Annotated in this window: 117 protein-coding genes, 4 tRNA genes and 1 pseudogene; 27 read left to right on the top strand and 95 right to left on the bottom strand. The window is 69.4% G+C overall.

Annotation, left to right across the window (positions count from 1 at the left end; translation table 11 throughout):
- Positions 1-126: 126 nt before the first annotated feature.
- From ACFVV1_RS26220 to tsaB, 4 genes are read right to left on the bottom strand one after another with little or no spacing between them, the layout of a single operon-like run.
- Entirely contained in the window at positions 127-420 is a 294-nt protein-coding gene (locus ACFVV1_RS26220) for a hypothetical protein (RefSeq protein ID WP_389993629.1), read from the bottom strand.
- Positions 417-1,517 carry a tRNA (adenosine(37)-N6)-threonylcarbamoyltransferase complex transferase subunit TsaD gene (tsaD, locus tag ACFVV1_RS26215; RefSeq protein ID WP_384457548.1) on the bottom strand — a complete coding sequence of 367 codons (1,101 nt, stop codon included), beginning with the start codon at positions 1,515-1,517 and terminating at the stop codon, positions 417-419. Before tsaD ends, ACFVV1_RS26220 begins: the two co-directional genes overlap by 4 nt.
- Positions 1,517-2,020, bottom strand: coding sequence for a ribosomal protein S18-alanine N-acetyltransferase (gene rimI / locus ACFVV1_RS26210; RefSeq protein ID WP_389993626.1), 504 nt, complete (start codon positions 2,018-2,020; stop codon positions 1,517-1,519). Before rimI ends, tsaD begins: the two co-directional genes overlap by 1 nt.
- On the bottom strand, positions 2,017-2,679 hold the full coding sequence (tsaB, locus tag ACFVV1_RS26205) for a tRNA (adenosine(37)-N6)-threonylcarbamoyltransferase complex dimerization subunit type 1 TsaB (RefSeq protein ID WP_389993624.1): 663 nt from the start codon (positions 2,677-2,679) through the stop codon (positions 2,017-2,019). The genes rimI and tsaB overlap by 4 nt, the downstream gene beginning before the upstream one ends.
- Before the next feature lie 152 nt (positions 2,680-2,831).
- Between tsaB and ACFVV1_RS26200 the strand changes: the two genes are divergently transcribed.
- Positions 2,832-3,398, top strand: a complete 567-nt coding sequence (locus ACFVV1_RS26200) for a hypothetical protein (protein ID WP_389993621.1) — start codon at positions 2,832-2,834, stop codon at positions 3,396-3,398.
- A gap of 61 nt (positions 3,399-3,459) precedes the next feature.
- On the opposite strand, the gene ACFVV1_RS26195 is transcribed toward ACFVV1_RS26200, so the two are convergent.
- The 9 genes and pseudogenes from ACFVV1_RS26195 to ACFVV1_RS26155 form a co-directional block, all read right to left on the bottom strand.
- Positions 3,460-3,654 carry a hypothetical protein gene (locus ACFVV1_RS26195; RefSeq protein ID WP_389993618.1) on the bottom strand — a complete coding sequence of 65 codons (195 nt, stop codon included), beginning with the start codon at positions 3,652-3,654 and terminating at the stop codon, positions 3,460-3,462.
- 163 nt (positions 3,655-3,817) lie between these two features.
- The gene (tsaE, locus tag ACFVV1_RS26190; RefSeq protein ID WP_389993616.1) at positions 3,818-4,366 is read right to left on the bottom strand and encodes a tRNA (adenosine(37)-N6)-threonylcarbamoyltransferase complex ATPase subunit type 1 TsaE; all 549 of its coding nucleotides are present in this window, start codon (positions 4,364-4,366) and stop codon (positions 3,818-3,820) included.
- Positions 4,335-5,612 carry an alpha/beta fold hydrolase gene (locus tag ACFVV1_RS26185; RefSeq protein ID WP_389993612.1) on the bottom strand — a complete coding sequence of 426 codons (1,278 nt, stop codon included), beginning with the start codon at positions 5,610-5,612 and terminating at the stop codon, positions 4,335-4,337. The genes tsaE and ACFVV1_RS26185 overlap by 32 nt, the downstream gene beginning before the upstream one ends.
- A gap of 93 nt (positions 5,613-5,705) precedes the next feature.
- On the bottom strand, positions 5,706-6,860 hold the full coding sequence (gene alr / locus ACFVV1_RS26180) for an alanine racemase (RefSeq protein WP_389993609.1): 1,155 nt from the start codon (positions 6,858-6,860) through the stop codon (positions 5,706-5,708).
- Positions 6,861-6,957: 97 nt separating this feature from the next.
- Entirely contained in the window at positions 6,958-7,341 is a 384-nt protein-coding gene (locus ACFVV1_RS26175) for a DUF488 domain-containing protein (protein WP_389993607.1), read from the bottom strand.
- 61 nt (positions 7,342-7,402) lie between these two features.
- A complete protein-coding gene (locus ACFVV1_RS26170) occupies positions 7,403-8,914 on the bottom strand; it encodes an NAD(P)H-hydrate dehydratase (RefSeq protein ID WP_389993604.1) in 1,512 nt (503 codons plus the stop codon).
- A 4-nt stretch (positions 8,915-8,918) separates the two neighbouring features.
- A complete protein-coding gene (locus ACFVV1_RS26165) occupies positions 8,919-9,287 on the bottom strand; it encodes a holo-ACP synthase (RefSeq protein WP_389993601.1) in 369 nt (122 codons plus the stop codon).
- A gap of 20 nt (positions 9,288-9,307) precedes the next feature.
- Entirely contained in the window at positions 9,308-11,155 is a 1,848-nt protein-coding gene (glmS, locus tag ACFVV1_RS26160; RefSeq protein WP_389993816.1) for a glutamine--fructose-6-phosphate transaminase (isomerizing), read from the bottom strand.
- Between the two features lie 201 nt (positions 11,156-11,356).
- A pseudogene (locus ACFVV1_RS26155) lies at positions 11,357-11,533 on the bottom strand (helix-turn-helix domain-containing protein); the annotation flags it as partial.
- On the opposite strand from ACFVV1_RS26155, the gene ACFVV1_RS26150 reads away from it, so the two are divergent.
- The gene (locus ACFVV1_RS26150; protein WP_389993824.1) at positions 11,481-11,669 is read left to right on the top strand and encodes a hypothetical protein; all 189 of its coding nucleotides are present in this window, start codon (positions 11,481-11,483) and stop codon (positions 11,667-11,669) included. The pseudogene ACFVV1_RS26155 and the gene ACFVV1_RS26150 sit on opposite strands and share 53 nt — an antisense overlap.
- A gap of 31 nt (positions 11,670-11,700) precedes the next feature.
- Here the strand turns inward: ACFVV1_RS26150 and ACFVV1_RS26145 are convergent, their stop codons facing one another.
- From ACFVV1_RS26145 to ACFVV1_RS26120, 6 genes are all read right to left on the bottom strand, one after another.
- Complete coding sequence (locus ACFVV1_RS26145) at positions 11,701-12,528, bottom strand: alpha/beta fold hydrolase (RefSeq protein WP_389993598.1); 828 nt, start codon at positions 12,526-12,528, stop codon at positions 11,701-11,703.
- A gap of 470 nt (positions 12,529-12,998) precedes the next feature.
- Positions 12,999-14,081, bottom strand: a complete 1,083-nt coding sequence (locus tag ACFVV1_RS26140; RefSeq protein ID WP_389993595.1) for a C40 family peptidase — start codon at positions 14,079-14,081, stop codon at positions 12,999-13,001.
- 44 nt (positions 14,082-14,125) lie between these two features.
- Complete coding sequence (locus ACFVV1_RS26135; RefSeq protein ID WP_093897272.1) at positions 14,126-14,608, bottom strand: poly-gamma-glutamate biosynthesis protein PgsC/CapC; 483 nt, start codon at positions 14,606-14,608, stop codon at positions 14,126-14,128.
- On the bottom strand, positions 14,605-16,284 hold the full coding sequence (gene pgsB, locus ACFVV1_RS26130; protein WP_389993592.1) for a poly-gamma-glutamate synthase PgsB: 1,680 nt from the start codon (positions 16,282-16,284) through the stop codon (positions 14,605-14,607). Before pgsB ends, ACFVV1_RS26135 begins: the two co-directional genes overlap by 4 nt.
- 6 nt (positions 16,285-16,290) lie before the next feature.
- Complete coding sequence (locus ACFVV1_RS26125; protein ID WP_389993589.1) at positions 16,291-18,588, bottom strand: HAMP domain-containing protein; 2,298 nt, start codon at positions 18,586-18,588, stop codon at positions 16,291-16,293.
- 294 nt (positions 18,589-18,882) lie between these two features.
- Complete coding sequence (locus tag ACFVV1_RS26120; RefSeq protein WP_389993586.1) at positions 18,883-20,130, bottom strand: CapA family protein; 1,248 nt, start codon at positions 20,128-20,130, stop codon at positions 18,883-18,885.
- Between the two features lie 38 nt (positions 20,131-20,168).
- Between ACFVV1_RS26120 and ACFVV1_RS26115 the strand changes: the two genes are divergently transcribed.
- From ACFVV1_RS26115 to ACFVV1_RS26080, 8 genes are all read left to right on the top strand, one after another.
- The gene (locus ACFVV1_RS26115; RefSeq protein ID WP_389993583.1) at positions 20,169-21,098 is read left to right on the top strand and encodes a hypothetical protein; all 930 of its coding nucleotides are present in this window, start codon (positions 20,169-20,171) and stop codon (positions 21,096-21,098) included.
- The gene (locus ACFVV1_RS26110) at positions 21,082-21,537 is read left to right on the top strand and encodes an ATP-binding protein (RefSeq protein WP_389993813.1); all 456 of its coding nucleotides are present in this window, start codon (positions 21,082-21,084) and stop codon (positions 21,535-21,537) included. The genes ACFVV1_RS26115 and ACFVV1_RS26110 overlap by 17 nt, the downstream gene beginning before the upstream one ends.
- A 291-nt stretch (positions 21,538-21,828) precedes the next feature.
- Entirely contained in the window at positions 21,829-22,725 is an 897-nt protein-coding gene (locus ACFVV1_RS26105; RefSeq protein WP_389993580.1) for a helix-turn-helix domain-containing protein, read from the top strand.
- Positions 22,726-23,046, top strand: a complete 321-nt coding sequence (locus ACFVV1_RS26100) for a zinc-binding dehydrogenase (protein ID WP_389993810.1) — start codon at positions 22,726-22,728, stop codon at positions 23,044-23,046.
- Between the two features lie 63 nt (positions 23,047-23,109).
- Complete coding sequence (locus ACFVV1_RS26095) at positions 23,110-23,745, top strand: RNA polymerase sigma factor (protein WP_389993577.1); 636 nt, start codon at positions 23,110-23,112, stop codon at positions 23,743-23,745.
- Positions 23,733-24,737: a CU044_5270 family protein gene (locus ACFVV1_RS26090; protein ID WP_389993574.1), complete on the top strand. Its 1,005-nt coding sequence runs from the start codon at positions 23,733-23,735 to the stop codon at positions 24,735-24,737. Before ACFVV1_RS26095 ends, ACFVV1_RS26090 begins: the two co-directional genes overlap by 13 nt.
- Positions 24,738-25,026: 289 nt before the next feature.
- Positions 25,027-26,025: a type I pantothenate kinase gene (gene coaA, locus ACFVV1_RS26085; RefSeq protein WP_389993571.1), complete on the top strand. Its 999-nt coding sequence runs from the start codon at positions 25,027-25,029 to the stop codon at positions 26,023-26,025.
- Between the two features lie 27 nt (positions 26,026-26,052).
- Complete coding sequence (locus tag ACFVV1_RS26080; RefSeq protein ID WP_389993568.1) at positions 26,053-27,036, top strand: DUF389 domain-containing protein; 984 nt, start codon at positions 26,053-26,055, stop codon at positions 27,034-27,036.
- Positions 27,037-27,323: 287 nt separating this feature from the next.
- Here ACFVV1_RS26080 and glmM read toward each other — a convergent pair whose 3' ends face one another.
- From glmM to ACFVV1_RS26060, 4 genes are all read right to left on the bottom strand, one after another.
- Positions 27,324-28,682, bottom strand: coding sequence for a phosphoglucosamine mutase (gene glmM / locus ACFVV1_RS26075; protein ID WP_389993566.1), 1,359 nt, complete (start codon positions 28,680-28,682; stop codon positions 27,324-27,326).
- Positions 28,683-28,913: 231 nt separating this feature from the next.
- A complete protein-coding gene (rpsI, locus tag ACFVV1_RS26070; RefSeq protein ID WP_266747971.1) occupies positions 28,914-29,441 on the bottom strand; it encodes a 30S ribosomal protein S9 in 528 nt (175 codons plus the stop codon).
- A gap of 44 nt (positions 29,442-29,485) precedes the next feature.
- Positions 29,486-29,929 carry a 50S ribosomal protein L13 gene (rplM, locus tag ACFVV1_RS26065; protein WP_389993563.1) on the bottom strand — a complete coding sequence of 148 codons (444 nt, stop codon included), beginning with the start codon at positions 29,927-29,929 and terminating at the stop codon, positions 29,486-29,488.
- 441 nt (positions 29,930-30,370) lie between these two features.
- Positions 30,371-31,990, bottom strand: coding sequence for an ABC-F family ATP-binding cassette domain-containing protein (locus tag ACFVV1_RS26060; RefSeq protein WP_389993560.1), 1,620 nt, complete (start codon positions 31,988-31,990; stop codon positions 30,371-30,373).
- 67 nt (positions 31,991-32,057) lie between these two features.
- Between ACFVV1_RS26060 and ACFVV1_RS26055 the strand changes: the two genes are divergently transcribed.
- A complete protein-coding gene (locus tag ACFVV1_RS26055; RefSeq protein ID WP_389993557.1) occupies positions 32,058-32,909 on the top strand; it encodes a hypothetical protein in 852 nt (283 codons plus the stop codon).
- Between the two features lie 16 nt (positions 32,910-32,925).
- A complete protein-coding gene (locus tag ACFVV1_RS26050; RefSeq protein WP_389993555.1) occupies positions 32,926-34,821 on the top strand; it encodes a hypothetical protein in 1,896 nt (631 codons plus the stop codon).
- Between the two features lie 22 nt (positions 34,822-34,843).
- Here ACFVV1_RS26050 and truA read toward each other — a convergent pair whose 3' ends face one another.
- From truA to rpsJ, 32 genes are all read right to left on the bottom strand, one after another.
- Positions 34,844-35,698 (bottom strand): tRNA pseudouridine(38-40) synthase TruA, encoded by an 855-nt coding sequence (truA, locus tag ACFVV1_RS26045; RefSeq protein ID WP_389993552.1) that lies wholly within the window; start codon positions 35,696-35,698, stop codon positions 34,844-34,846.
- 87 nt (positions 35,699-35,785) lie between these two features.
- A complete protein-coding gene (gene rplQ / locus ACFVV1_RS26040; RefSeq protein ID WP_351198931.1) occupies positions 35,786-36,298 on the bottom strand; it encodes a 50S ribosomal protein L17 in 513 nt (170 codons plus the stop codon).
- Between the two features lie 333 nt (positions 36,299-36,631).
- Entirely contained in the window at positions 36,632-37,654 is a 1,023-nt protein-coding gene (locus ACFVV1_RS26035) for a DNA-directed RNA polymerase subunit alpha (protein ID WP_003966937.1), read from the bottom strand.
- Positions 37,655-37,760: 106 nt separating this feature from the next.
- Entirely contained in the window at positions 37,761-38,387 is a 627-nt protein-coding gene (gene rpsD / locus ACFVV1_RS26030; protein WP_389993549.1) for a 30S ribosomal protein S4, read from the bottom strand.
- Between the two features lie 30 nt (positions 38,388-38,417).
- Positions 38,418-38,822, bottom strand: a complete 405-nt coding sequence (rpsK, locus tag ACFVV1_RS26025; RefSeq protein ID WP_006376016.1) for a 30S ribosomal protein S11 — start codon at positions 38,820-38,822, stop codon at positions 38,418-38,420.
- Positions 38,823-38,927: 105 nt separating this feature from the next.
- Positions 38,928-39,308 carry a 30S ribosomal protein S13 gene (gene rpsM / locus ACFVV1_RS26020; protein WP_307125430.1) on the bottom strand — a complete coding sequence of 127 codons (381 nt, stop codon included), beginning with the start codon at positions 39,306-39,308 and terminating at the stop codon, positions 38,928-38,930.
- 194 nt (positions 39,309-39,502) lie between these two features.
- Entirely contained in the window at positions 39,503-39,616 is a 114-nt protein-coding gene (rpmJ, locus tag ACFVV1_RS26015; RefSeq protein WP_003956441.1) for a 50S ribosomal protein L36, read from the bottom strand.
- A gap of 60 nt (positions 39,617-39,676) precedes the next feature.
- Positions 39,677-39,898 carry a translation initiation factor IF-1 gene (gene infA, locus ACFVV1_RS26010; RefSeq protein WP_003956442.1) on the bottom strand — a complete coding sequence of 74 codons (222 nt, stop codon included), beginning with the start codon at positions 39,896-39,898 and terminating at the stop codon, positions 39,677-39,679.
- A gap of 289 nt (positions 39,899-40,187) precedes the next feature.
- Complete coding sequence (map, locus tag ACFVV1_RS26005) at positions 40,188-41,024, bottom strand: type I methionyl aminopeptidase (protein ID WP_389993547.1); 837 nt, start codon at positions 41,022-41,024, stop codon at positions 40,188-40,190.
- Between the two features lie 130 nt (positions 41,025-41,154).
- On the bottom strand, positions 41,155-41,811 hold the full coding sequence (locus tag ACFVV1_RS26000) for an adenylate kinase (RefSeq protein WP_389993544.1): 657 nt from the start codon (positions 41,809-41,811) through the stop codon (positions 41,155-41,157).
- On the bottom strand, positions 41,811-43,130 hold the full coding sequence (gene secY / locus ACFVV1_RS25995) for a preprotein translocase subunit SecY (protein ID WP_389993542.1): 1,320 nt from the start codon (positions 43,128-43,130) through the stop codon (positions 41,811-41,813). The genes ACFVV1_RS26000 and secY overlap by 1 nt, the downstream gene beginning before the upstream one ends.
- Positions 43,131-43,345: 215 nt before the next feature.
- Entirely contained in the window at positions 43,346-43,801 is a 456-nt protein-coding gene (gene rplO / locus ACFVV1_RS25990; protein ID WP_018550610.1) for a 50S ribosomal protein L15, read from the bottom strand.
- A 1-nt stretch (position 43,802) separates the two neighbouring features.
- Positions 43,803-43,985: a 50S ribosomal protein L30 gene (gene rpmD / locus ACFVV1_RS25985; protein WP_389993539.1), complete on the bottom strand. Its 183-nt coding sequence runs from the start codon at positions 43,983-43,985 to the stop codon at positions 43,803-43,805.
- Complete coding sequence (rpsE, locus tag ACFVV1_RS25980; RefSeq protein WP_266913326.1) at positions 43,985-44,590, bottom strand: 30S ribosomal protein S5; 606 nt, start codon at positions 44,588-44,590, stop codon at positions 43,985-43,987. Before rpsE ends, rpmD begins: the two co-directional genes overlap by 1 nt.
- A gap of 47 nt (positions 44,591-44,637) precedes the next feature.
- A complete protein-coding gene (gene rplR, locus ACFVV1_RS25975; RefSeq protein ID WP_093540756.1) occupies positions 44,638-45,021 on the bottom strand; it encodes a 50S ribosomal protein L18 in 384 nt (127 codons plus the stop codon).
- Positions 45,022-45,023: 2 nt separating this feature from the next.
- Complete coding sequence (gene rplF / locus ACFVV1_RS25970) at positions 45,024-45,563, bottom strand: 50S ribosomal protein L6 (protein ID WP_382899812.1); 540 nt, start codon at positions 45,561-45,563, stop codon at positions 45,024-45,026.
- Positions 45,564-45,584: 21 nt separating this feature from the next.
- Positions 45,585-45,983 carry a 30S ribosomal protein S8 gene (gene rpsH, locus ACFVV1_RS25965; RefSeq protein ID WP_030351444.1) on the bottom strand — a complete coding sequence of 133 codons (399 nt, stop codon included), beginning with the start codon at positions 45,981-45,983 and terminating at the stop codon, positions 45,585-45,587.
- Between the two features lie 225 nt (positions 45,984-46,208).
- Positions 46,209-46,394: a type Z 30S ribosomal protein S14 gene (locus tag ACFVV1_RS25960; RefSeq protein ID WP_024491590.1), complete on the bottom strand. Its 186-nt coding sequence runs from the start codon at positions 46,392-46,394 to the stop codon at positions 46,209-46,211.
- Between the two features lie 2 nt (positions 46,395-46,396).
- Positions 46,397-46,954 carry a 50S ribosomal protein L5 gene (gene rplE / locus ACFVV1_RS25955; protein WP_189544134.1) on the bottom strand — a complete coding sequence of 186 codons (558 nt, stop codon included), beginning with the start codon at positions 46,952-46,954 and terminating at the stop codon, positions 46,397-46,399.
- Entirely contained in the window at positions 46,954-47,277 is a 324-nt protein-coding gene (gene rplX, locus ACFVV1_RS25950) for a 50S ribosomal protein L24 (protein ID WP_003966949.1), read from the bottom strand. The genes rplE and rplX overlap by 1 nt, the downstream gene beginning before the upstream one ends.
- 2 nt (positions 47,278-47,279) lie before the next feature.
- Entirely contained in the window at positions 47,280-47,648 is a 369-nt protein-coding gene (gene rplN / locus ACFVV1_RS25945; protein ID WP_003966950.1) for a 50S ribosomal protein L14, read from the bottom strand.
- Positions 47,649-47,755: 107 nt separating this feature from the next.
- The gene (rpsQ, locus tag ACFVV1_RS25940; RefSeq protein ID WP_030977953.1) at positions 47,756-48,040 is read right to left on the bottom strand and encodes a 30S ribosomal protein S17; all 285 of its coding nucleotides are present in this window, start codon (positions 48,038-48,040) and stop codon (positions 47,756-47,758) included.
- Positions 48,040-48,264: a 50S ribosomal protein L29 gene (gene rpmC / locus ACFVV1_RS25935; RefSeq protein WP_124716937.1), complete on the bottom strand. Its 225-nt coding sequence runs from the start codon at positions 48,262-48,264 to the stop codon at positions 48,040-48,042. Before rpmC ends, rpsQ begins: the two co-directional genes overlap by 1 nt.
- Positions 48,264-48,683 (bottom strand): 50S ribosomal protein L16, encoded by a 420-nt coding sequence (gene rplP, locus ACFVV1_RS25930; protein ID WP_014047785.1) that lies wholly within the window; start codon positions 48,681-48,683, stop codon positions 48,264-48,266. The genes rpmC and rplP overlap by 1 nt, the downstream gene beginning before the upstream one ends.
- Before the next feature lie 5 nt (positions 48,684-48,688).
- On the bottom strand, positions 48,689-49,525 hold the full coding sequence (rpsC, locus tag ACFVV1_RS25925) for a 30S ribosomal protein S3 (protein ID WP_103492852.1): 837 nt from the start codon (positions 49,523-49,525) through the stop codon (positions 48,689-48,691).
- Positions 49,525-49,872, bottom strand: coding sequence for a 50S ribosomal protein L22 (gene rplV / locus ACFVV1_RS25920; RefSeq protein WP_056552397.1), 348 nt, complete (start codon positions 49,870-49,872; stop codon positions 49,525-49,527). Before rplV ends, rpsC begins: the two co-directional genes overlap by 1 nt.
- 42 nt (positions 49,873-49,914) lie before the next feature.
- The gene (gene rpsS / locus ACFVV1_RS25915) at positions 49,915-50,196 is read right to left on the bottom strand and encodes a 30S ribosomal protein S19 (RefSeq protein WP_023539342.1); all 282 of its coding nucleotides are present in this window, start codon (positions 50,194-50,196) and stop codon (positions 49,915-49,917) included.
- Between the two features lie 12 nt (positions 50,197-50,208).
- A complete protein-coding gene (gene rplB / locus ACFVV1_RS25910) occupies positions 50,209-51,045 on the bottom strand; it encodes a 50S ribosomal protein L2 (protein WP_327258877.1) in 837 nt (278 codons plus the stop codon).
- A gap of 39 nt (positions 51,046-51,084) precedes the next feature.
- Positions 51,085-51,408 carry a 50S ribosomal protein L23 gene (gene rplW / locus ACFVV1_RS25905; protein WP_014154589.1) on the bottom strand — a complete coding sequence of 108 codons (324 nt, stop codon included), beginning with the start codon at positions 51,406-51,408 and terminating at the stop codon, positions 51,085-51,087.
- The gene (rplD, locus tag ACFVV1_RS25900) at positions 51,408-52,058 is read right to left on the bottom strand and encodes a 50S ribosomal protein L4 (RefSeq protein WP_389993534.1); all 651 of its coding nucleotides are present in this window, start codon (positions 52,056-52,058) and stop codon (positions 51,408-51,410) included. The genes rplW and rplD overlap by 1 nt, the downstream gene beginning before the upstream one ends.
- 4 nt (positions 52,059-52,062) lie before the next feature.
- The gene (rplC, locus tag ACFVV1_RS25895) at positions 52,063-52,707 is read right to left on the bottom strand and encodes a 50S ribosomal protein L3 (RefSeq protein WP_389993531.1); all 645 of its coding nucleotides are present in this window, start codon (positions 52,705-52,707) and stop codon (positions 52,063-52,065) included.
- Between the two features lie 13 nt (positions 52,708-52,720).
- On the bottom strand, positions 52,721-53,029 hold the full coding sequence (rpsJ, locus tag ACFVV1_RS25890) for a 30S ribosomal protein S10 (RefSeq protein WP_003948644.1): 309 nt from the start codon (positions 53,027-53,029) through the stop codon (positions 52,721-52,723).
- 512 nt (positions 53,030-53,541) lie between these two features.
- Here rpsJ and ACFVV1_RS25885 point away from each other — a divergent pair.
- The 3 genes from ACFVV1_RS25885 (at position 53,542) to ACFVV1_RS25875 (ending at position 59,759) form a co-directional block, all read left to right on the top strand.
- A complete protein-coding gene (locus ACFVV1_RS25885) occupies positions 53,542-55,212 on the top strand; it encodes an RNA ligase family protein (RefSeq protein WP_389993528.1) in 1,671 nt (556 codons plus the stop codon).
- A complete protein-coding gene (locus ACFVV1_RS25880) occupies positions 55,213-57,426 on the top strand; it encodes a poly(A) polymerase (protein WP_389993525.1) in 2,214 nt (737 codons plus the stop codon).
- A gap of 272 nt (positions 57,427-57,698) precedes the next feature.
- The gene (locus ACFVV1_RS25875) at positions 57,699-59,759 is read left to right on the top strand and encodes a PIG-L family deacetylase (protein WP_389993808.1); all 2,061 of its coding nucleotides are present in this window, start codon (positions 57,699-57,701) and stop codon (positions 59,757-59,759) included.
- A gap of 334 nt (positions 59,760-60,093) precedes the next feature.
- On the opposite strand, the gene ACFVV1_RS25870 is transcribed toward ACFVV1_RS25875, so the two are convergent.
- The 15 genes from ACFVV1_RS25870 to ACFVV1_RS25800 all read right to left on the bottom strand — a co-directional run bounded on the left by ACFVV1_RS25870 (position 60,094) and on the right by ACFVV1_RS25800 (position 79,282).
- Positions 60,094-60,744, bottom strand: coding sequence for a hypothetical protein (locus tag ACFVV1_RS25870; protein WP_389993522.1), 651 nt, complete (start codon positions 60,742-60,744; stop codon positions 60,094-60,096).
- A gap of 304 nt (positions 60,745-61,048) precedes the next feature.
- Positions 61,049-62,242, bottom strand: coding sequence for an elongation factor Tu (tuf, locus tag ACFVV1_RS25865; protein ID WP_093897236.1), 1,194 nt, complete (start codon positions 62,240-62,242; stop codon positions 61,049-61,051).
- A 161-nt stretch (positions 62,243-62,403) separates the two neighbouring features.
- On the bottom strand, positions 62,404-64,533 hold the full coding sequence (gene fusA / locus ACFVV1_RS25860) for an elongation factor G (protein WP_389993518.1): 2,130 nt from the start codon (positions 64,531-64,533) through the stop codon (positions 62,404-62,406).
- 38 nt (positions 64,534-64,571) lie between these two features.
- Positions 64,572-65,042 (bottom strand): 30S ribosomal protein S7, encoded by a 471-nt coding sequence (gene rpsG / locus ACFVV1_RS25855; protein ID WP_093897234.1) that lies wholly within the window; start codon positions 65,040-65,042, stop codon positions 64,572-64,574.
- 2 nt (positions 65,043-65,044) lie between these two features.
- On the bottom strand, positions 65,045-65,416 hold the full coding sequence (gene rpsL, locus ACFVV1_RS25850; protein WP_003948652.1) for a 30S ribosomal protein S12: 372 nt from the start codon (positions 65,414-65,416) through the stop codon (positions 65,045-65,047).
- 475 nt (positions 65,417-65,891) lie between these two features.
- Positions 65,892-69,791, bottom strand: coding sequence for a DNA-directed RNA polymerase subunit beta' (locus tag ACFVV1_RS25845; protein WP_389993515.1), 3,900 nt, complete (start codon positions 69,789-69,791; stop codon positions 65,892-65,894).
- A gap of 129 nt (positions 69,792-69,920) precedes the next feature.
- Complete coding sequence (gene rpoB, locus ACFVV1_RS25840) at positions 69,921-73,406, bottom strand: DNA-directed RNA polymerase subunit beta (protein ID WP_389993512.1); 3,486 nt, start codon at positions 73,404-73,406, stop codon at positions 69,921-69,923.
- Between the two features lie 619 nt (positions 73,407-74,025).
- Entirely contained in the window at positions 74,026-74,409 is a 384-nt protein-coding gene (gene rplL, locus ACFVV1_RS25835; protein WP_093897231.1) for a 50S ribosomal protein L7/L12, read from the bottom strand.
- 111 nt (positions 74,410-74,520) lie between these two features.
- Positions 74,521-75,051 carry a 50S ribosomal protein L10 gene (gene rplJ / locus ACFVV1_RS25830; protein ID WP_266358738.1) on the bottom strand — a complete coding sequence of 177 codons (531 nt, stop codon included), beginning with the start codon at positions 75,049-75,051 and terminating at the stop codon, positions 74,521-74,523.
- 323 nt (positions 75,052-75,374) lie between these two features.
- The gene (locus ACFVV1_RS25825; RefSeq protein ID WP_389993508.1) at positions 75,375-76,277 is read right to left on the bottom strand and encodes a hypothetical protein; all 903 of its coding nucleotides are present in this window, start codon (positions 76,275-76,277) and stop codon (positions 75,375-75,377) included.
- 162 nt (positions 76,278-76,439) lie between these two features.
- A complete protein-coding gene (gene rplA, locus ACFVV1_RS25820; RefSeq protein ID WP_389993506.1) occupies positions 76,440-77,162 on the bottom strand; it encodes a 50S ribosomal protein L1 in 723 nt (240 codons plus the stop codon).
- 81 nt (positions 77,163-77,243) lie between these two features.
- Positions 77,244-77,678, bottom strand: a complete 435-nt coding sequence (gene rplK / locus ACFVV1_RS25815) for a 50S ribosomal protein L11 (protein WP_006126872.1) — start codon at positions 77,676-77,678, stop codon at positions 77,244-77,246.
- A 176-nt stretch (positions 77,679-77,854) separates the two neighbouring features.
- Positions 77,855-78,742, bottom strand: coding sequence for a transcription termination/antitermination protein NusG (gene nusG / locus ACFVV1_RS25810; RefSeq protein ID WP_389993504.1), 888 nt, complete (start codon positions 78,740-78,742; stop codon positions 77,855-77,857).
- Between the two features lie 73 nt (positions 78,743-78,815).
- Positions 78,816-79,103: a preprotein translocase subunit SecE gene (gene secE / locus ACFVV1_RS25805; protein ID WP_362195896.1), complete on the bottom strand. Its 288-nt coding sequence runs from the start codon at positions 79,101-79,103 to the stop codon at positions 78,816-78,818.
- Between the two features lie 106 nt (positions 79,104-79,209).
- Positions 79,210-79,282, bottom strand: a tRNA-Trp gene (locus ACFVV1_RS25800).
- A 225-nt stretch (positions 79,283-79,507) separates the two neighbouring features.
- Between ACFVV1_RS25800 and ACFVV1_RS25795 the strand changes: the two genes are divergently transcribed.
- Together ACFVV1_RS25795 and ACFVV1_RS25790 are read left to right on the top strand one after the other, a co-directional pair.
- Positions 79,508-80,734 carry a pyridoxal phosphate-dependent aminotransferase gene (locus tag ACFVV1_RS25795; RefSeq protein WP_389993500.1) on the top strand — a complete coding sequence of 409 codons (1,227 nt, stop codon included), beginning with the start codon at positions 79,508-79,510 and terminating at the stop codon, positions 80,732-80,734.
- Positions 80,735-80,980: 246 nt separating this feature from the next.
- Positions 80,981-82,003, top strand: coding sequence for an adenosine deaminase (locus ACFVV1_RS25790; protein ID WP_389993497.1), 1,023 nt, complete (start codon positions 80,981-80,983; stop codon positions 82,001-82,003).
- 24 nt (positions 82,004-82,027) lie between these two features.
- On the opposite strand, the gene ACFVV1_RS25785 is transcribed toward ACFVV1_RS25790, so the two are convergent.
- Positions 82,028-82,633 carry a TetR/AcrR family transcriptional regulator gene (locus tag ACFVV1_RS25785; RefSeq protein ID WP_389993495.1) on the bottom strand — a complete coding sequence of 202 codons (606 nt, stop codon included), beginning with the start codon at positions 82,631-82,633 and terminating at the stop codon, positions 82,028-82,030.
- An 87-nt stretch (positions 82,634-82,720) separates the two neighbouring features.
- On the opposite strand from ACFVV1_RS25785, the gene ACFVV1_RS25780 reads away from it, so the two are divergent.
- Complete coding sequence (locus tag ACFVV1_RS25780) at positions 82,721-83,356, top strand: NAD(P)-dependent oxidoreductase (protein ID WP_389993493.1); 636 nt, start codon at positions 82,721-82,723, stop codon at positions 83,354-83,356.
- Positions 83,357-83,368: 12 nt separating this feature from the next.
- Here the strand turns inward: ACFVV1_RS25780 and ACFVV1_RS25775 are convergent, their stop codons facing one another.
- The 8 genes from ACFVV1_RS25775 to ACFVV1_RS25740 form a co-directional block, all read right to left on the bottom strand.
- On the bottom strand, positions 83,369-84,424 hold the full coding sequence (locus ACFVV1_RS25775) for a UDP-N-acetylmuramate dehydrogenase (RefSeq protein WP_389993490.1): 1,056 nt from the start codon (positions 84,422-84,424) through the stop codon (positions 83,369-83,371).
- A 70-nt stretch (positions 84,425-84,494) separates the two neighbouring features.
- Positions 84,495-85,937, bottom strand: coding sequence for an MFS transporter (locus ACFVV1_RS25770; protein WP_389993487.1), 1,443 nt, complete (start codon positions 85,935-85,937; stop codon positions 84,495-84,497).
- Between the two features lie 75 nt (positions 85,938-86,012).
- Positions 86,013-86,561 (bottom strand): TetR/AcrR family transcriptional regulator, encoded by a 549-nt coding sequence (locus tag ACFVV1_RS25765; RefSeq protein WP_389993805.1) that lies wholly within the window; start codon positions 86,559-86,561, stop codon positions 86,013-86,015.
- Between the two features lie 130 nt (positions 86,562-86,691).
- A complete protein-coding gene (locus ACFVV1_RS25760) occupies positions 86,692-87,120 on the bottom strand; it encodes a MaoC family dehydratase (protein ID WP_389993484.1) in 429 nt (142 codons plus the stop codon).
- Complete coding sequence (locus tag ACFVV1_RS25755; protein ID WP_384451985.1) at positions 87,120-87,572, bottom strand: MaoC family dehydratase N-terminal domain-containing protein; 453 nt, start codon at positions 87,570-87,572, stop codon at positions 87,120-87,122. Before ACFVV1_RS25755 ends, ACFVV1_RS25760 begins: the two co-directional genes overlap by 1 nt.
- Before the next feature lie 104 nt (positions 87,573-87,676).
- Complete coding sequence (gene rpmG / locus ACFVV1_RS25750) at positions 87,677-87,841, bottom strand: 50S ribosomal protein L33 (protein ID WP_003956487.1); 165 nt, start codon at positions 87,839-87,841, stop codon at positions 87,677-87,679.
- An 89-nt stretch (positions 87,842-87,930) separates the two neighbouring features.
- Positions 87,931-88,003 (bottom strand) — tRNA-Met (locus ACFVV1_RS25745).
- A gap of 45 nt (positions 88,004-88,048) precedes the next feature.
- Positions 88,049-88,121 (bottom strand) — tRNA-Thr (locus tag ACFVV1_RS25740).
- Positions 88,122-88,466: 345 nt separating this feature from the next.
- On the opposite strand from ACFVV1_RS25740, the gene ACFVV1_RS25735 reads away from it, so the two are divergent.
- Positions 88,467-89,765: an amidohydrolase family protein gene (locus ACFVV1_RS25735; RefSeq protein WP_389993481.1), complete on the top strand. Its 1,299-nt coding sequence runs from the start codon at positions 88,467-88,469 to the stop codon at positions 89,763-89,765.
- A gap of 34 nt (positions 89,766-89,799) precedes the next feature.
- Positions 89,800-90,456 (top strand): SDR family oxidoreductase, encoded by a 657-nt coding sequence (locus ACFVV1_RS25730; RefSeq protein ID WP_389993478.1) that lies wholly within the window; start codon positions 89,800-89,802, stop codon positions 90,454-90,456.
- A 56-nt stretch (positions 90,457-90,512) separates the two neighbouring features.
- On the opposite strand, the gene ACFVV1_RS25725 is transcribed toward ACFVV1_RS25730, so the two are convergent.
- Together ACFVV1_RS25725 and ACFVV1_RS25720 are read right to left on the bottom strand one after the other, a co-directional pair.
- The gene (locus ACFVV1_RS25725; protein WP_389993475.1) at positions 90,513-90,962 is read right to left on the bottom strand and encodes a DUF523 domain-containing protein; all 450 of its coding nucleotides are present in this window, start codon (positions 90,960-90,962) and stop codon (positions 90,513-90,515) included.
- Positions 90,963-91,048: 86 nt separating this feature from the next.
- A tRNA-Tyr gene (locus ACFVV1_RS25720) sits at positions 91,049-91,130 on the bottom strand.
- Between the two features lie 213 nt (positions 91,131-91,343).
- On the opposite strand from ACFVV1_RS25720, the gene ACFVV1_RS25715 reads away from it, so the two are divergent.
- The 3 genes from ACFVV1_RS25715 (at position 91,344) to ACFVV1_RS25705 (ending at position 93,243) form a co-directional block, all read left to right on the top strand.
- The gene (locus ACFVV1_RS25715) at positions 91,344-91,832 is read left to right on the top strand and encodes a YajQ family cyclic di-GMP-binding protein (RefSeq protein ID WP_389993473.1); all 489 of its coding nucleotides are present in this window, start codon (positions 91,344-91,346) and stop codon (positions 91,830-91,832) included.
- 180 nt (positions 91,833-92,012) lie between these two features.
- On the top strand, positions 92,013-92,522 hold the full coding sequence (locus tag ACFVV1_RS25710; protein WP_389993470.1) for a methylated-DNA--[protein]-cysteine S-methyltransferase: 510 nt from the start codon (positions 92,013-92,015) through the stop codon (positions 92,520-92,522).
- Position 92,523: 1 nt separating this feature from the next.
- Positions 92,524-93,243, top strand: a complete 720-nt coding sequence (locus ACFVV1_RS25705) for an alpha-ketoglutarate-dependent dioxygenase AlkB family protein (protein WP_389993467.1) — start codon at positions 92,524-92,526, stop codon at positions 93,241-93,243.
- Here the strand turns inward: ACFVV1_RS25705 and ACFVV1_RS25700 are convergent.
- Positions 93,204-93,476 (bottom strand): GlsB/YeaQ/YmgE family stress response membrane protein, encoded by a 273-nt coding sequence (locus ACFVV1_RS25700; protein ID WP_389993464.1) that lies wholly within the window; start codon positions 93,474-93,476, stop codon positions 93,204-93,206. The two genes, ACFVV1_RS25705 and ACFVV1_RS25700, sit on opposite strands and share 40 nt — an antisense overlap.
- A gap of 127 nt (positions 93,477-93,603) precedes the next feature.
- Complete coding sequence (locus ACFVV1_RS25695; protein ID WP_389993461.1) at positions 93,604-94,161, bottom strand: SMI1/KNR4 family protein; 558 nt, start codon at positions 94,159-94,161, stop codon at positions 93,604-93,606.
- A gap of 160 nt (positions 94,162-94,321) precedes the next feature.
- Between ACFVV1_RS25695 and ACFVV1_RS25690 the strand changes: the two genes are divergently transcribed.
- Both ACFVV1_RS25690 and ACFVV1_RS25685 read left to right on the top strand, forming a co-directional pair.
- Entirely contained in the window at positions 94,322-94,723 is a 402-nt protein-coding gene (locus tag ACFVV1_RS25690; protein ID WP_389993458.1) for a YccF domain-containing protein, read from the top strand.
- 433 nt (positions 94,724-95,156) lie between these two features.
- A complete protein-coding gene (locus ACFVV1_RS25685) occupies positions 95,157-95,330 on the top strand; it encodes a hypothetical protein (protein ID WP_389993455.1) in 174 nt (57 codons plus the stop codon).
- A gap of 87 nt (positions 95,331-95,417) precedes the next feature.
- Here the strand turns inward: ACFVV1_RS25685 and htpX are convergent, their stop codons facing one another.
- The 12 genes from htpX to ACFVV1_RS25625 form a co-directional block, all read right to left on the bottom strand.
- Positions 95,418-96,281, bottom strand: coding sequence for a zinc metalloprotease HtpX (gene htpX / locus ACFVV1_RS25680; protein WP_389993452.1), 864 nt, complete (start codon positions 96,279-96,281; stop codon positions 95,418-95,420).
- Positions 96,282-96,534: 253 nt separating this feature from the next.
- Positions 96,535-96,993 (bottom strand): large conductance mechanosensitive channel protein MscL, encoded by a 459-nt coding sequence (mscL, locus tag ACFVV1_RS25675; RefSeq protein ID WP_389993449.1) that lies wholly within the window; start codon positions 96,991-96,993, stop codon positions 96,535-96,537.
- Between the two features lie 97 nt (positions 96,994-97,090).
- On the bottom strand, positions 97,091-98,695 hold the full coding sequence (locus ACFVV1_RS25670) for an NADH-quinone oxidoreductase subunit N (protein ID WP_389993447.1): 1,605 nt from the start codon (positions 98,693-98,695) through the stop codon (positions 97,091-97,093).
- Positions 98,692-100,266, bottom strand: a complete 1,575-nt coding sequence (locus tag ACFVV1_RS25665) for a NuoM family protein (RefSeq protein ID WP_389993803.1) — start codon at positions 100,264-100,266, stop codon at positions 98,692-98,694. Before ACFVV1_RS25665 ends, ACFVV1_RS25670 begins: the two co-directional genes overlap by 4 nt.
- Before the next feature lie 27 nt (positions 100,267-100,293).
- A complete protein-coding gene (locus ACFVV1_RS25660) occupies positions 100,294-102,294 on the bottom strand; it encodes an NADH-quinone oxidoreductase subunit L (protein WP_389993444.1) in 2,001 nt (666 codons plus the stop codon).
- On the bottom strand, positions 102,291-102,695 hold the full coding sequence (gene nuoK, locus ACFVV1_RS25655; protein ID WP_389993441.1) for an NADH-quinone oxidoreductase subunit NuoK: 405 nt from the start codon (positions 102,693-102,695) through the stop codon (positions 102,291-102,293). Before nuoK ends, ACFVV1_RS25660 begins: the two co-directional genes overlap by 4 nt.
- Positions 102,695-103,276, bottom strand: coding sequence for an NADH-quinone oxidoreductase subunit J (locus tag ACFVV1_RS25650; RefSeq protein WP_389993438.1), 582 nt, complete (start codon positions 103,274-103,276; stop codon positions 102,695-102,697). The genes nuoK and ACFVV1_RS25650 overlap by 1 nt, the downstream gene beginning before the upstream one ends.
- The gene (locus ACFVV1_RS25645) at positions 103,273-103,893 is read right to left on the bottom strand and encodes a NuoI/complex I 23 kDa subunit family protein (RefSeq protein WP_389993435.1); all 621 of its coding nucleotides are present in this window, start codon (positions 103,891-103,893) and stop codon (positions 103,273-103,275) included. The genes ACFVV1_RS25650 and ACFVV1_RS25645 overlap by 4 nt, the downstream gene beginning before the upstream one ends.
- Positions 103,893-104,861, bottom strand: a complete 969-nt coding sequence (locus ACFVV1_RS25640; RefSeq protein ID WP_389993432.1) for an NADH-quinone oxidoreductase subunit H — start codon at positions 104,859-104,861, stop codon at positions 103,893-103,895. The genes ACFVV1_RS25645 and ACFVV1_RS25640 overlap by 1 nt, the downstream gene beginning before the upstream one ends.
- A complete protein-coding gene (locus ACFVV1_RS25635; protein WP_389993429.1) occupies positions 104,858-105,961 on the bottom strand; it encodes an NADH-quinone oxidoreductase subunit C in 1,104 nt (367 codons plus the stop codon). Before ACFVV1_RS25635 ends, ACFVV1_RS25640 begins: the two co-directional genes overlap by 4 nt.
- On the bottom strand, positions 105,945-106,631 hold the full coding sequence (locus ACFVV1_RS25630; RefSeq protein ID WP_389993426.1) for an NADH-quinone oxidoreductase subunit B: 687 nt from the start codon (positions 106,629-106,631) through the stop codon (positions 105,945-105,947). The genes ACFVV1_RS25635 and ACFVV1_RS25630 overlap by 17 nt, the downstream gene beginning before the upstream one ends.
- The gene (locus ACFVV1_RS25625) at positions 106,622-107,023 is read right to left on the bottom strand and encodes an NADH-quinone oxidoreductase subunit A (protein ID WP_189544080.1); all 402 of its coding nucleotides are present in this window, start codon (positions 107,021-107,023) and stop codon (positions 106,622-106,624) included. Before ACFVV1_RS25625 ends, ACFVV1_RS25630 begins: the two co-directional genes overlap by 10 nt.
- 183 nt (positions 107,024-107,206) lie before the next feature.
- On the opposite strand from ACFVV1_RS25625, the gene ACFVV1_RS25620 reads away from it, so the two are divergent.
- Both ACFVV1_RS25620 and ACFVV1_RS25615 read left to right on the top strand, forming a co-directional pair.
- The gene (locus ACFVV1_RS25620) at positions 107,207-108,403 is read left to right on the top strand and encodes a sensor histidine kinase (protein ID WP_389993423.1); all 1,197 of its coding nucleotides are present in this window, start codon (positions 107,207-107,209) and stop codon (positions 108,401-108,403) included.
- Positions 108,404-108,632: 229 nt separating this feature from the next.
- Positions 108,633-109,988: a sensor histidine kinase gene (locus ACFVV1_RS25615; protein WP_389993420.1), complete on the top strand. Its 1,356-nt coding sequence runs from the start codon at positions 108,633-108,635 to the stop codon at positions 109,986-109,988.
- The last annotated feature ends 100 nt before the right edge of the window (positions 109,989-110,088 follow it).

The raw sequence follows: 110,088 nt of genomic DNA, 5'->3' as shown, positions 1-110,088 counted from the left end.
CCCGGATCGACAGCTCCACCGGAATTCTTCTGAGAATCTTCCGGGGCGGCCACCGGAGCAGCTGCCGAGTCGGCCACCGGAGCGGTCGAGGGGACCGGGGAACCCGACGAGATCACCGAGGGCTGATCAGCCGGGGGACTCGACGGCCCCCAGCGACTCGAAGCGCCACCGGTGCACCGGGCGGGTGATCAACTCCGGGTCCGGCTCGGGGAGTTCGGGCAGCTCGTCGCCGTACTCCCCCTGCCACCAGGTGAGGACCAGGACCCGGTCCTGCGGGGCGCGCAGCAGCTCGCGCCGCAGCGGCTCGCGGGCCAGCTCGGCCGACCGGGCCCGCGCCCATTCCAGAAGTTCGGGGCCCCGGCCGGCGGTGGCGCGCGCCTCCCACATCAGTGCGACGGTCGTACCGCTCGTGCCGCTCATGAGTAGAGGTTGTCCTTGCTGATCTCGTGCACGTGATCGTGGTCGTGCGCGTCGGCACCGGGAACGTGGGGGTCGGTCACCGGCAGCGACGAGTCCGCGGACAGCTCCAGGTCGGAGGCCGGCCTGTTGCGGGCCACCATCTCCGCGCCCAGCGCCGCGACCATCGCCCCGTTGTCCGTGCACAGCCCCGGCCGCGGCACCCGCAGCCGGATGCCGGCCCGCTCGCACCGCTCCTCGGCCAGCGCCCGCAGCCGCGAGTTGGCCGCGACACCGCCGCCGATCATCAGGTGGTCGACGCCCTCGTCCTTGCAGGCCCGGACGGCCTTACGGGTGAGCACATCCACCACGGCCTCCTGGAAGGACGCCGCCACGTCCCGTACCGGCACGTCCTCGCCCGCCGCCCGCTTCGCCTCGATCCAGCGGGCGACGGACGTCTTCAGACCGGAGAAGGAGAAGTCGTACGCGGGATCGCGCGAGCCGCTCAGTCCGCGCGGGAACGCGATCGCCTTCGGGTCGCCCTCCTTCGCCAGCCGGTCGATGACCGGGCCGCCGGGGAAGCCGAGGTCCAGCACCCGGGCGATCTTGTCGAAGGCCTCGCCCGCCGCGTCGTCGATGGTCGCGCCCAGCGGCCGTACGTCGTTGGTGATGTCCGGCGCGAGGAGCAGCGAGGAGTGGCCGCCGCTGACCAGCAGCGCCATGGTCGGTTCGGGCAGCGGGCCGTGCTCCAGCTGGTCGACGCAGATGTGCGAGGCGAGGTGGTTCACCCCGTAGAGCGGCTTGTTCAGCGCGTACGCGTACGCCTTCGCCGCGGAGACGCCGACGAGCAGCGCGCCCGCGAGCCCGGGGCCGGCGGTGACGGAGATGCCGTCGAGGTCGCGGGCGCTGATCCCGGCCTCCTTCAGGGCGCGCTCGATGGTGGGGACCATCGCCTCCAGGTGCGCGCGGGAGGCGATCTCCGGGACGACGCCGCCGAAGCGGGCGTGTGTGTCGACGCTGGACGCGACGGCGTCGGCGAGCAGCGTCGTACCGCGGACGATGCCGACGCCGGTCTCGTCGCAGGAGGTCTCGATGCCGAGTACGAGCGGTTCGTCAGCCATCAGTCAGTCTCTGTCTCTTGTGCGGGCTCTTGCACCGTCAGGCGCATGACGAGTGCGTCGATGTTGCCGGGCTGGTAGTAGCCGCGGCGGAAGCCGATCGGTTCGAAGCCGAAGCGTTCGTACAGCTTCTGCGCCCGGGTGTTGTCGACGCGGACTTCGAGGAGCACCTCGGCGCACTCGAAGGCCGTGGCGTGCTTCAGCAGATCGGTGAGGAGTTCGGAGCCGAGGCCGCCGCCCCAGTGGTCGCGGGTGACACCGATCGTCTGTACGTCGGCGAGGTCACCGGCCGCGGCGAGCCCGGCGTAGCCGACGATCCGGCCGGTGGCGGGGTCCTCGGCGACGACGTAGCGGCGGGTGGCCCGCGGGCCGCGGGCGTGCGCCAGCTCGGACCAGAACATGCCGGCCGACCAGGCGTCGTCCGGGAACAGCTCGCGTTCGAGCGCCAGCACCAGATCGATGTCCCACCAGCGCATCTCGCGCAGTACGGCAGTCGTGCTCGTCACTTCGGGGTGACCACCTTGTAGTTCTTCGGGACCTGGGCGTCGGGCCTGCGCAGGTAGAGCGGCCGCGGCGGCAGCAGTTCCGCGCCCGCGGCGAGCCGCTCGGCGGCGAGGGCGGCCAGCGCACCGGCGCTGACGTGCTCGGGGCCCCGGGCGTCCGGGAACGCCTCGGGGTAGAGCACCGCGCCCGCCCCGACGACGGGGACCGGGGCGAGCTGCTCGGCGATGTCGGCGGGCCGGTCGACGGCGGGCTCCGTGACGCGCGTACGGCAGTCCTCGTAGCGCGCCCAGTAGACCTCCTTGCGGCGGGCGTCCGTCGCGACGGCGAACGGGCCCTCCAGGCCGGCCTGCCCGGCGGCGTACGCGAGACCGTCCAGGGTGCAGACCCCGTGCACGGGCACGGAGAGGGCGGAGCCGAAGGTCGCGGCCGTGACCAGGCCGACCCGCAGCCCGGTGTACGGGCCGGGGCCGACGCCCACGACCACGTCCGTCACGGCGTCGAGTTTCACCCCGGCCTCGGCGAGGACCCGGTCGACGGCGGGCAGCAGCAGCTCCCCGTGCCTTCGGGCGTCGACCCGGCCGGACTCGGCGACGACGGAGGTCCCGTCGTGAAGGGCGACAGTGACGGCGGGGGTGGCGGTATCCACGGCGAGCAAGAGCACGCAAACAGCCTACGGCTCCTCCGACGGGGGCACGGTGTCCCGTACGGCGTCCCGGTACGACCGGCCCCGGCTGCTACCGTCACCGGGAACACGCGGGTACGACGTAATCGCTAAACGCTTGTACGACATACGGAGCGAAAGGGGCGCGCACGGTGGCAAGGGGCAGCTCGGGAATCGTGGCCGGGCTCACTGCGGCGGCTCTCGCCGCGGTCGGTTTCCTGGCCTACCAGGCATCGGCGAACGCCCCCGACTCCGTCGCCGCCCCCAAGCCGAAGGTCTCCAGCAGCGCACCCGCCGTCGGCCACGACAAGCCGAAGGCGAAGAAGCCGCCGGCCGCGCTCCCGGCCGGCTCCGGCACCGGGAAGCGTGTGGTGTACGCCCTGGAGGACCGTCAGGTGTGGCTCGTCGACGCGTCCGGCACGGTGAACAGGACGTTCGAGGTCATGCCGAGCGCGCTGAGTCCGCGGCCCGGGACGTACGAGGTGGGTGCGCCGCGCCAGGGGCCGCCCACCAAGGGCTCGGACGGCGTGATGATCGAGCACGTGGTGCGGTTCGCGATGGTGGAGGGCGCGTCCGTCGGATTCAGCGCGGCAGTGGACGGCTCGATGGAGAGCCCGGATCCGTCGCTGAAGACGGGCGGCGTGCGGATGTCCCGGGCCGACGGGGACGCGTTGTGGAAGTTCGCGACGGTACGCACGAAGGTGGTCGTCGTCCCGTAGCCGCCGGGCCCCCGGCGTCCTCGGCCGGAATGGAGCCCGCGCCTCGATCGGGGACAGTCGTTCAGCCCGCCCGGCGTTCGAGCCCCGCCTCAGCCCCCTCGGCGTCGGATTCGGCGTCGGATTCGGCGTCCGTGGGCGCCTCCGGGGCCGGGTCGGCGGACGGCGGCGTCGAGACCGCCGTGGCCGCGGCGCAAGCCGCCAGCAGGTCACTCATCGATGGCGGCGGCGGCACTTCACGTTCGGCGGACGTCGTCATGGATGCCTCCTGAGGCTCCGGTGGAAGGCGCGGTTAGGCAGACCTAACCCGCTCTCGCCATCCATGTGACCACGCCTGCCCCGCCCAACGCAACAATGTGCCGACACAGTGTCGGCAAACGGTCGCAAAGGTGGGGGAAAGCTGTCGGAAAGCGCCCCCGCGCTCAGCCCTCCAGCACCCCGCGCGCGCCGCACAGGCCCGCCCAGCGCGCCCCGATCCCCACCAGCGTCACCGAGCGCCGTTCGTCGTCCGTGTCGCCGACCGCACGGTGGATCACCACGTGCAGCCGGTCCTCGGACAGCTCCTCGACCTTGCCGTCGCCCCACTCCACGACCACCACCGACTCCGGCAGCGACACGTCGAGGTCCAGGTCCTCCATCTCGTCGAGTCCGCCGCCCAGCCGGTACGCGTCGACGTGGACCAGCGCGGGGCCGCCGGTCAGCGAGGGGTGGACGCGAGCGATCACGAACGTGGGGGACGTGACGGCGCCGCGCACCCCCAGGCCCTCGCCGAGCCCCCGGGTCAGCGTCGTCTTCCCGGCTCCGAGCTCCCCGGAGAGCATCACGAGGTCGCCGGGGCGCAGGACAGCGGCGATCCGGCGGCCGAGGGCCTGCATCTGTTCGGGGGACTCGACGGCCAGGTTCACGGTGACGGTGCCCGGCGCGGCGCCCGCGTCGGCCTCAGCCGCCAGGCTGTTGTGCGGTGCTTCCATGTCCGCCAACGTTACTTCCCTGCCCGCCGACGTCAGCCGCGGCGGGCACCGCCCCGATGCGTACCAGCAGGTCCGCCAGCCGGTCGGTCACCGTCTCCGGGTGTTCCAGCATGACCAGATGACCGCCGTCCGGGACGATGACCAGCTCCGCTTCCGGGAGCTGGTCCGCCATGGCCTCGCTGTGCGAGCTGGGCGTCACCAGGTCCTTGTCGCCCGCCAGGATCAGCACCGGGACGTCACGGAACGCGGGCAGGACGTGGCTCTTGTCGTGCTCGGTGAAGGCCGGGTAGAACTCGGCGACCACATCGATCGGGGTGGATTCGATGAGCCGCTCGGCGAACCGCTCGACCGCCGGGTCGACGTCCCGCGAACCGAACGAGTACCGCTTGATCAGCCCGGCGAAGAGATCGGCGGTCGCCCGCCGGCCGCGTTCCACCAGTTCGGCCTGGGAACCGAGCGCCTTGAGCACCCCGGGCAGCACCCGCCGCACCGCGTTCACGCCCGCGACCGGCAGCCCGAAGCTGACCTCGCCGAGCTTCCCGCTCGATGTGCCGATGAGGCCGATGGCGGCGACCCGGTCCCGGACGAGCTGGGGGTACTGCTCGGCGAGCGCCATCATCGTCATGCCGCCCATCGAGTGCCCGACCAGCACCAGCCGGCCCTCGGGGGCCGCCGCGTCGATGACCGCCTTCAGGTCACGGCCGAGCTGGTCGATGCCGACCGTCACCCCGTCCGCCTGGGCCCGGCCCCGCTCGGAGCGGCCGTGGCTGCGCTGGTCCCAGTGGACGGTGCGGACCAGTCCGCGCAGCGCCGCCCGCTGGAAGTGCCAGGAGTCCTGGCTGAGGCAGTACCCGTGACTGAAGACGACGGTGACGGGCGCGGGCGCCTTGCGGCCGAAGAGCCTGCGCCGGCGCGTGCCGGCGGTGCCGGGAGCGGTCGCACCGCTCCCGGTGGCCCCCGTACCGCCGTCGGGGTCGACCTCGTCGACCTCGTAGTACAGCTCGGTGCCGTCGTCGGCGTTCGCCCGGCCCGGCAGTCCGCGCAGCGAGCCGTACGGTCCCGAGGCGTCCAGCGCCAGCCTGGCCCGTCTGCGCATGCCGCGGCCCACGGTCAGCCGCTCGACGGCGACACCGGCGGCCGCGCCCGCCGCGATCACGCCTATGGCGGCCCCGGCGATCCCCGCCCGGCGCCAGCCGGCCGCCGTGGCGGCCGTCGTCACCGCGTCCCCCGCGCTGATCTCGCTCACCGTGCCGCGCTCCTCGTCGGTCGTGTCCGTCAGGTCAGGGCCGGTCTGTTCCGGTCGTGCTCAGATCGTGCCTGGTCAGGGGCGCTTGTTCGGTCAGGACTCGGCCGGGGTTGCATGCAGATGGACGCGGGGCACACGGCTGCTGATCCGGGTGACGATCTCGTACGCGATCGTGCCGGCGGCCTGCGCCCAGTCCTCGGCGCTCGGCTCGCCCCGGTCTCCCGGGCCGAAGAGCACCGCCTCGCCGCCCACCTCGATCCGGTCCCCGTCGAGGTCGACGACGAACTGGTCCATGGCCACCCGGCCCGCGATCCGCCGCCACACGCCGCCGACGAGGACGGGGGCTCGGCCGGAGGCATGGCGCGGGATGCCGTCCGCGTAGCCGAGCGGGACCAGTCCCAGGTTCGTCTCGGCGGAGGTCGTGTAGTGGTGTCCGTAGCTGATCCCGTGGCCGGCCGGCACCTGCTTGACCAGGGCGATCGACGCGCTGAGCGTCATGACGGGGCGCAGCCCGAAGTCGGCCGGGGTGCCCAGCTCGGGGCTGGGCGAGATGCCGTACATCGCGATCCCGGTCCGTACGAGATCGAAGTGCGCCTCGGGGATCGTCAGCGTCGCCGGGGAGTTCGCCATGTGGCGCACCTCGGGGTCGACGCCCTCCTTCTCCGCGTACGCGACCATGTCGCGGAAGTGGTTCAGCTGGGCGGCGATGGAGGGGTGGCCCGGTTCGTCGGCGCAGGCGAAGTGGGACCAGAGGCCGGTGATCCTGACGGTGCCCGCCTCCTCCGCGGTGCGGGCGGCGGCGACGAGCTCGGGCCAGTCGGCGGGCTGGCAGCCGTTGCGCCCGAGGCCGGTGTCGGCCTTGAGCTGGATACGGGCCGGAATGCCGGCCTCCGTGGCCGCGGCGACGACCTCGCGCAGGGCCCACATCCCGCTCACCGACACATCGATGTCGGCCTCGATCGCCTCGCGCCAGGGCCCGCCCGGCGTCCACAGCCAGCACATCACCCGGCCGCCGAGCCCGGCCGCCCGCAGCGCGAGCGCCTCCTGCGGCGTCGCGGTGCCCAGCCAGGTGGCCCCGGCCTCCAGGGCGGCGCGGGCACAGGGCACCGCTCCGTGCCCGTACGCATCGGCTTTGACGACGGCCATGAGTTGCGCGCCGCCCGTCCGCGCGCGCAGTGCACGCACGTTGGCGCGCAATGCGTCGAGGTCGATCTCGGCACGGGCTCTCAAGGACGCTGTCTCGTTCATCGCGCCCAGTCTCTCAGAGGCGTACGGCAAACCCCTCGGGCGGCGGGTCGGGAGAGGCCGGTCGCCGAGGCAACCCGCCGGGCCACGTGGGTCCACCTCAGTGGTGGCGCAGCTCGTGTTCCAGATGGTCGACGAGGACCGGGACGTGGCTGTGCGGTACGTCCTTGACCGCCGTGACCAGCGTGACCGGGCCGCCCTCGCGGACCAGTTCCACCAGCTCGTCGACGGCCGCGGTGTGGACGGGGTCGGCCAGCTCGGCGCGGTAGCGGTCGACGAAGTCGTCATAGCGGGCGCCGGTGCGGTCCTCGTGGTACCAGTCGCGGAGCTCGTTCGACGGGGTGATGTCCTTGAGCCACTTGTCGATTGCGGCCCGCTCCTTGGACTCGCCGCGCGGCCAGAGCCGGTCGACGAGGACGCGGGTGCCGTCGTCGTCCTCCTTCGGCTCGTACACCCGGCGTACGCGTACATCGCTGCTGCCCACGGTCGGCCCTCCTGTCGACGCCCTTCGGACCCGGTCGGCGTCCGTCTGCGCCCAGGATCACTCAGGCCCGTACGTCCCGCCACGCCGCCGGGATCGCCTCCGCGACGTCCTGCGCGGCGACGGGAGCGCCGTCCGAGGCGTGCCGGGCGGCCAGGCCGTGCAGATACGCGCCGGCCGACGCGGCGTCGCGCGGGGCGAGGCCCGCAGCCAGCAGGGAGCCGGTCAGGCCGGAGAGGACGTCGCCGCTGCCGGCCGTGGCCAGCCAGGAGGTGCCGGTCGGATTGACTCGTACGGGGGTGGGTCCGGCATCGGTGGCGACCAGGGTCGTCGACCCCTTGAGCAGGACCGTGGCGCGGAAGCGGGCGGCCAGTTCCCGTACGGCGGCGAGCCGCCCCGCCTCGACCTCCTCGCGCGGGACGCCGAGCAGGGCGGCGGCCTCACCGGCGTGCGGGGTGAGGAGGGTCGGGGCGGTGCGCGCGCGTACGACGGTGGCGTCGAGCAGCCGCAGCCCGTCGGCGTCGACGAGCACCGGGACGTCCGCCTCCAGCACGCCACGGACCGCCTCCACGGCCTCCGTACCGTCACCGAGCCCCGGCCCCACGACCCAGGCCTGTACCCGCCCCGCCTTCGACGGCGGCCCCGCGTGGACCAGCGTCTCCGGATGGCGGGCGATCACCGCGCCGGCGCCCGGACCGACGTACCGCACCGCTCCGGCACCGCCCCGCAGCGCCCCGGAGACGGCCAGCACCGCCGCTCCCGGATACCGCGCCGACCCGGCGACGATGCCGACGACACCGCGCCGGTACTTGTCGCTCTCGCTGCCGGGGACCGGCAGCAGCGCGGCGAGGTCCGCGTACTGCAACGCCTCCAGGTCGGGCACGTCGGGCAGCTCCGGGCCGAGCCCGATGTCGACGAGGTGCAGCGCGCCCGCCAGGCCGGCGGCCGGGTCGACGAGCAGTCCGGGCTTGTACGTGCCGAAGGTGACGGTCGCGTCGGCCCGCACCGCGTCGCCGAGCACCTCGCCGGTGTCCGCCTCGACGCCGCTGGGCAGGTCGACGGCGACGAAGGCCGCGCCGGTCGCCTCGAAGGCCCGCACCAGCGCGGCGGCCTCCGGACGCAGCCCGCCGTGCCCGCCGATGCCGGTGATCCCGTCCACGACGAGATCGACGTGCCCGCCCCAGGCGGCCGCGAACGGGTTCCCGGCCGCGTCTCCGCCCCCGCCCGCCGCCGCGCCTCCCTCCGCCGCGCCCCCGCCCGCCACGCGCCCGCCCGCCGCGAGCAGGGCGGCGAGCCCGCCCTCGTGGGCGCGGCCGGGCGAGGTGAGCACGGCGCGCACGCCCGCGCCGCGGCGGGCCAGCCGGGCGCCCGCGTACAGCGCGTCGCCCCCGTTGTCGCCGCTGCCGACGAGCAGGACGACCCGGGCCCCGTAGACCCGGCCGCGTCGGCGCAGCACATCGGCGCACGCCGCCGCGAGTCCCGCCGCGGCACGCTGCATCAGGGCGCCGTCCGGCAGCCGGGCCATCAGGGCCCGCTCGGCGGCCCGTACGGTCTGAACGCTGTACGCGGTACGCATGTGGTCAACCCTCCGCGATCACCACGGCCGACGCCACCCCCGCGTCGTGGCTGAGCGACACGTGCCAGTGCCGTACGCCCAGCTCGGCCGCGCGCGCGGCAACCGTGCCGCTCACCCGCAACCGGGGCTGCCCGCTGTCCTCGACGTACACCTCGGCATCCGTCCACAGCAGGCCGCCCGGCGCACCCAGCGCCTTCGCGAGGGCCTCCTTGGCGGCGAACCGCACGGCGAGCGAGGCGACACCGCGCCGCTCGCCGCTGGGCAGCAGCAACTCGCTCTTCAGGAAGAGCCGGTCGGCCAGATGCGGCGTACGCTCCAGCGCCGCGTCGAACCGTTCGATCTCGGCCACATCGATCCCGACCCCGATGATCACGCGTGTTCCCTCAACTCTCGCTACTCCACGGTCACGGACTTCGCCAGATTGCGCGGCTGGTCCACGTCGTTGCCGCGGGCCGTCGCCAGTTCGCAGGCGAACACCTGCAAGGGCACGGTCGACACCAGCGGCTGAAGCAGCGTAGGCGTAACGGGAATCCTGATCAGATGGTCGGCGTACGGGACGACCGCCTCGTCGCCCTCCTCGGCGATGACGATGGTGCGCGCGCCGCGGGCCCGGATCTCCTGGATGTTCGACACGATCTTGTCGTGCAGCACCGACCGGCCGCGCGGCGAGGGCACGACCACGACGACGGGCAGACCGTCCTCGATGAGCGCGATCGGCCCGTGCTTGAGCTCGCCCGCGGCGAAGCCCTCGGCGTGCATGTACGCGAGTTCCTTGAGCTTCAGCGCGCCTTCCAGGGCCACGGGGTAGCCGACATGGCGGCCCAGGAAGAGCACGGTGTCGTGGTCGGCGAGGGAGCGGGCCAGCGCGCGCACGGGTTCCATGGTCTCCAGGACCCGTTCGACCGCCCCGGAGATCTCGGAGAGCTGGCGGATGACGGTCCGGATCTCGTCGCCCCACTTCGTACCGCGGATCTGTCCGAGATACAGGGCGACGAGGTAGCAGGCGACGAGCTGGGTGAGGAACGCCTTGGTGGAGGCGACGGCGACCTCGGGCCCGGCGTGCGTGTAGAGCACGGCGTCGGACTCGCGGGGAATGGTGGAGCCGTTGGTGTTGCAGATGGCGAGGACCTTCGCGCCCTGTTCGCGGGCGTGCCGCAGGGCCATCAGGGTGTCCATCGTCTCGCCGGACTGCGAGATCGCGACGACGAGGGTGCGGTGGTCGAGGATCGGGTCTCGGTAGCGGAACTCGCTGGCCAGCTCGGTCTCGCAGGCGATCCGGGTCCAGTGCTCGATGGCGTACTTGGCGATCATCCCGGCGTGGAACGCGGTGCCGCAGGCGACGATGACGACCTTGTCGACGTCGCGGAGCTCGTGGGGCGGAATCCGTACCTCGTCGAGGTGGAGGGTGCCCGCGCCGTCGATCCGCCCGAGGAGCGTGTCGGCGACGGCCCTGGGCTGGTCCTCGATCTCCTTGAGCATGAAGGAGTCGTGGCCGCCCTTCTCCGCGGCGGAGACGTCCCAGTCCACGTGGTACGCACGGACGTCGGCGGGCCGCCCGTCGAAGTCGGTGACGGTGACACCCTCCCGGCGCAGCTCCACGACCTGGTCCTGGCCCAGCTCGATCGCGGAGCGGGTGTGCGCGATGAACGCGGCCACATCGGAGGCGAGGAAAGACTCGCCCTCCCCCACCCCCACCACGAGCGGTGAGTTGCGCCGGGCCCCGACCACCGTGCCGGGCGCGTCCGCGTGCAGGGCGACGAGGGTGAAGGCCCCCTCCAGCCGCCGGCAGATCTGCCGCATCGCCTCCGCCAGGTCGGCGCAGGACGAGAACGCCTCGGCGAGAAGATGGGCGACGACCTCGGTGTCGGTCTCGGAGGCCAGATCGTGGCCGCGCTCGGCGAGTTCGGCGCGCAGGACGGCGAAGTTCTCGATGATCCCGTTGTGCACGACGGCGACACGGCCCGCGTTGTCGAGGTGCGGGTGGGCGTTGGTGTCGGTGGGGGCGCCATGGGTGGCCCAGCGGGTGTGCCCGATCCCGGTGGTCCCGGCCGGGAGCGGGGCCTCGGCCAGCACCTTCTCCAGGTTGACGAGTTTCCCGGCCTTCTTCGCGGCGGCCAGGCCGCCGTCCGCGAGGAGGGCGATGCCCGCCGAGTCGTAGCCCCGGTATTCGAGGCGCTTGAGGCCCGCGACCACGACGTCCTGCGCCGACTGCCCACCGACGTATCCGACGATTCCGCACATACCGTTCCCTTCCTGGTCACCCACCCCGTTTCTTCGCATCGTCGCAGAAGGCGAACGGGGCGGCAGAAATGCAGGCGCGGTGCGCTGGGTCCGAGACGCGGCGCGGCGAGTCCGAGACGCGGTGGGCCCGGCGGTAGGCACGGGGGGGGTGCCGGTGAGGGCCCGGAAGTGGTGGCGCAGAGCGGCCGGTGAGGTGAATCCCGTACGCACCGCGATGCCTTCGACGGGGGTGTCCGTCTCCCTCAGCAGACGCTGCGCCTCCTGGAGACGGGCACGGAGCAGGTACTGGAGCGGACCGAGTCCGGTGTGGGCACGGAAGCGGCGGGTGAGGCTGCTGGTGCTGGTCCGCGCGTGGGTGGCGATGTCGGGGAGGGTCATCGGCACCCCCGCCAACCTGCGCCACCACTTCCAGCGGCTGACGGGCACCAGCCCCAGCACGTACCGCACGGCCTTCCGCGCGCTGGTCACCGGCCTCACCCGGCCGGAACGGGAGGAGGCCGGGTCGTCGTCCTGAACGGCCCGGCTCTCCCCGGCGAACCGGTGGTTCAGCGCTTGAGGAACTCCAGGAGGTCCTTGTTGAACTTCTCCTTGTCGCCCGGGACGAGGGCGATGCCGTGGGAGCCGCCCTCGTAGACCTTGAGGGTCGCGCTCGGGATGAGTTCGGCGGACTTGCGGCCCGTGGCGTCGATGGGGACGACCTGGTCGTCGTCACCGTGGACGACCAGCGTCGGGATGTCGAACTTCTTCAGGTCCGCGTGGAAGTCCGTGGCCGCGAAGGCGTCGACACAGGCGACACCGCCCTCGATGGTCTCGGCCATGGCCATGTGCCAGAAGGCGTCCTTGTTGCCCTGGGTGACCTTGTTGCCCTCGCGGTTCGCGCCGAAGAAGCCGATCGCGGTGTCCTTCCAGAACTGCGAACGCTCGGTGAGGATGCCCTTCTTGATGTCGTCGAAGACGGACCGGGGTACGCCCTCGGGGTTGTCGGGGCCCTTGAGCATCAGCGGCACAATCGCCGAGAGCAGGACGGCCGACCTGATCCGGCCGGTACCGTGGCGGCCGATGTATCGGGCGAGTTCGCCGCCGCCCATCGAGTGTGCGACCAGCGTGACGTCCCGCAGGTCCAGTTGAGTGATCAGGTCGTCGAGGTCGTCCGCGAAGGTGTCGAAGTCGTAGCCGTCCCAGACCGGGGTCGAGCGGCCGTGCCCGCGCCGGTCGTGCGCGATGCCGCGGAATCCGTTGTCCGCGACCGCCTTGAGCTGGTCCTGCCAGGCATCCCCGTTCAGGGGCCAGCCATGGATGAAGACGACGGGGCGGCCGCGGCCCCAGTCCTTGTAGAAGATCTCGACACCGTCACGCGTGGTCACCGCGGGCATACGTTTGTCCTCTCGGGTGTGCTGCCGGGCCCCCTCATCCAGGGTGCGGCCGGACGCCGGGGCCGCAATCCGAATCGTGGCGACCCGACGGCGTCCGCGCCTCGCCTTCAGGGGCTCAGGACAGCGAACGTCCGACGGTCCCCCGTCCGTACGCGTCGGCGCAGCCCGCCCGCATCCTCTGTGCGTCTCACACCCCTTGCCTTCTCCGCGGCTGGAGAAGGGTTCCCGTGACCTGTGACCCGCCCCGCCGGTGACCGGCGTCAGGTGTCCCGCCGCGGAAGGAGCAGCCGTTGGCGGGAGCGACCTGAGCCTGATGCGAAACGGGCCACGAAGCGACACAGGGCACAGTCGCTGTGAAACGCACGCGGGCCCCTCCGGTGATCGCCCGGCCGCCCGCTGCAACCGTCAGCCGTCTCGACGACGACGCGTCCGCGGGTCGCACGACTTCAGCGGTCCGACACGCTCTCGCGTCACAGGCGTTTGGCACTGCGCAGCGTGGCGGCGTAGTACCCGTTCCCGTCCAGCCGGGACGTGCCGCCCTTGTCTCCGATGGTCGGTCCGTTGACCTCTTCGCGGCTGGACACGAAGATCTTGTGTCCGTCGGTGTCGTGCCCCATGTATATGCCGACGTGGTCGAGGCGCTGCTTGGTGCGCTGGTCGAGTTTGAAGAAGACCAGGTCGCCCGGTTGCAGCACGTCGATGCTCTTCGGCCGGTCCGCGGGGGCGATGCCCTTGAGGTCGATGATGTCCGTGCCGCGGTTCGAGCGGGCCATTCCGTTGGCGGTGCGCGGCAGTCCGTCGCCGAGGGTGTCGGTGACCATCAGCGGATAGCGGGCGCGGTAGCCGAAGACCGTACGGATGAAGCCGGAGCAGTCCATCGAGCGGGCGCGCTCGGGACGCGGCTGCATCGTGGTGCCGTTGCGGAACGTGTACGGGATGCCGAGGTAGTCGAAGAAGTCGGACTCCTCCAGCCGGTAGTCGTTGCCCGGGCTGCCGTTCGGGTTGATCGGACCGAAGTTGGCGTCCCCGGCGTACGGGACCCCCTCGTCGTCCTTCTTGACCGGGGCCTGGTCGACGTATTGGAAGGCCGTCGCGAAGAGGTCGTCCTCCTCGCTGCCGAAGAACTCCTTGAACCAGTCCTTGAACCACTTTTCCTTCTCGGAGCCCTTCTTCCACTGGTACGGCATGAGCCGCACCCAGTCCTCGGTGACGACCCGGGACTTGGTGGAGGCGGGTTCGGTGAAGGTTCGGCTGGGGCCGGTGAGTGTGGCGGTGCGGGCGCCGTCGGTGAAGCTGGCGAGGACCTCGCCGTCGGCCCCGCGCAGCAGGGTGCGGGCCGGGTTCCGCAGTCGCTCCCAGCGCTGTTCGCCGTCTTTGAGACCGGCGCCGGAAGACCGCAGTGCCGGGTTGTCGGTGACGGCCTGCACGGCAGGGGCCTTGGCCTGTTCGTCCTTGCGCAGTTCGACGGTGAGGTAGGCGCTGCCCGCAAGCAGGCTGATCACCGTGACGGCATGCAGCACCGGGCGGGGGCCGCGCTTGGTCTTGGCACTCATGAGTCGGTCAGCTCCGGGTGGGTGGGTCGAGCGGTGTCGGTGGGTCAGACGGTGGGCAGGGCGCCGAGCAGGATTCCGGCCGTGAGTACGACGTACGCCATCAGCGTCACCGTGCCGGTCGCGAGCAGCGTCGCACCCTTGGGCTGGCGGACGAGCTGATAGGCGATCAGGCCCGGGACGATGAAGCCGAGCGTCTGGTTGGTGTACATCAGCGGGAACTCGAGCGACAGCACGATCATCAGCGTCGCCTGGAAGACGACGCCGGTGAGCACGACGGTGGAGAACAGCCGCTTGCCGTAGAGGATCACGACGCGCTGGAGGCCGAGGACGGCAACGTACGTCAGCACGGTGACGCCGACCACCATGGCCGCGCGCTGCAGGTCCTCGACGAGGGTGAGGGCCAGCCAGCCCGGGGTGATCATGCCGCCGGGTGAGAGGTTGGTCGTCAGGTAGCAGACCAGCGAGAACATCAGCCCCAGAGCGATACCGATCGCGGCTATCTCAGGGGTGAGGACGGAGGGGATCAACGGGGTTCTCCTGGGTTCTGCTGCTGGGCCGGGGCGGGCGGCCGAACCGGCTCGAACGGACCGCGTACATAGGGCTCTGCGGGCGGCTGCGCCGGGCTCTGTGGCGGTATCCCGGACATCGGCCGGGGCTGCTGCGTCCGCTGTCCCGGCTGCTCCTGCTGGGGCTGCTGGGGCTGCTGGGGCTGCTGGGGCTGCTGGGGCTGCTGGGGCTGCTGGGGGCGTACAGCCGGCTGGTGCTGCTGGTAGCGGGTCTCGTACGCCTCGGGGTACGGCGCGAACGGGTCGAGGCGCGGTGTGTACCGCGGGAGCGCGAGCGTCTCGTCGTGCCGCACGTGGCCGGGTTCGGGGGCGGGCGCTCGGCGCTGGGGCTGGGCCGGGATCACGGGAACGGCCGCGGTGGGCGGTCCGTCGTCGTGTCGTTCGGCACGTGCCTCGCCGCGCACGCCGTTGTGCGCGTCCCTCGCGTCCAGCTCGTCCGGCGTCTCGTCCGGCGTCTCGTCCGCGGGCAGTTCGGCCAGCTGTTCCAGCAGAAGTTCGCCCTGTCCGTGAATGTTGCCGATCGCGACGAGCGAGGACTCCGGGCCGAGCTGGTCGAGCAGCTGCCGCATGAATTCCTCCGGATCGCGCTTGTCACCGCCCAGGTCGACCGCCGTGTGCCGCCACTGGGCGGGGATCGCGTCGATGGCGCTCTTCGCCGGGTGTCCGATGACGAAGACCTTCTCGGGCTGGAGGTCGGGGATGATCTGGCCCATCTGCCCGTTGCGCTCGACCCGGTCGGGGCGGCAGTTGATGACAACGTTCAACGGCCGGCTGATCGCCCCCAGGTCGAGCAGCTGGTTGATGTTCATCAGCGTCGACTCGGGGTCATTGGCCGCGAAGACGTTCGCGAACCGCAGCCGCTTGTCGTCGTGGGTGCGGTACCGCTCGACCGAGAGGACACCCGGGTCCGGCGGAGCGTCGTACATGCCCTGCAGCGCGGTCTCCCGGTCGACGCCGAGGAGTTCGGCGACGGTCAGCGCGATTGCCACGTTCTCCTTGAAGGTGAACCAGCTGAACCCGCGCAGCTCCTCGTCGCTGACGGTCTCCGGGTCCGCGTAGATCAGCTGGCAATCCCGGGCGTCCGCCTCCTCCTGGAGGATGTCGAAGCGGTCCTGCTCGGCGGTGACGCAGATGCCGCCCTCCGGCATGGAGCGGCACAGCGAGCGGGCCACGTCGTCGAGTGTCGGGCCCATTTCGGCCAGATGGTCCTCGCGCACGTTGCAGAGCACACCGATCGTCGAACGGATCAGCTTCGACTGGTTGATCTCCTGGAGCGCCGGCATGACGGCCATGCATTCGATGACGAGCGCGTCCGGGGTGTACGAGGCGGCGCGGCGCACGATGCCGATCTGCTCCACCACGTTGGCGATGCCGAATTTGCGGTAGACCGGCTCCTCGGTGGCGTCCGGGTGGATGAAGCGGGCCGCGGTGCCGGTCGTCTTGGCGACGGTGACGAGGTCACCGCCGCGCAGTGCGCCGGCGCAGAGCCGGGTGATGGAACTCTTGCCGCGGATGCCGTTGATCAGTACGCGGGTCGGGATCCGCTCCAGATTGCTGAAATGGCGGCGCTGCTCGACGATGCCCGCGATCAGCAGGATCGCGCAGCACACCACGAGCACGGTGTAGAGGAAGAGCAAGGCCGATCAGTTCCTTCCGGCGAGGGGAGCGCCGTCGCGTCTGCGTTGCTCCTGGAGTTGCTGCCGGACGAGTTCGAGACTTCGCGCGACCGCGCCGACCTCGTCGTGGTGGTGCGGGAAGAGCACGGTGCGCCGGTCGCCGTCGGCAAGCGCCTCGGCCTTTCCGGCCAGCTCGCGCAGCGGCCGTACGACGACGATGTGCAGCCAGCCGAGGCAGGCAGCGGCGGCGGTGATGCCGAGCAGCCCGGAGAGGACGGTGCGGTTCTGCAGGCTGTACTCGGGGATGGCAAGGCCTGCGGCGGGCTGCCAGCTGACTACCGTCCAGCCGAGCTTCTTCGCCGCCCCGCCGCCGACGAACGGCGCGGCGCCGGCGATCTGGACTCCGTCGCCGTCGCGGTACATGACTCCGCCGGCGCGGGCGCTGAGGCCGGTCTTCTGGTTGGCCCCGGTCGCCAGCTCGTCGAGCCGCTTGGGAAGACTCTGGAAGGCGAGGTACCCGGTGTTGCCGCCGAGGACTCGGCGTTCGGCGTCGACGACCCGGATCTGGCCGAGGCCGGGGCGCTTGAGCAGCGAGTTGATGAAGTCGATCCGGAACTCACCGATCACGGCGGCTCCGTCGCGGCCCGGGATCTCTGCGTACCCGGCGATGACGGGTTCCTTGCCCGAGTCGTTGAGGACGTTGATCGGCTGCGCGAACGGCTTGTCGTTGCCCTTGTCGCCTGCGGGCAGCCGGTGCGGGGACTCGCCGGCCCGGGCGGTGATCGTGCCATCGGCGGCGCGTACGTACAGCGACCGGTAGCGCACATGCTCGGTGCGGGTCCGCTCCAGGACCTTCTTCATGTCGTCGGGGCTGGTCCGGTCGCCGATCAGGGAGGAGACGGACACCAGGTCGGCGTGGCCCTCGTTGAGCGCGCGGCGTACCCGGTCGGAGAGCGTGTCGGTGCGCTCGCGCTGGTCACTGATGATCTGCTCCGGCACGGCGACGGTCGAGTCGGCGCGGTTGAAGAGCAGCAGCATCGGCGCAGACCAGGCGAGCAGCAGGATGCCGCAGACCACGACGAGGCCGCGGGTGCCGAAGCGGCTGCGACGCGATGCGCCGGAAGACACGGCCGCGGTACCGGCCGGTTCGCCGAGGAGCTGGCGGCGGAGCCGCTCCAGGGCCTGCCCGATCCGCGCGGCCTCGCCGTACCTCGGGACGGTGACGGGGCGGGTCAGGTCACCGCGGGTGAGTCGGCGGCTCTCCAGGAAGAGCTTCAGCAGCGGCCGCTGGACCGTACCGAGCAACAGGGCAACCGCGAGGCCGCCGATCAGCAGCACCGCGGCCGCGGCGAGCAGGCCGAAGAGCGGCCCGACGACCCGCGTGGGGTCCACGGCGACATCGACCATGGCGACGACGGTCAGCCCGAGCGCGGTCGCGACCGTGCCCTCGCCCGGCTGCGGGCCGGTGAGCGTGGCGTATCCGGCGACGGAGCGGTCGCCCTCGAAGGAGTCGCCGAGCAGGCTGCCGCTGACCCCGGGGAAGCCGCCGGAACCGGGCTCCTTCGTCTTGAGCGGATGCTGCGCGGCCTTGGCAGCGGCGATCTTGGAAAAAGCTTTCAGCTGCTTGTTGGAGCGCTTTACGCCGTCGCGCTGAAGGTCGGTCAGCACCTGCTCGGGTTCCGGGATGCCGTCGCTGCTGAGGATGCGTCCTTCGCTGTCGATCACGGCGATGGAGCGGAACTGTCCGAGGCTGATGCCGGGAAAGCGCAGACTGCTCGATGCGATCAGCAGCTGCTGCGGCCGGTCCGGCCAGGACAGCAGGGCGAGGGCGAGCAGCCGGGTCTCGCCGTTCTGCAGCCGCACCATGCGCGGGCTGAGCCCGTCCTGCCCGGCGAGCTTGCTCGTGTCGACGGCGGTAACGGGCACGTTCTCACCGCGCGCGGCAAGCATCCGCCCGGACTTGATCTCCACGACGGCCGTGCCCATCCATTTCTGGTAGACACTGCCGATCTTGTCGAGGACGGCGTCCGGCGAGACCGGATCGCCGGCGCTGAAGAGCCCGGCGGTACGGGTCAGGTCGGTGGCGCTCTCGTCGATCGAGGCGCGCATGGCGATGGCACCGTCCTCGGCGAAGTGCTGCTGTGACGTCAGCACGGCTGCGGGTACCGGGTCCTGACTGGCTCTGCCCAGGCCGAGGGCGGTGATGCCCGCGAGGGAAAGCAGCAGGGCAGAGAGGACCGCAATGGGTGGACGGATGCCGCCCAACAGCGACATGTCGGCCCGGCGTCGGACCTTGTGCCGCCGTTTCGCGGACGAAGCGGCCATGAGTGTTGCCTTTCAGGTTCTGGCCCGAGTTCCGGCCCGCACCAATGCGTGTCATGGAGATATGGAGAAAGTGCGACCAGTTCCACGACTCGGAAGCTTGGCGGAAAGTTGCACGGAGAGTTGCCGTTGTGACGTACGCCATGTTTCAGGTCCGAACCATGACGTGACGGAGCTTGGATTCCGGTTCGTCGCGCTTCATCTGCACGTCATCTGGGGGACAACCGTGAGACAACTGCAGGTCAATCACTGGTCGGTTGCGGGTCGGCGGAGAGATGGCGTGCGGGTGGGTGCGGATCAGTCCGGAAGATCCACCAGCGGCTTCAGACCGTCCTTGGCAGCACCCCGGTTGAGCATCGTGCCCTGGGTGCGCTCGAACGCCAGCTGGTATCTGGCCCGCTCCTCCCGCGACAGGTCCTTGCCGCTGCGCAGGGATTCGGCGAGATTCACCAGCCGGTGGTCCTTCACCGCGCCCGACGCCTCGGCCGCGTCGGCGGAATCCGGGTCGCTCCCGTCGACGTCCGGCGGGATGGTGACGAGCGTCGGTACGTAGCGAGCGTCCACGTCCCACGTGTCGCCCCGCTTGTGGAACTCGAACCAGCCGATGACACCTTCCTCGGTCAGTCCGGAGGGCACGTCGTGCCGCGCCAGCTGGTTGCCGAGGCCATACGCAACCCAGGTGCCGTCGACCTTCTCCATCGGCTGCACCACATGAGCGTGGTGGCCGATCACCAGGTTGATCCCGGTCTCCTTCGCCAGCCTGCGGGCCAGCTTCAGCTGTGGGGCGCTCGGATCCGGGTGGTGCTCGCGACCCCAGTGGATGCTGAGGATCACCACCTCGGCGCCGGCCTTGCGGGCGGCCTTCTCGGCGGCGGCAATCCTGTCGAACGAGTTCTGGTTGACGATCCAGGGCTTGTCGGCCGGAATCTCGCGGCCGTTGAACCCGAAGGCGTACGACAGCTGGGCGACCTTCACGCCCTTCACATCCATGATCAGCGGCTTGGCTGCCTCCTCGCCGCTGCGCGCCGAACCGGTGTGCCTGAGACCGGCCTTGTCGAGCGTGTCGAGCGTGCGCTTCACGCCCTCGGCGCCGTGGTCGAGGGTGTGGTTCGACGCCGTCGAACAGGTGTCGTAACCGACGCCCTTGATCGCCGTGCTGATCTGCGGCGGGACCAGAAAGTCCGGGTAGCTCTGGAACGGCCCCTCGGGCTTGCCGACGACCGGCTCGAAGTGGCAGATCGCCAGGTCGGCCTTGCTGATCACAGGCTTGACCCCGGCCATGATCGCGCCGAAGTCGAGCCCATCGGCGGCGGTGTCACCGCTCCCGGCGTCCTTGCCGCCGGCCGACGCGGCATCCTTGCGGGCCTGCTCGGTCAGCTGCGGGTGGATCAGGATGTCGCCTGCGGCGGCGACGGTGAAAGACGGGCCGGACTCGGCGTCGGCGCCGCTGTCACCGCCCGGAAGCGAACAACCTGCGGCGGTGGCGGCGAGGAGCGCCAGCACGGTGGCGCGAACCGCGAAGGAACTATGAGGGAATGGTGGCACCCTTAATATTTTCACTTGAATAGGACGCGTGGCCTGCCGTGAAGATAACGATCAAGGCAGTACTGCTGTTTGCGGTGGTGACGGTGGTCACCCTCGGGGCTCTGGTGGCGGTTGTCGTTCCGTCCGGTTACCAGGATCGACCCGGACAGACTTCCCCTGCTGCCCGTGACGGTTACGATCTGGCCCGGCGCATCACCGACTTCACCAGGGACACGGTGGGGCACAGCCACTATCAGCGGCCTCTGCGCGCGCAGCGCCGTACCGTCGCCGAGGGCGTCGGACTCTTCCTGGACGGCCACCGCGCCGAGGCCGGAAGGCGCCTGGCCGAGGTCGACTTCGGTATCCGTACGTTCACCGACACCGGGACCGGCCGCCGCTTCGCCGAGATCGCCGACCGTGCGGCGGAGGCCAGGCGGGGCTGGGGCCGGGTCTATGTCGACCTCGGCACCGCGGTCCGCTGGTCGGTCCAGGTCCCGCATCCGGTCGCCGACGCGCGGAGCGAGCAGCTGGGCATCGGGGTGTTGCGTGCCAGGCCCGGTGGGGTGCTGGTGCTGGCCGGCGCGCACCGGAACGCCGGGGAGGGAGACCGGGCCGACGTCGCACACCGCAGCGACACCGTGTTCGACGTGGTGTGCGACGAACTGGTCGCACGCCGGCTGCCGGGCCTGCAGGTGCACGGCTTCGCCGACGCCACCGAACCGGACTACGACGTCATCGCATCCACCGGCAAAGGCGACCAGGGCCGTACGGCGGCCCGTCGCACGGCGGCCGCCCTGCGGCAGAAAGGCTTCGACGTCTGCCAGGCGTGGTCGCGCCGCTGCGCGCTGGAGGGGCGCAGCAACGAACAGGGGCGACGGGCCGCGGCGGACGGTGTCCCTTTCCTCCACATGGAGTTCAGCCGGAGCGTTCGCGACGACGAGAACCGGATGCGGCAGGCGGTCGCGGCGCTGGCTGCCACGCTGCCCTGAAACGAAGCGCTCGGGCACGTCGTGCAGAGACCGCCCGGCCGAGCACGATCGCCCGCCGCGCGGAGGCCGCAGACTCTCCGCCACCCGTCGAGGTGCCCGACTCGCCCGGCTCCTCGCGACCGAGCAACTCCGGTCGTGGGGCCTGCCGCTGGAGGACGCCGGGCGTGTCATCGCCGAACTGGCGGCGAACGCCGCCCTGCACGGGTACGTACCGGGGCGGGACTTCCGCATCATGCTGACCGTCACCGGGGACACGCTCCGTATCGAGGTTGCCGATGCTCGCGGGGACGTGCTGCCCCGCGTCCCGGAGCGGACCGACGAATCCGAGGCGGGACGCGGGCTGTTGCTCGTCGAGGCGATCGCCATCCGGTGGGGCGTGCAGGTGGGGCCCTTCCCCCGCAAGACCGTCTGGGCAGAGGTAGCCCTCACCGGAACGTGACAGTCACGACCCGGTCTGTCACGTCCCGGTGAACCGCGACGCGGCGGGCCCCGACGTAAAAAGCTTTTAAGGCTCGGGGAAGAAGAAACTTCCCAACCCAACCCCAATCCCTACCCCGGCCTCACGCGAAGGCCCGTCACTCACACGAGTGAGGATCACCAACTCGGCTGGATTTCTGCCCGGTTGGCAGGCATATGCTCGCCCCCACAACCCCAGACATGCGTCGGCCCCCGGCCGGGACTCGCAATCCCGATCGAGGGCCTGACCACCGAGGAAGAAGAGACCTTCCCGATGGATACCCAGCAGATTAGCGCGCCCTCACGCGCCCCGTCTCCCGTTCCCGGGAGCGCCACGCCGTCATCCGGCGTCATGCACCACAACTCCCGGCACACCAGCCGCTTCACCGTGGTCGGCAACCACCTCGCCCAGCACCGCGAGCTCTCCCTCCTCGCGATCGGTCTCGCCACCCACATCCAGTCGCTGCCCACCGGCGCGAAGATCGGGATCAAAACCCTCACCGAACGCTTCCCGGAAAGCGAAGCCCGCATCGCCGCCGCACTACGCGAACTGGAAGCCCACGGCTACCTGAAACGCACCCGCGAACGCCTCCCCAACGGCCGCGTCATCACCCGCACCTGCTCGTACAACCAGCCGGGCTCCGCCAACGCCCGCCCCGTCCCCGCACCCAAACGACGCCCCAAGCCCAGCCACCCAGCCCCGGCCCCGGCATCCCCAGCCCCCGCACCCCCGCCACCCGAGCAGCCGCCCCACGTCCCCGCCCCCACCGCACCCAAACCCCCACCCCCGCCACTCCCCCAACCCGACAATCCCCTCCCCCAACGCCACCACGCCGCCATCGCCCTCCTCACCGACCTCCACCGCAATACACCCCAACTCACCCTCACCGAACGCGACATCCACGCCCTCGCACCCGCCGTCGCCACCTGGTACGAACGTGGCGCCACACCCGCCGCCATCCGCCACGCCCTCACCAACGACCTCCCCCACCCCCTCAAACACCCCGCCAAATTCCTCCGACACCGCCTCACCCACCTCCTCCCACCCCCACGCACTCCCCTCCACCAACCCACCCCACTCCAGAACTGCAACCACTGCGACCGCGCCTTCCGCTCCCCCACCCCCGGCAACTGCCGCGACTGCGAGAGCGGGTTGCCGCTCACGGCGTAGCTGTGGCCGTCGCATCCGGCGATCGGAGCCAGTCCCCCGTGCGGGCCGTATCGGCTGCGGTGCGCAGCAGGTGGGCGACGGCGGGGCGTCCTGCCCCGCCCCTTCTTCAAGGGGCCCGCCCAGGCCCGGATCGCGCACTTCGACTACACCCGCTCGGACGTCACGTACGGAGACGACCTCGCCGCGCTTGTCCGGCTGGTGGCCGCGGGCCGGCTGCACCCGGAGGTCGGCTCGGTCCGGGACCGGTCGCGTACCGCCGACGTCATCAAGGACCTGCGGGCCCGGCAGGTGCGGGGGAAAGCGGTGCTGACGGTGAGGTGACGGCGTCGCACCAAGACGCTCCGAAATCCTGTGAACCTTTCCGCGCCCTGCGGGCAACAAGGGATGACACGCTCAGCCGCCGAGCCCCCAGGAGCCGATGTGACCGGACCACCAGCCAGTCCCGAGGACGATGCCGAGGTCATCGCGCAGTCGCTGGAGCATCCCGAGATCTTCGCCGGGCTCTACGACCGCCACGCTCCCGACATCCACCGCTATGCCGCCCGCCGCCTCGGGGAGGGCGCGGCGGACGACATCACGGCGGAGACCTTTCTCATCGCCTTCCGCTCCCGGCGTCGTTACGAGCGCACGCATCGCAACGCCCGCCCCTGGCTGTACGGCATCGCCGCGAACCTCATCGGCAAGCACCGGCGCAGCGAGGAGAGGGGACTGCGGGCCCTGGCCCGTACCGGTCAGGACCCGGTGGCCGCGTCCTGGAGCGACCGTTCCGACGACCGGATCGCCGCGCAGGCACCGCTGGCCGGGGCGCTCGTCTCGCTCTCGCCCGGTGACCGCCATGTGCTGCTGCTCGTCGCCTGGGCCGACCTCGGGTACCAGGAGGTCGCCGAGGCGCTGGGCATCCCGCTCGGCACCGTGCGGTCGCGGCTCAATCGAGCCCGCCGCAAGGTCCGTGAGGCGCTCGACATGGATCCCTCGTTCACACCCGACGTCATGGAGCTGACCCCGTCATGGACGAAATGACCCGGCTGCGCGAGCTGCGCGCGGACGCGCCCGTACCCGACCGTTCCGCACTCGCCCCGGGCCGGCTGCGGCTCACCCGGGCCGTCGCCTCGGGCCGCCGTGCCCGTCGGCTGAGAGCCGACTGGCGGATCGCCTCGGTCGGCGCGGCCGCGGCGATCACCGTGGCGGCCGTGCTCGGCACCCAACTCGTCGATGCCGCCGCCCCCGACCGCTCCGGACCCGCTGCGACCACCGGAACCCTGCGGCTGGACAGCCCGGCCGAGGTGCTGAACCGGGCCGCCGACGCGATGGAGAAGCAGGAGGCGGCCCCGGAGCCGCGCGACGACCAGTGGATCTACACGAGGACGGTGATGGCCCAGTCGCCCCAGAAGATGATGGTCCGGTCGCCCCAGAAGGGCCCGGCCGTCGGCCGCATCACGTACGACCCCGACAACTGGGTCCCGTACGACAACTCCGCCGCGGCCAAGAACGGGAAGGACGACGACTACCGCACGTCCCGCCAGGTCTACCGGGCCGCCAATGAGCTGCCCGACGACCCCGCACGGCTGCTGGCGAAGGTCCGCTCGTTCTACCCGACCGGCAACACCGCCGAGAACCCGCCCGAGGCCGAGGCCCAGCACAGCTTCCGCGCGATGGGTCTGATGGTCGAGGCGTACCCGATCGCACCGGCCGCCCTCGCCCGGATCTACCGGGCCCTGGCCACCGTCCCCGGTGTCCACGTCACCGACCACCTGGTGAAGGACGCCGCCGGACGCGAGTCCATCGCCATCACCCGGAAGGAGGACGGCAGCCACGAGCAGCGGGAGATCCTCCTCGACCCGCACGACTTCAGCTACGCCGGGATGCGCTTCGTGGTCACCGAGGACTACGAGTACAAGTCCTCCGCGGGCAAGGTGCAATTTCCGACGGAGAAGTTCAAGGCCGGGCAGATCAAGATCAGCCAAGCCCGGGTCAAGGCCGCCGTCGTCGACGCCAAGCGCGAGAAGCCCTGAGACGCCACCAGTAGCCGCGAACCAGGGCCGGTGTCCGCCACAGGGGTGCGGGCACCGGCCCCACCGATGAGTTCGCCCCCGGCGACGTCAGTGGCGAACTCATGGCCAGGGGCAAGGTCGATTCTGCCCTCCTGTGGACCTTCATCGGTGACCCCGACAGCGGACAACTCTGTGTGCTCAGGAAAGTGAACACCCAGCCGTAATCGGTATCCGCAGCCCGGAACGAGCACCGCGCCCACGTGACCGAGCCCACCCCCCACTCCGTTAAAACTCCCGCAACAATGAACATGTGATCACTTCGCCGCCACGGAGCAGCACCCACCGACGTGCCGAGCACGCAGCGACGCCGTACGTCGATCTGTCGCGCGCCGAGTGGAGCGCTCTGCGTGACAAGACGCCGTTGCCGCTGACCGCCGAGGAAGTGGAGCAGCTGCGCGGGCTCGGGGACGTCATCGACCTCGACGAGGTACGGGACGTCTACCTGCCGCTCTCCCGGCTCCTCAACCTCTACGTCCAGGCCACCTCGGGCCTGCGCGGCGCCCTGAACACCTTTCTCGGGGACGCGGGCAACGGGCACGGCGCGCAGCGCGGCACCCCGTTCGTCATAGGGGTCGCGGGCAGTGTCGCGGTCGGCAAGTCCACCAGTGCCCGCATCCTCCAGGCGCTGCTGGCCCGCTGGCCCGAGCACCCCCGCGTCGAACTCGTCACCACCGACGGGTTCCTGCTGCCGATGAAGGAGCTCCAGGCGCGCGGGCTGATGTCGCGCAAGGGGTTCCCCGAGTCGTACGACCGGCGGGCCCTGACCCGTTTCGTCGCCGACATCAAGGCCGGCAAGGACGAGGTGACGGCGCCCGTCTACTCACACCTGATCTACGACATCGTGCCGGGCGAGCGGCTCACCGTACGGCGCCCCGACATCCTGATCGTCGAGGGGCTGAACGTGCTGCAGCCCGCGCTGCCGGGCAAGGACGGGCGGACCAGGGTCGGGCTCGCCGACTACTTCGACTTCAGTGTGTACGTGGACGCGCGGACCGAGGACATCGAGACCTGGTATCTCAACCGGTTCCGGAAGCTGCGCGAGACGGCGTTCCAGAACCCGTTCTCGTACTTCCGCAAGTACACCCAGGTCTCCGAGGAGGAGGCGATGGAGTACGCGGCGACGATGTGGCGGACCATCAACAAACCCAACCTGGTGGAGAATGTCGCGCCCACGCGGGGCCGTGCCACTCTGGTGCTGCGCAAGGGGCCGGACCACAAGGTCCAACGGCTGTCCCTGCGCAAACTCTGATTCTCCGAGCCTCCTGGGAGTGGCCGCGTGCTGCATCTGCGCCTCATCGTTCCCGCCGACCGTACGGACGAGGTGGTGCGTCTGGTGGAAGGCACCATCGGTACGACGCATCTCGTGGTGATGCCCGGGGTCGCCCGCGACCCGGCGGGGGACGTGGTGCTGTGCGATGTGGCCCGGGAGGCGGGCGACGAGGTGATCTCGGCGCTGCGCGGGCTCGGCATCGACAAGTCCGGTTCGATCACCGTCGAGAACATGGACCTCACGATCTCCGCGCACGCCGACAAGGCCGAGGAGGAGGCACCGGGCGAGGGCGCGGACGCGGTGCTGTGGGAGGAGCTGACGGAGGCGACCCACGAGGAGTCGACTTTCAGCGTCACGTACGTGACGTTCCTCGCGGTCGCGACGATGCTCGCCGCCTGCGGTGTGATGCTCGACAACGCGATCCTGATCGTGGGCGCGATGGCGGTCGGCCCGGAGTTCGGGCCGCTGGCCGGGATCTCCACGGCCCTGGTGCAGCGCGCTCCGCGGCTGGTGTGGCGGTCGCTGGTGGCACTGATCGGCGGCTTCGCCGTCGCGATGATACTGACCGCCGGGTTCGCCTGGCTGATGGACGCCTTCGGGCTGTTCAACCGCTCGATGATCGAGGCGGCCCGGCCCAACACGGCGTTCATCTGGAAGCCGGACGCGATGTCGTTCGTGGTGGCGTTCCTGGCCGGGATCGCCGGGACGCTCTCGCTCACCTCGGCGAAGTCCGGGGCGCTGATCGGGGTCGCCATCTCGGTGACCACCGTGCCGGCCGCGGCCAATGCGGCGGTGGCGTTCAGCTACAGCGACTACGGCCAGATGTCGGGCTCCACGGCCCAGCTGCTGGCGAACCTCGGCGGGATCGTGGCCGCCGGGACGCTGACACTGCTGGTCCAGAAGGCCCTGTGGGCGGCGCACCGTCGCCGGTCGGGCTGTGCCGCGAGCCCGTCCGGCGAACAGCGCGAGCAGGCCCTCGGTACCGGGTGACCGACCTGTCCGTCGAGACCGCACGGGCGTCCGTGGAGTGACGAAGCTCAGCGGTGCACGGGGGGAGGCAGACCCTGGTGCGGAGCTGTGCCGCCCCGTTGTCAGTGGCACCGTCGTCAAGTAGCGACATCGTCGGGTCGGGCGGTTCGTGGCGCTTCCCCTCACCTCTCAAGGGGTTCGCCCGGGCACGCAAGGACGACCGCCCGCAACAGGCGGGCGCCGACCGCCGAAGCCGGGTGCGAACCCGAGGGAGCCGGATCACGGCAGCGTGATCCGGCTGTCGCGCTCTAGCCGAGTGCCGACTTCACCACGTCGGCCAGCCGCTCGGCGACCGCCCGTGCCTGCTCAATGTCGGCCGCCTCGACCATGACCCGCACCAGCGGCTCCGTGCCCGACCGGCGCAGCAGTACGCGTCCGGTGGAGCCCAGTTCGCGCTCGGCCTCCGAGACCGCCTCGGCCAGCTCCGGGGAGGTGTCGACCCGGGACTTGTCGACGTCGCGGACGTTGATCAGCAGCTGCGGCAGCCGCTGCATGACCCCGGCCAGCTCGGCGAGCGTACGGCCGGTGGCGGCGACCCGGGCCGCCAGCAGCAGGCCGGTCAGCGTGCCGTCACCGGTCGTGGCGTGGTCCAGGACGATGACATGGCCGGACTGCTCGCCGCCCAGCGCGTAGCCCTCGGCCTTCATCGACTCCAGTACGTAACGGTCGCCGACGGCGGTCTGGACGAGCTGGATGCCCTCCCGCTCCATCGCGATCTTGAAGCCGAGGTTGGACATGACCGTACCGACCACGGTGTCCTTGCGCAGCTGCCCGGCCTCGCGCATGGCGAGGGCGAGCACGGCCAGGATCTGGTCGCCGTCGACCTCCTCGCCGGTGGCGTCCACGGCGAGGCAGCGGTCGGCGTCGCCGTCGTGCGCGATGCCGAGGTCGGCGCCGTGCTCGACGACGGCGGCCTTCAGCAGCTCCAGGTGGGTGGAGCCGCAGCCGTCGTTGATGTTCAGACCGTCCGGATCGGCACCGATCGTGATCACCTCGGCGCCGGCCCGCGCAAAGGCCTCGGGCGAGACCCGGGAGGCCGCGCCGTGTGCCTCGTCGAGGACGACCTTCAGCCCGTCGACCCGGTTCGGGAGGACGGCGACGAGATGGGCGACGTACCGGTCGAAACCCTCGGCGTAGTCGGTGACCCGGCCCACGCCGGCGCCCGTGGGCCGCGCCCAGGGCTCACCGGTGCGGTGCTGCTCGTAGACCGTCTCGATCCGGTCCTCCAGCTCGTCGGCGAGCTTGTGGCCGCCACGGGCGAAGAACTTGACACCGTTGTCCGGCATCGCGTTGTGGCTGGCGGAGAGCATCACACCGAGGTCGGCGCCCAGCGCGCCGGTGAGGTGCGCCACCGCGGGGGTGGGCAGCACACCGACCCGCAGGACGTCCACGCCCGCGCTGGCGAGGCCTGCCACGACGGCGGCCTCCAGGAACTCTCCGGACGCACGGGGGTCACGTCCCACCACCGCTGTCGGCCGATGCCCCTCGAAGGTGCCGGCCTCGGCAAGCACATGCGCCGCAGCGACCGACAGACCGAGCGCCAGCTCGGCCGTCAGATCCGCGTTGGCGACACCGCGCACACCGTCCGTGCCGAAGAGTCGTCCCACTGGTGTCCTCCGAAGATGCTCCGAAACCGCAAAACAATACAAACAAGCCAAAGCCAAGCAAAACGAAAGCAAGGCGAACCAGCACCGCAGCGCTACGTGCGTACGCACGTGGGCAAGTAGGCGTATGAACGCCTTATGCCGTTATACGCCCGAGGGTGCCGATAGACGAACGCCCCGGCAAGCACGAGATGTGCCGCCGGGGCGAACGTGTAACGCAGATGAGCAGGCGGTTTAGCGCTTGCTGTACTGCGGGGCCTTACGGGCCTTCTTGAGACCGGCCTTCTTGCGCTCGACCGCACGGTCGTCGCGGGAGAGGAAGCCGGCCTTCTTCAGCGGGGCGCGGTTGTTGTCCACGTCCGCCTCGTTCAGCGCACGGGCCACGCCGAGGCGCAGGGCGCCGGCCTGACCGGAGACGCCGCCACCCGAGATGCGGGCGATGACGTCGTAACGGTTGTCGAGCTCGAGCACCTTGAAGGGCTCGTTGACTTCCTGCTGGTGCACCTTGTTGGGGAAGTAGTCCTCAAGGGTGCGACCGTTGATCTTCCACTTGCCGGTGCCCGGAACGATCCGGACGCGGGCAATGGCGTTCTTCCGACGGCCAAGGCCGGCGGCAGGCTGCGGCTCGCCGAAGCGGGACGCCAGCGACTCGCTGGTGTACTCGCCCTCGACGGGAACCTCGGACTCGAAGGTGGTCACCTCGGCGAAAACCTCTTCGCCCTCGACGCCCTCGACGGGGTTCTCAACAGTGGTCTCGGCCACGATTCTCCTCAGATCTTTCTTTTGGTCTTAGGGGGAGGCCGGAACTACTGCGCGACCTGGGTGATCTCGAACGGGACCGGCTGCTGAGCAGCGTGCGGGTGCTGGTCGCCCGCGTAGACCTTGAGCTTCGAGAGCATCTGACGGCCCAGGCTGTTCTTGGGGATCATGCCCTTGATGGCCTTCTCGACGGCCTTCTCGGGGCTCTTCGAGAGCAGCTCGTCGTAACGGACGGAGCGCAGACCACCCGGGAACCCGGAGTGGCGGTACGCCATCTTCTGGGTCTTCTTGTTGCCGGAGAGGTGAACCTTCTCGGCGTTGATGATGATGACGAAGTCGCCCATGTCCATGTGGGGGGCGTAGATCGCCTTGTGCTTGCCGCGAAGGAGGTTCGCAGCCGTGGTGGCGAGACGACCCAGGACGATGTCCTGCGCGTCAATGATGTGCCACTGGCGCGTCACATCGCCGGGCTTGGGGCTGTACGTACGCACTTCGTAGCCTTCGCTTCTTCAGTGGATGGGGTCCAGACACATGGCACCTCTGAAGCGATCATGCAGCTGGGGCTCACAATGCCGGGGACGCTGCCCGTATGCGAGCCACTGGTAACTGCTCCAGAGAACCTACGTAAGGGCCCTACGCGTGAGAACGACGAAGCCAATACGCATAACAATCAACGAGACTACCCGCCCCGCCCCGGACGGGTCAAAACGCGTGGCCCTCGGGCGGGCGGCAGCGGGGTTCCCCGGCCTGGCCGGCCCCGCTGCCGGGGGTTCCGTCCTCAATCGCCGGACGGGCTGGTTGGTGCGGGTTCCCCGCGGGGGTGCGCCTTGGGCCGTCGTGTGGGGGTCCGGGGTCCCTCCGGGAAGACTCCCCGGAGGGGCACCACCCCCACCCACCCGGACAAGGCGCACCCCGGACCTGGAGCAACCGCGTCACCGCGCCCGCTCCACCCGCCGCTCGTCCCACACCGGCTCCGCCGTCTCCCGTACGACACCGTCCGAGCCGAACACCAGGTACCGGTCGAAGGACTTCGCGAACCACCGGTCGTGCGTGACGGCCAGCACCGTCCCGTCGTACGCCTCGAGACCGTCCTGCAGGGCCTCCGCCGACTCCAGGTCCAGGTTGTCCGTCGGCTCGTCCAGCAGCAGCGCGGTCGTGCCCGCCAGCTCCAGGAGCAGGATCTGGAACCGCGCCTGCTGCCCGCCGGACAGCTTCTCGAACGGCTGGTCGCCCTGCCGCTCCAGCTCGTACCGGCGCAGTACGGACATCGCCCCGCCCCGGTCCTTGGCGTGCCCGGTCCACAGGATCTCGACGAGCGTGTGGCCCAGCAGCTCCGGATGGGCATGCGTCTGCGCGAAGTGGCCCGGTACGACGCGCGCCCCGAGCTTCCACTCCCCCGCGTGCGCCACCGGCTCGCTCGCGAGCAGCCGCAGGAAGTGCGACTTCCCCGACCCGTTCGAGCCGAGGACGGCCACCCGCTCCCCGTAGAAGATCTCCAGGTCGAACGGTTTCATCAGCCCGGTCAGCTCCAGGCCCTTGCAGGTCACCGCCCGCACACCGGTCCGCCCGCCGCGCAGCCGCATCCGGATGTCCTGCTCGCGCGGCGGCTCCGGCGGGGGCCCGGCGTCCTCGAACTTCTTGAAGCGGGTCTGCATCGCGCGGTAGCGGGACGCCATGTCGGGGCTGATCGCCGCCTGCTGCCGCAGCCGGTGGACCAGCGCCTTCAGCCGGGCGTGCTCCTCCTCCCAGCGCCGCAGCAGCTCCTCGAACCGGGCGAACCGGTCCTTGCGGGCCTGGTGGTACGTATCGAAACCGGCGCCGTGCACCCACACGTCGCTGCCCGCCGGACTCGGCTCGACACTGACGATCTTCTCGGCGGCCCTGGACAGCAGCTCCCGGTCGTGGGAGACGAAGAGGACCGTCTTACGGGTCTCCTTCAGCTTCCCCTCCAGCCACCGCTTGCCGGGCACGTCGAGATAGTTGTCCGGCTCGTCGAGAAGCAGCACCTCGTCGGGCCCGCGCAGCAGCGCTTCGAGCACGAGCCGCTTCTGCTCACCACCACTGAGCGTGCGGACCTCGCGCCACTGCGCCTTCTCGTACGGGACACCGAGCGCGGCCATCGTGCACATGTCCCACACGGTCTCGGCCTCGTACCCGCGGGCCTCCGCCCAGTCGCTCAGGGCCTGCGCGTACGTCATCTGCGCGGCCTCGTCGTCGACGGTGAGGATCAGCTCCTCGGCCTTGTCGACCGCCTGGGCCGCCTCCCGGATACGGGGCTGGGCGACGGAGACCAGCAGATCCCGGACCGTACGCTCGTCCCGCACGGAACCCACGAACTGCCGCATCACCCCGAGCCCGCCGCTCACCGACACCGAACCGCCGTGCGGCTGGAGCTCCCCGGCGAGCAGCCTCAGCAACGTGGTCTTCCCGGCGCCGTTCGCCCCCACGAGGGCAACCACGGCCCCGTCCGCGACCCGGAACGAAGCATCGCCGAGCAGCACCCGCCCGTCCGGTAGGTAGTACTCCAGATGGCCCGCTTCAAGATGTCCCATGCCCAGCATTGTCACGGACCGCGAAGCCCTGGCCCAACCGGTTTGTGTTCCGTCTAGGATTCGCCGCATGAGCTTTGGGCAAGGGGGGCCCTCCTGGGGGCCCGGGGGCACACAGACTCCGGACTGGGCAGCGCTGGCCGACGAGTCCGCCGCGCGCCACCGCCGCAAGAAGTGGCTGCTGATCGGCGGCGGCGTGCTCGCCACCGCGGTGGTCGGCGCGATCGTGGCGACGGCGGTCGTCTCGACCAGCAGCCACGGCTCCACCGGCACCGGCAAGAACGCGAGCGAGCTCCCGGCACCGACCGACCTGCCGAGCAGCACCGCCGAGCCCGAGCCGTCCTTCTCCTCGGTGGCGCCGCCGCCACCGCCGGACCCGAAGGACTACATATCCGACGTCAAGAAGGACCGGGCGCCGATCAACGTCGACGCGTTCTTCCCCGGCAAGAAGCTGACGATGGGCGACCGCGTCTACGACAAGGGCGCGACCCAGCAGACGAAGAGCTGCGCCGCGACCACCAAGGACGCACTCGGCCCGGTCCTCGTCAACAACGGCTGCGACCAGGTCATCCGGGCCACGTACAGCAGGGACGGCGTCGCCGTCACCGTCGGCCTCGCGGTCTTCGGGACGGAGGCGCAGGCCAAGAGGGCGGCCCAGCAGGCCGGCGGCAGCATCGCCCCCCTGAGCGGCGCGGGTGTCCCGGCCTTCTGCCCCGCCGGATCGGTCTGCCGCCGTACCGCCAACTCCTACGGCCGCTACGCCTACTTCGCCATCACCGGGTACACCAGCGGCAAGAACGTCACCACGGCCGACAAGAACGCCTACGCCACCGGCGACGACCTGACGAACTTCACGTTCCGTCAGATCCGCCACCGCGGCGAGCTCCAGGCCTCGGCCGCGGCCACCGCACCCGTCGGCTGACCCGCCGGGGGATCTGGTGCGTCTTCCGTTCCTTCTCACCCTGCCCCGGGTGCTGCGCCACAGCGCGGCCATCGGCGCCGACCTGCCGCCGGACGAGGCCGTCGTCCTCGACGCCCCGGACGCCGCGCTGCGCACCGCCCTGACCTCGGCCGCCGAGGGCGACCACGGCCCCGCCCGCGAGCTGCTCGCCGCGACCCGTGAGCACACCCAGTGGGAGCTGCGGGACGGTTACGTGTCCCGGCTCGCCGAGGCCGCCCTGCACAACCCCGGCTGGCTGGACGCCTGGCTGGCCGGATCCCCCGAGGACCCGGACGCGGCTCTGGTCCGGGCGGACCTCTGTATCGCCCGGGCCTGGGAGATCCGTACGGCGGAACGCGCCGGGCATGTCTCGCGCGACCAGTTCCAGGCCTTCTTCGCCCTGCTGGAGGACGCGGCGCCGGTGATCGGGAGGGCGGCCGAACTCAACCCCGCCGACCCCGTGCCGTGGCGCATCGCCCTGATCCACGCGGTCGGCAGCCAGGCCCCCCGTGAGGTCTTCGACGGCTACTGGGCGCAGGCTCTGGCGCGCGACCCGCACCACTACGGATGCCATGCCGCGGCCCTGCAGTACCTGTGCGCCAAGTGGCACGGCTCGCACGAGGAGATGTTCGGCTTCGCCGAGAGCGCGGCCGATACGGCCCCGCCCGGTTCGAAACTGCACGCGCTGCCCCTGTTCGCGGCGCTGGAGTACGCGGTCCTGTCCCCCTCCCCCGGCGCACCGGCCGGCCCCGACCCGTACGCGCCCCGCGTCGCGGCGGCGGTCACCCGCGCCCTGGACCTCTCGGCCACGTACGAACCGGGCAGCGACGAGGCGGCCGGCTTCCGCAACCACCTGGCCCTGATGCTGCTGCGTACGGAGCGCTGGGACGAAGGGCTGGAAGCCTTCCGCAACATCGGCGTCCATGCCACGAAGTACCCCTGGGCGTATTTCGGCGACGACCCGCGCCAGGAGTTCCTGGAGACCCGTTCGGGCGTCCGTATCCACGTGGCGACCCGGACCCCGTTCTTCGGCCGCCCCCCGCAGCCCCGCACGACCCCCGCCTGGGCGCCGGGCGCCCCGTGCGCGGTCGCGCTGGCGGCGGCCCGCCCCGCGGACGTGGCGCAGGCGGCCCTGATGTGCGGCGTCTCGCTCCGCACCGCCCCGGCGTCCGCCACGCACACCTACGTCGAGGCCGTCCCGCAGGCCCGGCCCGCCAAGCGCTCGGTCCTGTCCACGGAGGACCCGCTGACCACGGCGGCGGACAACTTCACCACGGGTGAGAAGTGGCCCACGCTCGTCCTGCGCCGCACGCCCGAACGCTGTGGGTTCACCCTGTTCCTCAAGGGCAGACCGCTGGCCGCCCACGAGTGGAACGCCGCCTCCCCGGCCCCCGACCACACCACGGTCACCACCACGGCCGAAGCCCTGTCCCGTGCCTTCGCCCTCACCGACCCCCGCCCGCTGATCCACATCCTCCGGTCCACGGGCAACCCGCCCCGCCACCAGTCGGACCTCCTGGCGGCTCTGTCCCTGCCCCCGCTGCCCCCGGGCTTCGGCGACCGCCCGGAAGTCCTCGACACCCTCCCCGACGCCCGGCTCCTCACCCGCCGCGGCCTGCTGGCCGGCATGCGCTCCACCATGACCACCCAGGACGGCGAACACCCCTCGGCCCCGGACAGCCACGAGCCCCGCTCACGACGCTGGTGGCTGGTCCGCGTCCTGGCCCTGCTGCTGTTCACGGCGTCCGCGGTCCGCGGCTGGCTGGGCCGCGACGTCAGCCCGGTCGGCGCGACAGTGGTCACGATCTCGGCCCTGTACGTGGCGGCCCGGCTGACGGGCGCCTGGCGGCAGCGGCGCCGGGCCGGCGGCGGAGCGGCACCGGCCCCCGAGTGAACGGGGATCCCGCCCGCGGCTCTCAGCAGCAGCCGCCCCCGGGAAGCGTGCGCATGTTGCGCGCCTCCTTGGAGCGTGCGGCCAGCAACTCGTCGGCGGGGTAGGTCACTTCCTCCAGCGTCAGCCCGTGCGGACGCACCACGTGCACGCCGGGATCCCGCACCTGTGCCGCCAGCACCCGCGCGGGCCACTCGGCCGGGCGGCGCCCGTCGCCGACGAACAGCGCCGCTCCGATCAGTGCCCGCACCATGTTGTGGCAGAACGCGTCGGCCTGCACGGTCGCCGTCATGATCCCGGACGCCTCGTCCCGTACCCAGCTCAGCTTCTGCAGCGTACGGATGGTCGTCGCACCCTCGCGCTTCTTGCAGTACGCGGCGAAGTCGTGCTCCCCGACCATCCGGGCCGCCGCCTCGTTCATCGCGTCGACGTCCAACGGCCGGTCGTGCCACAGCACATGACCGCGCACCAGCGGATCCACCCCACCGGGACGGTCGGCGACGCGGTACGCGTAACGGCGCCACAGCGCCGAGAACCGGGCATTGAACCCGGCCGGCGCCTCGGCGATCCGCCAGATCCGCACATCGGGCGCCATTCGCCCGGCCATCCGCCGCAGCAGCTTGTCCGCGTGCTCGGCCCACACCTCGTCCGGCAGATCGACATGGGCGACCTGTCCCCTGGCATGCACCCCGGCGTCCGTACGCCCGGCGACGGTCAGGTCGTACGTCCGTGAGGACCGCGTCACGGTCCGCAGCGCGTCCTCGATCTCCCCCTGGACGGTCCGCCTGCCGGTCTGCTTGGCCCAGCCGGAGAAGTCCTTGCCGTCGTACGCCAGGTCCAGCCGCAGCCGCACGGAGCCGGGCGCCACTTCGTCACTCACCGAAGGATCCTTTTCTGCCAGTACATACGGAACGGGCCCGCACCGCCCCGAAGGGTGATGCGGGCCCGTCCAGTGGTCTCAGAACGCTCAGGCGTCCTTGGCCTCCGCGGCGGGCGCGTCGGCCTCGGCCGGCTTGGCGTCCTCGACGGCCTCGGCCGGAGCCTCGTCCTTCTTGAGGGCGTCTTCCTTGACCGCACGCTTCGTGGCGGCCTCGGCCTCACCGGTGGCCTGCTGGGCCACGGTCAGCGCCTCGACCAGCTCGATGACCGCCATCGGGGCGTTGTCGCCACGACGGTTGCCGATCTTGGTGATGCGGGTGTAACCACCGGGGCGGTTCTCGTACCGCGGGGCGATCTCGGTGAAGAGCGTGTGCACGATGCCCTTGTCCGTGATCGACTGCAGCACCAGGCGACGGTTGTGGATGTCGCCCTTCTTCGCCTTGGTGATGAAACGCTCGGCGACCGGACGCAGGCGGCGGGCCTTGGCCTCGGTCGTGGTGATGCGGCCGTGCTCGAACAGCGCCTTCGCAAGGTTGATGAGAAGAAGCTTCTCGTGCGCAGCGCTGCCGCCCAGACGGGCGCCCTTGGCGGGCTTCGGCATGGTTTTTCTCCTTGTGTGCTGCACCGGCCGTATCAGGTACCGGTGTCAGTTCCCGTGCGGCGGACGCCACCCGGAAGATCAGATCCGAACAGGCAAGAACCCATCTCAAGCCCGTCCGGCGATTGAGGACAAAGCCTCACGCCCGAACCAAACTCAAGCCCGTCCGGCGATTGAGAACAAAACCTCACCCCCGAACCAAACTCAAGCCCGCCCGGCGATTGAGAACAAAACCTCACGCCCGAACCAGACTCAAGCCCGTCCGGCGATTGAGGACAAAGCCTCACCCCGGCCCGGGGCACCCGACAAAACCCGAGCACCCCAGCCGGAGGCGTTTCAGTACTGCTCGGTCTCCACGAAACCGGCATCCGCGTCGTCGTCCGCACCGAAGGCGTCCGCGGCGGCGGTCGGGTCGAAGCCGGGAGGCGAGTCCTTCAGCGCGAGGCCCATACCGGCCAGCTTCGCCTTGACCTCGTCGATCGACTTCGCACCGAAGTTGCGGATGTCGAGCAGATCGGCCTCGGAACGAGCCACGAGCTCACCCACGGAGTGGATGCCCTCACGCTTGAGGCAGTTGTACGAACGGACCGTGAGCTCCAGCTCCTCGATCGGCAGCGCCAGATCGGCGGCGAGCGCGGCGTCCGTCGGGGACGGGCCCATGTCGATGCCCTCGGCGTCGATGTTGAGCTCGCGCGCCAGACCGAACAGCTCGACCAGGGTCTTACCGGCCGAAGCCATGGCGTCACGGGGACGCATGGCCTGCTTGGTCTCGACGTCGACGATCAGCTTGTCGAAGTCGGTGCGCTGCTCGACACGGGTCGCCTCGACCTTGTAGGTGACCTTGAGCACCGGCGAGTAGATGGAGTCGACCGGGATACGGCCGATCTCCTGGCCCACCTGCTTGTTCTGGACGGCGGAGACGTAGCCGCGACCGCGCTCGACGGTCAGCTCCATCTCCAGCTTGCCCTTGCCGTTCAGCGTGGCCAGGACCAGGTCCGGGTTGTGGACCTCGACACCGGCCGGCGGGGCGATGTCAGCAGCGGTGACCAGGCCGGGACCCTGCTTGCGCAGGTACATCACGACCGGCTCGTCGTGCTCCGAGGAGACGACCAGCTGCTTGATGTTGAGGATGAGGTCGGTGACGTCCTCCTTGACGCCCGGCACGGTGGTGAACTCGTGCAGGACACCGTCGATCCGGATGCTGGTGACAGCGGCACCGGGGATCGAGGAGAGGAGCGTACGGCGGAGAGAGTTGCCGAGGGTGTAACCGAAGCCCGGCTCCAGCGGCTCGATGACGAACCGGGAGCGGAACTCGTCAACGACCTCTTCGGTCAGCGACGGACGCTGAGCGATAAGCATGTTGGTTCCTTCAGTCGTGGGCGCCCACTATTTGACGCCCCCAGATACTGACAAGGGTACGGGCGGCACGACCCGAAAGAGCCGTACCGCCCGGACCCACGAGCTCCTACTTGGAGTAGAGCTCGACGATCAGCTGCTCCTGCACCTGGGTGTCGATCACCTGGCGCTCGGGCAGCGAGTGCACGAGGATCCGCATCGTCGACGGCACGGATTCGAGCCACGCCGGTACGGTGCGCTCGCCGGCCTCGGCCTGGGCCACCTGGAAGGGGGTCAGGGCCTTGGACTTCTGGCGAACCTCGATGACGTCGTTCGCGGCGACGCGGGCCGACGGAATGTCGGTCTTCGTGCCGTTCACGGTGATGTGTCCGTGACGCACCAGCTGACGGGCGTGGTCGCGGGACTTGGCGAAGCCGGCCCGGTAGACCACGTTGTCGAGGCGGGTCTCAAGGATGCGCAGAAGGTTCTCACCGGTCTTGCCGGACTTCTTGTTCGCTTCCTTGTAGTAGTTCACGAACTGCTTTTCAAGGACACCGTAGATCCGCGAGCACTTCTGCTTCTCACGAAGCTGAAGAAGGTACTCGCTGTCCTTGGTGCGCCCGCGTCCGTGCTCACCCGGGGGGTAAGGACGGATCTCGATCGGGCACTTCGCGCTCTCGCACTTGCTGCCCTTGAGGAACAGCTTCTGCTTCTCCCGACGGCAACGCTTGCAGTCGGCCCCGGTGTATCGCGCCATTTTCCAGTTGTCTCCGTTGCTTCAGACGGATCAGACGCGACGGCGCTTGGGCGGCCGGCATCCGTTGTGCGGAGTGGGGGTGACGTCCTGGATCGAGCCGACCTCCAGGCCGGTGGCCTGGAGCGAACGGATCGCGGTCTCGCGGCCGGAGCCCGGACCCTTGACGAAGACGTCAACCTTGCGCATGCCGTGCTCCTGCGCGCGGCGGGCGGCCGACTCGGCGGCCATCTGCGCGGCAAAGGGGGTGGACTTGCGCGAGCCCTTGAAGCCGACGTGGCCGGCGGAGGCCCAGGAGATCACGTTGCCCGCGGGGTCCGTGATCGAGACGATCGTGTTGTTGAACGTGCTCTTGATGTGCGCGTGGCCGTGAGCGACGTTCTTCTTTTCCTTGCGACGCACCTTCTTGGCTGCGCCCTGACGACCCTTGGGGGGCATGTCTTGACTCCAGATGGAGAGGGGAGGTGATCGGTCCTACAGCGAAGACCGCTGGTTGCTGCGGATGACCGGTGGCCCGGACGACCGCAGTGCGTCCGCTGAGGACTACTTCTTGCCCGGCTTCTTCTTACCGGCGATCGCGCGACGCGGGCCCTTGCGGGTACGAGCGTTCGTGCTGGTGCGCTGGCCGTGGACCGGCAGACCACGACGGTGGCGGATGCCCTGGTAACAGCCGATCTCGATCTTGCGGCGGATGTCGCCCTGGATCTCGCGGCGAAGGTCACCCTCGGTGCGGAGATTGGCGTCCACGTACTCGCGGATCTTGACCAGGTCCTCTTCGGCCAGGTCACGAACGCGGGCGTTCGGGTTCACGCCGGTGGTGGCGAGGATCTCCTTGGACCGGGTGCGCCCGATACCGAAGACGTAGGTGAGGGCAACCTCCACGCGCTTTTCGCGCGGGATGTCAACACCTGAAACGCGTGCCATTCAATGGCTCCAGTTGTTATTTCGGGGGTCTTCCACAGTGCCGCTCCCGATCGCCGACCTCTCGTGACGAGAGGTGGTACGCCCGGGTCCCCGGCCCCCGCCGGAGGTGTCGTCAGCCGAAGCTTGGACGGACTCTGCGTATGTACGTTTTACGTGCGTCGCGCGAAGTACTGCGAGATGCAGGTGGTCGTGCGTCAGCCCTGGCGCTGCTTGTGGCGCAGGTTGTCGCAGATGACCATGACCCGACCGTGACGGCGGATCACCTTGCACTTGTCGCAGATCTTCTTGACGCTCGGCTTGACCTTCATGGGATGTCAGGTTCTCCGGGTCAGTGCCGTCACCGCGCCGAAGCGGGGTGCAGGCAAGATCTACTTGTAGCGGTAGACGATCCGGCCACGCGTCAGGTCGTACGGGGAAAGCTCCACGACGACCCGGTCATCCGGAAGGATTCGGATGTAGTGCATCCGCATCTTGCCGCTGATGTGCGCGAGGACCTTGTGACCGTTCTGGAGTTCCACCTTGAACATGGCGTTCGGGAGGGACTCGATCACGGTGCCCTCAATTTCGATGGCACCTTGCTTCTTGGCCACGCTTCGCCTTTCGAATCGGCTACCTTGATCGACTTCCTGCGCCGTATGTGGACACACGGATGCACGAGAGCCGACGAGTCAGTCTACGTCAGCGGACTCCAAAAGACGAATCCGTCAAGTTTGCCCACCCGGGGAGATCCTTAGACCTCCACAAGCGGGTCACATCTGCCCAGAGGGTCCGGCGCCGCCTCCATGCCGACCCCTCCCACACGCAGCCCTCGCGAGCTCGGCACCGGGGCGCCTCGCAGGCTTCGGACGGCTGCGCCGGGCTCCGCCCGCCGGGGAACAGTCAGCCCAGGGGGTCCGGCGCCGCCTCGATGCCGTACTGGGCCAGCTTCGCCTTGCCGCAGTCGGGGGCGGTCAGGACCAGGGGACCCTGCTCGGTGAGGGCGATCGAGTGCTCCCAGTGGGAGGACCAGGTGCCGTCCGTCGTGATCACGGTCCAGTCGTCCTGGAGCACCTCGGTCTGCGCCGTACCGAGGGAGACCATCGGCTCGATGGCCAGGCAGACGCCGGGTACGAGCTTGATGCCCTTGCCGCGCTTGCGGGCGACATAGTTCAGCAGGTGCGGGTCCATGTGCATCTCGGTACCGATGCCGTGGCCACCGTAGTCCTCGATGATCCCGTACTTGCCGGTGGCGGGGCGGGGCTGGCGGCGGATGTAGGACTCGATCGCCTTCGAGATATCGACGAGGCGGTTGTTCACCTTCATCGCGGCGATACCGGCCCACATGGACTCCTCGGTCACCCGCGACAGCTCGACCAGCTCCGGAGCGTGACCGGTGCCGACGAAGGCCGTGTACGCGGCGTCGCCGTGCCAGCCGTCGACGATCGCGCCGGCGTCGATGGAGATGATGTCGCCGTCCTTGAGGACGGTCTTGTCGTCCGGGATGCCGTGGACGACGACCTCGTTGACCGAGGTGCAGATGGTCGCGGGGAACCCGCCGTATCCGAGGAAGTTCGACTTCGCACCGTGGTCGGCGATCACCTTGCGGGCGACCCGGTCCAGGTCCAGCGTCGTGGCGCCGGGGACCGCCGCCTCGCGGGTGGCCGCGTGAATGGCAGCGACCACCAGCCCCGCCTCACGCATCTTCGCGATCTGCTCGGGGGTCTTGATCTGCACCATTGCACGGCGCCTCTCTGCATCGGACTGCATCGAACGGTGACTGCGGCGTACCCAACGATACGGCGCAAACAGTCGGCCGCGGCGCCCATGGACGCCGCGGCCGACTGCACAAGTACTGCGGGTGTTGCGCTCAGCCCTTGTCGGACTTGAGAGCCTCCATCGCCCGCTCGGTCACCTCGGTGACCTTGCCGAGCGCGGAGATGGTGACCACCAGGTTCTGGGCCCGGTAGTAATCGATGATCGGCTCGGTCTGCGTGTGGTAGACCTCCAGCCGGGTGCGGACCGTCTCCTCGGAGTCGTCGTCGCGCTGGTACAGCTCGCCGCCGCAGGTGTCGCAGACACCCTCGGTCGTCGGCGGGTTGTACGTCACGTGGAAGACGTGCGAGCCGTCGTTCCGGCAGATCCGGCGGCCGGCGATGCGCTTGACCACCTCGTCCTCGGGGACCTCCAGGTCCAGGACCGCGTCCAGCTTGGTGCCCTCGTCCTTGAGCATGGCGTCCAGGGCCTCGGCCTGACCCACATTGCGCGGGAAGCCGTCCAGCAGGAAGCCGTTCTCGGCGTCGGGCTGGGACATGCGGTCCTTGGCCATCCCGATGGTGACCTCGTCCGGTACCAACTGGCCTGCGTCCATGTAGGCGCGGGCCTGCTTGCCAAGGTCGGTGCCCTGGCTGATGTTGGCGCGGAAGAGATCGCCCGTGGAGATCTGTGGAATCGACAGGTTCTTGGCAAGGTACGCAGCCTGCGTTCCCTTGCCGGCACCGGGCGGCCCGACGAGGACGATTCGCATCAGCGGAGGAACCCTTCGTAATTGCGCTGCTGGAGCTGACTCTCGATCTGCTTCACGGTCTCCAGCCCCACACCCACGATGATCAGGATGCTCGTCCCGCCGAACGGGAAGTTGGCGTTCGCACCACCGAAGCCTGCCAACGCCATCGTCGGCACAAGAGCGATCAGACCCAGGTACAGCGAGCCCGGCCAAGTGATCCTGTTGAGCACGTAGCTCAGGTACTCGGCAGTAGGTCGACCAGCCCGGATACCCGGGATGAACCCACCATACTTCTTCATGTTGTCGGCGACTTCCTCGGGGTTGAACGAAATCGCCACATAGAAGAAGGCGAAGAAGACGATCAACAGGAAGTACGCCGTGATGTAGTACGGATGGTCGCCCTTGACGAAGTTGTCCTTGATCCAGGTCGCCCAGCCCGCAGTGGAGTTGGAGAACTGGACGATCAGGGCCGGGATGTAGAGCAGCGAAGAAGCGAAGATGACGGGAATCACACCCGCCTGATTCACCTTCAGCGGAATGTACGTCGACGTACCGCCGTACGACCTGCGGCCGATCATGCGCTTCGCGTACTGCACCGGGATACGGCGCTGGGCCTGCTCGACGAAGACGACGAGGCCCACCATCACGAAGCCGATCAGGATGACGGTGCCGAACTCGATCCAGCCGTCGGCCAGCTTGCCGCTGGTCTTGATGGCCCACAGGGCGCCGGGGAAGCTGGCGGCGATCGAGATGAACATCAGGATCGACATGCCGTTGCCGATGCCACGGTCGGTGATGAGCTCACCGAGCCACATGACGGCCGCGGTACCCGCGGTCATCGTGACGACCATGACGATGGTCGTGAAGATCGACTGGTTCGGCACGATCTGGTCGGCGACCGGGCAGCCGCTGAACAGCGCGCCACTGGTGGCGGTGGCCACCAGGCCGGTGCCCTGGAGGATGGCGAGCGCGACGGTCAGATAACGCGTGTACTGCGTGATCTTCGCCTGCCCGGACTGCCCCTCCTTCTTGAGCGCCTCGAGTCGGGGAATCACCACGGTCAGCAGCTGAAGAATGATGCTGGCCGTGATGTACGGCATGATGCCGAGCGCGAAGATCGTGATCTGCAGCAGTGCACCACCGCTGAACATGTTCACCAGGCCGAAGAGGCTGTTGTTGCCCTTGCTGGCCTGATCAACACAGGTCTGGACGTTCTCGTAGCTCACTCCCGGTACCGGGACGTGTGCCCCGAGCCGGTAGAGCACGATGATGCCGAGCGTGAAGAGCAGCTTCTTGCGCAGGTCGGGCGTCTTGAACGCCCGGGCGAACGCGGTGAGCACGGTGCCTCCTGCGACCCCCGCGCAAAGCGTAGAGGTGACGGTCTTGAGGATCGACGAATACGTAACAGTCAAAGGTCCCCGGGCGGGCGCCCAGGGGGTTACCACACAACAACGCACGCCACCTTACCGGCGACCATGCCCACCTAGGAACGACCAACCGGGGATGCCCCAAATGAGAGGCATCCCCGGTCGGATGTTCAGGCCATCGAGTTGTCTCAGACGAGCTCGGTGACGGTGCCGCCGGCGGCGGCAATCTTCTCCTTGGCGGAGCCGGAGACGGCGTCAACCGAAACCTGCAGTGCCACGGAGATCTCGCCCTGTCCGAGGACCTTGACGAGGTGGTTGTTGCGCACCGCACCCTTGGCGACCAGGTCGGCCACGGTGACCTCTCCACCCTCGGGGTAGAGCGTCGCGAGCTTGTCCAGGTTCACGACCTGGTACTCGGTGCGGAACGGGTTCTTGAAGCCCTTGAGCTTCGGGAGACGCATGTGGAGGGGCATCTGCCCACCCTCGAAGCGCTCCGGAACCTGGTAACGGGCCTTGGTGCCCTTGGTGCCACGACCGGCGGTCTTACCCTTGGACGCCTCACCACGACCCACACGGGTCTTGGCGGTCTTGGCGCCCGGGGCGGGCCGGAGGTCATGGGCCTTCAGCGGCTTGTTCTCCGCCATGTCAGTCGACCTCCTCAACCGTCACGAGGTGGCGGACGGTGTGCACCATTCCGCGGAACTCGGGGCGGTCCTCCTTGACAACCACGTCGTGCAGGCGCTTGAGCCCGAGCGAACGAAGGGTGTCGCGGTGGTTCTGCTTGCTACCGATGAACGACTTCGTCTGCGTGATCTTGAGGCGAGCCATTACGCACCCGCTCCCGCACGTGCACGGAGCAGAGCCGCGGGGGCGACGTCCTCGAGGGGCAGACCACGGCGGGCCGCGATCTCCTCGGGACGCTGCAGGCCCTTGAGGGCCGCCACGGTCGCGTGCACGATGTTGATCGCGTTGGACGAGCCGAGCGACTTCGACAGGATGTCGTGAACGCCGGCGCACTCCAGAACGGCGCGCACCGGGCCACCGGCGATAACACCGGTACCGGGGGAAGCCGGCTTCAGCAGCACGACACCCGCGGCCCGCTCGCCCGTGATCGGGTGAGGGATGGTGCCCTGGATGCGCGGAACCTTGAAGAAGCTCTTCTTGGCTTCTTCCACGCCCTTGGCGATGGCCGCGGGAACTTCCTTGGCCTTGCCGTAACCGACACCGACGGTGCCGTCACCATCGCCCACCACGACCAGCGCGGTGAAGCTGAAGCGACGACCACCCTTCACAACCTTGGCGACGCGGTTGATCGCGACAACGCGCTCAACGTACGCGGTCTTCTCGGCGGCAGCTGCGCCGCCGTCACGGCCCTTCCGGTCCCGCCGCTCGCCGCCACCGGCACCGCTTCCGCGGCGCTGGGGTCCAGCCATTGGATTTACCTCTCTCTGTTACGTCCGCTGTGCGTAGGAACCGGGGCTTAGAACTTCAGTCCGGCTTCACGGGCGGCGTCAGCCAGAGCGGCAATCCGCCCGGCGTACTGGTTACCACCGCGGTCAAACACGACGGCCTCGACGCCTGCGGCCTTGGCACGCTCAGCGACCAGGGCGCCGACCTGCTTGGCCTGGGTGCTCTTGTCGCCCTCGCCACCACGGATGGAAACGTCCAGGGTCGACGCCGACGCGAGCGTGTGGCCCGCGATGTCGTCGATGACCTGAGCGACCATGTGGCGGTTGGACCGCGTCACGACCAAGCGCGGACGCTCCGGCGAACCGGAGATGTGCTTGCGGACGCGGATGTGGCGACGCTTGAGGGCGGCACGCTTGTAGGCGTCGCCCTTGGCGATCTTTACGCCGTATGCCATGGCTACTTACCAGCCTTTCCGACCTTGCGGCGGATGACCTCGCCGGCGTACTTGACGCCCTTGGCCTTGTACGGGTCAGGCTTCCGCAGCTTGCGGATCTTGGCCGCGGTCTCGCCGACCTTCTGCTTGTCGATGCCCTCGACGGAGAACTTCGTGGGGGACTCCACCTTGAAGGTGATGCCCTCCGGGGCCTCGATCAGGATCGGGTGGCTGTAGCCCAGGGCGAACTCCAGGTTGGAGCCCTTCGCCTGGACGCGGTAACCGACACCACTGATCTCGAGCGCCTTGGTGTATCCCTGGGTCACACCGGTGATCATGTTCGCCACCAGCGTGCGGGACAGGCCGTGAAGGGCCTTGTTCTGACGCTCGTCGTTCGGGCGGACGACGTTCAGAACGCCGTCCTCACCCTTGGTGACCTCGATCGGCGACGCGACGGTGTGCGCGAGGGAACCCTTGGGGCCCTTCACCGCGACCGTGCGGCCATCGATGGTGACGTCCACACCGGCGGGAACCTGGATGGGGAGCTTGCCGATTCGCGACATGAGCTATTCCTCCGTTCCCGACTACCAGACGTAGGCGAGGACTTCCCCACCTACGCCCTTCTTGCTGGCCTGCTGGCCGGTCAGGAGACCGTGGGACGTGGAGATGATCGCCACGCCCAGGCCGCCGAGGACCTTCGGCAGGTTGGTGGACTTTGCGTATACACGCAGACCCGGCTTCGAGATTCGCTTGATGCCGGCGATCGAGCGCTCGCGGTTCGGGCCGAACTTCAGCTCGAGGACGAGGTTCTTGCCGACCTCGGCGTCCTCGACCTTCCAGCCGGTGATGAAGCCCTCCTGCTGGAGGATCTCCGCGATGTGCGACTTGATCTTGCTGTGCGGCATCACGACGTCGTCGTGGTACGCCGAGTTCGCGTTACGCAGACGCGTGAGCATGTCTGCGATGGGATCAGTCATGGTCATGAATTGGCCTTCGGCCTCTCTCGCCGGGGTTTCCTGTATGCGCCATCCCTCTCCCTACTCAGAGGCAGGACGGGTGCGGTGCGGGGACCTACGGCGTAGTAAGTCGGTCTAGGGCGGCAGGCGCCCAACCCCACAAGCCTACGGCATGTGAGGGCGGGCTCCTGCCGACCAGATGCTTACCGAGAGCTTCCGTCAATTCCCAACGCCCCTAAGGGCGAAGGAGAATTACCAGGAGCTCTTGGTCACGCCCGGCAGCTCGCCACGGTGAGCCATCTCACGAAGGCACACGCGGCACAGGCCGAACTTGCGGTAGACGGAGTGGGGCCGGCCGCAGCGCTGGCAGCGGGTGTACCCGCGAACGCCGAACTTCGGCTTACGGGCGGCCTTAGCGATCAGAGACTTCTTCGCCACGGTCAGTTCTCCTTGAACGGGAAGCCGAGGTGACGAAGGAGGGCACGACCCTCGTCGTCATTGGTCGCCGTGGTGACCACGGTGATGTCCATGCCCCGGACCCGGTCGATCTTGTCCTGGTCGATCTCGTGGAACATGACCTGCTCCGTGAGACCGAAGGTGTAGTTGCCACGGCCGTCGAACTGCTTCGGCGACAGGCCACGGAAGTCACGGATACGCGGCAGCGCGAGCGACAGCGTACGGTCCAGGAACTCCCACATCCGGTCACCACGAAGGGTGACGTGGCAGCCGATCGGCTGGCCCTCGCGCAGCTTGAACTGCGCGATGGACTTGCGGGCCTTGGTGACGGCCGGCTTCTGGCCGGTGATCGTGGTGAGGTCGCGCACGGCGCCGTCGATCAGCTTGGAGTCGCGGGCGGCGTCGCCCACACCCATGTTGACCACGATCTTGACCAGGCCGGGGATCTGCATGACGTTCTCGTACGAGAACTCCTCACGCAGCTTGCCGGCGATTTCCTCGCGGTACTTCGTCTTCAGACGCGGAGTGGTGGTGGTAGCCATCAGATGTCCTCACCCGTCCGCTTGGCAACGCGGATCTTGTTGCCTTCGTCGTCGAAGCGGTAACCGACGCGCGTGACGACCTTGTTGCCGTCCTTCTCCACGACGAGCTGAACGTTGCTCACGTGGATGGGGGCCTCGGTCGTGACGATGCCACCGGTCTGCGAACCGCGAGCGGTCTGACCGGCCTTGGTGTGCTTCTTGACCCGGTTGACACCCTCGACGAGGACGCGGTCCTGAGCGGGGTAGGCCACGATGACCTTGCCCTGCTTGCCCTTGTCCTTACCGGTGATGACCTGAACCAGGTCGCCCTTCTTGATCTTCATGCTTACAGCACCTCCGGCGCGAGCGAGATGATCTTCATGAACTTCTTCTCGCGCAGCTCACGGCCCACCGGGCCGAAGATACGGGTGCCGCGGGGGTCGCCGTCGTTCTTCAGAATGACGGCGGCGTTCTCGTCGAAGCGGATGTACGAGCCATCCTGGCGACGACGCTCCTTGACGGTGCGAACGATGACGGCCTTGACGACGTCACCCTTCTTCACGTTGCCACCGGGGATCGCGTCCTTGACGGTGGCGACGATGACGTCACCGATGCCCGCGTAGCGGCGACCCGAACCACCGAGAACACGGATGGTGAGGATTTCCTTCGCACCCGTGTTGTCGGCGACGCGAAGTCGCGACTCCTGCTGGATCACGTCTATCTCCTGATCGTCTGCCGGTTCCCGGCGGGGGCCACTCCGTTACCGGAGCGGGCCCCCACCGAGCCTGGCGGAACCTGCCTGAGGGGAATGCCCCTCAGGAATTACTTGGCCTTCTCGAGGATCTCGACGACGCGCCACCGCTTCGTGGCGGACAGCGGCCGGGTCTCCATCAGGAGGACGCGGTCGCCGACGCCTGCGGCGTTCTGCTCGTCGTGCGCCTTGAGCTTGTTCGTACGGCGGATGACCTTGCCGTACAGCGCGTGCTTGACACGGTCCTCGACAGCGACGACGACGGTCTTGTCCATCTTGTCGCTGACGACCAGACCCTCACGGGTCTTGCGGAAACCGCGGTCGGTGTTCGTCTCAGTCACAGTCTTCTCGCTCATCAGGCGCTCTCCACCGTCTCGATGCCCAGCTCGCGCTCGCGCATCAGGGTGTAGATCCGGGCGATGTCCTTACGGACGGACTTGAGCCGACCGTGGTTCTCGAGCTGGCCCGTCGCCGCCTGGAAGCGGAGATTGAACAGCTCTTCCTTGGCCTCGCGGAGCTTGTTGAGGAGCTCCTCGCCGCCCAGTTCGCGCAGCTCGGACGCCTTGGTACCGGCCGACATCACGACTCACCTGCCTCGCGCCGAACGATCCGGCACTTCATCGGAAGCTTGTGAGCAGCGCGGGTAAGCGCCTCACGAGCAATCTTCTCGTTCGGGTAGGACAGCTCGAACATCACCCGACCCGGCTTGACGTTCGCGATCCACCACTCGGGAGAACCCTTACCGGAACCCATGCGGGTCTCGGCAGGCTTCTTCGTCAGGGGGCGGTCCGGGTAGATGTTGATCCAGACCTTGCCGCCACGCTTGATGTGGCGGGTCATCGCGATACGAGCTGCCTCGATCTGGCGGTTCGTCACGTACGCAGGGGTCAGCGCCTGGATGCCGTACTCGCCGAACGCAACCTGCGTGCCACCCTTGGACATACCGCTGCGCTTCGGGTGGTGCTGCTTGCGGTGCTTGACCCTACGGGGGATCAGCATTTCGGTCAGGCCTCCGTTCCGGTGCTCTCAGCCGGAGCAGCGGCGGCGGGAGCCTCGGCCTTGGGGGCCTCGGCTGCCGGCGCGGACTGCTGCGGCTTGCGACCGCGACCGCCACGCTCGCCACCCCGGCCACCACGGCCGGCCGGGCGGTCAGCGCCGCCACGGGCCGGGCGGTTGCCGGCGCGGGCAGCGGCGTTCTCGGCGCGGACCTCGGCGATGTTCTTGACGTCGCCCTTGTAGATCCAGACCTTCACACCGATCCGGCCGAAGGTCGTCTTGGCCTCGAAGAAGCCGTAGTCGACGTTCGCACGGAGCGTGTGCAGGGGCACACGGCCCTCGCGGTAGAACTCCGAGCGGGACATCTCGGCGCCGCCGAGGCGGCCACCGCACTGGATCTTGATGCCCTTGGCGCCGGCCTTCATCGTGCTCTGCATGCTCTTACGCATGGCACGACGGAAGGAGACGCGGGAGGAGAGCTGCTCGGCGACGGCCTGGGCCACCAGCTGAGCGTCCACCTCGGGGTTCTTGACCTCGAGGATGTTCAGCTGGACCTGCTTGCCGGTCAGCTTCTCCAGCTCGCCACGGATGCGGTCGGCCTCGGCGCCGCGGCGGCCGATGACGATGCCCGGGCGGGCGGTGTGGATGTCAACGCGGACGCGGTCGCGGGTGCGCTCGATCTCGACCTTCGAGATGCCGGCCCGCTCCATGCCCTTCGTCATCATGCGACGAATGGCAACGTCTTCCTTGACGTAGTCCTTGTACAGCTTGTCGGCGTACCAACGGGACTTGAAGTCCGTGGTGATGCCGAGCCGGAACCCATGCGGGTTAACCTTCTGGCCCATTACCGGGTTCCTTCCTTGCTGCTGACGACCACGGTGATGTGGCTGGTCCGCTTACGGATCCGGTAGGCACGGCCCTGAGCACGCGGACGGAACCGCTTCAGGGTCGGACCCTCGTCCACGAACGCCTCGCTGATGACCAGCGAAGAGGCGTCGGTGTGGTCGTAGTTGTGTGCAGCGTTGGCAATGGCGCTGTCAAGCACCTTGCCAACCGGCACGCTCGCGGCCTGCGGGGCGAAACGCAGGACCGCCTGAGCCTCCGTGGCATCCATGCCACGGATGAGGTCCACCACGCGGCGGGCCTTCATGGGCGTGACGCGGATGTACCGCGCCTGGGCCCTGGCTTCCATGGTTGTCCCTTCGGTGTGAGTCATAGTCGTTTCCACCCCGCGCTAGCGGCGCTTCGACTTCCGGTCGTCCTTGACGTGGCCGCGGAAGGTGCGAGTCGGCGAGAACTCGCCGAGCTTGTGGCCGACCATCGACTCGGTGACGAACACCGGGACGTGGATCTTGCCGTTGTGCACCGCGATGGTGTGACCCAGCATGGCCGGGATGATCATCGAGCGACGGGACCAGGTCTTGATGACGTTCTTGGTGCCAGCTTCGTTCTGTACGTCCACCTTCTTGATGAGGTGGCCGTCGACGAAGGGCCCCTTCTTGAGACTGCGCGGCATCTAAACCCGCTCCTAGCGCTTCTTGTTCGTCTTGCGGCGGCGGACGATGTACTTGCTCGATGCCTTCTTCGGCGAGCGAGTACGACCCTCCTTCTGACCCCACGGCGAGACCGGGTGACGTCCACCGGAGGTCTTGCCCTCACCACCACCGTGCGGGTGGTCGACCGGGTTCATCGCAACACCGCGGACGGACGGGCGAACGCCCTTCCAGCGCATGCGACCGGCCTTGCCCCAGTTGATGTTCGACTGCTCGGCGTTGCCGACCTCACCGATCGTGGCGCGGCAGCGGGCGTCGACCAGGCGGATCTCACCCGACGGCATACGAAGGTGGGCCATGGTGCCCTCCTTCGCCAGCAGCTGCACGGAGGCACCCGCGGAACGGGCGAACTTCGCGCCGCCGCCGGGCCGCAGCTCGATGGCGTGGATGGTCGTACCGACCGGGATGTTGCGCAGCGCCAGGTTGTTGCCGGGCTTGATGTCGGCGGCCGGGCCGTTCTCGACACGGTCGCCCTGCGTCAGGCCACGCGGCGCGATGATGTAGCGCTTCTCGCCGTCCGCGTAGTGCAGGAGCGCGATGCGCGCGGTGCGGTTGGGGTCGTACTCGATGTGCGCGACCTTGGCCGGCACGCCGTCCTTGTCGTGACGACGGAAGTCGATCACGCGGTAGGCGCGCTTGTGTCCGCCACCCTGGTGGCGAACGGTGATCCGACCGGCGTTGTTACGGCCGCCCTTGCTGTGCAGGGGGCGGACCAGCGACTTCTCCGGCGTGGACCGCGTGATCTCGACAAAGTCGGCGACGCTGGAGCCACGACGGCCCGGGGTCGTCGGCTTGTACTTGCGGATACCCATTTCTCAGTCCTCGTCCGATTCCGGACGACTCGACCTCCGTCAGGAGGTCGGGCCGCCGAAGATGTCGATACGGTCGCCCTCGGCGAGGGTCACGATGGCGCGCTTGGTGTCAGCACGCTTGCCGAAACCGGTCTTGGTGCGCTTGCGCTTACCCTGCCGGTTGATCGTGTTGACCCCGGTGACCTTGACCGAGAAGACCGCTTCCACGGCCTGCTTGATCTGGGTCTTGTTGGAGCCGGGCGCGACGATGAACGTGTACTTGTTCTCGTCGAGCAGCGCGTAGCTCTTCTCGGAAACGACCGGCTTGACGAGAACGTCGCGCGGGTCCGAGTAGGTCTTGCTGGTAACGGTCGCCTCGCTCATCAGGCGTCGCTCCCTTCGGTCTCAGCGGTCTGGGGGCCAGACACGAAGGACTCGAAGGCGGCCTGGGTGAAGACCACGTCGTCAGAGACGATCACGTCGTACGTGTTCAGCTGGCCCGGCTCCAGGATGTGCACCTGGGGCAGGTTGCGGGCGGACAGCCACGCGGCCTCGTCGGCGCGGTCGACGACCAGGAGCAGGTTCTTGCGCTCCGAGATCTTGCCGAACAGCGTCTTGGCGGCCTTCGTGGACACTGCACCGTCGACCACGCCGGTGACGACGTGGATGCGGGAGTGACGGGCCCGGTCGGAGAGGGCACCGCGCAGGGCGGCGGCCTTCATCTTCTTCGGGGTCCGCTGCGAGTAGTCACGCGGCTGCGGGCCGTGGACGACGCCACCGCCGACGAACTGCGGCGCACGGGTCGAACCCTGGCGCGCGCGGCCGGTGCCCTTCTGGCGGTACGGCTTGCGGCCACCGCCACGGACTTCGCCGCGACGCTTGGTCTTGTGCGTGCCCTGACGGGCAGCAGCCAGCTGAGCGACAACGACCTGGTGGATCAGCGGAACGCTGGTCTTCGCGTCGAAGATCTCCGCGGGGAGCTCGACGGTACCGGCCTTGTCGCCTGCCGGCGAAAGGATGTCAATGGTGCTCATTACCTCAAGCCCCCTTGGCCGCGGTACGGACCAGGACGAGGCCGCCGTTCGGACCGGGGACTGCGCCCTTGATGAGGAGCAGACCCTTCTCCGCGTCAACCGCGTGGATGGTCAGGTTCTGGGTGGTGACACGCTCGTTGCCCATGCGACCCGCCATGCGCATGCCCTTGAAGACACGGCCGGGGGTGGCACAGCCACCGATGGAGCCGGGCATGCGGTGCACACGGTGGGCACCGTGGGACGCCTTGCCACCCTTGAAGTTGTGGCGCTTCATCACACCGGCGAAGCCCTTGCCCTTGCTCTTGCCCGTGACGTCAACCTTGACGCCGGACTCGAACACTGCGGCAGTGACCTCCTGGCCCAGCGTGTACTCGCCGGCGTCAGGGGTGCGGAGCTCCACCAGGTGGCGGCGCGGGGTCACGTCGGCCTTGGCGAAGTGGCCCTTGAGGGGCTTGTTCACCTTGCGCGGGTCGATCTCGCCGAAGGCGATCTGGACCGACTCGTAGCCGTCGCGGTCGTTGGTGCGGACCTGGGTGACGACACAGGGCCCGGCCTTGACGACGGTCACCGGGACAATCCGGTTGTTCTCGTCCCAGACCTGGGTCATGCCGAGCTTCTCGCCCAGGACGCCCTTAATGTTCTTAGCCATCTCGCGCGTCACCTCAGAGCTTGATCTCGATGTCGACGCCGGCCGGCAGGTCGAGACGCATGAGCGAGTCAACCGTCTTCGGCGTGGGGTCGAGGATGTCGATGAGGCGCTTGTGCGTGCGCATCTCGAAGTGCTCGCGCGAGTCCTTGTACTTGTGCGGCGACTTGATGACGCAGTACACGTTCTTCTCAGTGGGCAGCGGCACCGGGCCTGCGACCGACGCACCAGTGCGGGTCACCGTCTCGACGATCTTCTTCGCCGAGGAGTCGATGACCTCGTGGTCGTAGGCCTTGAGCCGGATGCGGATCTTCTGTCCCGCCATGGCTACTAGTAGTCCTGTCTCTCGTAACGCTCTGGAACCCGAGGGCTCTGGTAACTCCGTCTCCGACCCACGCGGTCGGGCGTGTCGCATCCCCTCTACGCAGATCTCCCGAAGGATTTCCCAACCAAGGGGGTGCGGGCCCGAGGACCGCGAGACCGGGGGCGGAACACCCACCGGGTGCCTGGCCGGTGCCCCACTGACGCTTCCCGGAAGATTCCCGTACGTCCGACCCGCAGGGGGTCGACGAGTACTGTGGGACTCGCTTCCGGTCCTCCCGGCGGGAGGCGCGCAGCATTGGCACTCAACCGAGCAACCTGGTCAGTGTGCCATACGGGGCGCGAGCCTGGCCAATCGGGCGGAGGATCTTACCCCGCGCGTTCCGTTGGTCAAACGCGGGCGCGCATCCGGACCCGTGCCGGGCGGCGTTCTCCCCGTAATTCGTTCGAGCGTCCCGCACCCCCGCCCCTACAGTGACCCGCCGGGCACGCCGTCGTCATCAGGGGCTTCACACCATGCGTACGCACTATCCGCGCACCGCGCATCTGCCCTGGTCCCCGGGGGCCACCTCGGACGACGTACGGATCGCGGACCTCTCCGCGCTGACCGGCCGTGAGGTCGTCGTCACCGAGAAGCTGGACGGCGAGAACACCACGCTCTACGCCGACGGCCTCCACGCCCGCTCGCTCGATTCCGCCCACCACCCCTCGCGGGGCTGGGTGAAGGCGCTCCAGGGCCGGATCCGGGCCCGTATCCCCGCAGGGTGGCGGGTGTGCGGGGAGAACGTGTTCGCGCGCCATTCGATCCCGTACGACGGCCTGGAGAGCTACTTCTACGGCTTCTCCGTCTGGCACGGCGAGCACTGCCTGGACTGGGACCGGACCGTGGTGTTCCTGCGCGGTCTGGGGATACCGGTGCCGCCGGTGCTGTGGCGCGGGGTGTTCGACGCGCGGGCCGAGAAGGCGCTGCGGGCGCTGAAGCCGGACACCGGGCGGCAGGAGGGGTACGTCGTCCGGCCCACGAACGGCTTCGGCGCACCGGAGTTCGGGCGGCTGGTGGCGAAGTGGGTGCGGCCCGGCCATGTACGGACCGGCACCCACTGGATGCACGCCGCCGTGGTGGAGAACGGGCTCGGCCCGGCCGCCGCGCTGTGGACCGTACGGTCCGGGGCGCCGGTCGACGCGGCGGCGCTGGGCGGAGCGACGGGGACGGCCGCGGGGGACGCACGGGCCGCCGCCGCGATGGGCGATGCCCTCGACGCCTTGGGCCGGACGGGTGACGACCGGCTGACCGGGGTGCTGGCCGCGCTGCTGCACCGGTCCCGCCGCACCGAACTGGCGCCCGCGCTGGCGGGGGCGCTGGGGATGCCGCTCGCCCGCCGCGTCGCGGATCTCGTGGGGCTGCACCCGGCGCTGCACCGTCCGTACCCGGACGAGGAGCGCCGGACCGGCCTCGTCCGGATGTCGTTCGCCGCCGATCTGCCGCTGCTGCACGCGCTGGCCGCCGCGGTCGCGGACACCGACGGGGCGCGCGAACAGGTGGAGTGGTCGGCTCTGCACGCGGCGGACGTACGGGAACCGGACGGGCTGCGGGAGGCGTTCGCCGGCCTGGCCCCGGACGTCGCCGACCGCTGCTGGGCGCAGGCCCGGGAGGCGTACGCCCGGGGCCGGGTCGCCACCGCCGAGGAGGCTGTCGCCGCGACGTGGCGGTGGCGCACCGGGGAGTTCCCGCGCCTGGTGCATCTGATGGGCCCCTCCGGCAGCGGCAAGAGCACCTTCGCGCGCGGACTGCCCGGCGTCGACACGTACCTCGCGCTCGACGATCTGCGGCTCGCCCGGGGATCGCGCGCCGGCCAGAAGGCCAACGGGGAGGTGCTGCGCGAGGGGCTCGACCGGCTGGACGCCGCGCTCGCCGCGGGCGGCACCGTCGTCTGGGACGCCACCTCGCTCAACGCACACCAGCGCTCCCTGGTGCACGCGGTCGCCCGGCGCAGGGACGCGCTGCTCACCCACGCGGTGGCCCTGGCCGACGAGGCGGAGCTGCTCCGCCGCAACGAGCGCCGCACCCACCCGGTGCCCCCTCGGGTGCTGACCTCGCAGCTGCACCGGTTCGTGCCCCCGTATCCCGGCCAGGCGCACCGCACCTGGTACATCGGCGCGAGCGGAACCGTGGAGGACAGGGCGTAGATGCGTACCAGCGAGGAGATCTACCACCGGGTCCGCTGGGACGCCCGGTTCGACCCGGCGCGCTTCGTGATGGGCGTGGCACAGCGCGGGACCGTGCCCGAGCGGGTGCCGCTGCCCCGGTTCACGCCCGGCGGGGAGATTCCCTGGCACCGGGTGCTGTTCTTCGAGGCGGACGGTGAGGTGGTGTGGGACCGGTCCTCGGGCGTGGACCGGATCGGTGCGACGGACGCCGGACGGGTACGCGCCCCGCGCCGGCTGCCGTCCCCGTACTTCGTCTCCCGTACGCCGCACGCGTTCTCGGCGCCGGAGGCCGCCTGGACGCCCGTACCGCAGGACCTGCCGCCGACGGCGCCCCCCGCTGCCCTGACGCTGCTGACCTGGAACACCCTCTGGGACCGCTACGACAGCGACCGCATAGACACCGCCCGGCGACGGCCCCTCCTCCTCGACGCCCTGCGTGCGGCGGACGCGGATGTCATCGCCCTCCAGGAGGCCGAACCCGCCCTGCTCGGCCTGCTGTTGTCGACGCCGTGGGTCCGCGAGAGCTATACCTTCTGGGCCGGTCCGGCCGGCCAGGATGTCGCCGACTGCGGTCTGCTGCTGCTCAGCAGGCTCCCCGTACGGGAGGCTGGCCTGCATGCCCTCGGCCCGCACAAGGCGGTCGCCGCCGTGGTCGTGGAGACCGCGGAGGGACCGGTCACGGTCGCGGTCACCCACCTCAGCAGCGACCACTCGCCGGTCGGCGCCGCCCGGCGCGATGCCGAACTGGCCGATCTGGCCACGGGGTTGGCCGCGATCGACGGCGACGTGGCACTGCTCGGCGACTTCAACGACGGCGGCGACACCCCCCAGGACCGGCTGGGGATGCCGGACGCCTGGATCCTGGTGCACGGCGCGGACGACCGGACGCCGACCTTCGACCCGTCCGTCAACCCGCTGGCCGCCGTCTCCTCGCTGACGGGGCGGGTGTCCCGGCTGGACCGGGTGCTGATCCGCTCGGAGCGGCTGCGGCCCGTGTCGGCGGCGCTGCTGGGCGAGGTGGCCACGCCGGACGGGCTGTACGTCTCGGACCACTTCGGGGTACGGGTGGAGCTGGCCGGGGCCGCGGCGCAGGACGACGACGCAGCGGCGGCGGATCTCCTGCGCCGGGTGGCCGCCGCCCTGCCCGAGGGCCGCGTCCACCTGGCCGGCTCGCGGCGGATGGGCTGTGCGCTGCCCGGCGCCGATGTGGACCTGGTCGCGGCGCTGCCCGGTGACGGGGATCTGCCGGGGGTACGGGAGCGGCTGGCCGCTGCCCTGCCGGAGGCCGTCGATCTGCGTGAGGTGACCGGTGCGCGCGTACCCGGTCTGCGTTTCTGCCTCGACGGGCTCCGGGTGGACCTGGTGATCGTCGCGACCGGTGGCCTCTCCCCGGACGTGGCGGTCGCCCGCCGTACCGAACTGGGCGGGGCGGCGGCCACGGCGCTCAGCGCGGTGAGCGACGCCGATGCCGTGCTCGCGGCGGCGGACCCGCACCGGGCCGCGTTCACCCACCTCGCGCGCGAGGTGAAGGCCTGGGCGCGGGCGCGTGGTCTGGACTCCGCCCCGTGCGGCGGGCTGCCCGGCCTCGCCTGGTCCGTACTGGCGGCCCGTACCGCCCACGAGGCCGGTCAGCTGCCGCCGCTCCCCCTGCTCCGGCACTTCTTCGCGACGTGGGCCGCATGGGACTGGAACCGGCCGGTCGGCTCCGGGGACGCGGGCGGGCTCCCCCTGACCGTGCTGACCCCGACCGCCCCCGTCCGCTCCTGCACCTCGCAGGTCTCCCCCGCGGGCCGCGACCTCGTCGCCGAGGAGCTCTTCCGCGCCTGGGAGATCCTGGAGTCCACCGCCGACACCGCGCCCGTACCGCACGCCGGACTCTGCGCCCCGCCGCCCCTGCGTCTGCGGCACGCCGCCTGGGCGGTCGTCTCCGTACGGCGGGGCGCGGACGAGGGCCGGTTCCGCGGGAGGCTCCTGGCCCTGCTCGCCGCCCTGGCGGAGGCGGGCTCCCCGGACGCCCACGCCTGGCCCCGCCCGTTCGCCGCCGACGCCTCCCACGTCCGGTACGCCGTCGGCCTCGGCCGCACCCCGCCCGACGAGGCCCGGCTCGCGGAGATCGGCGCCCGGCTGCTGCACGGCATCCCGGAAGCGGACCTGCGCCGGACGGACCGGGGCGGGGTACCGGAGCTGCGCTGACGGAAACCGGCGCCGACCGCCCTGTGGTGCGCACGCCCGCACGCTGGGCCGTCCGGGTTCTTGTCGCACACCCGTAGAAACCCAGGCAACCCACCCCGGGGAATCTCCGTCTATCCCCCCGCAGCAGCGGCTCGACCTCCGCCGCCTGCACGGATTCGGCACGCAGCGCAGGGCCGCACAGCCGCCCGCTGCGGGGTAAGTGGACGGAGCACGGTGTGACGGACGAACCTGCGCTGCGCGCATCTCGCACGGGAGTGCCGCGGCGCACCCTGATGACGGCGGCGGCCGGGGCGATGAGCCTGGCCGCCCTCAGCGCCTGCACCGCGCCCGCGTCGCCCCGCCGCCGCGACCCCACCGCGGACCCGATGCCCGGCCTGCCGATCAGCACCTCGCGCACGGCCCTGATGATGCAGATCCTCGCCCACCCGGACGACGACCTGTACTTCATGAACCCGGACACCCAGCAGGCCTTCTACGCCGGGACGCCGCTGGTCTGCGTCTATCTGACCGGCGGCGAGGCCACCGGCATCAATCGCATGCCGGGCCGGCCGCAGCCCACCCCCGACAAGGCCGCGTACTCCTCCTCACGTCACCAGGGGCTCCGCCAGGCGTATGCGACGCTGCTCGGACTCGGCCGGTTCACGGCCTGGCAGAAGTCCGTCATCACTCTGCACGGCAACCACCGGGCCGAGATCAACCGCCTCGGCAACGCCGGCCGCGAGGTCGAGCTGATCTTCATCAACACCGCCATGCACACCACATACGGGCGTCTCGGGCTCCCCAGCCTCTGGCAGGACCGGCGGCTCGTCCTGCCCACCGTCGTCGCCGACAACTCGCCGCTGCAGCAGGTGGGCTCGTACACGTACGACGGACTGATCGACGTCCTGGTCGGGCTGTTCGAGCGGTACCGGCCGAGCATCGTGCACACCATGGACCCGGACCCCGACATCCAGCACAGCAGTGAGCTCGTCCGGCGACGGGACAGCGAGCAGAAGGGCTACTCCGACCATCCCGACCACACCGCGACCGCGCTGTTCACCTGGACGGCGCTGATCCGCTGGGTGGCGCTGGCCACCCGCAGCGGCGACGGGGTGCCGCGCTTCGCCACCACGGCGTTCCGCGGCTACTACAACCGGCACTGGCCCAAGAACCTGCCGCCCGCCGTGCTGGCGGAGAAGGCGTCGCTCCTGGTGGCGTACGGGGGTTCGGCCGACTGGCGCTGCGGCAACTCCGCAGGCTGCGGTGACTACGGCGTCGGCGGCAACCGGCCGCTGACCAACCGGAAGGGCTGGGTACGGTCCACCCATTACCGCTACCCGGGCCCCCGCCCGGCCGTCACCACCGACCCGGACGGCCGGCTCGTCGCGTACGGGGTGCTGGGGCTGCGGGCGGTGCGCTGGCGCGAGAGCGCACCGGGCAGCGCGACGTGGGACACCCCGGACGACCTCGGCGGCGGCCCGCTCGCATCGGTCCTGGGCTGTGCGACCCTGCCGGACGGGCGACAGGTGCTCTTCGGGCTGCGGTTCGCCGCGCTCGGCGGGCGCGGGGCGGACAACGAGCGCGAGATCGTCGCGCTGGAGCAGCGCTCCCCCGGCGGCGGCTTCCGTGCCTGGCAGGGGCTGGGCAACCCGGTGCGGAATCACGACGGCGGACGGCGGATCGGCGTCCCGGTCGCGATCGCCGCCTGCGACGGGCGGGTCCACCTCTTCGTACGGAACGCGGAGCAGGGCCTCAGCACCCGGGTACGGGACACGGCGGGCCGGTGGAGCGGCTGGCGGGACACGGGCGGCGGCGAGATCCAGGACGGGCTGCATGCCGTGGTGGACGACGCCGGGTGCGTCCATGTCTTCGCGGCGGGCCGGTTCGCGGTGCATCACTGGACGCAGGACGCGCCCGGCGACCCGGTCACCGCGCGCACCCAGATCAGCGGGGTGCCGGTGCCCGGGGACGGCCCGGCCGCACTGCCCGGGACGGGCGGCACCGTCGAGCTGTTCTACCGCGCGGCGGCGAAGGCCGCTCTGACGACCGTACGGACCGGGGAGGCGGCGGCGGAGACCGGCATCGACGGGTACGGGCGGCTGGTCGAGGACCGGGTGGGCTTCGACGGGTACGGGCCGGTGTCCGCCGCGGGGTCGCCGCGCGGCCCGGTGCTGCTCGGCCGCACCGAGAAGGGCCGGATCCAGCTCCGTACGTCCCAAGGAATCTCCGTACGCAAGCGCGGGCCGGTGGCGCTGGACGGGCCCGCGCTGCACATCGCAACGGACGGCCGGCCGACGGTGGTGGCACTGGGGGTCGACGCCCGCCCGTGGCTCTGGCGCCCCCAGCAGGCCTGACGACGCGGGCGGGCACCTGCCGGAGGGCAGCGGCTGTCATCCTCTGATCACGCTCAAGGTGCTGATGCTCACGCTCAAGGTGCTGATTGCCGAGGACATGACGGTCGTACGGGAGGGACCGGTCTCCGTGCCGGCGCGCGAACCCGGTATCGAGGTCGTGGCCCAGGCCGCCCGCGGGGACGAGGTCCTCGCCACCGTGCCGGCCGCCCGGCCCGACGTGGCCGTGCTGTATGTCGCCATGCCTGGCCAGGACGGCATCCAGCACGGCACGTCAACCCGCCGGACATGGGATTTCCCTGGATCCCAGGCGGCCGGTCGCGTCCGCCGCACCCCGTCACCCGCGCTTTTGCCCACCCCGACCGGGATCCCGGTGGGTTCGGTCGGCGACATGGACTGGCGAATCGAGGAAGCGCGTGAGGATCCGGCCTCTTTCCGGTTTGTCCGCCACTCGTCGCAGAGCGGCGACCGTGTCGGCGGGTATCGACATCTCCATCACGACCGGCCCGTCGTCCGCCGATTCGATCACCGCGATCGATTTCAGGAACCCGCCGCGGCGCCTCTTGGTCGTGAGCACGTAGCGGATGTCGGAGGGAGTGGGACGGACGGTGGAGGACGCCGCGATCTCCGCGCCGCTTTCCGGTGAGATCTCATAGAGTTCACCGATCCGTCCGGCCGCCTCACCCCCTTCCTCAAGCCTCTCCGTGCTCCCGTCCCGGCTTCCGCAGAGACCCCGGCAGAGAATCCCGGCCAGGACGGCCAGGACCGCGGCCAGGGCAATGACCCATCCGCTGCCCGAGCCGGCGGCCACGGCCGCCACGACGAGTCCGGCGCCGAAGCCGCCGCCCCACATCGACATCACGCCTCGCTCCGGCTTCCGCAGGGCCTGTCCGTCCTTCCCTTGTCTGCTGTCGGATTCTTCTGCTGTGGAGGTTCTTGGGTGGCGTCGGATCAGCGGAGTTTTCGCCACTTCCAGTTCATCCGCCACCTCGCGACGCGCACCTTCGCGCTCAGCCGCCACAGGGCAGCCCTGGTGCCGAACGAGGTCCCTCGGCTGATCCTCGCGGCAAGACCGCCGACGGCTCCGACCCCGCCCGCCAGGGCGCATTCCCACGGGCCCGGCCCGACGCCCGGACACACCACGGGGCCCCGCACCTCGACGCGACACCGTGGGCCGACTCGGGACCCCCAACGTCGGTCAACGCCGAAGGGCCCCGGTCCACCGCTTACGCGGCGGGCCGGGGCCCTTCTTGGTGCTCTGTGCGGAGCAACCAGGTCAGACAGTCAGGTAATTACTTGACGATCTTGGTGACCTGGCCGGCGCCCACGGTCCGGCCACCCTCACGGATGGCGAACTTCAGGCCCTCTTCCATGGCGACCGGCTGGATCAGCGAGACGTTCATGACGGTGTTGTCGCCCGGCATGACCATCTCGGTGCCCTCGGGAAGGGTCACAACGCCCGTCACGTCCGTGGTACGGAAGTAGAACTGCGGGCGGTAGTTGTTGAAGAAGGGGGTGTGACGGCCACCCTCGTCCTTCGACAGGATGTAGGCCTGGGCCTCGAACTCGGTGTGCGGCGTGACCGAACCGGGCTTGATGATGACCTGGCCGCGCTCGACGTCCTCGCGCTTGATGCCACGGAGGAGCAGACCGACGTTCTCACCGGCCTGGCCCTCGTCGAGCAGCTTGCGGAACATCTCGATGCCGGTAACCGTGGTGGTGGTCTTCTCGGTCTTGATACCGACGATGTCGACGGTCTCGTTGACCTTCAGGACACCACGCTCGATACGACCGGTGACGACGGTGCCACGACCGGTGATCGTGAAGACGTCCTCGATCGGCATCAGGAACGGCTTGTCGACGTCACGCTCGGGCTGCGGGATCGACTCGTCGACGGCCTTCATCAGGTCGAGGACGGTCTGGCCCCACTCCTTGTCGCCCTCGAGCGCCTTGAGCGCCGAGACCTTGACGACCGGAAGGTCGTCGCCCGGGAACTCGTACTCGGAGAGGAGCTCACGGACCTCGAGCTCGACGAGCTCCAGGATCTCCTCGTCGTCCACCATGTCGGCCTTGTTCAGGGCGACGACGATGTACGGAACGCCGACCTGGCGGGCCAGGAGCACGTGCTCCTTGGTCTGCGGCATCGGGCCGTCGGTGGCGGCGACCACGAGGATGGCGCCGTCCATCTGCGCCGCACCCGTGATCATGTTCTTGATGTAGTCGGCGTGACCCGGGCAGTCGACGTGCGCGTAGTGACGCGACTCCGTCTGGTACTCGACGTGCGCGATCGAGATCGTGATACCGCGCTGGCGCTCTTCGGGAGCCTTGTCGATCTGGTCGAAGGCCGAGGCCTCGTTCAGGTCCGGGTACGCGTCGTGCAGCACCTTGGTAATGGCGGCCGTGAGGGTCGTCTTACCGTGGTCGATGTGACCGATGGTGCCGATGTTGACGTGCGGCTTAGTCCGCTCGAACTTCGCCTTCGCCACTGGGTCCTCCTGTGGAGTGGTTCTGTACGCCTTGCTTCATCGGCGCCAGGTGATCTTTGCTGGGATGCCGGTGCCGGGGGGCATTCACCGCATTGCTTGCGCTCTGCGACGAATGCCCCACCAGGCTCCGGTGACAAGCCTAAAGCGTGAGCTCGGGAGAGTTACTCGCCCTTGGCCTTCGCGATGATCTCCTCGGCGACGTTCCGCGGAACCTCGGCGTAGGAGTCGAACTGCATCGAGTAGCTTGCGCGACCCGAGGTCTTGCTGCGGAGGTCTCCGACGTAGCCGAACATCTCCGAGAGGGGCACGAGGCCCTTCACGACGCGAGCGCCGCTGCGCTCCTCCATGGCCTGGATCTGGCCACGGCGGGAGTTGAGGTCGCCGATGACATCGCCCATGTAGTCCTCGGGCGTGGTGACCTCGACGGCCATCATCGGCTCCAGGAGCACGGGGGACGCCTTGCGAGCACCCTCCTTGAACGCCTGCGAACCGGCGATCTTGAAGGCGAGCTCGGAGGAGTCGACCTCGTGGTAGCCACCGTCGAGAAGGGTGACGCGGACGCCCACCATCTCGTAACCGGCCAGGATGCCGAACTGCATGGCTTCCTGCGCACCCGCGTCCACCGAGGGGATGTACTCACGGGGGATGCGGCCACCGGTGACCTTGTTGACGAACTCGTAGGACGCGTCGCCACCCTCGATGGGCTCAAGAGCGATCTGCACCTTCGCGAACTGGCCGGTACCACCAGTCTGCTTCTTGTGCGTGTAGTCGATGCGCTCGACGGCCTTGCGGATCGTCTCGCGGTACGCGACCTGCGGCTTGCCGACGTTCGCCTCGACGCGGAACTCGCGCTTCATGCGGTCGACGAGCACCTCGAGGTGAAGCTCGCCCATACCACCGATGATGGTCTGGCCGGTCTCCTCGTCGGAGTGCACCTGGAAGGACGGGTCCTCTTCGGAGAGGCGCTGGATGGCGACACCCAGCTTCTCCTGGTCGCCCTTGGACTTGGGCTCGATGGCGACCTGAATGACCGGCGCCGGGAAGTCCATGGACTCCAGGATGACCGGGTTCTTGTCGTCACACAGCGTCTCACCGGTGGTGGTCTGCTTCAGGCCCATGACGGCGACGATGTCGCCGGCGCCCACCGACGCGATCTCCTCACGCTTGTTCGCGTGCATGCGGTAGATCTTGCCGATGCGCTCCTTCTTGCCCTTGACCGAGTTCAGCACCGCGGTGCCGGCCTCGAGGCGACCGGAGTAGATCCGGACGAAGGTGAGCTTGCCGAGGTGCGGGTCGCTCGCGATCTTGAACGCCAGGCCGGAGAACGGCTCGTCGTCCGAGGGCTTGCGCTTGACGACGACCTCGGGGTCCTTGACGTCGTGGCCCTCGATGGCCTCGACGTCCAGGGGGGAAGGCAGGTAGCGGACGACCGCGTCGAGCAGGGGCTGAACGCCCTTGTTCTTGAACGCGGTGCCACAGAACACCGGGGTGACGGTGATCGAGTCGGCACTGCCCTTGGACGCCAGGGTGATCCGACGGATCGCCTCGTGCAGCTGCTCCTGGGTGGGCTCCTCGCCCTCCAGGTACAGCTCCATCATCTGGTCGTCGTGCTCGGCAACGGCCTCAAGGAGCTTGCCGCGCCACTCCTGAGCCGCCTCGACGTGGGTGTCCGGGATGTCGACCGTGTCGTACATCTCGCCCTTGGCTGCCTCTTCCGGCCACACGAAGGCCTTCATCGACACGAGGTCGACGACGCCCCGGAAGCCGGCCTCGGCACCGATGGGGAGCTGCATGACCAGCGGAACCGCACCGAGGCGGTCGACAATCATGTCGACGCAGCGGTGGAACTCGGCACCGGTGCGGTCGAGCTTGTTGACGAAGCAGATACGCGGCACGCCGTAGCGGTCCGCCTGACGCCAGACGGTCTCGGACTGCGGCTCGACGCCCGCCACACCGTCGAACACGGTGACGGCGCCGTCGAGGACGCGGAGCGAACGCTCCACCTCGACGGTGAAGTCCACGTGACCCGGGGTGTCGATGATGTTGATGGTGTGGTCAACATCATCGAGCGGCCAGTGACAGGTCGTCGCGGCGGACGTGATCGTGATGCCGCGCTCCTGCTCCTGCTCCATCCAGTCCATCGTGGCAGCGCCGTCGTGGACTTCACCGATCTTGTACGAAACGCCGGTGTAGAACAGGATCCGCTCGGTGGTGGTCGTCTTGCCCGCGTCGATGTGGGCCATGATCCCGATGTTGCGGACCTTGGCCAGGTCAAGCGAAGTGGTGGCCATAAGGCTCAATCTTCTCTCGGTCTCGATGTGGGTAGCGACTACCAGCGGTAGTGCGCGAAGGCCTTGTTGGACTCGGCCATCTTGTGGGTGTCCTCGCGCTTCTTGACGGCAGCGCCAAGACCGTTGGAGGCGTCGAGCAGCTCGTTCATGAGGCGCTCGGTCATGGTCTTCTCGCGGCGGGCGCGGGAGTAACCCACGAGCCAGCGCAGCGCGAGGGTGGAGGCGCGACCGGGCTTGACCTCGATCGGCACCTGGTAGGTGGCGCCACCGACACGGCGGGACTTGACCTCGAGCGAGGGCTTGACGTTCTCAAGCGCGCGCTTCAGCGTGATGACCGGGTCGTTGCCGGTCTTCTCGCGGAGGCCTTCCATGGCGCCGTACACGATCCGCTCGGCAGTGGAACGCTTGCCGTTGAGCAGGATCTTGTTGATCAGCGAGGTGACAAGAGGAGAACCGTAGACCGGGTCGATGATGACCGGGCGCTTCGGGGCGGGGCCCTTACGAGGCATTCTTACTTCTCCTTCTTGGCGCCGTAGCGGCTGCGGGCCTGCTTGCGGTTCTTGACACCCTGGGTGTCGAGCGAGCCGCGGATGATCTTGTAACGAACACCCGGCAGGTCCTTCACACGGCCACCACGCACGAGCACGATGGAGTGCTCCTGCAGGTTGTGTCCCTCACCCGGGATGTAGGCCGTGACCTCGATACCGGAGGTCAGACGCACACGCGCGACCTTACGGAGTGCCGAGTTCGGCTTCTTCGGGGTGGTCGTGAACACACGCGTGCAGACGCCGCGGCGCTGGGGCGAACCCTCGAGTGCGGGCGTCTTGTTCTTCTCGACCTTGTCCTGCCGGCCCTTCCGGACCAGCTGCTGGATCGTAGGCACTACTTCTCCGGTTTCTGTGTGCCGTTCGTGAAACTAACCTGGAACGTCACCGACCCACGCGGTCGGGTGTGTCGAATACTGCTGGCTCCTGCCGCAAGGCAGAAGGAGCGCAGATCGCGGTGGCCACTGACGGACTCGCCATGCGGTTGAGGACACGCACACGAGCCCAGGCACACCCCAGGCACAAGGTCTGAGCGTACCCACCTCGTCGACTCCGGTCAAAACAAATGCTGTCCACCGGTACACGCCGTCGCGGGCGCCCGGCTTGTCCCGACCCGTACACCCGGCCTCCGTGCCCCGTACGGCCCCGTACAGGGCACCCACGGCCCCGCTCGCGCGCCGCCCCGGACCCGGCCGCGTGCGGAACGCGCCACGGCCGTGACATACCACACTCCGGAGCGCATCGGGACACGCCGGAGGGCGGCCACCCCGTACGCAACGGGATGACCGCCCTCCGGTCGATCAAGCGACTCGCTTACTGGTTGTACGGACCGTAGTCGTAGTCCTCCAGCGGAACGGCCTGGCCGGAGCCCGTGCCGAACGGCGAGTAGTCGATGTCGTCGTAGCCGACGGCCGAGTACATCGCGGCCTTGGCCTCCTCGGTCGGCTCGACCCGGATGTTGCGGTAGCGGGACAGGCCCGTACCGGCCGGGATGAGCTTACCGATGATGACGTTCTCCTTGAGGCCGATCAGGGAGTCCGACTTGGCGTTGATCGCCGCGTCGGTCAGAACCCTGGTCGTCTCCTGGAAGGACGCCGCCGACAGCCACGACTCGGTGGCGAGCGAGGCCTTGGTGATACCCATCAGCTGCGGACGGCCGGAGGCGGGGTGACCGCCCTCGGTGACCACACGACGGTTCTCGGTCTCGAACTTCGAGCGCTCGACGAGCTCGCCCGGCAGCAGCTCCGCGTCGCCGGACTCGATGATCGTCACGCGGCGCAGCATCTGCCGGATGATGATCTCGATGTGCTTGTCGTGGATCGACACGCCCTGCGAGTTGTACACCTTCTGGACTTCGCCGACCAGGTGGACCTGGACCGCGCGCTGACCGAGGATGCGCAGCACGTCGTGCGGGTTGGTGGCACCCACGGTGAGCTTCTGGCCCACCTCGACGTGGTCTCCCTCGCCCACGAGCAGACGGGCACGCTTCGAGATCGGGAACGGCGTCTCTTCGCTGCCGTCGTCCGGGGTGACGACGAGCTTCTTGGTCTTCTCGGTCTCCTCGATACGGATGCGGCCGGCCGCCTCCGAGATCGGGGCGACACCCTTGGGCGTACGGGCTTCGAAGAGCTCGACGACTCGGGGCAGACCCTGGGTGATGTCGTCACCGGCCACACCACCGGTGTGGAAGGTACGCATCGTCAGCTGGGTACCGGGCTCACCGATGGACTGGGCGGCGATGATGCCGACCGCCTCACCGATGTCGACCAGCTTGCCGGTGGCGAGCGAGCGTCCGTAGCAGAAGGCACAGGTGCCGACCGTGGACTCACAGGTCAGGACCGAACGGGTCTTGACCTCCTCGACGCCGGCGCCCACCAGGGCGTCGATCAGGACGTCACCGAGGTCGACGTTGGCAGGCGCGATGACCTTGCCGTCGACGACGACGTCCTCGGCGAGCATGCGGGCGTAGACCGAGGTCTCGACGTCCTCCGTCTTGCGGAGCACACCGTCCGCACCCTTGACGGCGATCTTCAGCTTGAGGCCGCGGTCGGTGCCGCAGTCCTCCTCGCGAATGATCACGTCCTGCGAGACGTCCACCAGACGACGGGTCAGGTAACCCGAGTCGGCGGTACGCAGGGCGGTGTCCGCCAGACCCTTACGGGCACCGTGCGTGGAGATGAAGTACTCCAGAACGGTGAGGCCCTCACGGAAGGACGCCTTGATGGGACGCGGGATCGTCTCGTTCTTGGCGTTGGACACCAGACCACGCATACCGGCGATCTGACGCATCTGCATCATGTTTCCTCGGGCACCCGAGTCAACCATCATGAAGATGGGGTTCGTCTTGGGGAAGTTCGCGTTCATCGCCTCGGCAACCTCGTTGGTCGCCTTGGTCCAGATCGCGATGAGCTCCTGCGTGCGCTCGTCCTTGGTGATCAGACCGCGCTCGTACTGCTTCTGGACCTTCTCGTCCTGCGCCTCGTAGCCCTGGACGATGGCCTTCTTGGCCTCCGGCACGACGATGTCCGAAACGGAGACGGTGACGCCGGAACGGGTCGCCCAGTGGAAACCGGCCGCCTTCAGGTTGTCGAGCGTCGCCGCCACGATGACCTTGGGGTAGCGCTCGGCCAGGTCGTTGACGATCTCGGAGAGCTGCTTCTTGCCCACCGAGTAGTCGACGAACGGGTAGTCCTCGGGCAGCAGCTCGTTGAAGAGCGCGCGGCCCAGGGACGTACGCAGCCGGAACGTGTCGCCCTGCTGGTACTCCTGCTCACCCTCCTCGGCGACCGGCGGCACCCAGCCACGCGGCGGGATGGTGCCCACCGGGAAGCGGATGTCGACCTGCGTCTGGAGCGAGAGCTCCCGGGCGTCGAAGGCCATGATCGCCTCGGCGGTGGAACCGAACGCGCGGCCCTGACCGATGACCTTGCGCTCCTCCTCGTCCGTGGTGAGGAAGAACAGGCCCAGCACCATGTCCTGGGTCGGCATGGTGACGGGACGACCGTCGGCCGGCTTCAGGATGTTGTTCGAGGACAGCATCAGGATGCGGGCCTCGGCCTGCGCCTCCGCGGAGAGCGGCAGGTGCACGGCCATCTGGTCACCGTCGAAGTCCGCGTTGAACGCGGTGCAGACGAGCGGGTGGATCTGGATGGCCTTGCCCTCGACCAGCTGCGGCTCGAAGGCCTGGATGCCGAGGCGGTGCAGCGTCGGTGCACGGTTCAGCAGCACCGGGTGCTCGGCGATGACCTCTTCGAGGACGTCGTACACCACGGTGCGGCCACGCTCGACCATGCGCTTGGCCGACTTGATGTTCTGCGCGTGGTTCAGGTCGACCAGGCGCTTCATCACGAACGGCTTGAAGAGCTCCAGCGCCATGGCCTTCGGCAGACCGCACTGGTGCAGCTTGAGCTGCGGGCCGACGACGATCACGGAACGCGCGGAGTAGTCCACACGCTTACCGAGAAGGTTCTGACGGAATCGACCCTGCTTGCCCTTCAGCATGTCGCTGAGGGACTTGAGCGGGCGGTTGCCGGGACCGGTGACCGGGCGACCGCGGCGGCCGTTGTCGAACAGCGCGTCGACGGCCTCCTGCAGCATCCGCTTCTCGTTGTTCACGATGATCTCGGGGGCACCGAGGTCGAGGAGACGCTTGAGGCGGTTGTTGCGGTTGATCACACGGCGGTACAGGTCGTTCAGGTCGGAGGTCGCGAAGCGGCCACCGTCCAGCTGCACCATCGGACGCAGGTCCGGCGGGATGACCGGCACGCAGTCGAGCACCATGCCCTTGGGCTTGTTGCTGGTCTGCAGGAACGCGGAGACGACCTTGAGGCGCTTGAGCGCCCGGGTCTTCTTCTGGCCCTTGCCGGTACGGATGATCTCGCGGAGGCGCTCGGCCTCCTCGTTCAGGTCGAACGACTCCAGGCGCTTCTGCAGGGCGGCGGCGCCCATGCAGCCGTCGAAGTACGTGCCGAAGCGGTCACGCAGCTCGCGGTAGAGCAGCTCGTCGCCCTCCAGGTCCTGGACCTTGAGGTTCTTGAAGCGGCTCCACACCTCGTCGAGACGGTCGATCTCGCGCTGCGCACGGTCGCGCAGCTGCTTCATCTCGCGCTCGGCACCCTCGCGCACCTTGCGGCGCACGTCGGCCTTGGCGCCCTCGGCCTCCAGCTCGGCCAGGTCGGTCTCGAGCTTCTTGGCACGGGCCTCGAGGTCGGCGTCGCGACGGTTCTCGACCTGCTGACGCTCGACGGAGACGTGCGCCTCCAGCGAGGGCAGGTCGCGCGTACGGCGCTCCTCGTCCACGAACGTGATCATGTACGCGGCGAAGTAAATGACCTTCTCGAGGTCCTTCGGCGCGAGGTCCAGCAGGTAGCCCAGGCGCGACGGGACGCCCTTGAAGTACCAGATGTGGGTGACGGGAGCGGCAAGCTCGATGTGACCCATGCGCTCACGGCGCACCTTGGCGCGCGTGACCTCGACGCCACAGCGCTCACAGATGATGCCCTTGAAGCGGACACGCTTGTACTTGCCGCAGTAGCACTCCCAGTCCCGGGTCGGACCGAAGATCTTCTCGCAGAAGAGTCCGTCCTTTTCGGGCTTGAGCGTGCGGTAGTTGATGGTCTCCGGCTTCTTCACTTCGCCGTGGGACCAGGTCCGGATGTCGTCCGCGGTGGCAAGGCCGATCCGCAGCTCGTCGAAGAAGTTGACGTCGAGCACTTGTCGTCAATCCCTCTTTCGGGGGTTCGAGCCCCCTCGCGTCACGCGAGAAATCGGGGCACTTCAGCAATGGTCTGAACGGGTCCGGGGAGAGCCGGCCGGATCACGGGGATCCGGCCGGCCAACCCGTCAGACCTCTTCGACGCTGCTCGGCTCGCGCCGGGACAGGTCGATACCGAGCTCCTCCGCCGCGCGGAAGACGTCCTCGTCCGTGTCGCGCATCTCGATGGACATGCCGTCCGAGGACAGCACCTCCACGTTGAGGCAGAGCGACTGCATTTCCTTGATGAGCACCTTGAAGGACTCGGGGATGCCGGGCTCGGGGATGTTCTCGCCCTTGACGATCGCCTCGTAGACCTTCACGCGGCCGGTCACGTCGTCGGACTTGATCGTCAGCAGTTCCTGGAGGGCGTATGCGGCGCCGTAAGCCTCAAGGGCCCACACCTCCATCTCACCGAAGCGCTGTCCACCGAACTGGGCCTTACCACCCAGCGGCTGCTGGGTGATCATGGAGTACGGGCCCGTCGAACGAGCGTGCAGCTTGTCGTCGACGAGGTGGTGCAGCTTGAGGATGTACATGTACCCGACCGAGACCGGCTCCGGGAACGGCTCGCCGGAGCGGCCGTCGAACAGGTGGGCCTTGCCGGAGGGCTGCACCAGGCGGTCGCCGTCGCGGTTCGGGATCGTGGCCTCGAAGAGACCGGAGATCTCGTCCTCGCGCGCACCGTCGAAGACGGGGGTGGCGACGTTGGTGCCGGGGGCGACCTGGTCGGCGCCGATGGCCTGCAGGCGCTTGGCCCACTCGTTACCGAGGCCGGAGACGTCCCACCCGCGGCTGGCGAGCCAGCCGAGGTGGATCTCCAGGACCTGTCCCGGGTTCATTCGGGACGGGACACCCAGCGGGTTGAGGATGATGTCGACCGGGGTGCCGTCCTCCAGGAACGGCATGTCCTCGATCGGGAGGATCTTCGAGATGACGCCCTTGTTGCCGTGACGGCCGGCGAGCTTGTCACCGTCGGTGATCTTGCGCTTCTGCGCGACGTAGACGCGGACCAGCTGGTTCACGCCCGGCGGCAGCTCGTCGCCCTCTTCGCGGTCGAAGACGCGGACGCCGATGACCTTGCCGATCTCACCGTGCGGCACCTTCAGCGAGGTGTCGCGCACCTCGCGCGCCTTCTCACCGAAGATCGCACGGAGCAGGCGCTCCTCGGGGGTCAGCTCGGTCTCACCCTTGGGCGTGACCTTGCCGACGAGGATGTCGCCGGCGACGACCTCGGCACCGATACGGATGATGCCGCGCTCGTCGAGGTCGGCGAGGACCTCCTCGGAGACGTTCGGGATGTCCCGGGTGATCTCCTCCGGGCCGAGCTTGGTGTCACGGGCGTCGACCTCGTGCTCCTCGATGTGGATCGAGGAGAGGACGTCGTCCTGGACGAGGCGCTGCGACAGGATGATCGCGTCCTCGTAGTTGTGACCCTCCCACGGCATGAACGCCACGAGCAGGTTCTTGCCGAGGGCCATCTCACCGTTCTCGGTGGCCGGACCGTCGGCGAGGACCTGGTCGGCGACGACCCGGTCGCCCTCGGAGACGACAACCTTCTGGTTGACCGAGGTGCCCTGGTTGGAGCGCATGAACTTGGCGATGCGGTACGTGGTGTACGTGCCGTCGTCATTGGTCACGGTGATGTAGTCCGCGGAGACCTCCTGGACCACACCGTCCTTCTGGGCCTTGAGCACGTCACCGGCGTCGGTGGCGCAGCGGTACTCCATGCCGGTGCCGACGAGCGGGGCCTCCGACTTGATCAGGGGCACCGCCTGACGCATCATGTTCGCGCCCATGAGGGCACGGTTGGCGTCGTCGTGCTCCAGGAAGGGGATCATCGCGGTGGCGACGGACACCATCTGGCGCGGCGAGACGTCCATGTAGTCGACGTCCGTGCCGGGCACGTAGTCGACCTCGCCACCACGACGGCGGACCAGCACGCGGGGCTCGACGAACCGGAGCTCGTCGGTCAGCGGCGCGTTGGCCTGCGCGATGACGAAGCGGTCCTCCTCGTCGGCGGTCAGGTAGTCGACCTCGTCGGTGACCTGACCCTCGACGACCTTGCGGTACGGCGTCTCGATGAAGCCGAACGCGTTGATGCGGCCGTACGAAGCGAGCGAACCGATCAGACCGATGTTCGGGCCTTCAGGCGTCTCGATCGGGCACATGCGGCCGTAGTGCGACGGGTGCACGTCACGGACCTCGAAGCCGGCCCGCTCACGGGAGAGACCACCCGGGCCCAGCGCGTTGAGACGACGCTTGTGCGTCAGGCCCGACAGCGGGTTGTTCTGGTCCATGAACTGGGACAGCTGGCTGGTGCCGAAGAACTCCTTGATGGAGGCGACGACCGGCCGGATGTTGATCAGGGTCTGCGGCGTGATCGCCTCGACGTCCTGGGTGGTCATGCGCTCACGCACGACGCGCTCCATACGGGCGAGACCCGTACGGACCTGGTTCTGGATCAGCTCGCCGACGTTACGGATACGACGGTTGCCGAAGTGGTCGATGTCGTCGGTCTCGACCATGATCGAGCGACCGGACTCGCCGACCGTCTCGGTCTCACCGGCGTGCAGCTTCACCAGGTACTTGATGGTGGCGATGACGTCGTCGCTGGTGAGCACGCCGGCGTCCAGCGGCTCGTTCGCGCCGAGCTTCTTGTTCACCTTGTAGCGGCCGACCTTCGCCAGGTCGTAACGCTTCGGGTTGAAGTAGAGGTTCTCCAGCAGCGTCTGCGCGGCCTCACGGGTCGGAGGCTCGCCCGGACGCAGCTTGCGGTAGATGTCAAGCAGCGCGTCGTCCTGGCCCTGGGTGTGGTCCTTCTCCAGGGTGGCGCGCATGGACTCGTACTCGCCGAACTCCTCCAGGATCTGCTCGGTCGTCCAGCCGAGAGCCTTGAGCAGAACGGTCACGGACTGCTTGCGCTTGCGGTCGATGCGGACACCGACCATGTCGCGCTTGTCGATCTCCATCTCCAGCCAGGCACCCCGGGACGGGATGATCTTGGCGGAGAAGATGTCCTTGTCGGACGTCTTGTCGATGGAGGAGTCGAAGTAGACACCCGGCGAGCGGACCAGCTGCGACACGACGACACGCTCGGTGCCGTTGATGACGAAGGTGCCCTTGTTGGTCATGAGCGGGAAGTCGCCCATGAAGACCGTCTGGGACTTGATCTCGCCGGTCTCGTTGTTGGTGAACTCGGCCGTGACGAAGAGCGGGGCGGCGAACGTGAAGTCGCGCTCCTTGCACTCGTCGATCGAGTTCTTCGAGGGCTCGAAGCGGTGGTCGCGGAACGTAAGCGACATCGACCCGGAGAAGTCCTCGATCGGTGAAATCTCCTCGAAGATTTCCTCCAGGCCGGACTTGGTGGGGACGTCTTGTCCACTGTCCAGAGCAGCCTCGACGCGAGCCTTCCAGGCGGCATTGCCGAGGAGCCAGTCAAAGCTCTCGGTCTGCAGCGCGAGGAGGTTCGGAACCTCGAGGGGCTCCTTGATCTTTGCAAAGGAGATGCGCAGCGGGGCGGTGCTGGCACCGTTGTTCGTATTCGCGGTCGAGGCGTTGCGCGAGGCGGCCAAGAGGGGGTCCTTCCGAGGGCTCGGACTCACTACGCGCGTACCGGCCCCAAGCTGGACACGGAGACGGTCTGTTCCTGATTCGGCCGAAGACGGCCAGGTCAGAGACGGTCAGTCATGGGTGCTCAAGCGTGGGCATGCCTCTGGTGACGGGCAGGAGGCAGCTAACAGGCAGCGCAAAGGGTCAGTGTAGCCAAACGGCACACTGATGTCCAGTCGGGGTTCTCAGAGACCCACGTAGCTCTCAACAGCTGTTCTCAACACCTATGACTAGCCGGTGCGCGCGGTGCGCTCTTCTTTACTGCCCTCTTCGTCCACGATCCATGCCTCGGATTCGGATCGATGTGACGACGCGTCCTGAGAATTGCGCGCCTCGTGCCGTTCGTCAAGGCCCCCCTGCCGGGACATTGCCCCGGTTCCCTCAGCCGGCCACCTCTCGGGGCCGAGAGGCCGGCCCCGAGAGGCAACGGCGAAGATCACCATACTCGTCGCCGCCGGAAGAGCAAGGCAGCCGCTGCGGGTACGCCGAAGGGCGACCACCCGGATGGGTGATCGCCCTTCGTCAATTGACGTCCGTGCCGTGCGGCACGGGCAGTCAGAAGGAGTCAGCGGACTCCCTGAGTCACTTGACCTCGACGGAAGCGCCGGCGGCCTTGAGGGACTCGGCAGCCTTCTCGGCGGCCTCCTTGGCGACCTTCTCGAGGACCGGCTTCGGGGTGCCGTCGACGAGGTCCTTGGCCTCCTTCAGGCCCAGCGAGGTCAGCTCACGCACGACCTTGATGACCTGGATCTTCTTCTCGCCGGCGCCGGTGAGGATGACGTCGAACTCGTCCTGCTCCTCGACGGCCTCAGCGGCGGCACCGGGGGCACCCGGGGCGGCAACGGCGACCGCGGCGGCGGCGGTGACGTCGAACTTCTCCTCGAAGGCCTTCACGAACTCGGAGAGCTCGATGAGGGTCATCTCTTCGAACTGCGCGAGCAGGTCGTCCTGGGACAGCTTCGCCATGATGGCGTCCTTCCACTAATTCGGCAGGTGCCGGAGTTACATGTAGGCGGGCGTACGTTCGGCCCGCTGCGACCGTCGCCCAGTCAAGCGACGATCATTGCGCGAGCCGAATTACTCGGCACCGCCCTGCTCGGCCTGCTTGGCACGAAGCGCCTCCGCGGTGCGGACGAACTTCGACGGGAGCGCCTGGAAGACCTGAGCAGCCTGAGTCTGCTTGCCCTTCATGGCGCCCGCCAGCTTGGCGAGCAGAACCTCGCGGGACTCGAGGTCCGCGAGCTTCTTGATCTCATCCGCGGTCAGCGCCTTACCATCAAGGACACCGCCCTTGATGATGAGGTTGGGGTTGTCCTTGGCGAAGTCACGAAGACCCTTCGCCGACTCCACCGGGTCACCGGTGATGAAGGCAACCGCCGTCGGACCAGTGAACTGGTCGTCCAGCGAAGTGATCCCGGCCTCGTTGGCCGCAATCTTGGTCAGCGTGTTCTTCACCACGGCGTACTGGGCGTTCTCACCGAGCGAACGACGCAGCGTCTTGAGCTGCGCCACGGTGAGACCCCGGTACTCGGTCAGCACAGCGGCGTTCGAGCTGCGGAACTGGTCCGTCAGCTCGGCTACCGCGGCAGCCTTGTCGGGCCTTGCCATGAGCGTCGGCCTCCTTCCGGGTGATGAGGACCGCTCAGAAGGGGCCGGGAAAGACGAACGCCCCGGCGCAGGCGCCAGGGCGTAGCTCGACCGAACGAAGTCCGGGAGCTTTCCACAGTCACCTGCGCGGGTCGCCCGTACTCGACGGATCCTTCGGTCACTGCTCCCTCTTGCGAGAGCGCAGCAACGACCAGCGGTCTTTGGCTTCTGTAGGAGAATACGCGACCGACGTCGCGCCGGGCAAATCCGTCTCTGTTCGGGCGGTGCGGGAGGTTTGGGCCGTCCGGCGACCGGGAACTTCGTCGCCCGGTCGCCGGACGGTCTCAGCCGGCGCCCGTGCCGGCGCCCTGCTGCTGCTTCACGAGGTCGGTGAAGTCGACCGTGTCATTGGCCGGGGGCTCCTCGATCGAGACCTTCGTGCCGTAGTCGCTGTAGTACACCGTCGAATTCAGCTCGCCGGTCTTCATCTGGCCGCGCTCGGTCTTCTTGACCAGCAGGTCGTTCTCGTCGACCCAGATGTCGACCTGCTCCGTGGTGATCCCGGCGTCGCTCAGCTGCTTCTTCAGCTGGGCGAGCTGGCCGGCGTCGAGCTCGGAGTTCTTCGCGGTCAGCGCGGCGACGTCAAGGGTGCCGGAGTAGTGCGTGGCGGAGACTCCGCGCACGTCCTCCTGGCCGACCTTCTTCACGTCACCGGAAGCCAGCAGGGACTTCACGCCCTGGTCGGGGGTGGTGTTCTGCATCTGCTGCTTCATCGCCTCGCCGGAGGCGCCGGCGAGCTTGGCGAGGTCGGCGTAGCCGTAGTTGATCCAGTGCTTGCCGCCTGCCTGCCTGGCGAAGGCCTCGCCCATGTTGACGGCGTAGCCGTCCTTGAAGTAGCGGGCCTGCATGGTGCCGGTGCCACCGTTCTGCTTCATGGTGTCCGCCATGGTGCCGCCGGTGTACGTGATCTCCATGGTGCCGGTGAGACCGTCGGTCCAGTCGATGGTGCCGCTCTGCTTCATGGACATGATGGTGCCCATCTGCGTGGTGCCCTCGACCTTCGCCGAGCTCTCCCCACCGGTCTTCTTCTGCACATTGCGCAACGCGGCTATCGGGTCGGCCTTCACCACGGCGCCGCCGCGGTTGTCGCCGCCCTTGTCGTCCGATCCGCCGCAGGCCGCGACCGACGTCAACGCCGCCGCCACCGCTACCGACAGACCCACGCGTCGCACGGTACTGGTCCTCATGTCCGCTTCCACCCCTCGTTCGGCTCTCGGAGCCTCACGCTAACGCACAGCTCCGACACAGCCACCGGTTGCATACGGATACGAGGACGGGCCCCGCACCTCAAAAGGTTGCGGGGCCCGTCAATGTCACACGTGACGCGGCTTGCTGCCGAGCGCGGGGGCTCAGACGGAGGCCGGGTCCTCCTCGACGAGGAGGTTACGGGTGCGGTTGGCGTCCAGCGGGATGCCGGCACCCATCGTGGTGGCCAGGGTCGCCTTCTTGATGTAGCGGCCCTTGGCGGCGGACGGCTTCAGACGGAGGATCTCCTCCAGCGCCGCTGCGTAGTTCTCCACCAGCTTGGTCTCGTCGAACGAGACCTTGCCGATGATGAAGTGCAGGTTCGAGTGCTTGTCGACGCGGAACTCGATCTTGCCGCCCTTGATGTCGTTGACAGCCTTCACGACGTCGGGGGTGACGGTGCCGGTCTTCGGGTTCGGCATCAGACCACGCGGACCGAGCACCCGGCCGAGGCGGCCGACCTTGCCCATGAGGTCCGGGGTGGCGACGACGGCGTCGAAGTCCAGACGGCCCTTCGCCACCTCGTCGATGAGCTCGTCGGAGCCGACGATGTCGGCGCCCGCGGCTTCCGCGGCCGCAGCACGGTCACCGGTCGCGAAGACCAGGACCCGGGCGGTCTTGCCGGTGCCGTGCGGGAGGTTCACGGTGCCACGGACCATCTGGTCGGCCTTGCGAGGGTCGACACCCAGGCAGAACGCGACCTCGACGGTGCCGTCGAACTTGGTGGAGGCGGTCTCCTTGGCGAGACGGACGGCCTCGAGCGGGGCGTAGTTGCGCGCCCGGTCGACCTTGGCGTCCGCAGCGCGGAGGTTCTTGCTGCGCTTCACTTCTGCTCCTGTGGTTTCAGGGTGTGGAGTCGTGGTGCGGGCCAGCGCTTGGCCCTACCACTGAGGACGTGAGGGGCTGAATCAGCCTTCGACCGTGATGCCCATGGAACGGGCGGTGCCAGCGATGATCTTCGACGCGGCGTCGAGGTCGTTGGCGTTCAGGTCGGGGAGCTTCGTCGTGGCGATCTCACGGACCTGGGCAGCCGTCAGCTTGGCGACCTTGGTCTTGTGCGGCTCGCCGGAGCCCTTCTCCACGCCCGCGGCCTTGAGAATCAGCTTCGCGGCCGGCGGAGTCTTGGTGACGAAGGTGAAGGAGCGGTCCTCGTAGACCGTGATCTCCACCGGCACGACCATGCCACGCTGCGACTCGGTCGCGGCGTTGTAGGCCTTGCAGAACTCCATGATGTTGACGCCGTGCTGGCCGAGCGCGGGGCCGACCGGCGGGGCCGGGTTGGCCGCACCGGCATTGATCTGGAGCTTGATAAGCCCCGTGACCTTCTTCTTCTTGGGAGGCATTGCTCTCTCCGGGTCCTAGTGAGAGTGTTTCGCCGCCGTCCGGTCATCCGGATGGAGGCATACCGCACAACGATAACGGGTATGGCTGCGCGACCAAAAACCGAGCAGGTCAGACCGGCCGTGGAGCCGGTCTGACCTGCTGGGTAGGCATGTGTCCAGAATCTGGCGGAAAGCCGCTAGTTCTTCTGAATCTGGTCGAAGCTGAGCTCGACCGGGGTCTCGCGGCCGAAGATCTCGACGAGGCCCTTGACCTTCTTCGAGTCGGCGTTGATCTCGTTGATCGTCGCCTGCAGCGTCGCGAACGGGCCGTCGGTGACGGTGACCGAGTCGCCCACCTCGAAGTCGAGCACCTGCACCTCGACCTTGCGGGACGGCACCGGCTTGCCCTCGGCCTCGGCGGCCTCGCGGGCGGCCCTCTCCTCGGCCTCCGGGGCGAGCATCTTGACGATCTCGTCGAGCGTCAGCGGATACGGGTCGTAGGCGTTGCCCACGAAGCCGGTGACGCCGGGGGTGTTGCGGACGACGCCCCAGGACTCGTTCGTCAGGTCCATGCGCACCAGGACGTAGCCCGGCAGCTTGTTCTGGCGGACGTTCTTGCGCTCGCCGTTCTTGATCTGGACGATCTCTTCCTCGGGCACTTCGGCCTGGTAGATGAAGTCCTCGACGTTGAGCGAGACGGCGCGCTGCTCCAGGTTGGCCTTCACGCGCTTCTCGTAACCGGCGTACGTGTGGATGACGTACCACTCGCCGGGAAGGCCGCGCAGCTCCTCGCGCAGGGCCGTGACGGCGTCGACGGGGGCGGCCGGCTCGGCCTCCTCCGCCTCGTCGCCCTCGGCGGGCTCGTCGTCGTTCGCGTCGCCCTCGGAACCGGTCTCGGCGGCCTCGGCGTCGTCCTCGGTGTGCAGGGCCGCCTGCTCGGCGGGCTCACCTGCGGCGGCGTCGGCAGCTTCAGCCTGGTCCGGCTCCTCGGCGTCCGCCGCCTCGACGATGTCGAGCTCGTCCTCGGCGGACTCGAAGGCGCCCGCCGTCGGCTCGACGGCGTCGTTCAGGTTCGGGTCAGACACGGTGGCTGCTTCTTCCTGGATACATATGGGTGGAACATGCGAAAGGGGCGCCCATGAGGCGCCCTCCGCGGGATCAGCCGAAGACGTACTTCACGACCCGCTGGAACCCGAAGTCAATCACGGTCACCAGACCGATCATGACGACGACGAAGACAATCACCACGGTGGTGTATGTCGTCAGCTGATTACGAGTCGGCCAGACAACCTTGCGCAACTCGGCCACGATCTGGCGGTAGAACAGCGCGAGGCGCCCCAGAGGGCCCTTCTTTCCGCGCTTGCCGCCCTTCCGAGCCTTCTTCTTGGACTCGGGTACTTCATCCTCGGCATCAGGCATGTCGATGGAGCCCACGGCGTCCGTCACGCTTCTCACCTGATTCCGGGTCATGGCCGTGCCGCGCCCGGTGGAGCCGCACGGCGGTGCATTGAAGTACGTACATGCGCACACTTCCTGGCGAGGGAGTGTGTAGCAGGGCCGGAGGGACTTGAACCCCCAACCGCTGGTTTTGGAGACCAGTGCTCTACCAATTGAGCTACGACCCTTTGTGGTTTCCACCAACCTACCGCATCTTCCCGGATGCTCCGGGTGCGAGAACGGTGTGGCTGGTGAAGGCCAACGACAGGTGAGTGTACGTGTTCAGCGGCCCGGCGTCGAACAGATAGCTCCCGACAACTCCTGGTCGCATGTTGTCCGCATGCTGTCCGAGTCCTGTCCGGTCCCTGAAACCCCTGTGCCGACAGGGATCGCGGTCTGGGACCATGGGGGCCATGAGCGCTGCAACTTCTCCGTCCGAGCGCCGGGTCTCCACCCGCATCGGTGCAATCTCCGAGTCCGCCACCCTCGCCGTCGACGCCAAGGCCAAGGCTCTCAAGGCCGCCGGCCGTCCGGTGATCGGCTTCGGTGCCGGTGAGCCCGACTTCCCGACCCCCGGCTACATCGTCGAGGCCGCGGTCGAGGCCTGCCGCAACCCGAAGTACCACCGCTACACCCCGGCGGGAGGGCTTCCGGAGCTCAAGGCCGCCATTGCGGAGAAGACGCTGCGCGACTCCGGCTACGCGGTCGACGCCGCCCAGATCCTGGTGACCAACGGCGGCAAGCAGGCCATCTTCGAGGCGTTCGCCGCGATCCTCGACCCGGGCGACGAGGTCATCGTCCCGGCTCCGTACTGGACCACCTACCCCGAGTCGATCCGGCTGGCCGACGGTGTCCCGGTGGAGGTCGTGGCCGACGAGACGACCGGCTACCGGGTCTCCGTCGAGCAGCTGGAGGCGGCGCGTACCGAGCGTACGAAGGTCGTCCTGTTCGTCTCCCCGTCGAACCCGACCGGTGCGGTGTACAGCGAGGCCGACGCCAAGGCGATCGGCGAGTGGGCCGTCGAGCACGGCCTGTGGGTGCTCACCGACGAGATCTACGAGCACCTGGTCTACGGCGACGCGAAGTTCACCTCGCTGCCGGCGATCGTGCCCGCCCTGCGCGACAAGTGCATCGTGGTCAACGGCGTCGCCAAGACGTACGCGATGACCGGCTGGCGCGTGGGCTGGCTCATCGGCCCCAAGGACGTCGTCAAGGCCGCGACCAACCTGCAGTCGCACGCCACGTCCAACGTCTCCAACGTCGCCCAGGTCGCCGCGCTGGCCGCCGTCTCGGGGAACCTGGACGCGGTCGCCGAGATGCGGACCGCCTTCGACCGGCGCCGGCAGACCATCGTCCGCATGCTCAACGAGATCGACGGCGTGCTGTGCCCGGAGCCCGAGGGCGCGTTCTACGCGTACCCCTCGGTCAAGGAGCTGCTCGGCAAGGAGATCCGCGGCAAGCGCCCGGCCACCTCCGTCGAGCTGGCGGCGCTGATCCTGGACGAGGCCGAGGTCGCGGTCGTACCGGGCGAGGCCTTCGGTACGCCGGGCTACCTGCGGCTCTCGTACGCCCTGGGCGACGACGACCTCGTCGAGGGCGTCTCGCGGCTCCAGAAGCTGCTGGGCGAGGCCAAGGCCTGACGTTCCGTGTTGCGCATAAGCGGGCTCCCGGCTGAGCCGGGAGCCCGCTTATGCGTTCAGGCAAGCCCTCGTTCGATGAATCCGGCTGCCTGGGCCGAGATCCTTGCGGCAGGATCCTCGAGTGACTCCTCCCCCAACAACAGGGGGCTTCTCATTCGGCCTGATGATCGGCCTCGTGACGGACAAGCCCTGCCCGATGCCTTTCGGCACAGTGCGGAGCGTAGCAGCTACAGAAGGTGATCGGACATGGATCGTGACGTCCGGCTGTTGCCCAAGGCCCACCTACACCTGCATTTCACCGGGTCGATGCGGCCCACGACCCTGCTCGAACTCGCCGACAAGTACGGCGTGCATCTGCCGGAGGCCCTGACCGGCGGCGAACCGCCCAGACTGCGGGCGACGGACGAGCGCGGATGGTTCCGCTTCCAGCGGCTCTACGACATCGCCCGGTCCTGTCTGAGGGCCCCCGAGGACATCCGGCGGCTCGTGCGCGAGACGGCCCAGGAGGACGTCGCGGACGGCTCCGGCTGGCTGGAGATCCAGGTCGACCCCACCTCGTACGCCCCGCTTCTCGGCGGGCTGATCCCGGCGATCGAGATCATCCTGGACGCGGTGGACAGCGCGTCGCGCGAGACCGGTCTGCCGATCCGGGTGGTGATCGCGGCGAACCGGATGAAGCACCCGCTGGACGCCCGGACCCTGGCCCGGCTCGCGGTGCGGTACGCCGACCGGGGCGTGGTCGGATTCGGGCTCTCCAACGACGAGCGGCGCGGAATGGCCCGGGACTTCGACCGGGCCTTCGCCATCGCCCGCGACGGCGGTCTGCTGGCGGCCCCGCACGGCGGCGAGCTGGCCGGCCCTTCGAGCGTGCGGGACTGTCTGGACGATCTCGACGCGTCCCGGATCGGGCACGGCGTACGGGCCGCCGAGGATCCCCGGCTGTTGCGCAGGCTGGCGGAGCGGGGAGTGACCTGCGAGGTGTGTCCGGCGTCGAACGTGGCGCTGGGCGTCTACGAGAAGCCCGCCGACGTACCCCTGCGCACTTTGTTCGAGGCCGGAGTACCGATGGCGCTGGGCGCGGACGATCCGCTGCTCTTCGGCTCCCGGCTGGCCGCGCAGTACGACCTCGTACGGCGCCACCACGCGTTCACGGACGAGGAGCTCGCGGAACTGGCCCGGCAGTCGGTGCGGGGCTCCGCGGCTCCGGCCGCGGTTCGGACCGGGCTCCTGACGGGCATCGACAACTGGCTGTCGAAGCCGGCGGGCTGAGACCTGCCGGCGATGGGGGACGGTCTACGCCACGAGCCCCCGTATCAGCGTCTTGGCCACGGACACGGCGAACGCGTCGAGGGACTGCGGCGGTCCCCCGCCCTCCGTGGCCTCGTAGGCGAAGGCCCGCTGCGCACAGGCGCCCAGGAGCAGTGAGGCGGCCGCGTAGGTGTCCGCGTCGGCCCGCACCCGGCCGGCGGCCTGTTCGGAGCGCAGATACGCGTCGAGGCCGCGGATGGGCACGTGGGGGCCGGTGCCCAGCTCCCTCATCGCGTCGTTGTGGCGTTCTTTGAGCCTGGGCTCGGCATACAGCGAGGCGGCGATCGGGAAGCTCTGCTCGTAGAAGAGGGCGGCCTGGCGGGCGATCTCGGTGAGGTTCTGCTCGACGGTCCGCTCCCCCGCTCCCGGTGACACGACGAGTCGCTTCAGCAGCGGGTTGAGCTTGGGCAGCCGTTCCTTGAGTACGGCCACGAACAGCTCCTCCTTGCTCGGGAAGTGCTTGTAGAGCGCGGCCTCCGAGCAGCCGGCGGCTCGGGCGATCTCCTTGGTGGTGGCGCGGGCCAGGCCGATGGTGAGCATCAGCTGATGGGCGGCGTCGACGATACGGACGCGGGCCGGCTTCTGCTCCATGTGCGCTCCAATGAAGCTTGACGAGGCGGTGAGTATCCACTCACTGTAGGGGTGAGTGAATACTTACCCACCCCGGGAGGGTGCGCAATGAGGATCACAGTGTTCGGTGCGACGGGCGGTGTCGGCCAGGAGATCGTCCGCCAGGCGGTGGCGGCGGGCCACGAGGTGACGGCGGTGGTCCGTGATCCTGCGCGGCTGCCCGTCCCGCTCTCCGACGTACAGGTCCACGCCGCGGCGCGCATCGACGATCCGGAGGCGCTGCGCGAGGCGGTCGCGGGCCGGGACGCGGTGCTCTCCGGGCTCGGCTCGCGCGGCCGGAAGGCCGACGGGGTCGCCGAGCGGCTGACCCGGTCGGTGCTGCAGGCGATGGAGGCCGAGGGGACGCGGCGGCTGCTTGTGGTCAGCGCGGCCCCGGTCGGCCCCCGGCCGGCCGACGACCCGCTGGTGGACCGGATGCTCCGCAAGGTGGTCGGGGCGATCCTCAAGGAGGTCTACGCGGACCTGACGCGGATGGAGGCCGCACTGGCCCGGAGTGCGACGGACTGGACGTCCGTACGGCCGCCGAAGCTCACCAACGGGCCGCTGACGGGGAAGTACCGGACGGCCTTCGGCAGCAGTCCCCGCAGAGGCCGGACCATCTCACGGGCCGATGTGGCGCACGCGATGCTCGCGCTGATCGACGATCCGGCCGCGGTGAAGCAGGGCGTGGGCGTGGCGTACTGAGCCACGCGCCTTCTACAGGCTCACGCCGACCGTCACGGGTTCGTTGACGAGCGTGACGCCGAATGCCTCGTGCACCCCTGCGACGACCTCACGGGCGAGCGCGAGGAGGTCCTCGGTGGTCGCGCCGCCGCGGTTGGTGAGCGCGAGGGTGTGCTTGGTGGAGATGCGGGCAGGCCCTGTGCCGTAGCCCTTGGTGAAACCGGCCTTGTCGATGAGCCAGGCCGCGGAGGTCTTGGTGCGTCCCCCGTCCGCCGGCCAGGCGGGGGGCGTCACATCGGGGCCGAGCCGGTTCCTGGCGCGGGCGAGGAACGCCTCGTGCTCCGCCTCCTCCAGGATCGGATTGGTGAAGAAGGACCCGGCCGACCAGGAGTCGTGGTCCTCCGGGTCCAGCACCATGCCCTTGCCGGCGCGGAGCCTGAGCACCGTTTCGCGGGCGGCCGCGACGGGCACGCGCTCGCCCTGCTCGACACCCATGGCGCGGGCTGTTTCGGGGTACTTCAGGGGCGCGGACAAACCGCCCGCTTCTTCCAGCTCGAAGCGGACACGCAGCACCACGAAGCGGTCGGGTTCAGCCTTGAAGCGACTGTGCCGGTACGAGAATGCGCACGCGGCGTTCGGGACGGTGACCGTTTCACGGGCGTACCGGTCGTAGGCGACGACCTCCGTGATGACGGAGGAGACCTCCTGACCGTAGGCGCCGACGTTCTGGATCGGCGTCGCGCCGGCGGAGCCCGGGATTCCGGCCAGGCATTCGATGCCCGCGAGACCGGCGTCGGCGGTGCGGGCGACGGCGTCCGTCCAGACCTCTCCGGCGGCCAGTTCCAGCGTCGTACCGTCCAGCGCGAAGCCCTTGGTCGCGATGCGCAGGGCGGTGCCGTCGAAGCCCTTGTCGCCGATGACGAGGTTGCTGCCGCCGCCGATGACGAGGAGCGGGGTGCCGCTCTCGTCGGCCTCGCGCACGGCGTCGATCACCTCGGCGTCGGTCGTCGCCGTGAGGAGGCGGGCGGCGGGGCCGCCGAGCCGGAAGGTGGTCAGGGGGGCGAGGGGCGCGTCGTGGAGTTCCTGCACGGGGACAAGAGTACGGTCCGTGGTCCCGCCGCTCGGGCGGGGCCACGGACCGTACGCACGGGGCCGTGGCTCAGGCAGCGACGGACAGGCGCTCCTCCGCCGTCTCGTCCGCCGTCTCCGGCGCCGGGCCCGAGGCGTGGCGGCGGCCCGGGATGAGCAGGGCGACCAGGGCGGCCAGCGCCACCACGCCGGCGCCTATCCACACCGCCGGAACGGTCCCGTCCGTGAAGGACCGCGCGGATTCGTACCCGCCCTGCGAGGAGAAGACCGTGGCGAGCACGGCGACGCCGAGGGCTCCGCCGACCTCGCGCAGGGCGTTGTTGGCGCCGGAGGCGATGCCCTGCTCGGCGGGGCGGACGCTGGACATCACGAGGCTGGCGGCAGGTGCGAAGTACATGGCCATGCCGACGCCGCCCACGATCAGACCGGGCAGCTGCGAGGCGTACGAGGCGTCGGGGCCGATGACCAGCGCGAAGAGGGCGAGGCCGGCTGCCTGGAGGCCGAGCCCGGCCACGACCACCGGGCGACCGCCGAAGCGGTCGGAGAGCGTCCCCGCGACGGGTGCGACCAGCATCGGCATTCCGGTCCAGGGAAGCATCCGCAGGCCGGCCTCGGTGGGCGAGTAGCCCAGCGCGCCCTGGAAGTACTGGCTGAGCAGGAAGATCGACCCGAACATCCCGAGGAACATCAGCAGGCCGGCCATGTTGATCCCGAAGAACGCGCGGTTGCGGAAGAGGCGCATGGGCAGCATCGGGTTCTTCGCGTGGAAGCCGTGGTGGATGAACCCGCCCACGAGCGCGGCACCGGCGACCAGGGCCGTGAGGACGGTGGGGCTGGTCCAGCCGTCGGAGTTGGCGCTGACCAGGCCGTAGACGATGCCGAAGAGTCCGCCGCTGACCAGGAGTGTGCCGGGGATGTCGAGCCGTGAGTCCGGCGCGTGCGACTCCGTCAGGCGCAGCCGCGCCAGCGGCAGCAGGACCAGACCGATCGGGACGTTCAGCCAGAAGATCCACTGCCAGGACAGGTGCTCGGTGAGGCTGCCGCCGATCAGCGGTCCGCTGGCCACGGCCAGTCCGGTGACGGCGCCGAAGATGCCGAGCGCGGCACCGCGGCGTGCGGGCGGCACGGCGGCCGTGAGCAGCGTGAGCGTCAGCGGCATCATGATCGCCGCACCCACGCCCTGGACGGCCCGGAAGGCGATCAGTTCGTTGATCCCGGGCGAGAGGGCGGCCGCGGCGGAGGCCCCGGTGAAGACGGTGAGCCCGGTGAGAAAGAGCCGGCGGCGGCCGAACCGGTCACCGAGGGCGGCCCCGAGCATCAGCAGGACGGCGAAGGTGAGGGTGTACGCGTTCACCGTCCATTCGAGCTCCGCCAGTTCGCCGCCGAGGCTCTTGCGGATGGAGGGCAGGGCGGTGGTGACGACGAGGTTGTCGAGGGCCGCCATGAATCCGGCGACGCTGGTGATGACGAGGGCCCAGACCGCTCCTGAGCGGCCTGTCGTGTGCTGGTTCACTGCTCCCCCTGGGGGTTAGTTATCAATGACTAACTTCTCTGGGCAGAAAACCGGGCAGAACCCGGGTCGCACTGTTCAGGCGATCGGCCTCGCCGAGTCATAGAACCCCGACCAGACCCTGTGACCGGCCGGGAACCCGAGCGAGGTCAGCGTGTTGACGAGCATGGCGTACGCGAGGAACGTCGTCGTCTCATTGACATCGGCGCCGAGCACGGGATGGATCTGGTCCCACATCTGCAGCCAGCCGGCGCGAGCCGACTCGCCGAACTCGTGATCCCCCGAGGCCTCGGCCGCCGCGACGGCCGCGTACATCTGCATCTGCATGAGCAGCTTGTCCGGATCGTCGACGATCAGACGCTGATACGCAGTGGCCATGGCATGAAGCGCCTCTTCGCCCTCAAGCCCTTCGGCCGCATCGGAGAAGACCTTCCGGGTGTCCGCGAGACAGCGGTCGGCGGCGGCGAGGAACATGGCCTGCTTGTTGGGGAAGAGGCGGAACAGGTACGGCTGCGAGACACCGACGCGCCTGGCGATCGCCTCGGTGGAGGTGGCGGCGTAACCGCCACGGGCGAACTCGGTGATCGCCGCACGAATGACGCTCTCACGCCGCTCTTCCGCACTCATCCTTGCCATGCCATGAAGTTAGTACTCAATCACTAACTTCGTCAACCGGTGCGCCGGGAAGGGCATGCGCAAGGGACGCGTAAGGGGCACCGCCCCATGGACAGTGCCCCTTACGCCACACTCAACGGCTTCAGCCGAGCCGCACCACGGCGCGGGACATGCCCAGCACCTTCTTGCCGTCACTCATGGCCGTCAGGTCCACCCGCACCTGATTGTCGTCCAGCAGGGCTGCCACCTTGGCGCTGACCTCGATCAGGGCGCCCTTGTCGTCGTTGGGCACGACGACCGGCTTGGTGAACCGCACTCCGTACTCGACGATCGCACCCGGGTCGCCGACCCAGTCCGTGACCACCCGGATCGCCTCGGCCATGGTGAACATGCCGTGCGCGATCACGTCCGGCAGTCCGACCTCGCGGGCGAACTTCTCGTTCCAGTGGATCGGATTGAAGTCACCGGAAGCGCCCGCGTACTGCACCAGCGCCGCCCGGGTCACCGGGAAGGACTGTGCCGGCAGCTCCGTACCGACCTCGACCGACTCGTACGCCACCTTCGCCGTCATCACGCCTCCTCGGCGGCGCGCGCCACCAGCTTCGTCCACGCGGTCACGACATGCTCACCGGACTCGTCGTGGACCTCGCCCCGGATGTCCAGGACGTCATTGCCCGCCAGGGACTTGATGCCCTCGATCGTCGACGTGACCGTCAGCCGGTCCCCCGCCCGCACGGGACGCACATAGGTGAACTTCTGGTCGCCGTGCACCACGCGGCTGTAGTCCAGGCCCAGCTGCGGGTCCTGCACCACCTGCCCGGCGGCCTTGAAGGTGATCGAGAAGACGAACGTCGGCGGTGCGATCACATCGCTGTGGCCGAGTGCCTTGGCTGCCTCGGGGTCGACGTACACCGGATTGGTGTCGCCCACCGCCTCGGCGAACTCGCGGATCTTCTCCCGGCCGACCTCGTACGGCGGGGTGGGCGGATAGGACCGCCCCACGAAGGACTGGTCGAGCGCCATGAGCTCGCTACCTCCTGGTGAAAGATGAAAGGGCCGAAGAACAGCCCCCATACAACGACACGAGGCCGCCCCCAGTGGGGACGGCCTCGTGTACGAGCCTGTTTCTAGCGCGTTTCGCGGTGCGCCGTGTGCGAGTTGCAGCGCGGGCAGTGCTTCTTCATCTCAAGACGGTCCGGGTTGTTGCGCCGGTTCTTCTTGGTGATGTAGTTCCGCTCCTTGCACTCCACGCAGGCCAGCGTGATCTTCGGGCGGACGTCGGTGGCAGCCACGTGAGTGCTCCTTGGACGGACGGATGGACGGATGAACGCAAAAAAGAGTAGCCGATCGAAGGACCGACCCCACAATCGGCTACCGTAAGTAGCGGTGACCGGACTTGAACCGGTGACACAGCGATTATGAGCCGCTTGCTCTACCGACTGAGCTACACCGCTTTGATGACGAGTCCCCCCGCCGAAGCGGGGTTTCCCGATCACCAGAGCCCCAATGCGGAATCGAACCGCAGACCTTCTCCTTACCATGGAGACGCTCTACCGACTGAGCTATTGGGGCGAGCGATGAAGACATTACACGGTCGGTCGCCGATCGCCCAAATCCGTTTCGAAGCCCCATCCGGCGCCCTTGATCGAGGCCCCGCCGATCCCTTGATCAGCCGCCTTCCGCCCGCCCGTCAGCCGCGCTCCGGCCCGCCCATCAGCGGCCTTCCCGTCCACCGTCAGCAGCTTGGTCAGCGCCTCGGCCGCCGCATGAGCCACTGCGCCCCCGCCGTACACCCGTGCCCCGGATACCTCTCAGGGCCACACCGGTACGACTATTTCGCTCCTCCTCGAACCGGGCGGAACACGCCCCTAGGCTCGTCCCACTCTGCGTGATCTTGTACCCCTTCCCAGGAGCGCGATGCCCGACAGCCAGCCGCGGCAGCCGGACGACCATGCCGCCGACGCGGCCGATGCGACCAGCAGCCACGACACCGCCGAGACCGGCGCCCTGGTGCTCTGCGGCGCCCGTCTCACCGATGGCCGCATCGTGGACGTACGGCTCGGCGGCGGCCGCATCGAGGCCGTCGGCACCGCGGGCAGCCTGACCGCCCCCGGCCCACAGGTGGACCTGCGCGGCTATCTGTTGCTCCCCGCCCCGGCCGAACCCCACGCCCACAGCGACACCGCGCTCACCGCCGACGGTACGGGCCCCGACACCACCCCGGGGCCCGTGTCGCACCGCCCCGAGGACGTCCAGCGCCGCGCCACCGAGGCCGCCCTGCTGCAGCTCGGCCACGGCGCCACCGCACTGCGCGCGCACGTGCGGATCGGCTCCGTCCAGGGCCTCGCCTCCCTCGAAGCCGTGCTGCAGGCACGCGGTTCGCTGCGCGGACTCGTCGAACTGACCCCGGTCGCCGTACCCGGCCTGCTCACCGGCGTCGCGGGCGTCGACAACCTGGCCATGCTCCGTGACGCGGTGAAGATGGGGGCCGGCGCGGTCGGCGGCTGTCCCGACCTCGACCCGGACCCGGCGGGGTACGCGGAAGCCGTCCTGGAGATCGCCGCCGAACAGGGCTGTCCCGTCGATCTGCACACGGACGGCGCCGATCCGGCCCGGCTCGGCCGGCTGGCCGCCATGGCCGGCGGGCTGCGGCCCGGCGTCTCCGTCGGCCCGTGCGCCGGCCTCTCCCTGCTCCCCTCCCAGGCCGCGGCCCGGGCCGCCGACCAGCTCGCCGCGGCCGGGGTGACGGTCATCTGCCTGCCCCAGGGCGGCTGTTGCGGGATGGAAGCCCGGGGCACCGCCCCCGTACGGCTGCTGCGTGCGGCCGGTGTGCGGATCGCGGCGGGCAGCGGGGCGCTGCGGGACATCGCGAACCCGGTGGGGCGCGGGGATCCGCTGGAGGCCGCCTACCTGCTTGCCTCGCAGAGCGGGATGCGCGCCGACGAGGCGTACGAGGCGGTGTCCTCGGTCGCACGGAAGGCGATGGGACTGCCCGGGATCCGGGTCGAGGCAGGCTTCCCGGCCGAGTTGCTCGCCGTACGCGGGGAGCAGCTCTCGGGCGTGCTGTCGCTCGCCTACAGCCGGATCGTGGTGCATCGCGGCCGGGTGGTGGCGCGGACGAGCGCGGTGCGCGAGTACTGCGACTCGGAGACCGTCTGGGCCCTCGGCCTGCCCCGCCAGGGACGGCCGGATTCCGATCCCTGCGGCGGGCCTTGAGCGCGGCGGCCCGTCGCGGCGTACCGTCGTGACCATGCGCATTGTCATCGCAGGTGGACATGGTCAGATCGCGCTGCGGCTGGAGCGGCTGCTCGCCGCGCGCGGGTACGAGGCCGTGGGTGTCATCCGAAATCCGGAACAGAGCGAGGATCTCCGGGCGGCGGGCGCCGAACCGGTCGTCCTGGATCTCGAATCGGCCTCCGTGGAGCAGGTGGCGGAGGTGCTGCGCGGCGCCGACGCGGCGGTCTTCGCGGCCGGTGCGGGCCCGAACAGCGGCTCGGCACGCAAGGAGACGGTGGATCGCGGCGCGGCGGTGCTGTTCGCCGACGCGGCCGAACGGGCGGGGGTACGGCGCTATGTCGTGGTGTCGTCGATGGGCGCCGGCCCCGATCACCCTGGAGACGACACCTTCGACGCGTACCTGCGGGCGAAGGGCGCCGCGGACGCGTACGTGCGCTCCAGGACCGCACTCGACTGGACGATTCTGCGCCCCGGGATGCTGACGAACGACGCGGGTACGGGGACGGTCCTCCTGGCCGCCTCGACCGGCCGCGGACCGGTGCCGCGCGACGATGTGGCGGCGGCGCTGCTGGAGCTGCTGGAGACCCCGGCGACGGCGGGGCTGACGCTGGAGCTCATCTCGGGGAACGTGCCGGTGTCGGTCGCCGTGAAGGACGTGGCGGGGAACTGAGCCGTTCCCGGCGGGGCGGTCCCCCGGCGGTCACGGCAAGGGGCCGCCGCCCCTGGTCAGCCGCGCGGTGCCGGGCGGACCGTGATGCCGTGGCGTTCCAGCAGGGCGGCGGTGACGCCGTCGCCCTCGCGGAGCTCGCCCGTGAAAGTACCGTCATAGACCGTGCCGCGCCCGCAGGAAGGGCTGCGTGGCATCAGCAGCGCCTCTGTGCACCCGGCCCCTCGCGCGGCATCCAGCGCTCGCCGGGCGCCGTCCACGAACTCCTCCGTCACGTCGTGCCCGGTGTCGTCGACGACGCGGGCGCGGCCGTCCAGCACGTCGTGGCCGTCGCCGCCGACGATCTCGGCGGGACGACGAGGGATGGGCAGTCCGGCGGCCACCTCGGGACAGAAGGCGACGGGGCGGCGGTCTCCGACAGCCTCGGCCACTGCGGCGGAGGCCTTGCCGCGGCCGTCGAAGCGGCAGGGCACACCGTGCAGACAGGCGCTGACCAGCACAGGTTCCATGTTCACGACCCTCGCAGTCGAAACCGCAGCACAAACCGCAGCAGAAACAAAGAAGGCCCCTGTCCTAGGACAGGGGCCTTACCATGTGGCGGCGCCAGGGTTCGAACCTGGGTAGGCTGAGCCGGCAGATTTACAGTCTGCTCCCTTTGGCCACTCGGGCACACCGCCAGGGATTGTTGCCGTGAGAACCGATTTTCGGCGGTGCTCCGTGGCAACGACCTAAACGATACCCGATGCCCGGGGGTGCTACGCCACTGGATTGATCAGCGGCCCGATCCGGCGTGGGTGGCTAGGCTTTGACCGGCGGCGCGGCGCCGACAGGCCCGCGACCGCCCGTATGCACCCCGTTTCCCAGCACCCCGATACAAGGAGCCACACGTCATGGCCGACTCCAGTTTCGACATCGTCTCGAAGGTCGAGCGGCAGGAGGTCGACAACGCCCTCAACCAGGCCGCCAAGGAAATCTCGCAGCGTTACGACTTCAAGGGCACCGGCGCCTCGATCTCCTGGTCCGGCGAGAAGATCCTGATGGAGGCGAACGGCGAGGAGCGGGTCAAGGCGATCCTCGACATCTTCCAGTCCAAGCTGATCAAGCGCGGCATCTCGCTGAAGTCGCTGGACGCGGGCGAGCCGCAGCTGTCCGGCAAGGAGTACAAGATCTTCGCCACGATCGAGGAAGGCATCTCCCAGGAGAACGCCAAGAAGGTGGCGAAGATCATTCGCGATGAGGGTCCGAAGGGCGCCAAGGCGCAGGTCCAGGGCGATGAGCTGCGGGTCAGCTCGAAGAGCCGCGACGATCTGCAGGCCGTGCAGGCGTTGCTGAAGGGCAAGGACTTCGACTTCGCCGTGCAGTTCGTGAACTACCGGTAGGTCCCCGGCGGGTCCTGTGCCTCCCGGCCGCGCGCCTTTCGGGTGCGGCGCGGGAGGCGCAAGGCCCGGATGCGATGTCCGAATACCGCCGGTCGCGGCGGCATGGGGGGCGCAGACTTGTCCGTGCCGGACGACGATCCCGTCGATTTCCGGCAGGACGGGCAAGGAGAGGGACCAGTCATGACCATGTACGCAACGGTCGACAGCCCGCTGGGTGAACTGCTGCTGGTCGGCAAGGCAGCCTCCGGCGCGGCCGGCGGGGTCGCGCTCGCCTCGCTCTCGCTGCCTGGCCAGAAGGGCGCCGCGGTCGTCCAGGACGGGTGGACCCACGCGCCGGAGGCCTTCACGGGCATCGCCGCACAGCTGCGGGAGTACTTCGAGGGGCGGCTGACCCGTTTCGACATCGTGTACGCGGACGACCGGGGCACCGACTTCCAGCGCCGGGTCTGGGCGGCTCTGGACACCGTCCCGTACGGGAAGACGGTCTCGTACGGGCAGATCGCCGAACGGATCGGTGCGCCCGGGGCCGGCGTGCGGGCCGTGGGGACGGCGATCGGGCGCAATCCGCTGCTGGTCGTGCGGCCGTGCCACCGGGTGATCGGCGCGGACGGGGCCCTGCGGGGTTACGCGGGTGGCCTGGAGCGCAAGGAACAGCTTCTGGGGCTGGAAGGCGCCCTGGCGGTGCGCTGACATGTCCGGGCTCTTTCCGAGGCCGCGGGCCGTCGTCGCGCCGGGGGCCGTGCACGTGCCCGAGTGGCTGCCGCCGGAGCGCCAACGGGAGTTGGTGGCCGCCTGCCGGGAATGGGCGCGGGGGCCCGTGCCGCTGCGGCACACGGTACTGCCGGGCGGCGGGGTGATGTCCGTACGGACGGTATGCCTGGGGTGGCACTGGCAGCCGTACCGGTACTCGCGTACGGCCGACGATGTGAACGGTGCCCGGGTCGCCGAATTCCCCGGCTGGCTGGCGTATCTGGGACGGGAGGCGCTGGCCGACACGTACGGGGACGAGGGTGCGGTCCGGACGTATGCGCCGGACACCGCCCTCATCAACTTCTACGACGACGCCGCACGGATGGGCATGCACCAGGACAAGGAGGAGCGGTCCGGTGCTCCGGTGGTGTCGATCAGCATCGGTGACACCTGCGTCTTCCGCTTCGGGAACACGGAGCACCGCGGAAAGCCGTACACGGATGTGGAGTTGGCCTCCGGCGACCTGTTCGTCTTCGGCGGGCCTTCGCGCTTCGCGTTCCACGGTGTGCCGAAGATCTGCCCGGGGACGGCGGATCCGGCCACAGGCATGAGTCGTGGCCGGCTCAATCTGACCCTGCGCGAGACCGGGCTGGACGCGCCGGGCCCGGGCGCTGACGTTCGTCAGCGACGTTCGCGGGAGTTTCCGAAGAGCAGCCGGTAGGCGATCAGCAGGACCAGCGAACCGCCGATGGCCGCGACCCAAGTGGCCGTGTCGTAGAAGTCGTTGGAGATGGGGCGGTCGAGGAAGCGCGACGATATCCAGCCGCCGAGGAAGGCACCGATGACCCCGATGAGGGTGGTGCCGACCAGGCCGCCCGGGTCGCGGCCCGGGAGCAGGACCTTGGCGATGGCGCCGGCAAGCAGTCCGAGAATGATCCAACCAATAATGCTCATGCGTGCGAACCTACCCGTCACTCGTTCCTGGAATCCAAGACGTTCCTGCCGGTCGGGCGGTTGCGGTGCGTGGTCCGCGATCCGGGGTTCGCGGTGGCGGGCGGGCCGTTCCCCGCTCGCCCATGGGTCATACGCGGGCGCTGAAATCCGGCCAGGGTGCCATCTCGGCCCCTTCGTCCTCGGACTCCTCGCAGTACCACGCGGTGCCGTCCAGCCAACTGCGGAGCCACTGGGCGAGGTCGGGCTGATCCACGTACCAGGCGCGCTCCGGCTCGTCGGCGTTCGGCTCGAAGAGCAGCACCGTGGTGTGTTCACTGCGGCAGTCCACGCAGGAGTACATCCCGCACCCCAGGCTGCATATCGGCAGTACGCCCTCCGGCCACGGCCACCCGCCCTCCTCGGTCGCGGCCCGGCGGTGCGCGAGATACTGCGCGACGACGGACTCCTCCCCGTTCGGGCCGCGGTCGCCGATCAGCGGCATCAGGCCGTACTCCGGTCCGAAGCCGCCGTTGGCGATCCGGGTGTACAGCGCGGTGAGCAGCGGCGGCAGGGTGAAGCCGAGGGCGGCTTCGGCCCGCTCGACGGCCTCGGCGGGCAGCGGGGCGGGGAGGGGCTGCTTCTCCCGGCCCGGAGCGGTGTGTACGGACTTCTCCGCGGCTGCCAGCAACTGCTCGATGTCGTTCATGGGTTCATGGTGGACGACGGCACTGACAATCGCCGTCGGCGCGTGAATCCGGGGGCCGCGATCGCCCCTCCTGCTTCACTCCGGTTACGGCTCTCGGCGTCCGGGCCTGATACTGGCACTGAGCAGGGCCGGCGAACGAGCGAGACGGAGCGCAGAGATCATGAAGCCTCTTCAGTTGATCCTCAACATCCTGTGGGTGGTGTTCTGCGGCTTCTGGATGGCCCTCGGCTACGCGGTCGCGGCACTCATCTGTTTCATCCTCATTGTGACCATCCCCTTTGGCATCGCCTCCCTGAGGATCGCGGGCTTCGTCCTGTGGCCCTTCGGCCGGACCACCGTGGAACGGCCGGACGCCGGGGCACCCTCGTGCGTGGGCAACGTGATCTGGCTCGTCTTCGCCGGCTGGTGGCTCGCGCTGGGGCACCTGCTCACGAGCATCCCGCTGTTCGTGTCGATCATCGGCATCCCCTTCGGCTGGGCGAACCTGAAGATGATCCCCATCTCCCTCATGCCGCTGGGGCGAGAGGTGGTCACGACCGACGAAGCGTTCGGAGCCCGGTGACGTCCAAGATCTCGCGCCGGCGGGGCACAGGGTCTCTCTCGTTCGGATCATGAGGGGCCCGCGGGGCCTGGCACTGGGCCTCGCGGCGTGACACAAGTCCCTTGATGCCGATGATGCCGAGTTCGTTCCGCTCCGTCAGGAACTCCCGGAAGAGGGGGGAAGAACGGTGAGGCAGACGTCGTAAGGCATCTCGCCCCGGGCGAGTCCCGGATCGTCAGCATCGATGTTCTGTATGCCCGAGTCGAAGCCGGTCAGGAGCACGACGGCCTCGGCGGGCGGCCATGCACCGGTCCGGGGTGGAGCGGGCTGCACCCCCGATTCGGGGGACGGCTCCGCTGCGCACGGCCCGGGCCGTGAGGAGACTTGATCACGTAAACGAGGCTGCTCCGCACGAGGACGGCCGGTCACTTCTCAGCACAGGAGACTCCCCCTCATGAAGGCCCTGCTCTGGATTCTGTTCGTAGCCGCTTGCGCCGCAGCCGTCTACTTCACCAACTTCGGGGACCTCACCGGCACCACGTCGATCCTGGCCCGGGTTGCGAGCGCGGTCGTCGCGATCGGCTCCGGAGTCGGCCTGTGGATGGCGCGGAGCAAGGACGCCGCATAGGCCCTGTGCGGCGGGCCCGGCCGGAGCGACGGCTCACATCGGTCCAGCGGGAGGCGGATGTTCTCCACACGGCTCCCCGGACCGTCCTCACGGGCGATGACCTGCCATCTGTTCCAGTCGGGCGATGCGCTCCGCCATCGGCGGGTGCGTCGAGAACATCTTGGACATTCCCTGGCCGGGGCGGAAGGGGTTCGCGATCATCATGTGGCTCGCGGTCTCGATCCTCGGTTCGGGGGGCAGCGGGAGCTGTTTCGTTCCTGCGTCCAGCTTCCGCAGGGCGCTGGCGAGAGCCAGCGGGTCGCCGGTCAGCTGGGCGCCCGAGGCGTCCGCCTGGTATTCGCGGGAGCGGCTGACGGCCAGTTGGATGATGGAGGCGGCCAGCGGGCCGAGGATCATGATCAGCAGCATGCCCAGGATGCCTGGGCCCTCGTCGTCGTTGGACCGGCCCACCGGAATCAGCCAGGCGAAGTTGACCAGGAACATGACGACGGAGGCGAGCGCTCCGGCGACGGACGAGATCAGGATGTCGCGGTTGTAGACATGGCTCAGCTCGTGGCCGAGGACGCCGCGCAGCTCTCGCTCGTCCAGGATCTGCAGGATGCCTTCTGTGCAGCAGACCGCCGCGTTGCGCGGATTGCGGCCCGTCGCGAAGGCGTTGGGAGCCTGCGTCGGGGAGATGTAGAGCCGAGGCATGGGCTGGCGGGCGGCCGTCGAGAGCTCGCGGACCATGCGGTAGAGCTGGGGCGCCTCGAATTCGCTGACGGGGCGGGCGCGCATGGCCCGGAGCGCCAGCTTGTCGCTGTTCCAGTACGCGTAGGCGTTGGTGCCGACGGCTACGAGGAGCGCGACGATCAGGCCCGTACGCCCGAAGAAGCTTCCGATGACGATGATGAGTGCGGACAGGCCCCCGAGGAGTACGGCGGTTCTCAGCCCGTTGTGCCGGCGGTGCACGGTACGCCCTCCAAGTGGTGCGGCAGGGGAACCCTTTGCTTGGTGGTCTCCACTCCCTCAGTGGAGCCTCCCGTACAGGTCAACGCCAGGCGAGGAGAGCTAGTTCCCTTGTGCCTGCGGCCGCGGGACGGGGCCTGTCCGGCGCTTTCGGCCCGGCGCCGGGCTCTGGACCGAACGGGTCAGGGCCTGTCCGGCCGTGATGGGCCGGACAGGCCCTGAGGGGCCGTGCGTGTGTCGATCCGTGCCGGACGGCTCAGCGCTGGGCTGGGAGACCGGCGAGTACGAGTGCCTCGGGGTCCGGCTTGATCTCGCTGGTGCAGTGGGCGCAGCGGGAGGCGATGGCCGGGATCTCGGTGTAGCAGCGGGGGCAGTCGCGCAGGGCGGCCTTGATGTCGACCTTCTCCTCCGCCTTGGAGAAGCGGCTCTGGACCTTCGTCATGGGGACGACGACGCCGAAGTAGAGCACCGCCGCGGTGATCAGGAAGGCGATGGCGGCGGCCAGGAACTTCCCGTACGGGAAGATGGCGCCGTCGACCGAGAACTCCGCCGAGCTGAAGTCGCCGACGGAGCCGGTGGCGAGGCCGATCAGCGGGGTGATGAAGGCGGTGCTGAATCCGGTGACAACTGCGGTGAACGCCGCTCCGACGGCCAGCCCGATGGCCATGGAGATGACGTTTCCGCGCAGGATGAAGTCCTTGAACCCGTTCAGCACTGCTCTTGCTCCTCTGGGACCTGGGTGCGTGTGTGGGGATGTGCGGCCATGACCTTGCCCTGTGGGGACCGTTCCGGGCAAACCGATCTTGGATACGTCAGAAGAGATTGACGGCGGCGAACCTGAGGACCGTCTGCGGAGCACCGGAGAGGACGATTCCGGCGACGGCGGTGAGAGCGATCGCGAGGGTGACGGGCGTCGGGGCGCGGTGCTTGACGGAGCCGGGTACGGCCGCGTCCGCGGGTGCGGCCTCCTCCGCCGGGGCCTGGGCCGGGGCCTCTTCAGGGGTGCGGAAGAGCACCCCGGTCCACTGAAGGTAGTAGTAGAGCGCGATCACGACGTTTACGGCCATGACGACCGCGAGCCAGCCGAGTCCCGCGTCGACGGCCGCGGAGAAGACCGTGACCTTGGCGAAGAGGCCGACGATGCCGGGCGGCAGGCCGGCCAGGCAGAGCAGGAAGAAGGCCATCGCGAGGGCGGCGAGGGGGCGGGTGGCGTACAGGCCGCGGTAGTCGGAGATCCGGTTCCCGGGGTTCGTACGGGCGACGAGGGCGGCGACCGCGAAGGCACCGAGGTTCACGACGGCGTACATGAGGGCGTACGCGACCGTCGAGCCGATGTGCTCGTCGCTGGAGTACGCGGCGGCGGCGATCGGCACCAGGAGATAGCCGGCCTGGGCGACGGACGACCAGGCGAGCAGGCGTACGGCGCTGCGGACGCGGGTGGCGCTCTGGCGCAGCGCGGCGACGTTGCCGATGGTCATGGTGAGCGCGGCGAGGACGGCGAGGGCCGGCCCCCAGACGTCCGCGTACGCCGGGAACGCGATCACGGTGACGAGGATGAGTCCGGAGAAGCCGACCGCTTTGCCGACGACGGAGAGGTAGGCGGCAACCGGCAGGGGGGCACCCACGTAGGTGTCGGGCACCCAGAAGTGGAAGGGCGCGGCGGCCGTCTTGAACGCGAAGCCGACCAGGGTGAGGACGACGCCCGCCTGGGCGAGGGTGTCGAGCCGGCCCGGTACGTCGTCGAGCCGGGCGGCGATCTCCGTGAGGTGCAGGGTGCCGGTGGTCGCGTACACGAAGCTGACGCCGAGCAGCATGACGGCGGTGGCGACGACGGAGGAGAGGAAGAATTTCAGCGCGGCCTCGGAGGACCGCCGGTCGCCACGCTTGATGCCGACGAGGGCGAAGGCGGGCAGCGAGGCGACTTCGAGGGCGACGACGAGGGTGGCGAGGTCGCGGGCGGCGGGCAGGAGCGCGGCGCCCGACGCGGAGGACAGCAGCAGGAACCAGAACTCGCCCGCGGGGAGTCTGCGGATGTCGCCGAGGGAGAGCAGGGCGGTCAGCAGGGCGCCGCCGAGTACGAGTGCCTGGATGACGAGGGCGAAGTGATCGGCGGTGTAGCTGCAGGCCCCGGGGGCACCGGTGCCGGTGGTTGCCGCGGTGAGGCAGAAGGTGGAGTGGTCGCCGTCGCGCAGTGGGACGAGGAGGGCGAGTGCGGCGACGAGTCCGGCCATGGTGACCCAGCCGAGGAGCGGCTTGCGCTCCGCGGGGAGGAAGAGGTCGGCGACCAGGACGACCAGAGCGACGGCCGCGACGACGACCGGGGGCGCGATCGCGAGCCAGTCGATGGACTGGACGAGGCTGGTGGTGCTGTCGGCCGCTGTGGTGACGACGCCCGGGGTGACGACGGCTGTGGTCACGACTTGCCTCCTGCGAGGAGCTTCTGCACGGCCGGGTCGGTGAGGCCGAGGAGGACGGCGGGCCACAGGCCGGCGAGGACGGTGAGGGCGACGAGCGGGGTCCAGGCGGCGAATTCGTACGTCTGGACATCGGCGAGCTGCTGCGGCTCCGCCCGCTTCTCACCCATGCAGACACGGCGTACGACGATCAGCATGTACGCGGCGGTGAGCAGGGTGCCGAACGCGGCGATCGACATGAAGGTGCGGAAGGCGGGGCGGCTGAGTCCTTCGGCGGGGTCGAAGGAGCCGAACAGGGCGAGCATCTCGCCCCAGAATCCGGCGAGCCCGGGCAGGCCGAGGGAGGCGACGGCGGCGAAGGCGAGGAGGCCGCCGAGGCGGGGTGCCCGGCCGTAGAGCGCGGCTCCGGTGGCGCCGGAGAGGGTGTCGAGGTCGGCGGTGCCGTACCGGTCCTTGACCGCGCCGACCAGGAAGAACAGCAGGCCAGTGATGAGGCCGTGGGCGATGTTGGCGAAGAGCGCGCCGTTGACTCCGGTGGGGGTCATGCTCGCGATGCCGAGGAGTACGAAGCCCATGTGTCCGACGGAGGAGTACGCGATCAGGCGCTTGAGGTCGCCCTTGGAGCCGGGGCGGGCCAGTGCCAGGCAGGCGAGCGATCCGTAGACGATGCCGACGACCGCGAAGGCGGCGAGGTAGGGCGCGAAGGTGTGCATCCCGTCGGGGGTGATGGGCAGCAGGATGCGGACGAACCCGTACGTACCCATCTTCAGCAGGACGCCCGCGAGCAGGACCGAGCCGACGGTCGGGGCGGCGGTGTGGGCGTCCGGGAGCCAGCTGTGCAGCGGCCACATCGGGGTCTTCACGGCGAGCCCGATGCCGATCGCCAGAACCGCGATGACCTGCACGGACGAGGTGAGCCCTCGGCCGTTGTCAGTGGCGAGTGCCACCATGTCGAAGGTGCCGCTCTTCAGTCCGATGAGGAGCAGGCCCAGCAGCATGATCACCGAGCCGAGCAGCGTGTAGAGGATGAACTTCCAGGCAGCGGCCTGCTTCTGCGCACCGCCCCAGCGGGCGATGAGGAAGTACATCGGGATGAGCACCATCTCGAACGCCAGGAAGAACAGCAGCAGATCGAGGACGGCGAAGGTCGCGAGGGTGCCGGACTCCAGGACGAGGACGAGTGCGACGAAGGCCTTCGGGGAGGGGCCTTCAGCCCGCGGCGTCAGCCGCTGATGTTGCAGCTTGAAGTAACTGTAGAGCGCGCAGAGGAAGGTCAGCAGCGCGGTCAGCACGAGAAGGGGGAGCGAGATGCCGTCGATGCCGAGATGGATGCGGACGTCGAGCGCCGGGATCCAGCTGATGTCGGTGGTGGCCTGCATCTTCGACGGGTGGTCGTGGTCGAAGCCGGCGGCCAGCACGATCGCGGCGACGAGGACCGCTCCGGTGACGGTCACGCCGTGGCGGAGCACGGCCTGGTCGGGGCTGGTTCCCTTCAGTCCGGGCGGGGCCGGCAGAAGAGCGGCCACGGCGCCGATGAGCGGGACGACGACGATGAACGCGAGAAGGAACTGCATCACGGATTCACTGATATCGATCACGGCTCACGACCCGGCGTTGACGTTGGCAAAGACGACGGCGGCGATCGCCAGGACCAGGGAACCGGCAAGCAGTGCGCTGAGGTAGGTCTGCACGTTGCCGGTCTGGGCGCGGCGGACGGCGGTGCCGAGCCAGCGTGCGCCGGTGCCGGAGCCGCGTACGTAGGTGTCGACGACCTCGCGGTCCAGGAAGCGGACGAGGCTCGCCGCGGCCTGGACGGGGCGGACGAACAGGGTCGTGTACAGGGCGTCGAGGTGGAAGCCCGTGGCGGCGTGGCGGTGGAGCGGACCGAGCAGCAGGCGGCCGGGGTCGGCCGGGTCGGGGGCGTCCCCGTAGGCGCCGTAGGCGGCGGTGTGCGCCGACATGGCCTGGGCCTCGACGAGGGCGGGTTCGGCGTCGGGGTGAGCGACGACGGTGCCGACGGTGGTGCGGGCGGCGAGCGCCGAGGTGTGGCGCCAGGCACCGTAGGTGACGAGGCCGCCGACGAGGCCGACGCCCGTGGAGAGGACGGCGGTGGTCAGGGACGGGGTGAGGCTGTGGCCGTCGAACCAGTCGGTGATCGCGCCGACGGTCAGTCCGAAGGCGATGGTGGGGACGGCGAGGACCCAGAGGACGGTGGTCATCGCGACGGGCTGCCTGCCGTGGTCGGGGGCCTCGGCGCCGCGGCCCCGGAAGGCGAGGAGCCACAGGCGGGTGGCGTACGCGGCGGTGAGGACGGCGGCGAGCAGTCCGGCGACGAGGACGGTCCAGCCGGCGGCGGCCGGGGCGACGTGCCGTTCCCCGAGTGCGGTGTGCTCGGCGGCGACGAGGACGGCTTCCTTGGAGAAGAAGCCGGCGAACGGCGGGATGGCGGCGAGCGCGAGGAGGCCGACGGTCATCGTCCAGTAGGCGTCCGGGATGCGCTTCGTCAGGCCGCCCATGCGGGACATGGCGGCCAGTGAGTTGGTCCCGGCGGCGTGGATGACGACGCCCGCCGCGAGGAAGAGGACGGCCTTGAACGCTCCGTGGGAGAGGAGGTGGAAGACGGCGGCACCGCGGTCGCCGACGGCCAGGGCGCCGGACATGTAGCCGAGCTGGCCGATCGTCGAGTAGGCGAGGACGCGTTTGATGTCGTCCTGGGCGAGGGCGGCGAGTCCCGAGCCGATCATCGTGACCGCGGCCATCACGGCGAGGACGACGAGGGCGGCGCCGGACTGGGCGAAGACGGGGAGGAGCCGGGCCACGAAGTAGATGCCGGCGGCGACCATCGTCGCGGCGTGGATCAGCGCGGAGACGGGGGTGGGGCCGGCCATCGCGTCGGGCAGCCAGGTGTGCAGGGGGAACTGCGCGGACTTGCCCGCGACACCCGCGAGGAGCAGCAGGGCGATGAGGGTGGGGTGGTCCAGTCCGCCGTTCGCGACGGCGCCCAGGATGCGGGTGATGCGGAACGAGCCGGTGTCGGCGGCGAGTGCGAACAGACCGATCAGGAAGGGGACGTCGCCGAGCTTGGTGACCAGGAAGGCCTTGAGCGAGGCGGCGCGGGCTTCGGGCGTCTCCCAGTAGTGGCCGACGAGGAAGTACGAGCAGATGCCCATGATCTCCCAGCCGACCAGGAGCACCATCAGGTCGCCGGAGTAGACGACGAGGAGCATCGCGGAGGTGAAGAGGGAGACGAGGGCCGCGTACGAGGGGTAGCGGGGGTCGTCGCGCAGATAGGCGGTCGAGTAGATCTGCACACAGGTCGCGACGAGCCCGACCAGGACGGCGACGAGGACCGCGAAGCCGTCGAGGTGCAGGGCGAGGTCGACCGGGACCGAGCCGGTGGGGGTGAGCCGGGTCGCGGCGTCGATGGCCCGGCCGCCGCCCTGGCGCGAGGCGACGACGACGGCGAGCACGAAGGCGGTGAGGGTGGGCAGTACGGCGAGGGGGCGTACGTAACCGGGGGCGCGGCGTCCGAGAAGGAGACCGGCCGCGGCGCCCAGGAACGGAAGGAGGGGGACGAGGACGGCGAGGGTCGTGGTGGTCACGTGGTGGCCTCTGCCTTCTTTGCCTTCCCTGCCGGAGCAGTGGCCTGGTCTTCGGTGTCGTCGGCCTCGTCGCCGGGGAGGGTTTCGGCGGCGTCGGTCTCGGCGGTGTCGCGCAGGCGGTCGACGTCGGAGCTGCCGCGGTTGCGGTGGACGGCGAGGACGATGGCGAGACCGATGCCGATCTCCGCCGCCGCGATGGCGATGACGAAGAGGGTGAGGGCCTGGCCGGAGTGCAGGGCGTCGCGGAGCCAGACGTCGAAGGCGACCAGGTTGAGGTTGACGGCGTTGAGCATCAGCTCGACGGACATCAGGACCAGGATCGCGTTGCGGCGGGCGAGCACTCCGTACAGCCCGGTGCAGAAGAGGAGGGCGGCGAGCACGGCGGGATAGGCGAGGTGCATCAGCTCTGCTCCTTACCGCGCTTGCGGGACAGGACGATCGCGCCGACGAGCGCGGCGAGCAGCAGGACGGAGAGCGCCTCGAACGGCAGCACCCAGTGCCGGAAGAGGAAGGCGCCGGTCACCTCGGTGGAGCCCTGGGCCGGTCCGTCCAGGTCGATCCAGGTGGCGCGGAAGGCGTCGACGACGACCCAGACGAGCGTGCCGGCGGCGGCGACCGCCACGCCGAGGGCCGCCCAGCGGTTGCCCGAGTCGGCGTCCGGGGAGCGGCCGATGGGGGCCTTGGTGAGCATCAGCCCGAAGAGAAGGAGGACGACCACGGAACCGACGTAGATCAGTACCTGCACCCAGGCGATGAACTCCGCGGTGAGCAGGAGGTACTCGACGGCGAGACCACCGAGCGCCACGACCAGCCAGAGGGCGGCATGCACCAGCTGCTTGGTCGTGACGGTGACGAGGGCCGCGCCGAGGGTGGCGATGCCGACGAGGACGAAGGCGATCTCGATGCCGGTCGGGGAGAGGAAGCCGGAGTGGGCGGAGAGGGCTGCGTGGGCGGAGTGCGCTGCGGCGGCTGCGAGTGTCACTCCTCCCCCTCTTCCTTCCGGTCCTGCTGGGTCGCTCGGGCCTGCTGGGCTTCCTGCGCCTCCTTGGCGCGCTGGGCTTCGAGTTTCTCCGCCGTCTTGCGGGCGGCGGCGATCTCCTTCGGCTCCTCGGCACCGGGGTCGAGCGCGGGCGGTTCCGGCACCGTCCACATCCATTCGCGGAGCTTGTCGCGCTCATGGGTGAGTTCGAGGATGTCCGTCTCCGCGTACTCGAACTCCGGCGACCAGAACAGTGCGTCGAAGGGACACACCTCGATACAGATACCGCAGTACATGCAGAGCGAGAAGTCGATCGCGAAGCGGTCGAGGACGTTGCGGCTGCGCTCGCGTCCGCCCGGAGTGGCGGCGGGCACCGTCTCCTTGTGGGAGTCGATGTAGATGCACCAGTCCGGGCACTCACGGGCGCAGAGCATGCAGACCGTGCAGTTCTCCTCGAACAGTGCGATGACGCCGCGGGAGCGGGGCGGGAGCTCGGGCTGGACGTCCGGGTACTGAGCGGTGACCGTCTTCCTCGTCATCGTCCGCAGGGTGACGGCCAGGCCCTTGGCCAGACCGGAGCCGGGGATGCGGGGCCGGGAGGGCGGGAGCGGCGCAGCCATCAGTTGATCGCCACCTTCACGATGCCGGTGAGCGCGATCTGCGCGAGAGCGAGCGGGATGAGCGTGGTCCAGGCGAGCTTCTGCAGCTGGTCCTCGCGGAGCCGGGGATAGCTCACGCGCAGCCAGATGACGACGAAGGCGAGGACCGCGATCTTGAGGAGCGTCCAGACCCAGCCGAGTCCGTCGGCGCCGAACGGGCCGTGCCAGCCGCCGAGGAAGAGGACGGTGGTCAGTCCGCACAGCACGACGATGCCCGCGTACTCGGCGAGCAGGAACAGCGCGAAGCGGAGGCCGGTGTACTCGGTGTACGCGCCGAAGATGATCTCCGAGTCGGCGATCGGCATGTCGAACGGCGGGCGCTGCAGTTCGGCGAGTCCGGCCACGAAGAAGACCAGGGCGCCGACGATCTGCCAGGGCAGCCACCACCACTCGAAGGCATCGAGGATGCCCGGGAGGGAGACGGTGCCGGCCGCCATCGCGACGGAGGCGGCGGCGAGCAGCATCGGCAGTTCGTACGCGAGCAGCTGGGCGGCGGTACGGAGGCCCCCGAGGAGGGAGAACTTGTTGGCGGAGGCCCAGCCCGCCATCAGCGAGCCGAGCACGCCGACGCCCATCACGGCGAGCACGAAGAAGATGCCCGCGTCGACGACCTGGCCGACCGCGCTCTCGCCGGGGCCGATCGGGATGGCGACGAGCACGAGGAGGTACGGGAGCAGCGCGACGGCCGGTGCGAGCTGGAAGATACGGCGGTCGGCCTCGGCCGGGACGATGTCTTCCTTCTGCGCGAACTTCACGCCGTCGGCGACGAGCTGGGCCCAGCCGTGGAAGCCACCCGCGTACATGGGTCCGAGGCGGCCCTGCATGTGGGCCATCACCTTGTGCTCGGTCTGTCCCACGACGAGGGGGAGGACCATGAACACGGCGAAGACGATGACGAGCCGGAGGGCGACGTCGAGTACGTCGTTCACGCGGTATCGCCTCCGGCGGGGCGGTCGGGGGTTTCGGTTTCGGGCTGCACGGGTGCGGCGGGGGGCGAGGGCTGGGTCCCGGGCTGCTCGGGTGCGGCGGGGGGCGAGGGCTGGGTCCCGGGCCGGCTCGGGGTGTCCGGGTTGTCCTCCGTCGTGCCCTGCGGCTGCGCGGTCCCTGGGCCCGAGGGCGGTTCGGGGGCGGTGTCGAAGGCCGGGCGGGCGTGGTGCCAGGGCGCGTCGGCGCTTCCCGGGGTCGGCTCCGCCGACCCGGCCCCGGCGCCCGTTGCCGGCTTCGTTTCCTCGCGCTGCCGGCTCGCCGAACCCTGGGAGGCGCTGCGGGTGCGGCGCGGGGGTGCGGGGGAAGTGGTCTCGGCTCCGGCTGCCGGTGCGGCTGTCTCCTGCCGCTGGCCGGCCGAGCCCTCGCTCACGCTGCGGGTGCGGCGTACCGGGCGGTCGCCCGCCGCGCGTGCGGCGCGGGCCGGGCGGGACGGGGCGGGCGGGAGCTGGCCCTTCAGGGGGCCCCATTCGTTCGGGTCGGGGACGCCGGGCGGCAGCATCGTGCGCCGCTTCGGGCCGCCGTGCTCCGACTCGCCCGGCTCCTTCGCACCCGGCCAGGCCTTCGCGACGCGTGCCGCCAGCACGAAGTCCTTGCGCAACGGATGACCCTCGAAGCCCTCGGGCAGCAGCAGCGGCACCAGATGCGGGTGGCCCTCGAAGCCGATGCCGAACATCTCGTGTGTCTCGCGCTCGTGCCAGGCGGCGCCCGCGTAGACGTCGATGGCGGTGGGAAGGACGGCCGCCTCGTGCGGAACGGTCGTACGGATCAGGAGACGGCGGACCCTGCCCTCGGCCAGGGCCGCGACGTGGGCGCAGACCCGGAAGCCGGTGCCCGGTTCGTCGACCGCGCTCAGCCAGTCGAAATAGGTGCAGCCGAGCCGGTCGCGGGCCGTTTCGAGGGCGGCGGTCCAGGAGGCGGCCGGTACGTCGACGGTCAGCAGGTCGTACGCGTACGCGGCCGTCGCCTCCTCGCCGAAGAACTCGGCGGCGGCATCCGGCAGGCGGTCGTAGCCGTCGGCGGCGGCGTCAGGGGTGCTGGTCATCGCGGTCCTCCCCCGGTGCAGGCGGGGCGGCGACCAGGCCGCTGCGCAGTGCGGTCGTGGAGGGACGGCTGCCGCCGCCCGTCGCGTACCGCTCGCCCAGCGACTCGCGGGCGATCTTCTCCTGAAGCTTGAGGATGCCCTGGAGGAGCGCCTCGGGCCGGGGCGGGCAGCCGGGTACGTAGACATCGACCGGAATGATCTGGTCGACGCCCTTCGTCACGGAGTACGAGTCCCAGTAGGGGCCCCCGCAGTTGGAGCAGGCGCCGAAGGAGATGACGTACTTGGGCTCGGGCATCTGCTCGTAGAGCCGCTTCACGGCCGGCGCCATCTTGTCCGTCACCGTGCCGGAGACGATCATGAGGTCGGCCTGGCGCGGGCCCGGGGCGAACGGGATCACGCCGAGCCGGATGAAGTCGTGCCGGGCCATGGACGCGGCGATGAATTCGATGGCGCAGCAGGCGAGCCCGAAGTTGAAGACCCAGAGGCTGTAGCGGCGGCCCCAGTTCAGGACCACCTTCATCGGCTCGGGGGCCAGGCGCGACAGGACGCCGAGCCGCTTGGGCTCCGGCAGGAATGTCGGAACGGCCTGCGGTTCGGAGCCCGTCCCGGGCTCCTGCTCCGGCTGCGTCGCGGGCCGGTGCTCGGGGGGCGGCGTGCTCGTCACGTCCATTCGAGGACGCCCTTCTTCCATGCGTAGAGCAGTCCTACGGCCAGGAAACCGAGGAAGATGAACATCTCCACCAGGGTCGTCGCCCCGTATCCGGGTGCGGCGAATACGGTCGCCCACGGAAACAGGAAGATCGAGTCGACGGCGAAGATCACGTACAGGAAGGCATAGACGTAATAACGGACCTGGGTATGTGCCCATCCTTCACCCACCGGGTCCACGCCGCACTCGTACGTCAGGAGCTTCTCCGGCGTGGGAACCACGGGCCGCAGCAGCCGGCCCGCCCCGAAGGCGACGGCGACGAACAGCACGCCGATCACAGCGAGCAGTCCGACCACGGAATAGCCGTGGAAGTAGTCCGACGCGAGAACGGTCGATTCCGGCAGGTCCGCCACGTCCGCCCCTCGCTCCCTCAAACCCGTTCGACGATCTGTACGCAGGGGAGTCTAGGCCCTGCCGAAGAGCCCTGTTAAAGAGAGGGTAAGCAGCCGCGTCGGGCTACGGGTGGGGTTATCCCTACTTCACCCCACCCACGAGCCCTATGGCGTGCGCAGACCCCGCCCGGCAGGCTGGGGCGTATGACCATGAGCCCCCTGGTGCCCGACAACGACCGTCCGCCGCCCGCCCGTTTCGCCCTCGACCGGTGGACGTGGAAGGAGATCGGCTACCTCCTGGCCAACCTCCCCATGACCGTGGCCGGGTTTGTTTACACAATTTTCATGATCGGCATCGGCGTGGGGCTCGCGGTCACGGTGGTCGGTCTGCCCCTGCTCGCCGCCGGACTGCACGGGGCGCGGCTGATCGGCAGGGCCGAGCGGGGCCGGGCGCGGGCGATGCTCGGGCTGCGGATAGACGAGCCCAGTCCGATGGTGCTGTCCCGCGGGGCACAGGGCTTCTTCCCCTGGCTGTGGTCGAGTCTCACGGACCCGGTGGGCTGGCGGGCGGCGCTGTACTCCTTCATCCGGCTGCCCTGGGGCGTGCTCACCTTCACCGTGACGCTCGTGAGCCTCTTCGTGCTGTGGCCGGTGCTCCCCTATATCGCGCGGCTCCTCACCCATGCCGACCGGGCGATGGCGCGCGGGCTGCTCTCCCCCTCCGACGAGCTGGAGCGCAGGATCGCCGAGCTGGAGTCGGACCGCGGGGTGGTCGTCGACACGGCCGCCGCCGACCTGCGCCGCATCGAGCGCGACCTGCACGACGGCGCACAGGCCCGGCTCGTCGCCCTCGCCATGGGCCTCGGTCTGGCGAAGGAGAAGCTGACCGACGACCCCGAGGCCGCGGCCCGCATGGTCGACGAGGCCCACGGCGAGGTCAAGGTCGCCCTCCAGGAACTCCGCGACCTCGCCCGCGGCATCCACCCCGCCGTCCTCACCGACCGCGGACTCGACGCCGCACTCTCCGCCATCGCCTCCCGCTGCACCGTCCCCGTGACGGTGGGGGTGGATCTGCCGGCGCGTCCGGCGGAGGCGATCGAGGGGATCGCGTACTTCACGGTCTCGGAGCTGTTGCAGAACGTGAGCAAGCACAGCGGGGCACGTTCGGCGTCCGTGGAGGTGTGGCGATCGGCGGACCGGATGCTGATCCAGGTCACCGACGACGGGCGGGGCGGGGCCCGGATGGACGGCGGTACGGGCATGGCCGGGCTGGCCGAACGGCTGGGCGCCGTCGACGGGCTGTTCGTCCTCGACTCGCCGGTCGGCGGGCCCACGACCGTCACCGCGGAACTGCCCTGGCGGGACCGGGACAAGGGCCGGGACAAGGGCCGGGTCGGGTAGGCCCGGGAGGCCAAGCACTCCCAGGTCCCCTCGCGGGGTGGGGAAAACCCCCGGTCGAAGAGGGATACCGACCTCATGGTGCGCGGGCCCACGGCCCAGCACCCTTGATGTACCAGCCGAAGCCCCGTAACCCGACCCCGTACCCCCAAGCCCCGTAACCCCGAGCCCCCCGGACCCGCGCGAAACCGCCGGAGGAACCGGCTCCCCCGAGACGAAACGGACAGCACCCATGGCCACGGCATACGGACCGGACACTCGGGACCATCAGCGGTCCGGAGCCGGTTTCGGGGACCATCCCCCGGTGAAGCACTTCTTCCCCGCCGCGCTCCGCGCGCCCTTCGAGGGCAGGACCTGGCGCGAATTCGGCTATCTGCTGCTGAGCCTGCCGATCAGCGCGGTCCTGTTCAGCCTCTCGATCGCCCTGACGTCCCTGGGCGTCGGCATGCTGATCACCTTCCTCGGCGTCCCGATCCTGGCCGGCGCGCTGGCCATGTGCCGCGGTTTCGGCGCGATGGAGCGGGCCCGGGCGCGCGGGCTGCTGAAACTGGACGTGGCGGACCCGGCGCCGGTGCGCGGCAGGACCGGCGGCCTGCTGTCCTGGGTGGGCGCGGTCCTCAAGAGCGGAGTGTCCTGGCGGCATCTGCTCTACGCGCTGCTGCACCTCCCGTGGGCGATCTTCGCCTTCGTCGTTTCGCTGACGTTCTGGTCGTACGGGTGGGCCGCCCTCACCTACCCCCTGTGGCACTGGATCTTCCCGACGTACGTGGGGGTCACCGGCCTTCAGCTGTACGGCGACGGCACCCATGACGTCTACCTCAACTCCCCCTTCGACCTGGCTGCGACCAGCGTGTGCGGCCTGATATTCGTCCTCGTCACGCCGTGGATCATCCGCGGTCTGGCAGGCGTGGACCGGCTGATGGTGGCGGGGCTGCTCGGGCCGTCCCGGCTGGCGACGCGCGTCTCGGAGCTGGAGTCGGACCGCGGGGTGGTCGTCGACACGGCCGCCGCCGACCTGCGCCGCATCGAGCGCGACCTGCACGACGGCGCACAGGCCCGGCTCGTCGCCCTCGCCATGGATCTGGGCCTGGCGAAGGAGAAGCTGACCGACGACCCCGAGGCCGCGGCCCGCATGGTCGACGAGGCCCACGGCGAGGTCAAGGTCGCCCTCCAGGAACTCCGCGACCTCGCCCGCGGCATCCACCCCGCCGTCCTCACCGACCGCGGACTCGACGCCGCACTCTCCGCCATCGCCTCCCGCTGCACCGTCCCCGTGACGGTCGAGGTGGACCTGGCGTCCCGGCCCGCCCAGGCGATCGAGGGGATCGCGTACTTCACGGTCTCGGAGCTGTTGCAGAACGTGAGCAAGCACGCACATGCGACCCGTGCGTCGGTCGATGTGTGGCGCACCGCGAACCGGCTGATGCTCCAGGTCACCGACAACGGCCGCGGCGGCGCCGAGGCGTCGTCGGGCAGCGGGCTGGCCGGGCTGACCGAGCGGCTGGACGCGGTGGACGGCGTCCTCGTCGTGGATTCCCCGCAGGGCGGTCCGACGCGGATCACGGCCGAGCTGCCGTGGCGCGGCTGAGCGCTCCCGTCCGGTGCCGTGACCGGAACCCCCGGGTCCACGGCCCCTTCAGGTCCCTTCTGTCCCCGGCCGCCGTACCGGCTCGAAATCGAGCCGGTAC

It is taken from the genome of Streptomyces sp. NPDC058092, assembly GCF_042884935.1.
Classification (GTDB): domain Bacteria; phylum Actinomycetota; class Actinomycetes; order Streptomycetales; family Streptomycetaceae; genus Streptomyces.
The sequence above is the reverse complement of the archived record's forward strand: the minus strand, read 5'-3'. Positions and strand labels throughout refer to the sequence as shown.

Bases quoted from the DNA above. Each gene is read 5' to 3' on its own strand.
- ACFVV1_RS26220 (WP_389993629.1), bottom strand. From the start codon at position 420: ATGAGCGGCACGAGCGGTACGACCGTCGCACTGATGTGGGAGGCGCGC.
- tsaD (WP_384457548.1), bottom strand. From the start codon at position 1,517: ATGGCTGACGAACCGCTCGTACTCGGCATCGAGACCTCCTGCGACGAG.
- ACFVV1_RS26195 (WP_389993618.1), bottom strand. From the start codon at position 3,654: ATGACGACGTCCGCCGAACGTGAAGTGCCGCCGCCGCCATCGATGAGT.
- tsaE (WP_389993616.1), bottom strand. From the start codon at position 4,366: ATGGAAGCACCGCACAACAGCCTGGCGGCTGAGGCCGACGCGGGCGCC.
- alr (WP_389993609.1), bottom strand. From the start codon at position 6,860: ATGAACGAGACAGCGTCCTTGAGAGCCCGTGCCGAGATCGACCTCGAC.
- ACFVV1_RS26170 (WP_389993604.1), bottom strand. From the start codon at position 8,914: ATGCGTACCGCGTACAGCGTTCAGACCGTACGGGCCGCCGAGCGGGCC.
- glmS (WP_389993816.1), bottom strand. From the start codon at position 11,155: ATGTGCGGAATCGTCGGATACGTCGGTGGGCAGTCGGCGCAGGACGTC.
- ACFVV1_RS26145 (WP_389993598.1), bottom strand. From the start codon at position 12,528: ATGCCCGCGGTGACCACGCGTGACGGTGTCGAGATCTTCTACAAGGAC.
- ACFVV1_RS26140 (WP_389993595.1), bottom strand. From the start codon at position 14,081: ATGAGTGCCAAGACCAAGCGCGGCCCCCGCCCGGTGCTGCATGCCGTC.
- ACFVV1_RS26125 (WP_389993589.1), bottom strand. From the start codon at position 18,588: ATGGCCGCTTCGTCCGCGAAACGGCGGCACAAGGTCCGACGCCGGGCC.
- ACFVV1_RS26105 (WP_389993580.1), top strand. From the start codon at position 21,829: ATGGATACCCAGCAGATTAGCGCGCCCTCACGCGCCCCGTCTCCCGTT.
- ACFVV1_RS26095 (WP_389993577.1), top strand. From the start codon at position 23,110: ATGACACGCTCAGCCGCCGAGCCCCCAGGAGCCGATGTGACCGGACCA.
- ACFVV1_RS26090 (WP_389993574.1), top strand. From the start codon at position 23,733: ATGGACGAAATGACCCGGCTGCGCGAGCTGCGCGCGGACGCGCCCGTA.
- ACFVV1_RS26060 (WP_389993560.1), bottom strand. From the start codon at position 31,990: ATGGGACATCTTGAAGCGGGCCATCTGGAGTACTACCTACCGGACGGG.
- ACFVV1_RS26055 (WP_389993557.1), top strand. From the start codon at position 32,058: ATGAGCTTTGGGCAAGGGGGGCCCTCCTGGGGGCCCGGGGGCACACAG.
- rplQ (WP_351198931.1), bottom strand. From the start codon at position 36,298: ATGCCGAAGCCCGCCAAGGGCGCCCGTCTGGGCGGCAGCGCTGCGCAC.
- ACFVV1_RS26035 (WP_003966937.1), bottom strand. From the start codon at position 37,654: ATGCTTATCGCTCAGCGTCCGTCGCTGACCGAAGAGGTCGTTGACGAG.
- rpsD (WP_389993549.1), bottom strand. From the start codon at position 38,387: ATGGCGCGATACACCGGGGCCGACTGCAAGCGTTGCCGTCGGGAGAAG.
- rpsK (WP_006376016.1), bottom strand. From the start codon at position 38,822: ATGCCCCCCAAGGGTCGTCAGGGCGCAGCCAAGAAGGTGCGTCGCAAG.
- rpsM (WP_307125430.1), bottom strand. From the start codon at position 39,308: ATGGCACGCGTTTCAGGTGTTGACATCCCGCGCGAAAAGCGCGTGGAG.
- rpmJ (WP_003956441.1), bottom strand. From the start codon at position 39,616: ATGAAGGTCAAGCCGAGCGTCAAGAAGATCTGCGACAAGTGCAAGGTG.
- map (WP_389993547.1), bottom strand. From the start codon at position 41,024: ATGGTGCAGATCAAGACCCCCGAGCAGATCGCGAAGATGCGTGAGGCG.
- ACFVV1_RS26000 (WP_389993544.1), bottom strand. From the start codon at position 41,811: ATGCGAATCGTCCTCGTCGGGCCGCCCGGTGCCGGCAAGGGAACGCAG.
- rplO (WP_018550610.1), bottom strand. From the start codon at position 43,801: ATGGCGGAGAACAAGCCGCTGAAGGCCCATGACCTCCGGCCCGCCCCG.
- rpmD (WP_389993539.1), bottom strand. From the start codon at position 43,985: ATGGCTCGCCTCAAGATCACGCAGACGAAGTCGTTCATCGGTAGCAAG.
- rpsE (WP_266913326.1), bottom strand. From the start codon at position 44,590: ATGGCTGGACCCCAGCGCCGCGGAAGCGGTGCCGGTGGCGGCGAGCGG.
- rplR (WP_093540756.1), bottom strand. From the start codon at position 45,021: ATGGCATACGGCGTAAAGATCGCCAAGGGCGACGCCTACAAGCGTGCC.
- rplF (WP_382899812.1), bottom strand. From the start codon at position 45,563: ATGTCGCGAATCGGCAAGCTCCCCATCCAGGTTCCCGCCGGTGTGGAC.
- rpsH (WP_030351444.1), bottom strand. From the start codon at position 45,983: ATGACCATGACTGATCCCATCGCAGACATGCTCACGCGTCTGCGTAAC.
- rplE (WP_189544134.1), bottom strand. From the start codon at position 46,954: ATGGCTACCACCACCACTCCGCGTCTGAAGACGAAGTACCGCGAGGAA.
- rplX (WP_003966949.1), bottom strand. From the start codon at position 47,277: ATGAAGATCAAGAAGGGCGACCTGGTTCAGGTCATCACCGGTAAGGAC.
- rpsQ (WP_030977953.1), bottom strand. From the start codon at position 48,040: ATGAGCGAGAAGACTGTGACTGAGACGAACACCGACCGCGGTTTCCGC.
- rpmC (WP_124716937.1), bottom strand. From the start codon at position 48,264: ATGTCGGCCGGTACCAAGGCGTCCGAGCTGCGCGAACTGGGCGGCGAG.
- rplP (WP_014047785.1), bottom strand. From the start codon at position 48,683: ATGCTGATCCCCCGTAGGGTCAAGCACCGCAAGCAGCACCACCCGAAG.
- rpsC (WP_103492852.1), bottom strand. From the start codon at position 49,525: ATGGGCCAGAAGGTTAACCCGCATGGGTTCCGGCTCGGCATCACCACG.
- rplV (WP_056552397.1), bottom strand. From the start codon at position 49,872: ATGGAAGCCAGGGCCCAGGCGCGGTACATCCGCGTCACGCCCATGAAG.
- rpsS (WP_023539342.1), bottom strand. From the start codon at position 50,196: ATGCCGCGCAGTCTCAAGAAGGGGCCCTTCGTCGACGGCCACCTCATC.
- rplB (WP_327258877.1), bottom strand. From the start codon at position 51,045: ATGGGTATCCGCAAGTACAAGCCGACGACCCCGGGCCGTCGTGGCTCC.
- rplW (WP_014154589.1), bottom strand. From the start codon at position 51,408: ATGAGCGAGGCGACCGTTACCAGCAAGACCTACTCGGACCCGCGCGAC.
- rplD (WP_389993534.1), bottom strand. From the start codon at position 52,058: ATGAGCACCATTGACATCCTTTCGCCGGCAGGCGACAAGGCCGGTACC.
- rplC (WP_389993531.1), bottom strand. From the start codon at position 52,707: ATGGCTAAGAACATTAAGGGCGTCCTGGGCGAGAAGCTCGGCATGACC.
- rpsJ (WP_003948644.1), bottom strand. From the start codon at position 53,029: ATGGCGGGACAGAAGATCCGCATCCGGCTCAAGGCCTACGACCACGAG.
- ACFVV1_RS25885 (WP_389993528.1), top strand. From the start codon at position 53,542: ATGCGTACGCACTATCCGCGCACCGCGCATCTGCCCTGGTCCCCGGGG.
- ACFVV1_RS25880 (WP_389993525.1), top strand. From the start codon at position 55,213: ATGCGTACCAGCGAGGAGATCTACCACCGGGTCCGCTGGGACGCCCGG.
- ACFVV1_RS25875 (WP_389993808.1), top strand. From the start codon at position 57,699: ATGACGGCGGCGGCCGGGGCGATGAGCCTGGCCGCCCTCAGCGCCTGC.
- fusA (WP_389993518.1), bottom strand. From the start codon at position 64,533: ATGGCCACCACTTCGCTTGACCTGGCCAAGGTCCGCAACATCGGGATC.
- rpsG (WP_093897234.1), bottom strand. From the start codon at position 65,042: ATGCCTCGTAAGGGCCCCGCCCCGAAGCGCCCGGTCATCATCGACCCG.
- rplL (WP_093897231.1), bottom strand. From the start codon at position 74,409: ATGGCGAAGCTGTCCCAGGACGACCTGCTCGCGCAGTTCGAAGAGATG.
- rplJ (WP_266358738.1), bottom strand. From the start codon at position 75,051: ATGGCAAGGCCCGACAAGGCTGCCGCGGTAGCCGAGCTGACGGACCAG.
- ACFVV1_RS25825 (WP_389993508.1), bottom strand. From the start codon at position 76,277: ATGAGGACCAGTACCGTGCGACGCGTGGGTCTGTCGGTAGCGGTGGCG.
- rplK (WP_006126872.1), bottom strand. From the start codon at position 77,678: ATGCCTCCCAAGAAGAAGAAGGTCACGGGGCTTATCAAGCTCCAGATC.
- ACFVV1_RS25795 (WP_389993500.1), top strand. From the start codon at position 79,508: ATGAGCGCTGCAACTTCTCCGTCCGAGCGCCGGGTCTCCACCCGCATC.
- ACFVV1_RS25790 (WP_389993497.1), top strand. From the start codon at position 80,981: ATGGATCGTGACGTCCGGCTGTTGCCCAAGGCCCACCTACACCTGCAT.
- ACFVV1_RS25785 (WP_389993495.1), bottom strand. From the start codon at position 82,633: ATGGAGCAGAAGCCGGCCCGCGTCCGTATCGTCGACGCCGCCCATCAG.
- ACFVV1_RS25780 (WP_389993493.1), top strand. From the start codon at position 82,721: ATGAGGATCACAGTGTTCGGTGCGACGGGCGGTGTCGGCCAGGAGATC.
- ACFVV1_RS25765 (WP_389993805.1), bottom strand. From the start codon at position 86,561: ATGAGTGCGGAAGAGCGGCGTGAGAGCGTCATTCGTGCGGCGATCACC.
- ACFVV1_RS25760 (WP_389993484.1), bottom strand. From the start codon at position 87,120: ATGACGGCGAAGGTGGCGTACGAGTCGGTCGAGGTCGGTACGGAGCTG.
- ACFVV1_RS25755 (WP_384451985.1), bottom strand. From the start codon at position 87,572: ATGGCGCTCGACCAGTCCTTCGTGGGGCGGTCCTATCCGCCCACCCCG.
- ACFVV1_RS25735 (WP_389993481.1), top strand. From the start codon at position 88,467: ATGCCCGACAGCCAGCCGCGGCAGCCGGACGACCATGCCGCCGACGCG.
- ACFVV1_RS25730 (WP_389993478.1), top strand. From the start codon at position 89,800: ATGCGCATTGTCATCGCAGGTGGACATGGTCAGATCGCGCTGCGGCTG.
- ACFVV1_RS25725 (WP_389993475.1), bottom strand. From the start codon at position 90,962: ATGGAACCTGTGCTGGTCAGCGCCTGTCTGCACGGTGTGCCCTGCCGC.
- ACFVV1_RS25715 (WP_389993473.1), top strand. From the start codon at position 91,344: ATGGCCGACTCCAGTTTCGACATCGTCTCGAAGGTCGAGCGGCAGGAG.
- ACFVV1_RS25710 (WP_389993470.1), top strand. From the start codon at position 92,013: ATGACCATGTACGCAACGGTCGACAGCCCGCTGGGTGAACTGCTGCTG.
- ACFVV1_RS25705 (WP_389993467.1), top strand. From the start codon at position 92,524: ATGTCCGGGCTCTTTCCGAGGCCGCGGGCCGTCGTCGCGCCGGGGGCC.
- ACFVV1_RS25700 (WP_389993464.1), bottom strand. From the start codon at position 93,476: ATGAGCATTATTGGTTGGATCATTCTCGGACTGCTTGCCGGCGCCATC.
- ACFVV1_RS25695 (WP_389993461.1), bottom strand. From the start codon at position 94,161: ATGAACGACATCGAGCAGTTGCTGGCAGCCGCGGAGAAGTCCGTACAC.
- ACFVV1_RS25690 (WP_389993458.1), top strand. From the start codon at position 94,322: ATGAAGCCTCTTCAGTTGATCCTCAACATCCTGTGGGTGGTGTTCTGC.
- ACFVV1_RS25685 (WP_389993455.1), top strand. From the start codon at position 95,157: ATGAAGGCCCTGCTCTGGATTCTGTTCGTAGCCGCTTGCGCCGCAGCC.
- ACFVV1_RS25665 (WP_389993803.1), bottom strand. From the start codon at position 100,266: ATGCAGTTCCTTCTCGCGTTCATCGTCGTCGTCCCGCTCATCGGCGCC.
- nuoK (WP_389993441.1), bottom strand. From the start codon at position 102,695: ATGCACCTCGCCTATCCCGCCGTGCTCGCCGCCCTCCTCTTCTGCACC.
- ACFVV1_RS25645 (WP_389993435.1), bottom strand. From the start codon at position 103,893: ATGGCTGCGCCGCTCCCGCCCTCCCGGCCCCGCATCCCCGGCTCCGGT.
- ACFVV1_RS25635 (WP_389993429.1), bottom strand. From the start codon at position 105,961: ATGACCAGCACCCCTGACGCCGCCGCCGACGGCTACGACCGCCTGCCG.
- ACFVV1_RS25630 (WP_389993426.1), bottom strand. From the start codon at position 106,631: ATGGACGTGACGAGCACGCCGCCCCCCGAGCACCGGCCCGCGACGCAG.
- ACFVV1_RS25620 (WP_389993423.1), top strand. From the start codon at position 107,207: ATGACCATGAGCCCCCTGGTGCCCGACAACGACCGTCCGCCGCCCGCC.
- ACFVV1_RS25615 (WP_389993420.1), top strand. From the start codon at position 108,633: ATGGCCACGGCATACGGACCGGACACTCGGGACCATCAGCGGTCCGGA.